Raw genomic sequence first — 87212 nt, 5'->3', positions numbered from 1 at the left:
ATGATGTGAATCTTTTTACGCGCTCCTTTTATGTATTTACCCATTTTCGGGTTCCAGTAACGGGTTTGGTGACCGAAGTGCACACCGGCCTTCAGCATATCGCGCATGTTGACTTGGGACATGATAGTTCCTTAATAAGTCGGGTTTGGCCTCCACGTATCCCAATGACCAACCAGCAGCATCAGCTGAAGGCACCCAGGTCATCGTGTCGACACGTGTGTGGATTTAAGCCTTTCGGGGTATCCCCGGAAAGCGGCGCATTTTATATCACAAGGCAGGAAAAAACGGAACCCGGATTCTGAATTCCTGGCGCGCGCCTTTATCCACGCCCTTGGAATCGCCCAAGAATGCGCCTATCTATAGAGAGAAGCGACGCACAGAGGCTCAGATTTGCGCTGATCGTCTGTTAGAATCGCGTTTTTCAGGGCTGCGAAGATTGACCGCGCAACGCCCATTCCGAATTAGTAAGCGCCGTTGAGCGCAGAGAGAGCCTGTATGACCGTCACCCTCAAGACCCCCGAGGACATCGCAAAAATGCGGATCGCCGGCAAACTGGCCGCCGATGTGCTGGAAATGATTGCCGAACATGTCAAACCGGGCGTCACCACCGAAGAACTGGACCGCATCTGCCACGACTACATCGTCAACGAGCAGCAAGCCATCCCTGCCCCGCTCAACTACAAGGGCTTCCCGAAGTCGATTTGCACCTCGATCAACCACGTGGTCTGCCACGGCATCCCGAATGAGAAGCCGTTGAAGAATGGCGACACCGTGAACATCGACGTGACCGTGATCAAGGACGGCTACCACGGCGACACCAGCCGCATGTTCCACGTCGGCACCGTGCCGGTCTGGGCCGAGCGTCTGTCGCAGGTCACCCAGGAATGCATGTACAAGGCCATCGAAATTGTCAAACCCGGCTGCCGTCTGGGCGACATCGGTGAAGTGATCCAGAAGCACGCGGAAAAGAACGGCTTCTCGGTGGTTCGCGAATTCTGCGGCCACGGCATCGGCAAGGTGTTCCACGAAGAACCACAGATCCTGCACTACGGCCGCGCCGGCACCGGCATGGAACTGAAAGCCGGCATGACCTTCACCATCGAGCCGATGATCAACCAGGGCAAGGCCGACACCAAGGTGTTGGGCGACGGCTGGACCGCGATCACCAAGGACCGCAAGCTCTCGGCGCAGTGGGAACACACCCTGCTGGTCACCGAAACCGGCTACGAGATCTTCACCCTGCGCGCCGATGACACCATCCCCCGCGTTTCGGCCTGATCGACCCGCACAGTTCACAGCCTTATAGAAAGGAAAGCCAATCGATGCCGCAGGTGGATCCCGAACTCTTCGACCGTGGCCAGTTCCAGGCGGAACTGGCCCTGAAGGCCAGCCCGATTGCGGCCTTCAAGAAGGCGATTCGCCAGGCCCGCGAGGTACTCGACGGGCGTTTTCGCAGCGGGCGGGACATTCGCCGGTTGATCGAGGATCGTGCCTGGTTCGTCGATAACATCCTGCAAAAGGCCTGGGAGCAGTTCAACTGGAGCGAAGACGCCGATATCGCACTGGTTGCGGTCGGCGGCTACGGTCGCGGCGAGTTGCACCCCTATTCCGACATCGATCTGCTGATCCTGCTGGACAGTGCCGACCACGAAGTTTTCCGCGATTCCATCGAGCGTTTTCTGACGCTGCTGTGGGACATCGGCCTGGAAGTCGGTCAGAGCGTGCGTTCGGTGGACGAATGCGCCGTCGAGGCCCGCGCCGACCTGACTGTCGTCACCAACCTGATGGAGAGCCGCACCATCTGCGGCCCCGAGCGCCTGCGCCAGCGCATGCTCGACGTCACCAGCACCGCGCACATGTGGCCGAGCAAGGAGTTTTTCCTGGCCAAGCGCGCCGAGCAAAAGGCCCGTCATCACAAGTACAACGACACCGAATACAACCTGGAACCCAACGTCAAAGGTTCGCCCGGCGGTTTGCGGGATATCCAGACGATTTTGTGGGTCGCCCGTCGTGAGTACGGCACCCTGAACCTGCGGGCCCTGGCCGGCGAAGGCTTTCTGGTAGAGAGCGAAAACGCCCTGCTGGCCTCGTCCCAGGAATTCCTGTGGAAGGTTCGTTACGCCCTGCACATGCTCGCTGGCCGCTCCGAAGACCGCTTGCTGTTCGACCACCAGCGCTCCATCGCCGGGCTGCTGGGGTTTGAAGGCGATGACGCCAAGCAAGCCATCGAAAACTTCATGCAGCAGTATTACCGCGTGGTCATGAGCATCGCCCAGCTCAGCGACCTGATCATCCAGCACTTCGAGGAAGTCATCCTCGCGCCGGAAGACGAAGCACCGCCGCAGCCGATCAACTCGCGATTCCAACTACACGATGGCTACATCGAAGCCCGCAATAACAATGTGTTTCGTCGTACGCCGTTCGCAATGCTCGAAATCTTCGTGCTGATGGCCCAGCAACCGGAAATCAAAGGCGTGCGGGCCGATACCATTCGTCTGCTGCGGGAAAACCGTCACCTGATCGACGACGACTTCCGTAACGATATTCGCAACACCAGCCTGTTTATCGAGCTGTTCAAGTGCAAGATCGGCATCCATCGCAACCTGCGGCGGATGAACCGTTACGGCATCCTCGGGCGTTACCTGCCGGAGTTCGGCTTTATCGTCGGGCAGATGCAGCACGACCTGTTCCACATCTATACGGTCGACGCTCATACCCTGAACCTGATCAAGCATCTGCGTAAGTTGCAGTACACCCAGGTGTCGGAAAAATTCCCGCTGGCCAGCAAGCTCATGGCCAAGCTGCCCAAGCCCGAGCTGATCTACCTGGCCGGCCTGTACCACGACATCGGCAAGGGCCGGCATGGCGACCACTCGGACATCGGTGCGGTGGACGCCGAAGCCTTTTGCCAGCGTCATCAATTGCCGGTGTGGGACAGCCGCCTGATCGTCTGGCTGGTGCAGAACCACTTGGTGATGTCGACCACCGCCCAGCGCAAGGACTTGTCCGACCCGCAGGTCATCCACGATTTCGCGCAGATCGTCGGCGATGAAACCCATCTCGACTACCTGTACGTGCTGACCGTCGCCGACATCAACGCCACCAACCCGACGCTGTGGAATTCCTGGCGTGCCAGCCTGTTGCGTCAGCTCTACACCGAAACCAAGCGCGCCTTGCGTCGCGGCCTGGAGAATCCGGTGGACCGCGAGGAGCAGATCCGCCAGACCCAGAGCGCGGCACTGGACATCCTGGTGCGCGGCGGCACCGACCCGGACGACGTAGAGCAGCTGTGGGCGCAACTGGGCGATGACTATTTCCTGCGCCACACCGCTGGCGACGTGGCCTGGCACAGTGATGCAATCCTGCAGCAGCCGGCCGATGGCGGTCCGCTGGTGCTGATCAAGGAAACCACCCAGCGCGAATTCGAGGGCGGCACGCAGATCTTCATCTATGCGCCCGACCAGCACGACTTCTTCGCCGTGACCGTGGCCGCGATGGACCAGCTCAACCTGAACATTCACGACGCGCGGGTTATCACCTCCAGCAGCCAGTTCACCCTCGACACCTACATCGTGCTCGACACCGACGGCGACTCGATCGGCGATAACCCGACGCGGGTCAAGCAGATCCGCGAAGGCCTGACCGAAGCCCTGCGCAACCCGGACGATTACCCGACGATCATCCAGCGTCGGGTGCCGCGCCAGCTCAAGCACTTTGCGTTCGCGCCGCAAGTGACGATCCACAACGACGCCCAGCGTCCGGTGACCGTGCTGGAACTCAGCGCCCCGGATCGCCCGGGTCTGCTGGCGCGCATTGGCGGCATCTTCCTCGAGTTCGATCTGTCGCTGCAGAACGCGAAGATTGCGACCCTGGGCGAGCGCGTGGAAGACGTGTTCTTCATCACCGACGCGAACAACCAGCCGCTGTCCGACCCGTTGCTGTGCAGCCGCTTGCAGGATGCAATCGTTGAGCAACTGAGCGTCAGCCAGGAACCCGATATCAAACTGTCTCGAATCAGTATCTGAACCAACATATTTCCCCTGTGGGAATGGATTTACTGTGGCGAGGGGGCTTGCCCCCGTTGGGTCGCGAAGCGGCCCCAAAACCTGCATCCGCAGTGTCTCAGACACACCGCATGCAATGGCTTTGCGACTGCTGCGCAGCCGAACGGGGGCAAGCCCCCCTCGCCACACAAGCCCGCTCCCACATTAGAAGAGGCCCCCGATGAACAACGCTCTGAACCAGTTGCAGCCCTACCCGTTCGAGAAGCTCCGCGCCCTGCTCGGCAGCGTCACGCCCAACCCGGACAAGCGCCCTATCGCGCTGTCGATCGGCGAGCCGAAGCACCGTTCGCCAAGCTTTGTCGCTGAAGCCCTGGCCAGCAATCTGGATCAGATGGCCGTTTATCCGACCACCCTCGGCATCCCGGCCCTGCGCGAAGCCATCGCGGCCTGGTGTGAACGTCGCTTTGACGTCCCGAACGGCTGGCTCGACCCGGCGCGCAATGTGCTGCCGGTCAACGGCACCCGTGAGGCACTGTTTGCCTTCACCCAAACCGTGGTCAACCGTGGCGACGACGCGCTGGTGGTCAGCCCGAACCCGTTCTATCAAATCTACGAAGGCGCGGCATTCCTCGCCGGGGCCAAGCCGCATTACCTGCCGTGCCTCGACGAAAACGGCTTCAACCCGGATTTCGATGCCGTTTCGCCCGACATCTGGAAACGTTGCCAGATCCTGTTCCTGTGCTCGCCGGGCAATCCGACCGGCGCACTGATCCCGGTCGACACCCTGAAAAAGCTGATCGCCCTGGCCGACCAATACGACTTCGTGATCGCTGCCGACGAGTGCTACAGCGAACTGTACTTCGACGAACAAACCCCGCCGCCGGGCCTGCTCAGCGCTTGCGTGGAACTGGGCCGCAAGGACTTCAAGCGCTGCGTGGTGTTCCACAGCCTGTCCAAGCGTTCCAACCTGCCGGGCCTGCGTTCGGGTTTTGTCGCCGGTGACGCCGACATTCTCAAAGGCTTCCTGCTGTACCGCACTTATCACGGCTGCGCGATGCCGGTTCAAACCCAACTGGCCAGTGTCGCCGCGTGGAACGACGAAGTGCACGTGCGCGCCAACCGTGCGCTATATCGCGAAAAATACGATGCGGTATTGGAAATCCTCAGCCCGGTACTGGATGTGCAGCGCCCGGATGGCGGTTTCTACCTGTGGCCGAACGTTGAAGGTGATGACGAGGCGTTCTGCCGGGATTTGTTCGTTGAAGAACACGTGACGGTGGTGCCGGGGTCGTACCTGTCCCGCGACGTGGACGGCACCAATCCTGGCGCTGGCCGGGTGCGTATGGCGCTGGTTGCGCCGTTGGCCGAGTGCGTTGAAGCCGCCGAGCGGATTCGCGCCTTCATCCAGCGCCGTAAATAACTCCCCCCTTGTAGGAGCGAGGCTTGCCCGCGAAGGCGGTGTCTCAGGTAAGACGCCTTCGCGGGCAAGCCTCGCTCCTACGGGGGACGGTGTTATTTCACTTGGCCGAGGTTTGCTTCGCTCAGGTCCAGTTCCCCCAGCACTTCACGCAACACGTCATCACCGATCTGGTGGTGACGGCTGAGGCTGTATAACTCCAGACGCTGCGCCCGCAGCGCCTTCAAGCGCAATCGCCGCTCCAGCAGGTCCATCTGAAACGCCAGGGCTTGGGCTTCGGCCGAGTCGTTGAACACCTCGAGTTGATGCCGATATTCGGACATGATCCGCGCTTTCAGTTCAGCCGCCAGTGCGGCCTCAGCCGCATCCGCAGGCTTGGCTTCTTCGACTTCCAGCGCATGAATCGCCGCCTCTGCAGTTTTGCGCCAAGCCTCACGCACTTCATTGCGACGCTTGTCGTCGGGGCTTTTCTCGATGCCACGCAATAACAGCGGCAAGGCAATGCACGCCGCGATCAGCGACAGCAGAATCACCCCGGCAGCGATGAAAATCAGCAGGTCACGTTCGGGAAACGCATCAGCCCCCATTAATAGCGGCACCGACAGCACGCCCGCCAGGGTCACCGCACCGCGCACGCCGCCGACGGTCAGCAACCAGCAGGATCGCGCCGTGGGCACCAGCGTCAACTCGCCCTTGCCACGCCAGCGGCGCAACAGTCCCGAGAAGCGCCACGTGCTCTGCACCCAGATAAACCGCAGCACCAGCAACACCAGAAAAATCGCCACCACGTCCAGGCAACGGTAGAGCAGGGTCGGCCACAACGAGGTTTCGTGACTGGCCACAGCCTTGATGATGTCCGGCAGTTGCAAGCCCAGCAGCAGGAAGATCAGGCCGTTGAAGGCGAATTCCAGCAACGACCAGACACTGCGATTGAGCAATCGGGTGCTGGTCTGGCGTGGCAGCAGGTCGAGCCAGCTCTGCATCATCCCCGCGGCCACCGCCGACAAAATGCCGGATGCACCAAGACGTTCGGCCAGCACGTAAGCGGCGAACGGCAGCAGCAACATGAACACCACGTGAGTCGCCGGATCATCCCAGCCCCGCGCGATCATCCACGAACGCAAGCGCCCGACCAGCCAACTGAGCGCCACACCAATGGCCAGGCCACCGACCGCCACCAGTACGAAGGTCAGACTGGCGTTGGCCAAGGAGAACACGCCCGTCACCGCGGCGACCAAGGCAAACTTGAAGGTCACCAGGCCCGACGCATCGTTCATCAACGCCTCGCCCTGCAGCATGTGCATCAGCGGTGTCGGCAAGCGGTTCTGGGAAATCGCCGAAACCGCCACGGCATCCGTCGGCGACAATACCGCCGCCAGCGCAAACGCCACCGGCAGCGGGATACTCGGGATCAACCAGTGAATGAAATACCCGGCGCCGACCACCGTGAACAGCACCAAACCGACGGCCAGGGTCAGGATCGGCCCGCGCAGACGCCACAGTTCACGCTTGGGCATGCGCCAGCCATCGGAAAACAGCAGCGGCGGCAGAAACAGAAAGAGAAACAACTCGGGGTCCAGAGCCACATGCAGGCCCAACGTGGGCCAGGCGAGTAAAGCACCCGCGCCGATCTGCACCAATGGCAGGGGCAGCGGGATCACCCGTCCGATCAGGCGTGAAACGCCGACCAGCATCAACAGGATCAGGACGGTGTAGGCGGTTTGCATAAAGCGTTATTCCCAGACAATCGACAGCATTGAAGTGCCATATTAGCCGCTTAGACTGCTGGCTGGCCGTTGCACCAATGTCGCATCGCCCCAAACTGCCACGATTCCTGTAGGAGCAAAGCTTGCTCGCGAAGAGGTCGTCACATACAACATTGATGTTGGCTGGCACACCGCCTTCGCGAGCAAGCTCAGCTCCTACAGGTTTTGCGCTTTAACCGGAAGGCCATGGCATAATCCGTCACCATTTTTTTCCAGCACCTGCAAAGGGGGCAATTCCTTGACCGATTCAAGCAAAACGTTGCACCTTTTCGGCATCAAAGCCTGCGACACCATGAAAAAGGCGCGCACCTGGCTCGATGAACACGCTGTCAGCTATGACTTTCATGATTACAAAACGGCCGGTATCGACCGTGAACACCTCAACCAATGGTGCGACGAGCACGGCTGGCAAGTGGTGTTGAACCGCGCAGGCACGACCTTTCGCAAACTCGACGACGAACGCAAAGCCGATCTCGACCAAGCGAAAGCCATCGAACTGATGCTCGCACAACCCTCGATGATCAAGCGCCCGGTGCTTGATCTCGGTGACCGAACCCTGATTGGCTTCAAGCCAGATATCTACGCGGCCGCACTCAAGTAAGGCAGCCCGTTCTTTTTGTTAGAGGTATCAACATGTCCAATTCTCTGTTCAGCCTGGCCTTTGGTGTCGGCACTCAAAACCGTCAAGGCGCATGGCTGGAAGTGTTTTACGCACAGCCGCTGCTCAATCCGTCGGCCGAGCTGGTCGCTGCGATTGCACCGGTCCTGGGCTACACCGAAGGCAACCAGGCCATCGCTTTCACTACCGCACAGGCTTCGCAACTGGCTGAAGCGCTGAAGAATGTCGACGCTGGCCAAGCCGCATTGCTGACCCGCCTGGCCGAAAGCCACAAGCCGCTGGTCGCGACCATCCTGGCTGAAGACGTACAACTGACGTCCACGCCTGAGGCCTACCTCAAGCTGCACCTGCTGTCCCACCGTCTGGTCAAGCCTCACGGCCTGAATCTGGCCGGCGTGTTCCCGCTGCTGCCGAACGTTGCCTGGACCAGCCAGGGCGCCATCGATCTCGCCGAACTGGCCGAGCATCAACTGGAAGCCCGCCTGCGTGGCGAGCTGCTGGAAGTGTTCTCGGTGGACAAGTTCCCGAAAATGACCGACTACGTGGTTCCGGCCGGCGTGCGTATCGCTGACGCCGCGCGGATTCGCCTGGGCGCCTACGTGGGCGAAGGCACCACCGTGATGCACGAAGGTTTCGTCAACTTCAACGCGGGCACCGAAGGCCCGGGCATGATCGAAGGTCGTGTGTCGGCTGGCGTGTTCGTCGGCAAGGGTTCGGACTTGGGCGGCGGTTGCTCGACCATGGGCACCCTGTCGGGCGGCGGCAACATCGTGATCAAGGTTGGCGAAGGCTGCCTGATCGGCGCCAACGCCGGTATCGGTATCCCGTTGGGCGACCGCAACACTGTTGAATCGGGCCTGTACGTGACCGCTGGCACCAAAGTCGCGCTGCTGGACGAAAACAACAAACTGGTCAAAGTCGTGAAGGCTCGTGAACTGGCTGGCCAACCTGACCTGTTGTTCCGTCGCAATTCGGAGACCGGTGCGGTGGAATGCAAAACCCACAAATCGGCCATCGAACTGAACGAAGCACTGCACGCTCACAACTAAGCAGACCGCGAAACGATCACCTGTGCCTTGCCCTCGATCTTGATTTTGATCTTGGTCTTGATCTTGATCTTGATCTTGATCTTGATCTTGATCTTGATCTTGATCTTGATCTTGATCTTGATCTTGATCTTGATCTTGATCTTGATCTTGTAGGAGCGAGGCTTGCCCGCGAAGGCGTCTTCACTGACGCCCAAAAGCTTCGCGGGCAAGCCTCGCTCCTACAAGGGCAAGGGCGAGGAACATCAAGGTCAGGCGCTCCCCCCGCCCATGTTTACCAGGGCTCAAATAGCATGATGATTCCTTCTCCCTGGCGCGCCGATTTTCCGGCCATCGCCGCCTTGCAACGGCAAGACCAGACCTATCTGGACAACGCCGCCACCACGCAAAAACCTCAAGCCCTGCTGGATGCCCTGACGCATTACTACGCCAACGGCGCGGCCAACGTGCATCGGGCGCAACACTTGCCCGGCGCCCACGCTACCCAGGCGTTCGAGGACAGCCGCAGCAAAATCGGCCAATGGCTGAATGCCGGCGATTGCGGGCAGATCATCTTTACCCACGGCGCGACTTCCGCGCTGAACCTCCTGGCCTATGGCCTGGAACACTTATTCAGTCCGGGCGATGAGATTGTCATCAGCGCCCTGGAGCATCACGCTAATTTGTTGCCCTGGCAGCAACTGGCCCTGCGCCGCGACTTGAAGCTGATCGTTTTGCCGCTGGACGCCGACGGCTTGATTGACCTCACGACCGCCGCGCAATTGATCGGCCCGCGAACCCGGTTGCTCGCGGTCAGTCAGCTCTCCAACGTGCTCGGCGCCTGGCAGCCGTTGCCCGAATTGCTGGCGATGGCCCAAGCGCACGACGCGTTGACCGTGGTCGATGGTGCTCAAGGCATCGTTCATGGCCGGCATGACGTGCAGGAGTTGGGTTGCGACTTTTATGTGTTTTCCAGCCACAAGCTCTACGGCCCTGACGGTTTGGGCGTGCTGTTCGGTCGCAATGAAGCGCTCAAGCAGCTGCGTCATTGGCAATTTGGCGGTGAAATGGTGCTGGACGCCAATTACCACGACGCCCGCTTCCGCCCGGCGCCGCTGGGTTTCGAAGCCGGAACGCCGCCGATTGCCAGTGTGATTGGCCTCGGCGCGACCCTGGATTACCTGAGCGGGCTGGATCAGGACGCAGTGAACGCCCACGAAGCGGCGCTGCATGACTATTTGCTCAAGGGTCTTGAGGCACGCAATGGCATTCGATTGCTGGGCAAGCCGCAACTCGCGTTGGCCAGTTTTGTCGTCGAGGGTGTGCATAACTCCGATCTCGCGCATTTGCTGACCGAACAGGGGATCGCCGTGCGCGCCGGTCATCACTGCGCCATGCCGCTGCTCAAGAGCTTCGAACTGGCGGGGGCGATTCGGGTATCGCTGGCGCTGTATAACGACTCTGAAGATCTGGAGCGGTTCTTTGAAGCGCTGGATCAGGCGTTGGAGTTGCTGCGATGAGTTTGCCGGCCGATGCGGTTTTAGCGCTGGAAACATTTGAACAAGCCGGAAGCTGGGAACAGCGGGCGCGATTGCTGATGCAATGGGGCGATCGCCTGCCGGCGTTGAGCGATGTGGATAAGGTTGACGCCAATCGCGTGCATGGCTGTGAAAGCCAGGTTTGGCTGGTGGGAACATTGCAGGATGGGCATTGGCAGTTTGCCGCGAGCAGCGATGCACGGTTGATTCGCGGGTTGGTTGCGTTGCTGCTGGCGCGGGTTAACGGGTTGTCGGCGGTTGAGTTGCGGCAGGTGGATTTGCCGGATTGGTTCAATCAGCTTGGATTGAGCCGGCAGTTGTCGCCGTCGCGCAGTAATGGCCTGAATGCCGTGCTACAGCGAATGAATGAGTTGGCTGCTTCCCTGTAGGAGCGAGGCTTGCCCGCGAAAGCGGTGTGTCAGGCATGACGCCTTCGCGGGCAAGCCTCGCTCCTACAGGGTTTGCCAGGTTGATCGTTCCCACGCTCTGCGTGGGAATGCATCCCGGGACGCTCCGCGTCCCTTCCAAAGCCGAACGCCGAGCGTCCGTTGAAGCATTCCCACGCGGAGCATGGGAACGATCGGTGTCAGGCGGGTTTCACCCGGTCTGCAGGGCGCCGCACACCCGCCACAATCTTATCCACAGCCTTGGTCGCCGCGACCATGCCGAACGTCGCCGTCACCATCATCACCGCGCCAAACCCGCCGGCGCAGTCGAGCTTCACGCCATCGCCGACAAAACTCTTCTGCAAACAAATGCTGCCATCCGGTTTCGGGTAGCGCAGCTGTTCGGTGGAGAACACGCACGGCACGCTGTAATGGCGGGTCACGGTGCGGGAGAAGTTGTAGTCGCGGCGCAACGTCGAGCGCACTTTCGAGGCCAGCGGATCGTTGAAGGTCCGGTTCAGGTCGCAAACCTGGATCAGCGTCGGGTCAATCTGCCCGCCCGCGCCACCGGTGGTGATGATCTGGATCTTGCGGCGTTTGCACCAGGCGATCAGCGCAGCCTTGGCATTCACGCTGTCGATGCAGTCGATCACGCAGTCGATGTTCGGCGTGATGTACCCGGCCATGGTCTCGCGGGTCACGAAATCCGCCACCGCGTGCACCGTGCAGTCCGGATTGATCCCGCGCAGGCGCTCGGCCATCACCTCGACCTTGGGTTTGCCGACGGTGCTGTCCAGCGCGTGCAACTGACGGTTGGCGTTGCTGACGCAGACGTCATCGAGGTCGAACAGCGAAATCTCGCCCACGCCACACCGGGCAATGGCTTCCGCCGCCCAGGAACCGACGCCGCCAACGCCGACAATCGCCACGTGGGCCGCGCGCAAGCGGTCCAGGCCTTCAATGCCATACAACCGAGCGATGCCGGCAAACCGCGGATCTTCTGTACTCATGACCATTACCCCAAAAACCGGCGCGCATTATAGGGCTTCGCAGCCACAAGTTTTAAGCTTCAAGCTACAAGTGTAAGAACTTAAGACAAACTTCAGTGCCAAATGTGAGGCTTTTCCTTGCTTGCTGTACGGTAAGTGAAAGCACGGTGTAGGATGCGCGCCCCTTGGCCAACCGCCGACCCGTTCCTTCGTTCCACAGCCTTTGGAACCTGAAATAGCTATGTCATCGCGTAAATTTGGACTCAACCTGGTTGTGGTGCTCGCCATCGCTGCCTTGTTTACCGGCTTCTGGGCGCTGATCAACCGCCCGGTCACCGCTCCCAACTGGCCTGAACAGATCTCCGGTTTTTCGTACTCGCCGTTTCAACAAGGCCAGTACCCACAGAAAGACCAGTACCCGACCGACGATGAAATGCGTCGCGACCTGGAGATCATGAGCAAGCTAACGGACAACATCCGCACCTACTCGGTCGACGGCACGCTGGAGGACATTCCCAAACTGGCGGAAGAGTTCGGCCTGCGCGTGACCCTGGGGATCTGGATCAGCCCGGACCAGGAACGCAACGAACGCGAGATCCTGCGCGCCATTGAATTGGCCAACACTTCCCGCAGTGTGGTTCGCGTGGTTGTAGGCAACGAGGCAATCTTCCGTAAGGAAATTACCGCAGCCGAACTCAGCGTCATCCTCGACCGCGTCCGCGCCGCCGTGAAAGTGCCGGTGACCACGTCCGAGCAGTGGCACGTCTGGGAAGAACACCCGGAACTGGCCAAGCACGTCGACCTGATCGCCGCGCACGTCCTGCCTTATTGGGAATTCATCCCGGTGGACAAGGCCGGTCAATTCGTCCTCGATCGCGCCCGGGACCTGAAAAAGATGTTCCCGAAAAAACCGCTGCTGCTTTCGGAGGTTGGCTGGCCGAGCAACGGCCGCATGCGTGGCGGCACCGATTCGAGCCCGGCGGACCAGGCGATTTACCTGCGCACCTTGGTTAACAAACTGAACCGCCAGGGCTTCAACTACTTCGTGATCGAAGCCTTCGACCAACCGTGGAAGGCCACTGACGAAGGCTCGGTGGGCGCGTATTGGGGCGTGTTCAACGCCGCGCGCCAGCAGAAATTCAACTTCGAAGGCCCGGTGGTCGCGATTCCGCAATGGCGCGTGCTGGCGATCGGCTCGGCCGTATTGGCCTTGTTGTCCCTGACCTTGCTGATGATCGACGGCTCGGCCCTGCGCCAGCGTGGCCGCACCTTCCTGACCTTTATCGCGTTCCTGTGCGGTTCGGTTCTGGTGTGGATCGGTTATGACTACAGTCAGCAATACAGCACCTGGTTCAGCCTGACGGTGGGCTTCTTGCTCGCCCTCGGTGCGCTCGGGGTGTTTATCGTATTGCTGACCGAAGCCCATGAACTGGCCGAAGCGGTCTGGACTCACAAGCGCCGGCGAGAATTCCTGCCGGTCGTGGGGGATTCGGACTACCGACCGAAAGTGTCGATTCACGTACCGTGTTACAACGAACCGCCGGAGATGGTCAAACAGACCCTCAACGCCCTGGCCAACCTCGACTATCCGGACTTCGAAGTCCTGATCATCGACAACAACACCAAGGACCCGGCGGTCTGGGAACCGGTGCGCGATTACTGCGAAACCCTCGGCCCGCGCTTCAAGTTCTTCCACGTCGCCCCGTTGGCCGGTTTCAAGGGTGGCGCGCTGAACTACCTGATCCCGCACACCGCCAAGGATGCCGAAGTGATTGCGGTGATCGACTCGGATTACTGCGTCAACCCGAACTGGCTCAAGCACATGGTGCCGCACTTCGCCGATCCGAAAATCGCCGTGGTGCAGTCGCCACAGGATTATCGCGACCAGAACGAAAGCACCTTTAAGAAGCTCTGCTACGCGGAATACAAAGGCTTCTTCCACATCGGCATGGTCACCCGTAACGACCGTGACGCGATCATCCAGCACGGCACCATGACCATGACCCGACGTTCGGTGCTCGAGGAACTGGGCTGGGCTGACTGGTGCATCTGTGAAGACGCCGAACTGGGTCTGCGCGTATTCGAAAAAGGTCTGTCGGCGGCGTATTACCACACCAGCTACGGCAAAGGCCTGATGCCGGATACCTTTATCGACTTCAAGAAACAGCGTTTCCGCTGGGCCTATGGCGCGATTCAGATCATCAAGCGCCACACTGCCAGCCTGCTGCGCGGCAAGGACACCGAGCTGACCCGTGGCCAGCGTTACCACTTCCTCGCGGGCTGGTTGCCGTGGGTGGCGGACGGCATGAACATCTTCTTCACCGTCGGCGCCCTGTTGTGGTCAGCGGCGATGATCATCGTGCCGCAACGGGTCGATCCACCGCTGCTAATCTTCGCGATCCCGCCATTGGCGCTGTTCGTGTTCAAGGTGGCCAAGATCATCTTCCTGTACCGCCGTGCGGTCGGGGTCAATCTGAAGGATGCGTTCTGCGCAGCACTGGCCGGCCTGGCGTTGTCGCACACCATCGCCAAAGCGGTGCTGTACGGCTTCTTCACCAGCAGCATTCCGTTCTTCCGTACGCCGAAAAACGCCGATAACCACGGCTTCTGGGTGGCGATTTCGGAGGCGCGCGAAGAGGTGTTCATCATGCTGCTGTTGTGGGGCGCAGCGCTGGGGATCTTCCTGGTGCAGGGCCTGCCGAGCAACGACATCCGTTTCTGGGTGATCATGTTGCTGGTGCAGTCGCTGCCGTACCTGGCGGCGCTGATCATGGCGTTCCTGTCTTCGCTGCCCAAACCGGCCGCCGAGCCTGAGCCTCTACCAGCCGTCTAAATCAGTACAGATGCACTAAACGGCGGCCAATGGCCGCCGTTTTGCTTTAAGATAACCGCCATTTTGCAGGCCTTGGCGGAATACGGTTTGTCGATCGAACCCAATCCCTGTGGGAGCGAGCCTGCTCGCGAATGCGATGTAACAATCAACGTTTATGTTGACTGACACACCGCATTCGCGAGCAGGCTCGCTCCCACATTAGTCCATGCCCAATTTCAAGCTTCCGGAGTTTTCCATGACGGCCCACGCCGACCTTTCGCCGACCCTTCAACTCGCCATTGACCTGATCCGCCGTCCGTCCGTGACGCCGGTCGACGCCGATTGCCAGAAGCAGATGATGCAGCGCCTGGGCGATGCCGGATTCCAACTGGAGCCGATGCGCATCGAAGATGTGGATAACTTCTGGGCCACCCACGGCAAACACGACGGCCCGGTGCTGTGCTTCGCCGGTCACACCGACGTGGTCCCGACCGGTCCGGTCACCGCGTGGCAGATCGACCCGTTCAACGCGGTGATCGACGAACACGGCATGCTCTGCGGCCGTGGCGCGGCGGACATGAAAGGCAGCCTCGCATCGATGACCGTGGCCGCCGAACGTTTCGTCGCCGACTACCCGGATCACAAGGGCAAGGTTGCGTTCCTGATCACCAGTGACGAGGAAGGCCCGGCGCACCACGGCACCAAGGCTGTGATCGAACGCCTCGCCGCGCGCAAGGAGCGTCTGGACTGGTGCATCGTCGGCGAACCGTCGAGCACCACTCTGGTCGGTGACGTGGTCAAGAACGGTCGTCGCGGTTCTCTCGGCGCCAAGCTGACCGTGCGCGGTATTCAGGGCCACGTGGCTTATCCGCACCTGGCGAAGAACCCGATCCACCTCGCCGCCCCGGCCCTGGCCGAACTGGCCGCCGAGCATTGGGATCACGGCAACGATTTCTTCCCGCCGACCAGCTTCCAGATTTCCAACGTCAATTCCGGCACTGGCGCGACCAACGTGATTCCAGGTGATCTGGTCGCGGTGTTCAACTTCCGCTTCTCCACCGAATCCACCGTCGAAGGCCTGCAAAAGCGCGTTGCTGACATCCTCGACAAACATGGCCTGGACTGGCACGTGGATTGGGCGCTGTCGGGTTTGCCGTTCCTCACCGAACCGGGCGCTTTGCTGGATGCCGTGGCGTCGAGCATCAAGGACATCACCGGCCGCGAAACCAAGGCGTCCACCAGTGGCGGTACGTCCGACGGTCGCTTCATCGCGACCATGGGTACGCAGGTAGTTGAGCTGGGGCCGGTCAACGCGACGATTCACCAGGTCAACGAACGTGTGCTGGCCGCCGACCTCGACGTGCTGACCGAAATTTACTACCAGACCCTGATCAAGTTGCTCGCCTGATGCTGGCCTGCCCGATCTGCAGCGAACCGCTCAACGCGGTGGACAACGGCGTGGCCTGCCCCGCCGGGCATCGTTTCGACCGCGCGCGCCAGGGTTACCTGAACCTGTTGCCGGTGCAGCACAAGAACAGCCGCGACCCTGGGGATAACCTGGCGATGGTCGAGGCCCGCCGCGACTTCTTGAACGCCGGCCACTATGCACCGGTGGCCAAGCGCCTGGCGGAACTGGCGGCGCAATACGCGCCCCAGCGCTGGCTCGACATCGGTTGTGGCGAGGGTTACTACACCGCGCAAATCGCCGAGGCATTGCCCAACGCTGATGGTTACGCACTGGATATTTCCCGGGAAGCGGTCAAACGCGCCTGCAAGCGCAATCCGCAGTTGACGTGGTTGATCGCCAGCATGGCGCGGGTGCCGTTGGCGTCCGGCAGTTGCCAGTTCCTCGCGAGTGTTTTCAGTCCGCTGGACTGGGAAGAAGCCAAGCGCCTGCTGAGCCCTGGCGGCGGTTTGATGAAAGTCGGCCCGACCAGCGGCCACCTGATGGAGTTGCGCGAAAGTCTGTACGACGAAGTGCGTGAATACACCGACGACAAGCATCTAGCCCTGGTGCCGGAAGGCATGGCGCTGGCGCACAGTGAAACCCTGGAATTCAAACTGACGCTGGTAAGTGGTCAGGATCGTGCCAACCTGTTGGCCATGACGCCCCACGGCTGGCGCGCCAGTGCCGAACGCCGGGCAGCGGTCATCGAGCAGGTCGAGCCGTTCGAAGTCACGGTTTCGATGCGTTACGATTACTTCGTACTTCAATAATTTTTGGTCTTGAGCAACAGCTTGAGGCCGGCTAAATCCGCGAATGGATTTTTCAAGACCGCAGTGAGGACATCCATGCGCCAACCCGATATCGAGATTTACCTGAAAGACGCCGACGTCGACTACAAGACCGTCGCCGATTGGCTGAGCGCCGCGTTGGGCCCGTGCAGTGAGTGGGTCAAGAAAGGCCAGACCTACAAGTGCAAGGCCGGCAACGTACCAGTCACCTGGCTGCCGAAAGCCGTGGGCAAATGGAACAGCCTGTACCTGGAAAGCGACCAGACGCCGTGGGAAGACGACATCGCCTGCGCCCGTGCAGCCTTCGCCGCGCTGAACGTCGAAGTGCGTTGCGCGCCGGGAACGTGGGTCGAGGAAGAAGGTGAAGAGACCGCGGATCGCTGGATGCGCATCAGCGCTGATGGTGAAGAAGAAATCACCTGGAAGACCGCGTAATCAGCCACACCGCAAACCCGTAGGAGCGAGGCTTGCCCGCGAAGCTTTTAGCGCCAGTGATGACGCCTTCGCGGGCAAGCCTCGCTCCTACGGATCATGCGTGATCCGGGGATCGGGTTTACAGACCTACAACATCCTCAGCCTGCAATCCCTTCTCGCCCGTCACCACGGCGTACTCAACCTGCTGGCCTTCAGCCAGCGAACGGTGGCCTTCGCCGCGAATCGCGCGGTAGTGCACGAACACGTCCACTCCGTCCTCGCGTTGAATGAAGCCGTAGCCCTTGGCGTCGTTGAACCACTTCACATTGCCGGTCTCGCGCGTAGCCATGTCTCGTTACCCCCTTGTTTTTATTTTGAGCGGTCGAGTATATGACAGCCGCGAAAACTCTCAACTCAAGTTTACTTGACCGCTTTTTTGCCGATTTTCGGCGAATACGGCACACTATCGACCGCCCGAGCATTTGCTCGGTTTTATTCACTCAAGCAGAAGCCGTATGACCCGTTCCCCGTTCCGCCGTCTTGTGTTTGGCACCCTGCGCCGACTGTTGTACCTCTGGGTTCGCTCGGAGACGATCAACCAGTCGTCCCTTACCCTCAACCTCGACCGCAGCCGTCCGGTGTTCTACGTCCTGCAAAATCCTTCGCTGACCGACCTGGCCGTGGTCGACACCGAGTGCACCAAGGCCGGCCTGCCGCGCCCGGTGCTGCCGGTATCGGTGGGTACGTTGATCGAACCCGCTGCGTTCTTTTACCTGACACCCGAGCCCGACTGGCTCGGTCGCCAGGACAAACGTGGTGCGCCGCCGACCCTGACCCGTCTAGTCAGCGCCCTGAGCCAGAACGCCGCCGAAGATGCGCAGATCATTCCGGTCAGCGTGTTCTGGGGTCAGTCGCCGGACAGCGAGTCGAGCCCGTGGAAGCTGTTGTTCGCCGACAGCTGGGCGGTCACCGGGCGCCTGCGCCGCTTGCTCAGCATCATTGTGCTGGGGCGCAAGACCCGCGTGCAGTTCTCGGCGCCGATCCATCTGCGCGAACTGATCGAGCACAACAAGGGTCACGAGCGCACCGTGCGCATGGCCCAGCGGATCCTGCGGGTGCACTTCCGCAACCTCAAAGCTGCCGTAATCGGTCCGGACATTTCGCACCGTCGCAATCTGGTCAAAGGCTTGCTCAATCAGCCCTTGGTCAAACAAGCGATCCTCGACGAAGCCGAGCGCGAGAAAATCTCCCCGGAAAAAGCCAAGGCCCAGGCCCTGCGCTACGGCAACGAGATCGCCTCGGACTACACCTACACCGCGATCCGCTTCCTGGAAGTGGTGCTGAGCTGGTTCTGGAACAAGATCTACGATGGGATCAAGGTCAACCACATCGAAGGCGTGCAGAAAGTCGCCCAGGGTCACGAAGTGATCTATGTGCCGTGCCACCGCAGCCACATCGATTACCTGCTGCTCTCGTACCTGCTGTTCCGCAACGGCCTGACTCCGCCGCACATTGCCGCCGGGATCAACCTGAACATGCCGGTGATCGGCAGCCTGTTGCGCCGTGGCGGTGCGTTTTTCATGCGCCGTACCTTCAAGGGCAACCCGCTGTACACCTCGGTGTTCAACGAATACCTGCACACCCTGTTCACTAAAGGCTTCCCGGTCGAGTACTTCGTCGAGGGCGGCCGTTCGCGCACCGGGCGCATGCTGCAACCGAAAACCGGGATGCTGGCGATCACCCTGCGCAGCTTCCTGCGTTCGTCGCGCATGCCGATCGTATTCATTCCGGTGTACATCGGTTATGAACGTGTACTGGAAGGCCGGACCTACCTCGGCGAACTGCGTGGCGCGAGCAAGAAGAAAGAATCGATCTTCGACATTTTCAAAGTCATCGGCGCCCTGAAGCAGCGCTTCGGCCAGGTGGCGGTGAACTTCGGCGAACCGATCAAACTCGCGGAGTTCCTCGACAGTGAGCAACCAGACTGGCGCCAACAGGAGCTCGGCCCGCAGTTCAAACCGGCCTGGCTCAACGAAACCACCAACCGCCTCGGTGAGAAAGTCGCGCAGCATTTGAACGAAGCCGCGGCGATCAACCCGGTGAATCTGGTGGCCTTGGCGCTGCTGTCCACCAGCCGTTTGGCGCTGGATGATCGTGCGATGGCGCGGGTGTTGGATTTGTATCTGGCGCTGTTGCGCAAAGTCCCGTACTCGCCGCACACCACATTGCCGGAAGGCGATGGTCGGGCGCTGATCGAGCATGTGAAGGACATGGATCTGCTGTCCGAACAGAGCGACGCGCTGGGCAAGATTCTATACCTGGGCGAGCAGAACGCCGTCCTGATGACCTACTACCGCAACAACGTGTTGCACATCTTCGCCCTGCCGTCTCTGTTGGCGAGTTTCTTCCAGAGCGCATCGCGCATGAGCCGCGAACAGATCCTGCGCTACACCCGCGCGCTGTACCCGTACCTGCAATCGGAACTGTTCATCCGCTGGTCGATGGAGGAGCTGGACGGCGTGGTCGATCAGTGGCTTGAAGCCTTTGTCGAGCAAGGCTTGCTGCGATTCGAGAACGACGTGTACCTGCGTCCGGCACCGAGTTCGCGGCATTTCGTGTTGCTGACCCTGCTGTCGAAAAGCATTGCCCAGACCCTGCAACGCTTCTACATGACCGTTTCCTTGCTGCTCAACAGCGGCCAGAACAGCATCAGCGCCGAAGAACTGGAAGACCTGTGCACAGTCATGGCCCAGCGCCTGTCGATCCTCCATGGCTTGAACGCCCCGGAGTTCTTCGACAAGAGCCTGTTCCGCCACTTCATCCAGACCATGCTCGATCTGGACGTGCTCAAGCGTGATGAAGCCGGCAAGCTGAGCTACCACGAACTGCTCGGCGAACTGGCCGAAGGCGCGGCCAAGCGCGTACTGCCGGCGGAGATTCGCTTGTCGATCCGCCAGGTAGCGTTGCATCGCAGTGAAGATGCTGCGGATCAGGTCGCCACACCGCCTGAGGCTTGATGCAATCAATAACGGTGGGAGCAAGCTCCCACCTATCCACTGATTTCCCTTATTCGTACAAGGAAGCCGCCATGCTCCGCCCTACCCTTCGCTTCGCCGGCCTCTGCGCTGGCTTGATGATTTCCGCCAGCGCACTGGCGCTGTCCCTCAGCGATCTGTCGCAGAACGACGCCACCGGCGGCCTCAAGGACGCCTTGACCCAAGGCGCGCAACTGGCCGTTAAACAACTCGGCACGCCAGGCGGCTTCAGCAACAACCCGGACGTGAAGATCGAACTGCCGGGCAAACTCGGCAAAGTCGCGAAAAAAATGAAGCAGTTCGGGATGGGCGACCAGGTTGATCAGCTGGAAACCAGCATGAACAAAGCGGCTGAAACCGCCGCGACCCAGGCCCAGCCGATCCTGGTCGATGCTGTGAAAAAAATGAGCCTGTCCGACGCCAAGGGCATTCTCAGCGGCGGCAAGGATTCAGCCACTCAATACCTGGATAAATCCAGCCGCGAACAGATCCGCGCCAAGTTCCTGCCGATCGTCAAGCAAGCCACTGATCAGGTTGGCCTGGCCAAACAATACAACTCGTTCGCCGGCCAAGCCGCGACCCTCGGCGTGGTGGACGCGAAGAGCGCCAACATCGAAAGCTACGTGACTGAGCAGGCGCTGAACGGCTTGTTCGAGATGATCGGCAAGCAAGAAGAAACTATCCGCCAAAACCCGGCAGCTGCGGCAACCAGCCTCGCCAAGAAAGTCTTCGGCACGCTCTAAGCCTCACAGCAAAACCCTGTGGGAGCGGGCTTGCTCGCGAAAGCGGTGTATCAGTCAACGTTGATAGCGACTGACACACCGCCTTCGCGAGCAAGCCCGCTCCCACACAGGCTCGCTCCTGCAATAAGTCAGGCCTTTGCGGTAGACCTCGGTAAAGCCAGTCACCGCCCGCAAAACGACCGAACACTGGAAATCGATGAAGTAAGTCAGGTCCAGGTCATCGGCTTCGGTGTGCAGATACGAGCGTCCATACTTCACCGGCGCGTTGCGTAACAGTGTGCTGATGGCGATATAGCGAAAGGCCGAAAAGTCATTCTTGAACATGGACCAGTAAAACAGCGCTCGGGCGACGCGGCCGTTGCCGTCGCGAAACGGATGCTCGTAGCCCAAGGCAAAATGTAGCGCGATGGCTTTGATCAAGGGATGAATGTAATCCGCATGGAAGGGGTCGTTATTGGCTTGATTGATCCACTTCGCCAGCGCTTGCAAGCGTAATGCGAGCCCCGCCGCGGGAGGCGGTGTGTGGACGGTGTTGCCCTCGCCGTCCTGCACCACCACATCATCTTTGACCCTGAAAGTCCCGGGACTGTATTTCGCGTCGTCGATGCCTTCGACGCCCACGCAATGGATCGCCGCGATCAACTCGACACTCAAGGGTCGGTCACGCATTTCCCAGGCGAAATTCATCATCTTGTAATTGCCGATGACCATGCGTTCATCCGGCGTGCGCGGCAGGCGCTTGCGCTTGAGCATGTCCTTGGCCACTCGCGTGGTGGTAGCCGCGCCTTCCAGCTGGCTGCTGCTGATGGCTTCGTCTTCGATCAGGTCATTGAGCAGGTAACTGAAATGCGCCTGCTCACCAATCTGGCGACACATGTACGCCAACGTTGCAGTCGTCGCCTCTCGGTCGACGGTGGATATCGCGAGTTGCGCGACCGGTGTCAGCACAAAGTTGGCCCATTGGATCGGCTCGCCCAATGGCAACAGTCTTGCGTACTGGGCGGTGCGGGCCTTTTTGACCAGTGCCCAACAGAGATGGGTATCCAGGCCCGGCGCCCAGCGATGGCGCAAGTCATCAAACGGAAGGTAACGGCCTTGACCGTCCAGAGGCTTCAGCAGTACGAGGTAATCCGAAAGGCGTTCTTTGTGCGGAGATTGCGCCAGCAGGTCAAACACAGGGTCGGACCTGCCTCTCAGCGCAGGGGGCTTTTTCATTACGACTGCCTCAAGAACTCATCAAAACCGAGTCCGGAGTACAGCATTCAGCCCACTGCGACTCAATATCAGAGCATTCTGAAAATCCTGTAGGAAATCTATTGTGGGAGCAGGCGGCCCGGAGGCCGCCGAGATCACTCGGTTTCTTTCTTGATCCTGAACCACGCCGCATACAGCGCCGGCAGGAACAGCAACGTCAACGCCGTCGCTACGATCAATCCGCCCATGATTGCCACCGCCATCGGCCCGAAGAACACGCTGCGCGACAGCGGGATCATCGCCAGCACGGCGGCGAGTGCCGTCAGCACGATGGGCCGGAATCGGCGCACGGTGGCTTCGATGATCGCTTGCCACGGCTTGAGGCCGGCGGCGATATCTTGTTCGATCTGGTCCACCAGGATCACCGAGTTGCGCATGATCATCCCGGACAAGGCGATGGTCCCGAGCATGGCGACAAAGCCGAACGGTTGGCGGAACACCATCAGGAACAGGGTCACGCCGATCAAGCCCAATGGCGCTGTCAGAAACACCATCGCCGTGCGTGAGAAACTGCGCAGTTGCAGCATCAGCAAAGTCAGCACCACGACGATGAAAAGTGGTACGCCAGCTTTCACCGAGTTCTGTCCGCGAGCCGAATCCTCCACGGTGCCGCCGACTTCCAGCAAGTAGCCGTCCGGCAGTTCCGCGCGAATCGGGTCGAGGGTCGGCATGATCTGCTGCACCAGGGTCGCCGGTTGTTCCTTGCCGTAGATGTCGGCACGAATCGTCACGTTGGGCAGGCGGTTGCGGTGCCAGATGATGCCTTCTTCGAAGCCATATTCCAGGGTCGCGATCTGCGACAGCGCCACACTTTTGCCGTTGTCGGTCGGCACCGCGAGGCTCGGCAGCAGCGACAGTTCGGTGCGTTCATGCACGGTGCCGCGCAGCAGGATTTCGATCAACTCGTTGTCTTCGCGGTACTGGCTGACGCTGGAACCGGTCAGGGAGCTTTGCAAAAACTTCGACAGGTTGGCGGTGCTCACACCGAGGGCGCGGGCGCGATCCTGATCGACGTTCAGGTACACGACTTTGCTCGGTTCTTCCCAGTCCAGATGCACGTTGACCACGTGAGGATTCTCGCGAACCTTCTCCGCGACTTTGCGCGCCAAGGCCCGGACTTCTTCGATGTGTTCACCGGTCACGCGGAACTGCACCGGATAGCCAACGGGTGGGCCGTTTTCCAAACGTGTAACCCGCGAGCGCAGGGCCGGGAATTGTTCGTTGAGGGTTTCGATCAGCCAGGTGCGCAGGGTTTCGCGCTCCTCGATGGTCTTGGCCAGGACCACAAACTGGGCGAAGCTCGCGGCAGGAAGTTGCTGATCCAGCGGTAGGTAAAAACGCGGCGAACCGGTGCCGACGTAGGCCACGTAATTGTCGATGCCGGCGTGATCCTTCAACAGACCTTCAAGGCGTTTAACCTCGTCGTTGGTGTTGCTCAGGGACGCGCCTTCGGCCAGTTTGAGATCGACCATCAATTCCAGACGCCCCGAGGCCGGGAAGAATTGCTGCGGCACGAAGCGGAACAGGAAGATGGAGCCGATGAACAACACCACGGTCAGCACGATCACGGTCTTGCGCCAACGCACGCACCACTCCACCAAGCGCCGAACGCGCTGATAGAACGGCGTGCCATACGGGTCAGGCTGACCGCCCGTGGTGCCGTGTTTGGCGGCGTGAATCTTCGCCAGGTCCGGTAGGAGTTTTTCCCCGAGGTACGGCACAAACACCACGGCAGCAATCCACGAGGCCAACAGCGCGATAGTCACCACCTGGAAGATCGAGCGGGTGTATTCGCCGGTGCCCGATTGCGCAGTGGCGATCGGCAGGAAACCGGCTGCGGTGATCAACGTGCCGGTGAGCATCGGGAACGCGGTGCTGGTCCAGGCGAAGCTGGCGGCTTTGATTCGGTCGAAGCCCTGCTCCATTTTGATCGCCATCATTTCCACGGCGATGATCGCGTCGTCCACCAGCAAGCCCAAGGCCAGAACCAGTGCGCCGAGGGAAATCTTGTGCAGACCGATGCCGAGGTAATACATGCAGGCGAATGTCATCGCCAGCACCAGCGGAATCGCCAGCGCCACCACCATCCCGGTGCGCACGCCGAGGGAGAAAAAGCTCACCAGCAACACGATCGCCAGGGCTTCCACCAGCACTTGGACGAACTCGCCGACTCCGGTTTTCACCGCGGCGGGCTGGTCCGAGACCTTGCGCAATTGCATGCCGGCCGGAAGGTTTTTCTGGATGCGGTCGAACTCCACTTCCAGGGCCTTGCCCAGTACCAGAATGTCGCCACCGTCCTTCATCGCTACGGCCAGACCGATCGCGTCTTCAGCCATGAAGCGCATGCGCGGCGCCGGTGGATCGTTGAAACCGCGACGCACGTCAGCGACATCGCCGATACGGAACGTACGATCACCGACCCGGATCGGGAAGTTTTGGATCTGATCGACCGTCTGAAAATTCCCCGAGACCCGAAGCTGCAATCGCTCGCTGCTGGTTTCGAAGAATCCGGCGGTGGACACCGCGTTCTGTTCCTCAAGCGCCTGCTGCACAGCGGCCAGCGGCAAGCCGAGGGTGGCGAGCTTGACGTTGGACAGTTCGATCCAGATCTTCTCGTCTTGCAGGCCGAGCAGATCGACCTTGCCCACATCCTTGACTCGTTGCAGCTGAATCTGGATGCGGTCGGCGTAATCCTTGAGCACCGCGTAGTCAAAACCGTCGCCGGTCAGGGCGTAGATGTTGCCGAACGTGGTGCCGAATTCATCGTTGAAAAACGGCCCTTGAATGCCCGGCGGCAAGGTCTGGCGGATGTCGCTGATCTTCTTGCGGACCTGATACCAGAGCTCCGGGATCTGCGCCGAGTGCATCGAATCCCGGGCCATGAACGTCACCTGGGATTCCCCCGGACGCGAGAACGAGACGATGCGCTCGTACTCGCCGGTTTCCATCAGCTTCTTTTCAATACGCTCGGTGACCTGGCGCGAGACTTCCTGGGCCGTGGCCCCCGGCCAGTTGGTGCGGATCACCATGGCCTTGAAGGTGAACGGCGGGTCTTCGCTTTGGCCGAGCTTGGTGTAGGAAAGCGCGCCGACGATTGCCAGCAAGAGCATCAGGAACAGTACGATCTGGCGGTTACGCAGCGCCCATTCGGAAAGATTGAAACCCATCGGGGATTACTCCTTGTCCGCCAGATTGACCACGCGGTTGGAGCGATCCACCGGGCGCACTTGCTGCCCGTCATGCAGCACATGAACGCCGGCCGCCACCACCCAATCGCTGGCATTCAACCCTTCGAGCACCGGCACGGTTTTCTCACCGAAGGCACCGACCCGGACCGGGACTTTTTTCAACGTGTTGTTGGCACCGACCACCCACACGTAGGTGGCGCCGTTTTCGGCGGTGACTGCCGACAAAGGCACTGCGAGTGGCACGACTGCGGCGGTCTGGATAAACACCCGGGCGCTCTGGCCGAGTTCGGCGGGGACTTTGCCGGAGGTGAAGGCAATACGCGCCGCGAAGGTCCGGGATTTGGGATCGGCGGCGGGCGACAGTTCGCGGATGCGTCCGGTAAAACGCTGATCAGGCTGGGTCCAGAGCTCCACCGACACCGGTTGATCGACCTTGAATCGACCGAAGCTTTGCTCCGGCAGGCTGATCAACACTTCGCGCTCACCATCGGTGGCGAGGGTGAAGACAGTTTGCCCGGCAGCGACCACTTGGCCGACTTCCACCGCACGCTTGGCGACCACGCCGTCCTGAGGCGCACGCAGCACCGCGTAGCTCGCCTGATTGGTCGAGACGCTGAATTCGGCTTTGATTTGTTTGAGGCGCGCTTCACCGGATCGGTAAAGGTTTTCGGAATTGTCGTACGCAGACTTGCTCACCATCTGACGGTCCATCAGCGTCTTGTAGCGATCCCGCTCGGCGCGAACCAGGTTCAGATTGGCTTCGGCGGCGGCGACCTGAGCGCGAGTGGCTTCCAGTTGCAGGCGCACGTCCTGAGGATCGAGCTCGGCCAGGGGTTGATCGGCCTTGACCCGCTGGCCTTCCTCGACCAGTCGTCGGCTGACTTTGCCGCCAATGCGGAACGCCAGATCTGGCTCATATCGGGCGCGAACTTCACCGGGATAGCTTTCCATCGCCTGGGCCGAAGGCTGCGGCTGCACCACCATGGCCGGGCGCACACTGACTTGCGGCGCCTCCTCGTGACCGCACGCCGACAATAAAAAAGCCAGGCTGACTGGCAACGCGAGGGGCAAGGCATAGCGGAACATGGTGAAGGACCTTTCGCTAATGGTGCTTGGAATAATTATACTGGCGGGTATGTTATTAATAGCAAACTCACCAGTCCAGTATTAAAAGCGAAGAATGTCGAACAATCTTTCAGCATCTAATGGTCCGGGTCGCCCCAAGGATCTGGCCAAGCGCCAGGCCATCCTCGATGCGGCGAAGATTCTGTTCCTGAGTAATGGCTATGCCAGCACCAGCATGGATGCCGTGGCGGCCGAGGCCGGGGTGTCTAAACTGACGGTCTACAGCCATTTCAACGACAAGGAGACGCTGTTTTCCGCCGCCGTGGTAGCCAAGTGCGAAGAGCAACTGCCACCGCTGTTCTTCGAATTGCCCGACGGCATCGCGGTGAAAACCGTGCTGTTGAACATCGCCCGTGGCTTTCATCACCTGATCAATAGCGATGAGTCGGTGAACCTGCACCGCTTGATGATCAGCCTGGGCAGCCAGGACCCGAAGCTGTCGCTGATCTTTTTCGAGGCCGGGCCGGAGCGCATGCTGAATGGCATGGAGCGGTTGCTGGGCCACATCGATCAATCGGGCGCATTGAGCATCGATAAACCGCGCAATGCCGCCGAGCATTTCTTTTGCCTGCTCAAGGGCGCGGGGAATTTTCGCTTGTTGTATGGCTGCGGCGAGCCGTTGACCGGGGATGCGGCCGAGGAGCATGTGCTGGAGGTGGTGGAGTTGTTTATGCGGGCTTATCGGACAGAGGCAGTCTGAGAGATTGCCGGTGTTTGATCGGACGCCTTCGCGGGCAAGCCTCGCTCCTACAGGATCTGCGCTAACCCTGTAGGAGCGAGGCTTGCCCGCGAATGGGTCGACGCGATCCTAAGGCTTAAGCGCCTTCTTCGGATAAATGTCATACCGACTGGATTTGCCATCCAGCGCATGACTCGGCTTCGGCCCCGCAATGCACGGCGCCTTGCGCGGGCGCTTGACCACCACCCGATGGCTGGCTAACGCCAACGCCGCTTCAAGCAAGGCCGGCGCATCCGGGTCATCCCCCACCAGCGGGCGGAACAGGCGCATTTCTTTCTTCACCAGCGCGGTTTTCTCACGGTGCGGAAACATCGGGTCGAGGTAGATCACCTGGGGTGGCTCCCCTTCCCAATTGCGCATGACTTCAATCGAATTGCCCTTGAGCAAACGCATCCGCGCCACAATCGGCGCCACGTCGAAATCTTCCGCGCCACGCGCCAGGCCATCTTCGAGCAACGCGCCTATCAGCGGCTGGCGCTCGATCAGGCTCATCTCACAACCCAGGCTCGCCAGCACGAACGCATCCTTGCCCAGCCCCGCCGTGGCATCCAGCACCCGTGGGCGCACGCCTTGGGCGATGCCGACCGCCTTGGCGATCATCTGCCCCGTGCCGCCACCGAACAACCGACGATGCGCCGCACCGCCCTCGACGAAGTCCACCCGCACCGGCCCCGGCGCGTCAGGCCCCAGCTGTTGCAGCTGCAAACCCTGTTCGCCGACCTGCAAGGCAAACTCGCCGTCATCCACCTGCAAGGGCAAGCCCAGGCGCTCGGCCCATTGCTCGGCCTGTGGCTGAAACGCCGGGGCCGAGGCCTCGACATGGATGCGGCAGGCCGCGGGTTGTTCAATCATGGGAAAAGGTGCTCAAAAAATTAATGATCGGCAAAAAACGTCCGATAACAAAACTATCGAGCATTTTGCCAGAGCTGAGCGTCGACCGAGAAAAATGTCAGACATTCAAACCACATCCGTAGGCTACATATCGCGTCATGGCGATTATGGCCTGCGAAACTCCCAAGCACTGAGCGGCGTCAGTCACCTGTGGCAAGATTTCTTTGCCCAGGCCCTGGCCGAACAGTCGAGTGATGTGGTGCCTGCCTGCGGGACCTTTCCACCGGTTGACCTGGAAAGCCCGGTCGAGCCGACCGTCGGCAGCGAGCTCTACGCGCACATCGTGTCCCAGCGTGAATGCGATGTGACAGAAACCCAGGTCAAACCACCAGAGCCGCTGTTCCTGCCGATTGCCGAGTTCGAAATGGACCTGGCCGACAAACCTTTCCCGCCGTTCCCGCCGGAAGAAATCGTCGCCCAGCAGAAACAGCAGGACTTCGAAAGTGGCTGGGTACGCCCAATCGTACTCACCGCTGGCCAACCTGTACCCGAAGCCGGCCCGGCACCGCAGCCGCGTCCGCTGCACCTGCCAATCGCCGAATTCGAACTGCACCTGCTGGACAAACCGTTCCCGCCGTTCTCGCCCGAAGAACTGGTGGCGCAACAGAAACAACTCGATTTCGACAACGGCTGGGCACGCCCGATTATCCTGCAGAACCTGCGCATCGCCGCCTGATCCTCAGAATCTCTCAGCGACAGACCCACCACGGCCCCACATCCAGATGAAAGTGATTGCGATGGGCGGCGTTGTAATCCGGGCTCAACACCACACTGAACATATCGCAGGCGCCGTCGCGGACCTGGCGTAGAAATCGCGCGTCCTGATTATCCTTGGGCCAATCCTTGAGCACGCTGATCGCTCGGCCATCGGCCAGGCGAAAACCGGCAATATCCAGCGCGTTGGCGCCGGCATGCTGGCTGCGGGCACCGTTCTCGCGGTTGTACATGTTGCGGCAGGCGAAACTGCCGAGGTGATCGACCCGCGTCACCGCCTGGCCGTAAACCGCCTGAGACGCCGGTTGCAGGGCGTGGCGCTCGAACAGGGCGAACGCCACCGCCAACGGGCAACTGGCGAGGAAACTGCTGCTCAGGGCCACCTCGCCGCCTTGTACGCGCAGGGTGTTGGTCAACGGACATGTCGCGTCGGGGCTATCGGCCTGACGAGTGACGCGCAGACCGGAGCTGCTGAGGGCCTGATCGCAAAGCTGTGGATCATCGCGCAGACGCATCAGTTTGTAGCGGGTCAGAAAATTAGGTGCTGCATTCACGTCCAGCGGCGCCCAGGGATTCCACTGCGCAGGCACGGCGATCCACCCGCGCCAGACGCTCAGCCCCGCCGCCCCCACGATCAACAACACCAGCAGCAATCCCTTGGCAAAGCGCATCGTCAGCCTTTGAAAAACTGATTGGCCTTCGCGTAGGGCATGGAACGCGACGTGAAGCTGAAGGTGCCAGACGTCTTGATCTCTTCAGCCGCGCGGAAGAATTCGCCGTACGCCGCCAGGGCGAGCGCCGATCCGACGCTGATGCGCTTGACGCCCATCTCGCTCAGTTGCTCGACCGTCAACTTGAGCCCGCCGGACATCAATACATTGACCGGTTTCGGCGCCACGGCGCGGATCACCGCCAACACGTCTTCTGCACTGCGCAGCCCCGGCGCGTAAAGCACATCGGCGCCGGCTTCGGAGAACGCCTGCAAGCGGCGAATGGTGTCAGCGAGGTCTGGATTGCCGTGCAGGAAATTCTCCGCGCGGGCCGTCAACATAAACGGGAATGGCAGGCTGCGAGCTGCTTTCACGGCGGCTTCGACACGCGCTACAGCATGTTCGAAGCAGTAGATCGGCGCCTCTTCACGACCGGTGGCATCTTCGATCGAACCGCCGACAGCGCCCGCCTCGGCCGCACGCAAAATGCTCTGCGCGCATTCGTCTGGATCGTCGGCGAAACCGTTTTCCAGATCGACAGCTACGGGCAGATCAGTCGCCGCGACAATTGCCCGAACGTTGGCCAGGGTGTCGTCCAGCGACAATCCGCCATCGGGGCGAGCATTGGAAAAAGCATATCCGGCACTGGTGGTCGCCAGCGCCTCGAAACCCAGGCTGGCGAGCATTTTCGCCGAGCCGGCGTCCCACGGGTTGGGAATCACAAAAGCCCCCGCGCGTTCATGCAGCGCTTTGAACGCCTGGGCTCGAAGGGTTTGCGCATCCATTGGCAGGCTCCTGAGAAGAGGAAGAATTCACCTCAGAGCAGGCCAAGTTGCTCCGCGGCGGGTTCTCTGTATAGCTCAGGCAGCGGCGGCAAGCCAGGCAAACGCAGCATCAGTTTTGCGTGGAAACGTTGCGCGAGTTTCGCCGCCAGCAGGTTGTCCGCGGTGTGCAGGAAGATGTAAGGCGTGCGGCCCTCCTCGATCCACACAGCAATTTTCTCGACCCAGGGCACCAGGAACGGGTCATTGGCCTCCAGTTGCGGATGACCAATGAAGCGCACCTGCGGACATTGCGTAAACGCTGCCGGACGGGTTGGCACGTTGGGCTTTTTCGATTGGGCGTGGAGCACCGACGGATCGGTCGAGATGCAACTGAACAGCGCGCGCGGATCAAGGCAGATACGTTCGACACCCCGATCCAGCAGCAGCCGATTGAGCATGCGCTCGGCATCGCCCTTGGCAAAGAATTCGGGGTGGCGCACTTCGACCGCTAGCGGTCGGTCCACGGCGTCGATAAAACCGGCCAGCTCCGAGAGTCGTTGCGGAGTGAAGCTTTTCGACAATTGCAGCCACACCGGCGACACCCGCTCGCCCAACGGGCTGAGCAATTGCAGGAAAGTTTCGGCGGCAGTCAGTTGTTCGCGCAAGTCGCCGCTGTGGCTGATATCGCCGGGGAACTTGGCGGTGAAGCGAAAGTGTTCGGGCATGGTCTCGGCCCAGCGTTGCACGGTGGTGGCAGCCGGGCTCGCGTAGAAGGTCGTGTTGCCTTCAACGGCGTTGAACACTTGGGAATAGAGATTGAGGAATTCGGCGGGTTTGGCGTCTTGCGGGTAGAGATAGTCGCGCCAGGCGTTTTCACTCCAGGACGGGCAACCGAGGTAGTAAGGCAGCAACATCAGATGTACAGGTCGAGGCCCAGCACATCGGCATCCCAATCGACAAAACCGGCGGTGCTCAGGTAGCTGGCCAGGGCCATCGCCACGCTTTTGCTCATGGCACGGTGGTAAATCATGTCTTGCTGACGGGCGGGAAGATTGCTCAAACGTTGTGCGGAAGCTTTGGCAGCACGAGCGGCCAATTGCTCTTCAGTCGGGATTTCCAGCTCGCCGTCGATGTCATCGACGGATTCATCCAGCGCTACATTGCCTTTGCGAGGCTTGCGCTTGATGGGGTAGGACTGAGAGGAAAGACCGTCTATACGCATAAGTGCATCTCGGTATCAGTGATGGCAGTTTAGTGGCGCGCGGACCACTTCGCAAACTGTCGAGTGATAACTAGAACACATAAAAGGAAAAAGGTTTAAAGCTGGGGGTTAGAAACTGACGATTGGCGGTATCCGTCAGATCGCTTTCGCGGGCAAGCCTCGCTCCTACAGGGGTTAGCGCAAATCCTGTAGGAGCAAGGCTTGCCTGCGAAGGCGGCGTGTCAGTTAATAATGATGTCGCATGACACTACGCTTTCGCGAGCAAGTCGAATCGTCGCACCGCCGCTCCCACAGGGGATCAGCGTGCCTTCGGGGTCGCAACCTTGTCGCGCAGATAAACCGGCTGCGCCTCATCCGCGACAATCGCCTCGCCCCGCTCCCAGGCAAACCGCGCCAGGGTCAGCAGGTCTTCGGCATGCGGCAACATCCCCGCGTCCTGCCCGCTCAGGCTGACACCGATGCGCTCGGCGTAGCTCCAACCGGTGCCCGCGCCAAACCACTCGCCACTGGCATCCGCCGGCAACGCTGCCACTTCCGGTGGCAACACAGCTTCATTGCCGACCAGCCGCATCTCCCCCGCCGTTTCGCGGTAGCAACCCCAATACACTTCGTCCATCCGCGCATCGATGGCCGCCGCGACCTGGCTCACACCGTGTTCACGGTAGGCGCGCTGGGCCAACACGGCCAGGTTCGACACCGGCAACACCGGGCGTTCCAGGGCAAATGCCAAACCTTGCACCACGCCGATGGCAATCCGTACGCCGGTGAAAGCCCCCGGCCCGCGACCAAACGCGATGGCATCCACCGCTTGCAGGGTAGTCCCTGCGTCGGCCAGCAGTTGCTGGATCATCGGCAACAGTTTTTGCGCGTGCAGGCGCGGGATCACCTCGTAATGGCTCGTAACCTTGCCGTCGTGCAGCAAGGCAACGGAGCAAGCTTCAGTCGCGGTGTCCAGGGCCAGCAAGGTGCTCATCGATGTTTCCGTAAGAGAGGTCAGAAAAAGTGCGCCAGTATAAACAACTACGGCCCGCAAGCGGGCCGTAGAAGATGAAGCGTTTAAGACTTTTCAGTTCAGCGCTTCAAGCACCTTGCCGGTGATCGCTTCAACCGAGCCAACACCTTCGATGTGGCTGTACTTCGGCTTGCCCTGAGCGGTGGACAGTTCCTGGTAGAACTTGACCAATGGCTCGGTCTGCGCGTGGTAGACCGACAGGCGATGACGCACGGTTTCTTCGGTATCGTCTTTGCGTTGTACCAGTTCGTCGCCGGTGATGTCGTCTTTACCGGCAATTTTCGGCGGGTTGTAGACGATGTGGTACACGCGGCCAGAAGCCTCGTGCACACGGCGACCGGCGATACGCTGGACGATGTCTTCGTCTTTGACGTCGATTTCGACCACGTGGTCCAGTTCGACGCCGGCTTTCACCAGGGCTTCAGCCTGGGGAATGGTGCGCGGGAAACCGTCGAACAGGAAACCGTTGGCGCAATCAGCCTGGCTAATGCGCTCTTTAACCAGATTGATGATCAGGTCATCGGAGACCAGACCACCGCTGTCCATGACGCTTTTGGCGATCAGGCCCAGCTCGGTGCCGGCCTTGACCGCTGCACGCAGCATGTCGCCAGTGGAGATTTGCGGAATGCCGAATTTCTCGGTGATGAACTTAGCCTGAGTACCTTTACCGGCCCCGGGAGCTCCCAGCAGAATGACGCGCATCGATGTGCTCCTCAATTTTTTATATAGATAACGTCAGATTCGCCTCGTGGGGCCAATCTCAAAAATAGGGTCGTGGCCGCCCAAACGGCCAAAGGCTGATCAAGATACACAGCAGGCCCTGACCACACAAGCCGCCGAAAGTCGGAGAAACCCGCGCCGGTTGCGACCTTTGGACGGGGTACCCCAAGTCGCAACCCCGTCATTAACTGTCGCCTGCCAGACCTTTTCGGCCCTTCGCCCACAGGCACCCGGCGCAGGTGCCAAGTGCCCGGACCCAAGAGGAAAATCTTAGCCGGTATTTCGCAAACCGGCGGCAATCCCCGCCACAGACACCAGCAACGCCTGTTCTACCGGGCTGCCCTGCGCCACTTCCTGTTGCCGCGAACGGGCCAACAACTCGGCCTGCAATAGATGAAGCGGGTCAAGGTAGGTGTTGCGCAGGCGAATGAATTCCAGGGTGTCTGGGCTATGTGCCAGTAGCTGCGACTGACCGGTCAGCCCAAGGACCACTGCGCAGGCCTGCGACAATAGGTCGCGTAAATGCGCGCCCAAAGGAAGCAAATCGGGCTCGACCAGCCGCTGATCGTAAGACTGGGCGATGTCTGCGTCGGCCTTGGCCAGCACCATTTCCAGCATGTCGATGCGGGTACGGAAGAACGGCCATTGCTCGCGCATCTGTCCCAGCAACTCACCTTCGCCACGTTCCAGCGCCTTGCTCAGGGCCGCTTCCCAGCCTAACCAGGCCGGCAACATCAGGCGCGTCTGGGTCCAGCCGAAGATCCACGGAATGGCGCGCAGGCTTTCGATTCCGCCCGCACGGCGTTTGGCCGGACGACTGCCCAACGGCAAACGTCCGAGTTCCTGTTCCGGGGTCGATTGACGGAAATACTCCACAAATTGCGGATTTTCCCGCACCACGGCGCGGTAAGCCTTGACGCCATCGGCGGCCAATTCGTCCATCAAGTGGCGCCAGGCAGGCTCCGGCGGTGGTGGCGGGAGCAAGGTCGCTTCGAGCACTGCCGCCAGATACAGATTGAGGTTTTGCTCGGCGATGTCCGGCAGGCCGAATTTGAAACGAATCATTTCCCCTTGCTCGGTGGTGCGGAAACGTCCCGCCACCGACCCTGGTGGCTGCGACAGAATCGCCGCGTGAGCCGGGCCGCCACCACGACCCACGGTGCCACCGCGACCGTGGAACAACAGCAGCTCCACTTGTTGCTCGCGGCAAATATCCACCAAGCGTTCCTGCGCCCGATATTGCGCCCAGGCCGCTGCCGTGGTGCCAGCGTCCTTGGCCGAGTCGGAATAACCGATCATCACTTCCTGCGGCCCTTGCAGACGCGCGCGATAGCCCGGCAGCAGCAACAGCTTTTCAATCACCGGGCCGGCGTTGTCGAGGTCGGCGAGGGTTTCGAACAATGGCACCACGCGCATCGGCCGCAGTACGCCGGCTTCTTTGAGCAACAACTGCACGGCCAGTACGTCGGAAGCGGCGCCGGCCATGGAGATCACATACGAGCCGAGGGACGCGCCCGGTGCAGCGGCGATTTCCCGACAGGTCGCCAACACTTCGGCAGTGTCGGCGGATGGTTTGAAGTAAGCCGGCAGCAAGGGGCGACGGTTGTTCTGTTCGCGCATCAGGAAAGCGATGCGCTCTTCCTCGCTCCAGTCTTCGTAGCGACCGAGGCCCAGGTAATCGGTGATTTCGGTCATGGCGGCGGTGTGGCGGGACGAGTCCTGCCGCACGTCGAGACGCACCAGGAACAAGCCGAAAGTCACCGCACGGCGCAGGCAATCAAGTAACGGACCATCGGCGATCACGCCCATGCCGCACTCGTGCAGCGAGTTGAAGCACAGCTCCAGTGGATCGAGCAGGTCGCGGTTGTTTTGCAACACATCGGCGGGTGCCGGCGTGGTAGTGGTCAACGAGGCATGCGCCCAATTGCGCGTCGCCCGCAGACGTTCGCGCAGTTGCTTGAGTACCGCGCGGTAAGGTTCGGCACTGTCGCCGGCCTTGGCTTTCAGGGCTTCGCTCGCCTGCTGCATCGACAACTCGGCGGCCAGGTGATCGACATCGCGCAAGTACAAATCAGCGGCCATCCAGCGCGCCAGCAACAGCACTTCGCGGGTCACGGACGCCGTGACATTCGGGTTGCCGTCGCGGTCGCCGCCCATCCACGAGGCGAAGCGGATCGGTGCCGCCTCCAATGGCAAACGCAGGCCAGTCGCCGTGTGCAGCGCTTGATCAGCCTTGCGCAGGTAGTTGGGGATCGCCTGCCACAGCGAATGCTCGATCACCGCAAAGCCCCATTTGGCTTCGTCAACGGGGGTCGGACGCGTGCGGCGGATTTCTTCGGTGTGCCACGCTTCGGCGATCAGGCGCTGCAATTTCGCCTGGATCTGCTCACGCTCGGCGGTGGTCAGGTCACGGTGGTCCTGAGCCGCCAGTTGCGCGGCGATGGCATCGTATTTCTGGATCAGGGTGCGGCGCGCGACTTCGGTCGGGTGTGCGGTCAACACCAGTTCGATTTCCAAGCGACCGAGTTGCCGGGCCAGGGATTCGGCGCTGTGGCCTTCGGCGCGCAAGCGGGCGAGCAGTTCCGGCAGCACCCGGGCTTCGAACGGCGCGGGCTGCGACTCTTCGCGGCGGTGGATCAGCTGATATTGCTCGGCGATATTGGCCAGGTTGAGAAACTGGTTGAACGCCCGCGCCACCGGCAGCAACTCGTCTTCGCTCAACTGGTTGAGGCTGGCGCTGAGTTCGGCGTCCATCGAGCCGCGACGGTCGGCCTTGGCGCCCTTGCGAATCTGCTCGATCTTGTCGAGAAAACCGTCCCCGTACTGTTCACGAATGGTGTTGCCCAACAGTTCACCCAACAGGTGAACGTCCTCGCGCAAGCGTGCATCAATATCGGTCATCAGCAGTTCTCCAGCAAAAAATCCGGGCGGCTTTAACAGCATGCTTTGAAGTCCAAGAGTGCCGCCGTAAAGCGCTTCTTACAAGCAAACGACGAAGGGACTTTAAACCTTAGGCGATAAAGCTAGTCTCAACAGTAAGCCGTACAACGGCTTACCGGCAGCCACCGCCGGACACTCACCCTGCCTGCCACCCGCAGGTGCGACATGAGGTCTTTATGAAAATCCGTGAGCTAGCCCAGCATTGGGAAGAAAACGCCAAGGGTCGCCTGACCGACACTGGCTACGCGATTCACCTGGACGTGGAAGCCGCCGCACGGCTGGCAGCGATCACCGAGATGTACCCGAAACGGCATCCCGAAGAACTGCTGGGCGAACTGATCGGCGCGGCGCTGGAAGAGCTCGAAGCGAGCTTCCCGTATGTGAAAGGACAGACCGTGGTCGCCACCGATGAAGAAGGCGATCCGCTGTACGAAGACGTCGGTCCGACCCCGCGTTTCCTCGCGTTGTCCCGTCGGCATTTGCATGATTTGTCAGCCAGTGACGACAAGCCAAAACATTGATCCAGCAGAGATAAATCTGTGGGAGCGAGCCTGCTCGCGAAGGCGTAAGCCCAGTCAAAATCATGTTGGCTGACCTACCGCTTTCGCGAGCAGGCTCGCTCCCACATGGGCTGTGACACCCCTCAAAATAGGTGTAATCCCGAGCCCTGAAATAGCCGGGAATACCGCCGCACATCGCGAAAGTTCCCGTCCTAGAGCCCTGTCCGTTCGGTCAAAGTTTTTTTAGGCAATACGCCATCTTCTCTGAACTTTTGAAAAACCCCTCGGGTCGTACCCATTAACCACGCCTGGTACGGCCGTTTCAAATCACGCTTTGAAAGTACGGTTACGGCTCCTTACACCAGGATGGATTTAGATGTTTTTCAGGAGATATCCAATGGAGTTGAAGACCATGACGACCAGCACTGCCAAATCCTCGTTTACCCACCTGCGCGGTCTGAAATTGGCTGCCTTGGCGATCGGCAGCACCTTCGTACTCGCCGGTTGCGCTGGCAACCCGCCGACCGAGCAATACGCCGTGACCCAGTCCGCCGTGAACAGCGCCGTCAGCGCCGGTGGTACTGAATTCGCAGCCGTGGAAATGAAGTCCGCCCAGGACAAACTGAAACAAGCCGAAATCGCCATGCACGACAAGAAGTATGAAGAAGCCCGCACCCTGGCCGAACAAGCCGAGTGGGACGCTCGTGTAGCAGAACGCAAAGCCCAGGCGATGAAAGCCGAACAGGCTGTGAAGGATTCCCAGAAAGGTGTTCAGGAACTGCGTCAGGAAAGTCAGCGCACTGTGCAGTAAGCGCGCATCCGGACCACACGCCTGAAGCTCTTATCGATAGAAAGGACGAACCATTATGCGTAAACAATTGATGATCCCCGCTCTCCTGGCCGCAAGCGTCGCTCTGGCTGCCTGCTCCACCCCGCCGAATGCGAACCTGGAACAGGCCCGCGTGAACTACTCCGGCCTGCAAGCCAACCCGCAAGCCAGCAAAGTCGCGGCCCTTGAGACCAAAGACGCCAGTGATTACCTGGACAAGGCCGACAAGGCTTACCAGGACAAACAGGACCAGGCTAAAGTCGATCAACTGGCTTACCTGACCAACCAGCGCGTAGAAGTGGCCAAGCAGACCATCGCCCTGCGCACCGCTGAAGCGAATCTGAAAAACGCCGCCGCCCAACGTGCCCAAGCGCGTCTGGACGCTCGCGACCAGCAGATCAAGCAACTGCAAGACAGCCTGAACGCCAAGCAAACCGATCGCGGTACGTTGGTGACCTTCGGTGACGTGCTGTTCGCAACCGACCGTGCTGACCTGAAATCCAGCGGTCTGGTGAACATCAACAAACTGGCGCAATTCCTCCAGGAAAACCCGGACCGTAAAGTGATTGTCGAAGGCTACACCGACAGCACTGGCAGCGCTGGCCACAACCAGCAACTGTCCGAGCGTCGTGCCGATTCGGTACGTACCGCACTGGTGAAAATGGGCGTTGATCCAGCGCGCATCGTCGCTCAGGGTTATGGCAAGGAATACCCGGTTGCCGAAAACGGCAGCGTCTCGGGCCGCGCGATGAACCGTCGGGTGGAAGTGACCATTTCCAACGACAACCAGCCAGTGGTGCCACGTTCGGCTGTTAGCTCGAACTAAGCGTCACGCTGAAACACCAAAGCCCCGCCTGATCTGATCAGGCGGGGCTTTTTGTTGCCTCTCTGTAGGAGCGAGGCTTGCCCGCGAAGAGGCCATTACTGGCGCCAAAAGCTTCGCGGGCAAGCCTCGCTCCTACAGGGTTCTTATTGCTCGAGCTTCTGCGGGGTTTCCTGGCCCATGCAGCGCACGGCTTTTTTCTGGCCGTTGATCAATACGCCGGTCAGGCCTTTCTGTTCGGTGTCGAACAGCACCAGTACGCCATCAATGCACTGGGCCACTTGCGGCGCTGGGTCCAGGGCGACTTTGTAGTCTTCACCCGGCACGGTCTTGAGCATGGTGAATTCGTTGAGCAGCAGCGCATCCTCGGGCTTGGCGAAGTGCAGGTAGCCGTAGTACCACAGCACCCCGACGGTGCCGAGGATGGTGCAGATACCGGTGATGATCAGCGGGATGGCGTTACGTTCTTCACTCATTGCGGACTCTCTGGTGGTTCATCTTTTGAATTGACGGGCACCGGGTAATTCGGGATTTCACCCAGGCGGCGCAGACCGTTGAAATGTTGCGGGTCTTCGAGATAACGCAGCATCACCTGACGCCAGACCGGGTCGGCGAAGGTCTGCACATGACCGCCTCGGGTCAGTTGCAGCACCCGCGGTGGCGGCGCAGCTTGATACAGACGAATGCCGTTGGAAAGGGGTACGAGGTTGTCGTCGATGCTGTGGTAGATCAGTTTCGGCACGCCTTTGAGCTGCGCCATGGAGTTGATCGCGCTGTCGCCGTCCGGCACCAGCCACGACAACGGCACCTGGAACGGCCAGGTCAGCCATGAAGTGGTCAGGGCAAATCGGCCGACATCACGATAGCTGGCGGGCGCGCCGTCGAGGACCAACGCCTTGATCTGAGGCTGGCGTTCCGGGTGCTGGACCAGGTAATGCACAGCCATCGACCCGCCGAGGCTCTGCCCTAGAATGATCACCGGCGCTCCCTTGACCTCGGGCGCCTGGTCGAGCCATTTGAACGCCGCGTCGATGTCCTGATAGATCTCCGGCAGGCTCGGATTGCCTTCGGACAAGCCATAACCGCGATAGTCCACCAGCAACACTTGGTAACCCTCTTTCGGCAACCACCAACTGCCGCCCAAGTGATAAGACAGGTTGCCGCCATTGCCATGCAGGTGCAGGACCGTGCCTTTAACCTCGACACCTTTGGCCACCGGCAGCCACCAACCGTGCAGCTTCACGCCGTCGGCGGTGGTCAGGGTGAGATCGCGGAATTCGAGTTTGGCCTTGTCCGGGGTGAACGGCTGGCCGGGCTCGGGGTAGAACAACAGCGAGCTGCAACCGCCGAGGGTCAGGAGCAGGCAGACGATGCCGAGGATTCTCATCCGTTGAAACCTCGCACTAACATTTGATTAGAGGTCTGTAGGAGCGAGGCTTGCCCGCGAAGAACGATAACGCGGTGTACCTGCTGGATCGCGTCTTCGTTTTTCGCGGGCAAGCCTCGCTCCTACGGGGGTTGTGGTGCTTACAAGATGTTGGAGTAATCCGCTTCGATCCGGTCCAGGCTCAAGTGATTGAGGAAGTTGGAGAAGCACATCCATGCCGACAGCGCGTTCAAGTCGCGGAACTGGTCCGGCAAATACTTGGGCGCGACCACCAGGCCTTCGTCCACCAATTGGCGCAAGGTGCGCATGTCTTCCAGCGTGGTCTTGCCGCAAAACAGCAGCGGTATCTGCTCAAGCTTGCCCTTACGCACGGCCAACTGAATGTAGTTGTAAACCATGATAAAGCCCTTGAGGTAGGACAAGTCTTTGGTAAATGGCAGACCATTCGGCACCGAGCCACGGAAAACCCGACTGGCGTTGCCGTAGCTTTCGGCCATTTCGAAGCCTTGCTCGCGGAAGAACTCGAACACCTGCAGGAAGTCCGCGCCCTCCTCCACCATGTGAATGGCGCGGGTACGGTTGGTCAGTTTGCGCAGGCGGCTCGGGTAGGAGGCGAAGGTGATGATTTCCATCAGGATCGCCAGGCCCTCCTGGGTCACCGTCGACGAGGGCGGGCCCTTGGACAGGAAGGTGCAGATCGGCTGGTTCAAGCCGTTGAGGGTCGTGCCCACGTGCACCAGCCCTTCATGAACTTCCAGGGCGCGCACGTCACGTTCGTTGAACATCGCGTCGGTGCGGATCTTGATGTAGTCGGCACCGGCCGCCGCATCGGCGACGATCCCGTCGGACTCGAACACCCGAATGGTTTCCTCGGCCTCGCCAAACACCTTGTTCAAACGGGTTTGCAGCAAGTGCACGGCGTCCTTGGCGGTGAGGATTTTCGGTTCATCCTTCAGATCGCCACGGCCATCGATGTTGTTCAAGTAGTCGGACATCATCAGGCCAAGGTCAGCCAGTGTCGGGTCGCCGGCGTGGAACGCGTCGGACGCGGCGCCATACAACTCTTGGGAAATCAGGCCGAAATCCTCGGTGCCGCGCGCTTCAAGCATGCGCACCACCATCCGGTATTCCTTGCACATGCGCCGCATGATCTGGCCGACCGGGTTGAACTGGCCGAGCTGGCGGGTGATGTCACGCTCGATGTTCTGGAATTCCAGTTTGACCTTGCTGGAATCGAAGGACAGCGGCCGATTCAGGTAATAGTCGCGGTCCACGGCCGGCATTTCCTTGCCCTTGCCCTTGAGGAAACCCTTGCGGATGCTGTCGTCCCACTTGACCGCATCGAGGACGCGAATCGGCGTCTGCGCCAGCACTATGCGATCGGACAAAATGCGTATCGTCTGCTGGTAATCGTCCACCCGAAACTCCTGTAGAAAAACCGTTAGGTGCTGGATTTATTTGGCTTTGGCTTTGGCCAGGCGCTGGTAGCGCACCGCTTCGACGAACACATCGGAATTGGCCGGGTCGTCGAGGTAAGCGAAGACCTGGTTCATGTCAGTGTTGATCAGCACACCCTCGCCATCGTCAGTCTGGAAGCCTTCACCGCTGAGGGCTTTTTGCCCCAGGGCCTGGTTGATCTGCTCGAGGTCGAGGTTGTAGACCACCAGTTCGTGCTTTTCGTTGAGCTCGAAGCCGGCAATCGTGAAATGCCCGCCAAATCTGGCTGGCACCGGCGCCGACAAATACCAGCGATTGCCGTGGCGGGACACCGTGAAGGGATAGGCCTCGCGCTCGCGGGGCTTGGCCTTGAAGTAACTGACGGCCTGATAGCGGTTGTCGCCGAGGCGTGTGAGCTCAAGGTTCATCGGTTCGCCCCAGGCATTGGTGCTGGTCCATTTGCCGAGCAGCCCTTTAGGCGCGGGTTCGCTCGAAGGCAGCGGTTCCTTGAAAGTCACCAGACAGCCACTGAGCAGCAGGAACGACAAGGCGATCACAACGACGCGCCAGGCTTTCATTCAATACTCCCTATGAACACACGCAGACCTCATGTGGCCACCGACCCTCTGTAGGAGCGAGGCTTGCCCGCGAAGGCGTCGTGTCAGTCAACACATATGCTGAATGTCAAACCGCCTTCGCGGGCAAGCCTCGCTCCTACAGGGGATACGGGGTTACACCGACGCCAATACCAAATGCATATACCGCGTGAGGATACCGAGCATTTCGGCTTCGGTTGCAGGCTCGGCGTCGTTGAGCAGGCCCTGATATTCCATCCGTCCGATAATGGCCGTCAACACTTTGGCATCCTGTTGTGGCTCGCGGGAACCCAATACTTCGAAAAGCTGGCAGGTGCCCTGCAACAGAATCTGCTGATGGGAGCGCACCAACAGCGCCAGGCGCGGGTTGAGCAGCGCTTCTTGGCGGAAGGCTTGCTCGGCCATCAAGTGCTCGCGGCGATTGATCAACTGCCGGTGGACATAGTCCGCCATCAGCCGCGCAATATCGTCGGCCAACTGCGAGCGAGACTCCGGAGTGCCATCGCCGCTGACGACCATCTCTCGCAGCAGGCCTTCGTTGCTGGCCCACAGCTTGCCCATGTAAGCGGCGCTGCGCTCCACGTATTGGGCGAAGGTATCGGTGAGCAGGTCATCGATATCCTTGAAATAGTAAGTGGTGGCCGACAACGGCACACCGGCCTCTGCCGCCACCGCACGGTGACGCACGGCCCGCACGCCATCGCGCACGACAATGCGCATGGCCGCATCGAGAATGTCCTGTCGACGCTGTTCGCTGCCCTGCCGGCTGGCCTTGCGGCCCTGGTACTGAACACTTTCAGCGACCGCAGTGGCGATACCCGCTGCACCTTCTTGAGCCATTGCACGATTCACGACAGGTAATCCCTCTTACGTCAAAAGTAACCAATTGATACGTTTGTACCAGACAGGCAATAAAAAGCCGCCTGTTTTAGGCGGCTTTTTAACTGAAACGTTTACGCTTGCGGCCGCATGTGCGGGAACAGGATCACGTCTCGAATCGACGGTGAGTTGGTCAGCAACATCACCAGACGGTCGATGCCGATCCCTTCACCGGCCGTTGGCGGCATGCCGTACTCCAGCGCGCGAACGAAGTCGGCGTCGTAGTGCATGGCTTCGTCGTCACCGGCATCCTTGTCGGCCACCTGGGCCATGAAGCGTTCGGCCTGGTCTTCCGCGTCGTTCAACTCGGAGTAGGCGTTGGCGATTTCACGGCCGCCGATGAACAGCTCGAAACGGTCGGTGACGTTCGGGTTGTCATCGTTACGACGGGCCAGCGGCGACACTTCGAACGGGTACTGGGCAATGAAGTGCGGCTGTTCCAGTTTGTGTTCGACCAGCTCTTCGAAAATCATTACCTGCAACTTGCCCAGGCCTTCGAAGCCCAGCACCTTGGCGCCAGCCTTTTTGGCGATAGCACGAGCCTTGTCGATATCGGTCAGGTCGTCAGCGGTCAGCTCAGGGTTGTACTTGAGGATCGAGTCGAACACCGACAGACGCACGAACGGTTCGCCGAAGTGGAACACTTTGTCGCCGTAAGGCACGTCGGTGCTGCCCAGAACCAGCTGCGCGAGTTCGCGGAACAGTTCTTCGGTCAGGTCCATGTTGTCTTCGTAGTCGGCGTAGGCCTGGTAGAACTCCAACATGGTGAATTCAGGGTTGTGACGCGTCGAAACACCTTCGTTACGGAAGTTGCGGTTGATCTCGAACACTTTCTCGAAACCGCCAACCACCAGACGCTTGAGGTACAGCTCCGGCGCGATACGCAGGAACATTTCCATGTCCAGCGCGTTGTGGTGCGTTTCGAAAGGCTTGGCCGCCGCGCCACCCGGGATGGTTTGCAGCATCGGGGTTTCGACTTCGAGGAAGTCGCGCTTCATCAGGAAGCTGCGGATGTGCGCAATCACTTGCGAACGCACGCGGAAGGTCTGACGCACGTCTTCGTTGACGATCAGGTCAACGTAGCGCTGGCGGTAGCGCTGCTCGGTGTCGGTCAGGCCGTGGTGCTTGTCCGGCAACGGACGCAGGGATTTGGTCAGCAAGCGCACTTCGGTCATTTCGACGTACAGGTCGCCCTTGCCGGAACGCGCCAGGGTGCCAACGGCGGCAATGATGTCGCCCATGTCCCAGGTTTTCACCGAGGCCAGGGTTTCTTCGGACAGGGTTTTACGGTTGACGTAAACCTGAATGCGCCCGGTCATGTCCTGGATCACCATGAACGAGCCACGGTTGAGCATGATGCGACCGGCAACCTTGACCGGAATTGCAGCCTCTGCCAGCTCTTCCTTGGTCTTGTCCGCGTATTGCTTCTGCAGTTCTTCGCAGTAGTTTTCGCGGCGGAAGTCGTTCGGGAAGGCATTGCCCTTGGCGCGCTCGGCAGCCAGCTTTTCCTTGCGCAGGGCGATCAGGGAGTTTTCTTCCTGTTGCAGGGCTTGCGGGTCGAGTTCTAGGTCGCTCATGTCTTTAAATATTCCATCAGGTTCGTTGCCCCCGGCATTCGCCGGGGTTCGCGGGCAAGCCTCGCTCCTACAGGTATCCGAAGATCCTGTAGCGCGTGCTTTAGAGCCCTTGTTTCAAGCTTGCTACCAGATATTCGTCGATATCGCCGTCGAGCACCTTGTCGCAGTCACTGCGTTCGATGTTAGTGCGCAAATCCTTGATTCGCGACGCATCGAGCACGTAAGAGCGAATCTGGTGACCCCAGCCGATGTCCGACTTGGTGTCTTCCAGAGCCTGGGAGGCGGCGTTGCGTTTCTGCACTTCCTGCTCGTACAAGCGCGCCCGCAACATTTTCATCGCGGTGTCTTTGTTGGCGTGCTGGGAGCGTTCGTTCTGGCAGCTGACCACGGTGTTGGACGGTACGTGGGTGATACGTACGGCCGAGTCGGTGGTGTTTACGTGCTGACCACCGGCACCGGAGGAGCGGTAGGTGTCGATGCGCAGGTCCGACGGGTTGATGTCGATTTCGATGTTGTCATCGATTTCCGGCGACACGAACACGGCCGAGAACGAGGTGTGACGGCGGTTGCCCGAGTCGTACGGGCTCTTGCGCACCAGACGGTGCACGCCGATCTCGGTACGCAACCAGCCAAAGGCGTATTCGCCCTTGATGTGGACGGTGGCGCCCTTGATCCCGGCGACTTCACCGGCCGACAGTTCCATGATGGTCGCGTCGAAACCGCGTTTGTCAGCCCAGCGCAGGTACATGCGCAGCAGGATGTTGGCCCAGTCCTGGGCTTCGGTGCCGCCGGAGCCGGCCTGGATGTCCAAGTAGGCGTTGTTGGCGTCCATCTCACCGCTGAACATGCGACGGAACTCGAGTTTTTCCAGGGACTCGCGCAGACGCTCGACTTCGGTCGCGACGTCATCGACGGCGGCCTGGTCTTCTTCTTCGGCGGACATCAGCAGCAGTTCTTTGGCATCGGCCAGGCCAGTGTGCATCTCGTCGAGGGTTTCGACGATCTGCGCCAGCAGCGAGCGCTCGCGCCCCAGTTCCTGAGCGTACGACGGGTTGTTCCAGACTGCCGGATCTTCAAGCTCGCGATTGACTTCAGTCAGACGCTCATGCTTTTGATCGTAGTCAAAGATACCCCCGAATAGTTTCGGAGCGCTCGGACAGGTCCTTGATACTGTTAAGGATCGGGTTGATTTCCATGGCGGGCAGCACTCGTTGGCGAACTTTTGAAAGCCGGCGAGTATAACGTAATCAAGCTGTCACGGCAGCCCGCCTGGCGGCTTTAGCTGCGAATGGTCTCACTGGTGCAACCTGTGGGAGCGGGCTTGCTCGCGAAGAGGCCTTGTCAGTCAGCATTGATGTGAATGACGCACCACCTTCGCGAGCAAGCCCGCTCCCACAGGGGGATTGGGTTTGATCCCCCTACTCAGTTGCGGCCGGCAGTTACGCCGCCATCAACCGGCAATACGGTGCCGGTAATCCACGAGGCCTGGTTCGATGCCAGGAACAGAATCGCTTGCGCCACATCCGCCGGCTGGCCGTTGCGCCCCAGCGGGTGGAAGGCATTGAAGGTCGGCAGGGTTTCCTTGACCTGTTCGGCGGTCATGAATGTGCCGTACACCGGGGTTTCCACCACGGCCGGGGCGACGGTGTTGATGCGGATATTGAGCGAGGCCAGCTCGAGGGCGAGGTTGCGGGTCAAGGCGTGTACGCCGGCATTTGCTGCGGAATAAGCCGCCGACGGCGTGGCGCCGATGGCTTGAATCGCCCACAGGGAACCGGTTTGCACGATCGCGCCGCCACCGCGCAGTTGCATCGCTCGGGCCGCCGCCTGGGCCATGAAGAATTTGCCCTTGAGGATGATGTCGAGGAAACCGTCGTACTCGCGCTCATCGACTTCAAGGAACGGTTTGGGGCTGAACACCCCGGCGTTGTTGATCAGGATATCGACGCCGCCAAACGCGCGGGTCGCCTCATCCACCAATGCCTGAGCGGTGGCCGGGCTGGCGATGTCGCCGGCGACAAAACGTACGTGGGTGCCGCTCGGGTCGATGGCTTCTGCGGCCAGGGCCAGTTTTGCCTGGTCGCGACCACCGATCACCACCGAGGCGCCGGCAGCGACCAATTGCTCGGCCACTTCTTTGCCGATACCTGAACCGCCGCCCGTGACAATGGCCACCTTCGAAGAAAAGTCGTACATGAAATGATCCTTTGGGAAGTGAAGAAGAGCGCTGATTTTCAGCTTCGCGACATTCCCCGACAAACCAGATAATCTTTGAATTCGATAAAGAAAAGCTTTAGTGGCCAGCCATGAAATACCCCACCTACCTCAATGCACTCAGGGCTTTTGAAGCGGCAGCGCGACATCAAAGCTTTTCCGAAGCGGCCGCCGAACTGAACGTGACGCCCGCCGCCGTGGGGCAGCAGGTGCGGGTGCTGGAAGCGTGGCTTGGGGTCGCACTGTTTCATCGCGCCAGCAGCGGCACTACCCGGTTGGTGCCGACCGACGCTGCCCGCGCCGCGCTGCCGGACATACGCGCCGGGTTCGATCGTTTGAGCATGGGACTGTCCCTGCTCAAGGATGCGTCCGACAGTGGCGTGCTGACCGTCACCGTCAGCCCGGCGTTCGCGGCCAAATGGTTGCTGCCACGGATCGAGCGTTTCCAGCAGGCGCATCCGGACACTGACTTGCGGCTCGACACCAATCAGCGATCGGTGGATTTTCTGGTCGATGGCATTGATGTCGGCGTGCGCTATGGCGCCGGAGTCTGGCCGGGTTTGACGGCGGTGCGATTGATGGATGAGGAGATCTATCCGGTGTGCTCGCCGTCATTGCGCGATCAGTTACCGGCGCTGACGGAGCCTGGGGACTTGGCCCGCTTCACCCTGCTCCACGACCTGACCCTGGAACAGAACAGCGGATTTCCGACCTGGCGGACCTGGCTTGATGCGGCTGGTTTTCCTGCGATCGAGGCGGAGCATGGCCTGCGTATCAACAACTCGGCAGCAGTGCTGCAAGCGGCGATCGACAGTCGGGGCGTGGCGCTGGGCCGTAGCGAGATGGTGCGCGATGATCTGGCGGCGGGGCGACTGGTGCGGCCGTTTGGCGACCTGACTTGCCCGATTGATCTGGCGTATTACGTGGTGTATCGACCGGAGTGTGCGGCGAAGCCGAGGATTGCGGCGTTTCGGGATTGGTTGCTGGCTGAGGTGCGTATGGCTCGATAAATTTCAAGTGAACACAAACCCCTGTGGGAGCGGGCTTGCTCGCGAAGGCGGAGTGTCATTCAACATCAGGGTTGACTGACAGGGCCCCTTCGCGAGCAAGCCCGCTCCCACAATTAGAATCAGAGCAAGCCGCTACTCAATCCCCACCTGATTGCGCCCATTATTCTTCGCCAGATAAAGCCCTTTATCCGCCGCCGAGATCAATTGCCGGCAATCACTGCCCGCCTGCGGGGTAATCGTCGACAGGCCAATACTGATCGTCAGATTCGAACCCTCCGCCGGGAACACATGCGGAATCTTCAACGCCGCCACAGTCTGGCGCAGTTTCTCTGCCACCAATCGCGCGCCGCCCGGTGAAGTATTTGGCAGCACCAAGGCAAACTCTTCGCCGCCATAACGGGCCGGCAGGTCCGAAGGGCGGGCACTGGCGTCGCGAATGGCCGTGGCGACTTTGCGCAGGGCCTCGTCGCCTTCGAGGTGGCCAAAGCTGTCGTTGTAGGATTTGAAGTAATCCACGTCGATCATCAGCAATGACAATTGAGTCTGGTCGCGCAGCGAACGGCGCCACTCCAGTTCCAGGTATTCGTCGAAGTGCCGGCGGTTCGACAGACCGGTCAGGCCGTCGGAGTTCATCAGGCGTTGCAGCACCAGATTGGTGTCGAGCAACTGCTGCTGGCTGACCCGCAACGCCCGATAAGCCGCATCACGCTGCAACAAAGTCATGTAGGAGCGCGAGTGATAGCGGATGCGCGCCACCAGCTCGATGTTGTCCGGCAGTTTCACCAGGTAATCGTTGGCCCCGGCCGCGAAGGCCGCGCTTTTGATCAGCGGGTCTTCCTTGGTCGACAGGACAATGATCGGAATGTCCTTGGTCGCCGGGTGATTGCGGTATTCGCGTACCAGGCTCAAACCGTCGAGACCGGGCATTACCAGGTCCTGGAGGATCACCGTCGGCTTGATCCGGATCGCCTGGGCAATGGCCTGGTGCGGGTCGGCGCAGAAGTGGAAGTCGATGTTCTCCTGGTTCGCCAGACCGCGCCGAACCGCCTCGCCGATCATCGCCTGATCGTCCACCAGCAACACCATGGCGGCGTTTTCATCGGTCTTGAAGTCGTCGAGCTGTAAGTCATTCATGTGCGGTCACCTGAGTACTGCCTGGGCCAGGATTGCTGTGAAAAGTCTTCATTTAGGGAATATCTCCAGCAATCGTGGCGCTATCTTTTCCAGTGGGCGAATTTCTACGGCGGCATCGATGGCCGCAGCCGCTTTCGGCATGCCGTAAACCGCACTGCTGTTCTGGTCCTGAGCGATGGTCAGGTAGCCCTGTTGGCGCATGAGTTTAAGCCCCTGCGCGCCGTCGCGCCCCATGCCGGTCAGCAAAACGCCGACGGCATCGCCGTTCCAGTAACTGGCCACGCTCTCGAAAAACACATCGATGGAGGGCCGGTAAATCTCGTTGACCGGTTCAGCGGTGTAGGCCAGCGTCCCGTTTTTCAACAAGCGAATATGGTGGTTGGTGCCGGCCAGCAACACCGTGCCGGCCTGGGGCGGTTCGCCCTCTAGCGCCAGGCGTACATCGAGGCCGCTGGCGCTGCTGAGCCACTCGGCCATGCCGGCGGCGAACACCTGGTCCACGTGCTGCACCAGCACGATGGCCGCCGAAAAATCCTGCGGCAGGCCTTTGAGCAACACTTCCAGCGCCGCCGGCCCGCCCGCGGACGAACCGATGGCCACCAGTTTTTGTCGAGAGCCAGAGCTGCGCAGCGTGCTCGGCGCCGAGCGCACGCGGTTGCCCTTGTCGCCGATCAGCCAGCCGATGTTCATGATCTTGCGCAGCAACGGCGCCGCCGCTTCCGCCGGATTGCCGGCACCGATCGCCGGTGTATCGACCACATCCAGCGCGCCGTGGCCCATGGCTTCGAACACCCGGTGCACGTTCTGCTGGCGGTCGACGGTGACGATCACGATGGCGCACGGGGTTTCGGCCATAATCCGCCGGGTCGCCTCCACGCCATCCATCACCGGCATGATCAAGTCCATCAGGATCAGGTCCGGGATATTCTCGGCGCAACGTTGCACCGCCTCGGCGCCATTGCTGGCGACCCAGATCACCTGATGCGCCGGTTCGAATGCCAGGGCGCGGCGCAGGGCCTCTACCGCCATGGGCATGTCGTTGACGATTGCGATTTTCATGCCCGCGCTCCTCCGATGAGCTCAACCACCGCATCAAGCAGGGCGTCGTCATGAAAACTGGCTTTGGCTAGATAATAGTCGGCTCCGGCGTCCAGTCCACGACGACGGTCTTCTTCTCGATCTTTATAAGACACCACCATAACCGGCAGCGATTGCAGGCGATTGTCCCGGCGCAATAAGGACACCAGTTCGATGCCGTCCATGCGCGGCATATCAATGTCGGTGATCAGCAGATCAAAATCCTCCGAACGCAGGGCGTTCCAGCCATCCATACCGTCCACCGCGACGGCCACGTCGTAGCCGCGATTGAGCAGCAACTTGCGCTGCAACTCGCGCACGGTCAGGGAATCGTCCACCACCAGAATCCGCTTGCGCGCCGCCTCCGTAGCCTGGTTGCTGTGGCGGGCAATGCGTTCCAGACGCCCAGTGTTGAGCAGTTTGTCCACCGAACGCAGCATGTCTTCGACGTCGACGATCAATACCACCGAACCGTCGTCGAGCAAGGCCCCGGCGGAAATGTCCTGAATCTTGCCCAGCCGCTCATCCAGCGGCAATACGACCAAGGTCCGCTCGCCAATAAAGCGCTCGACCGCCACGCCGTAAATCGCATCGCGCTCGCGAATCACCACAACTTTGAGGGTCTGCGGGCTGTTCTGGCTCGCCGGACGCTGCAACAACTGACTGGCCGCGACCAGCCCGACATGCCGGCCTTCGTGCCAAAAGTGCTGACGGCCTTCGAGCTGGACGATGTCGTCCGGTTCCAGGTCGCACATGCGCTCGATATGCGCCAACGGGAAGGCGTAAGCCTCGTCGCCGACTTCCACCACCAGGCTGCGCACCACCGACAAGGTCAGCGGCACTTCCAGATGGAAACGACTGCCCTCGCCCGCCGTCTGCTCCAGCACCACCGCGCCGCGCAACTGGCGAACCATATGCTGAACCGCGTCGAGGCCCACGCCGCGCCCGGAGACTTCGGTGACCTTGTCGCGCAGGCTGAAACCGGGCAGGAACAGGAACGTCAGCAGTTCTTCCTCGCTCAACTGCGCGGCGGTTTCCGCCGGGGACAATTGGCGCTCGATAATGCTGCGGCGAACCTTTTCCAGATCGACGCCATTGCCGTCATCGCTGAGCTCCAGCACCAGCAGACCGGCCTGATGGGACGCACGCAAGCGGATCAGGCCTTCCGCCGGTTTGCCGGCCAACAGCCGTTGTTCCGGCGTTTCGATGCCATGGTCCACGGCGTTGCGCAGCAGGTGGGTCAGCGGCGCTTCGAGTTTTTCCAGCACGTCGCGGTCAACCTGGGTCTTTTCCCCTTCGATCTCCAGGCGCACCTGTTTGCCGAGGTCACGGCCGAGGTCGCGGACCATCCGCACCTGCCCGGTCAGCACATCGGCAAACGGCCGCATGCGACAGGCCAGTGCCGTGTCGTACAACACTTGCGCACGCTGACTGGCGTGCCAGGCGAACTCATCCAGTTCGGCGTTCTTTTCCACCAGCAACTGCTGGGCTTCCGCCAACAACCGGCGGGCATCGTCCAGCGACTCCTGGGCTTCCAGGCTCAACGCCATATCCTTGAGATGGACGTTGAGATTTTCCAGGGCCCGCAGGCCATTGCTCTGCGTGCGCTTGAGCCGTTGCATGGTGGCCAGGTGCGGTTTGAGCCGCAGGGTTTCCACCAGGGATTTGCTCGACAGATCAAGCAGGCTATTCAGTCGTTCGGCGGTGACCCGCAACACCCGCTCACCGTTTTCGGTGGTACGTTTTGACTTGCGCGGCGCTTCGGCGGGCGCAACGGGTGGCTGTTCGACGACCGGAACCGGTATCTCGACCTGAGGCGGCTCCAACTGAAGCTCGGCCATGAACGGTGCAATCGGCGTGCTGATCGGCGGCGCTAACGCCATCGGATCGAGCAACCGTCCCATCAGCGCCACATAGGCGTCGATTTCAACCGCCGAAGGTGCGTTGTTCGGCGTGGCGATGCGCATCAGCAGATCGGTGCCTTGCAGCAAGGCGTCGATGTGTTCCGGGCGCAGATACAACCGCCCTTCCTGGGCGCTGACCAGGCAATCTTCCATGACATGGGCCACGCTGACCCCGGCATCCACGCCGACAATCCGCGCCGCGCCTTTGAGCGAGTGCGCCGCGCGCATGCACGATTCCAGGTGATCGGCCTGAGTCGGGTCGCGCTCAAGGGCCAGCAGACCTGTGCTCAGCACCTGGGTCTGGGCCTCGGCTTCCAGGCTGAACAGCTCCAGCAAAGACGAGTCGCGCATTTGCTCGGGGGTCATGTGAGGCTCCGGGTCACGGCGGACAACAACTGTTCTTCATCCAGCCAACGCAGGCTGCGACCTTTGAATTGCAACACGCCACGGGTGTACTTGGCGCTGGCCTGGGCGCCGGACTGCGACGCCGCCTCGAGGATGCGCTCGTCGATGGCGTGAATCCCGTCGACTTCGTCCACCGGCACCACCACTGGACCACCCCGGGCCGCGATGATCAACATACGCGGCATCACCCGCGCACCCGATGCCACATTGTTGGTGGTGTCGAGCCCCAGCAACTCAACCAGTGACAAGCACGCCACCAACGCACCACGCACATTCGCCACGCCGAGCAGGGCCCGGGAACGCTGATGCGGCAAGGAGTGAATGGTTTGCAGCGGCGCCACTTCCACCAGGCTGCGAGTGGCCAGCCCCAGCCATTCTTCGCCGAGGCGAAACATCAGCAGCGAGCGGGTTTTGACGTCGGTTTCGACCACCGTCGCCACCTGCTCACGGTCTTCCTGCTGCAAGGCGTAGCGATCGAGCAAACGGGTAGCGGCCGCCGAATACACCGCGCAATTGCGGCAATGAATATGCTCGGCAAGCAGCGGGCAGGACTTGTCACCGTGGATACCAATGCGGTTCCAGCAGTCGTCGATGGCCTGGGCATCTTCATGGGTGACGCTCAAGGTGTCGGAGACGATCATCGTTTACGCTCACTGTCAGCGGCGCGCTCGCTACGAGCGGCGCGTTCCTGCAATCGTCTGGCGCCCGCCGTGTCGCCCTGGGATTGCAGCAAAGCCGCCAGGTGCATCAACGCGTCGGGGTGTTGCGGTTCGAGGTACAACGCCTTGCGATAAAACCCTTGGGCCTCAAGCGCGCGGCCGGCGACATCGCTGAGCAGCCCCAGCCAATAAAACACTTGGGCCACCGGTTCGTGGCTGCGCAGATAACTTTCGCACGCGGCGCGGGCTTCGGCACTCTTGCCTTCGTTGGCCAGCGCTGCGATGTTCGCCAGCAACGTGGCGGCGTCAGGGTTGGCAGTTTTCAAGGTGTTCGGCAACGGCACGACAGTGGCGAACGGACGGTTGCGTACCGGCGGCGGGGCCACGCTGCGTACCGGTTGGCGCACCGGCAGCGGAGTCGGCACGAATGTCGTTGGATAAGGCTCGGGCTCCGGCGCGCTGTGGCGGCTGAAGGCAAACGACTGCGGGATGCCGATCGACCGCATGCCCAAACGCCCGAGCAAACTGCCCTCGGCCGGACCGATAAACAGCACGCCATCGACGTGGGTCAGGCGCTTGAGCACTTCGAAGACTTGTTGCTGGGTCGGCTGGTCGAAATAGATCAGCAGGTTGCGGCAGAACACGAAGTCATAGGCCGGCTCGTTGGCCAGCAAGGCCGGATCGAGCAGATTGGCGACCTGCAAACGCACTTGCTCCAGCACCCGCTCGTTGAGCCGATAGCCGTCCTCTTCAGCGCTGAAATGCCGGTCACGAAATTCGATGTCTTGCCCGCGAAACGAGTTCTTGCCGTACAGCGCACGCTTGGCTTTCTCCACCGAGAGCGGGCTGACGTCCATGCCTTCGACTTTGAATTGATGGGGTTTAAGCCCCGCGTCCAGCAAGGCCATGGCGATGGAGTACGGTTCTTCGCCGGTGGAGCACGGCAGGCTGAGAATCCGCAGGGCGCGCATGTTGTTGATGTTGGCCAGGCGTTTGACCGCCAGTTTCGCCAGGGTGGCGAAGGATTCCGGGTAACGGAAAAACCAGGTTTCCGGAACGATCACCGCTTCGATCAGCGCCTGCTGTTCATCCCGCGAGCCTTGTAAGGTGTGCCAGTACTCATCGGCGGTCAGCGCCTGGGACGCCGTGGTGCGCTGACGCACCGCGCGCTCGATAATGGCCGGGCCAACCGACGCAACGTCGAGGCCGATGCGATCCTTGAGGAAGTCGAAAAACCGCTGGTCACTGCTCATGACGTCTCCTTAAGCAGGTCCAGGGGCTGCGCCGGAAACAGCAGCGCACGCACCTGCTCATCGAGCAGATCGGCGACGCGCACCCATTGCAGCAAACCCTGGGCATCCTTGCGTACCGGACCGAGGTACAGCGCCTGGCGATTGTCCAGGCCATAGGGCTGAAAATCCGCCGGGTTGCAGCGCACGGTGTCGGTGGCCTGTTCCAGAATCAGCCCGAGCAATTGCGTCGGCGTAGCCTCATCCGGGCGATAGTGCACCAGCACCAGACGCGTACTGGTGCGGGCTTGCGCCGGTTGGCCGAAGGTCAGCGCGCTGAGGTCGATCACCGGCACCACGGCGCCGCGATAGGCGAATACCCCGGCAACCCAGTCCGGGGCCCGGGCAATCGGTTTCAACGGCAGGCGCGGCAGCACTTCCGCCACCTCGATGGCTTGCAGGGCGAACCGCTCGTTGCCGATGCGAAACACCAGGAACAGCGCAAGCCTGGCCGCTGTCACGGCACTGCGTTTAGCCGTGAGCTCGCTCATCAGACTTTGAATCGCGAGACGCCGCTGCGCAGCCCGACCGCCACTTGGCTCAGTTCGTCGATGGCGAAACTGGCCTGGCGCAAGGACTCGACGGTCTGGCTGCTGGCATCGCCCAACTGCACCAGCGCGTGGTTGATCTGTTCAGCGCCGGTGGCCTGGGCCTGCATGCCTTCGTTGACCATCAACACCCGCGGCGCCAGCGCCTGGACCTGATGGATGATCTGCGACAGTTGCTCGCCGACCTGCTGCACTTCGGACATGCCGCGACGCACTTCTTCGGAGAACTTGTCCATGCCCATGACCCCGGCCGACACCGCCGACTGGATCTCACGGACCATTTGCTCGATGTCGTAGGTCGCGACGGCGGTCTGGTCCGCCAGACGCCGGACTTCGGTGGCGACCACGGCGAAACCGCGACCGTATTCGCCGGCCTTCTCGGCCTCGATGGCGGCGTTCAGCGACAGCAGGTTGGTCTGGTCGGCGACTTTGACGATGGTCACCACCACTTGGTTGATGTTGCCGGCCTTCTCGTTGAGGATCGCCAGTTTGGCGTTGACCAGATCAGCCGCGCCCATCACCGAATGCATGGTGTCTTCCATGCGCGCCAGGCCTTGCTGCCCGGAACCGGCCAGCACCGAGGCCTGATCGGCGGCGGTGGAGACTTCGGTCATGGTGCGCACCAGGTCACGGGACGTGGCGGCGATTTCCCGGGAGGTCGCGCCGATTTCCGTGGTGGTGGCGGCGGTTTCGGTCGCAGTGGCTTGTTGTTGCTTGGAGGTGGCGGCGATTTCCGTCACCGACGTGGTGACCTGTACCGATGAGCGCTGGGCCTGGGACACCAGCGCCGTGAGCTCGGTCATCATGTCATTGAAGCCGGTTTCCACGGCGTTGAACTCGTCCTTGCGCTCCAGGTTCAAGCGACTGCTGAGGTCGCCGGTGCGCATGATTTCGAGGATCTGCACGATGCGATTCATCGGCGCCATGATCGCCCGCATCAGCAGCAAACCGCAGAGGCCGGCAGCCAGCACCGCGATCAGCAGGGACACACCCATGATGACCTTCGCGGTGACCACGGCGTTATCGATGTTGACCATGTCCTGGTCAGCCACGGCTTTGTTTTCGCGCAGGATGTCATTGAGCTTCATGCGCCCGGCGGTCCACGCCGGAGTCAGTTGTTCGTTGAACAACTTGATGGCCTCGGGTTCCTGATTGCGCTTATGCAAGTCGAGCACTGCGGACAGGATCTTGTAGTAGTTCTCATGGAGCTTTTCGAAGGTGGCGAATTCGACTTTGTCTTCATCCGTGGTGACCGTGCCGCGATAACTGTTCATCGCTTCTTGCACGCGCACCTCGAAGCTTTTGAAGTCGGCGGCGTCTTCGGCACTGATGCCCTGGCCTTCCTTCAAGCCGAGCATTTCCTGGATCTGCAGAAAACTGTCGACCCAGGCGCCACGGATGGTCGAGCTGTAATAGACCCCGGGCAGTGCGTCGTCACGCACGCTTTGCTCGCTTTCTTCAATCTTCAGCAGCCGGGAATACGAGACCACCACCATCAACAACATGATGGCAATAATGACCGCAAAGCTCGCCAAGATGCGTTGGCGCAACGTCCAGTTCTTCACAGTATGTCCTCGGGCCATTTTCAAATGCTGCGGAGTATAGCTGAGGGCGGTGTTTCATTTATAAGACGGATGCGCGCCAACTCAGCCCCCAACGGCAAATAGCCGGGATCGGCTCTGGAATGGGACTTTCCGCTAGATGAGGGGAGCGTTGCCAGTGGTGATTTGGCAGAAATGGACCGTGGACTGGTCATTTGCAGCTCCAGCTACGCTAAAACGTCATCGCAAGCAGCCTCGGACCGTCGAACCATCACCGGCGCAGCGAAATCATGCTTTTGCATTTCGTCGAGCCAATCGGCGCCGCGTGTTAACGATGCAGCTTCGCTTTCGTTGTATGCCGCTGCCGTATTCGTGGCGGTGATTGATAGTCAGGTATGCCAAGCTACCCACGCCACGAATGGCCAAGCGCTCCCCGGAGTTAAAAGAAGCCATCGCCAAACGTGAGGCCGAACTACCCATGCAAACGAAGCAAGCATTGGCTTGATGGTGAGCGGTCAGTCTTACGCGCGACAATCAGTCCGCCCCGCTTTTCGTACTTGTTTATTGCTATAGCTTTGTTCAATGCTCGAAAGATAATTAAAAAATATAAAGGAATATAAGCAGTGCCTACAAACGGGAGCGCCAGAGCCACATTAATACGATACATAAAAGCAGTGAGCCACCTCTTGCTTGAGACGACCAGATACCTCATTGGAACCCTGATAAAACTCATGGTTTTCGTGGCAGCCCTATCGGCTTTTATTGTGGCATTGGTTTATTTAACCGATGACTCTACCAGTCCAAAAATGGTTCCCCTGCTAAACACCCTGATCACCACTGCGAATGAACATCGAGTTTCTTATTTTCAAAACCAGGATTGGTGTGAAAGTTTGCTCTCCGAAACTGGCAATTACGCGACTTCAGAAATTTCCACATGCGGCGGCGGGGAGACCAAACCTTTCGATGCACAGGGAACGCAGCTTTTTAACACCATCAGATCTGCAGCTAAAAAAGCAAAGATATCCCCTATCAGAATCAGCCTTAAATCAGAACATGGGACCGTATCATTCGCGCAGATCAGCCTCCCATGCCTCCTCCTTTGCAACGCAAAGTACGTCTATTCACCGCATAAGCCTTATGTATCAGAGGAAAGGAAACCAACAACCGTTACCGATATGACTGGGGGCTGGTACTACGAAATAATGGGTATTTGATCGCGCACCAATGTCTGTTGATAGGCAGAAACGGGACGTTGAATGGGTCATTGACGCCTTCGCGGGCAAGCCTCGCTCCTACAGGTAATCGTCGAACATCCTATTAAAGGGTGACGCGAAACTGTAGGAGCGAGGCTTGCCCGCGAAGGCGCCCTGAAGCCTTACATCGAAGCCTGCCGCACCTGTTTTTCCAGCTCAGCCTTCAACCCCGGTTCCAGTTTCAACTGTCGCGCCAGCTCATCAAGGTAGGACTTCTCCATGAAGTTCTCCTCATCCACCAGCATCACGCTGGCGATGTACATTTCGGCAGCCATTTCCGGGGTGCTGGCGGCGCGGGCGACGTCGGTCGGGTCCAGCGGTTTGTTGAGTTCGGCGTGCAGCCAGTGCTGCAGTTCCTGGTCGTTATCGAGCTTGGTGAATTCGCCTTCGATCAACGCACGCTCGCGCTCATCGACGTGGCCATCGGCTTTGGCTGCAGCGACCAGTGCCTTGAGAATCGCCTGGCTGTGTTGCTCAACCTGAGCCGCTGGCACGCGATCAACCGTTTGTGGCTCGGTCTTCGTCGCAGTGCCCTGCTGGGCCTGCCAGTTACCGTAAGCCTTGTAGGCAAGGACGCCCAGCGCCGCGAGGCCGCCATAAACGACGACCTTACCGCCCACTTTGCGAACCTTCTTGTTACCCATCAGCAGCCCCATCGCGCCAGCCGCCAACGCCCCGCCACCGGCACCCGAAAGCAAACCACCGAGACCACCCGAGCCACCGCTGCCGCCGAGCAAACCGCCCAGCCCGCCGCCGGAAGCCTTGTTCTGATGGCCGCCAGTTTTGTTCTGCAACAGGTCCTGGCCGGACTTGAGTAGTTGGTCGAGCAATCCACGGGTGTTCATTTGTTGCCTCCACGAATTCGGGGTAACCGGATCATTCAGGCCACCAGCCTAGATCGAAAGTGCCCGCAACTTGCCCGCGAGAGTGCTTCCAGATGTTGCTCGCTCACCAAGTCCTCCATCTAGGCCATCGATTAAAAAGATATACACTCGAACGAATCTATAAAAACCGCCCACCGGGTACTTTCCCCATGATGACCCTGCGTCAGATCCGTCATTTCATCGCCGTGGCCGAGACCGGCTCGATCTCCGCCGCCGCGCAAACCGCATTCATTTCCCAATCCACCCTGACCCTGGCAATCCAGCAGTTGGAGCAGGAAATCGGTGTCAGCCTGTTCAACCGACATGCCAAAGGCATGACGCTGACGCACCAAGGTCATCAATTCCTACGCCAGGCACACCTGATTCTCGCCACGGTCGATAATGCCAAACGCAGCCTGCAACAAAGTACCGACCAGGTTGCCGGGCAGTTGATCATCGGCGTGACCAGCCTCGTCGCCGGTTATTACTTGGCGGATTTGCTCACCCGGTTCCAGCGCGCTTATCCCAACGTCGAGATCCGGGTGATGGAGGACGAGCGGCCCTACATCGAGCACTTGCTGGTCAGCGGCGAGATTGATGTCGGCGTGCTGATCCTCTCCAACCTCGAAGACCGTCACGCCTTGCAGACCGAAGTCCTGACCCATTCGCCTCACCGGTTATGGCTACCGGCCCAGCATCCACTGCTGGAACACGACAGCATCAACCTCGCCGACGTGACGCGGGAGCCTTTGATTCAGTTGAACGTCGATGAAATGGACCGCAACGCCCAGCGCATGTGGTCAGCGGCCTCGCTGCAACCGCGCATCACGTTGAGGACCGCATCCACGGAAGCCGTGCGAAGCCTAGTCGCCGCTGGTTTAGGCGTGTCGATCCAGCCCGATATGACTTACCGACCCTGGTCACTGGAGGGCGACATCATCGAAGCCCGGCCCATCGCCGATCTCAGCCAGACCCTCGACGTCGGCTTGGCCTGGCGCCGTGGCACCGCGCGACCGGCGCTGGTCGATCCGTTTCTGACTGTCGCCCGCGAACAGCCTCACGGCGGGCGCAAGCCATCTATTTAATCGAACGCCACCTTCAGTATTAAGAATTTGTCGACCTCGGGCCCGGGCACTAGTCTTGTTACATCTTTATAAGACGGCCGGCCCCAGTCACTGGGAGCACCATGGCCACACAAGAAAAGAGAACCCGAAAAATGGCTGGCGCGCAGACCCCGTTGTTCACCGCGTTGTTGATCGATGGCGAATTGGTCGCGGGCCAGGGCTTTGTCGAACCGATCCTCAATCCGGCCACCGGGGAAGTGCTGACCCACATCGCCGAAGCCAGCACCGAGCAAGTCGAAGCCGCGATCCTCGCCGCCCACCGCGCCTTTGCCAGTTGGTCACGGACCACGCCGCAGCAACGTTCCAACCTGTTGCTGGACATCGCTAACGCCATCGAAAAAAACGCCGACCTCCTCGCTCGTCTCGAATCCCTGAATTGTGGCAAGCCGCTGCACCTGGCCCGTCAGGATGATTTGAGCGCCACGGTCGATGTGTTTCGTTTCTTTGCTGGCGCGGTGCGTTGCCAGACCGGCCAGCTCAGCGGCGAATACCTGCCGGGCTACACCAGCATGGTGCGGCGCGATCCGATCGGGGTCGTGGCGTCCATCGCGCCGTGGAACTACCCGATCATGATGGCCGCGTGGAAAATCGCCCCGGCCCTCGCCGCCGGCAACACCTTGGTATTCAAACCGTCGGAGCACACGCCGCTGTCGATCCTCGCCCTGGCGCCAGCGTTGGCGGAAATCCTGCCGCGCGGGGTGATCAACATTGTTTGTGGCGGCGGTGAAGGCGTTGGCAGCCATTTGGTCAGCCACCCGAAAGTCCGCATGGTGTCGTTGACCGGCGATATCGTCACCGGGCAAAAAATCCTGCAAGCCGCGGCGAAAACCCTGAAGCGCACCCATCTTGAACTCGGCGGCAAAGCCCCGGTGATCGTCTGCAACGACGCGGACATTCAAGCGGTGGTCGAAGGCGTGCGCACTTACGGCTACTACAACGCCGGCCAGGACTGCACCGCCGCGTGCCGGATTTATGCACAGGCCGGGATTCATGACCGTCTGGTAGCGGAGTTGGGCGCAGCGGTCAGTAGCCTGCGTTTCGCCGGTAAACGCGATGCCGACAACGAAATCGGCCCGCTGATCAGCACCCGCCAGCGCGACCGCGTGGCCAGTTTCGTCGAACGCGCCCTCGGCCAGCCGCACATTGAACGCGTCACCGGTGCGGCGGTGCATTCCGGTGCCGGCTTCTATTACCAGCCGACCTTGCTCGCCGGTTGCAAACAGAGCGATGAGATCGTCCAGCGCGAAGTGTTCGGACCGGTGGTCACCGTCACCCGTTTCGATGAGCTCGAACAAGCCGTGGACTGGGCCAACGATTCGGAATACGGCCTCGCCTCTTCGGTCTGGACTCAGAACCTCGACAAAGCCATGCAGGTCGCGGCGCGCTTGCAGTACGGCTGCACCTGGATCAACAGCCATTTCATGCTGGTCAGCGAAATGCCCCATGGCGGCCTGAAACGTTCGGGCTACGGCAAAGACTTATCCAGCGACTCGCTTCAGGACTACAGCGTGGTGCGGCACATCATGGCCCGCCACGGCCAGCATCTCTGACTACGCTAATAACAAGCCGCTCACGGCATGCTTCACCACGTTCACAACTGCCCCGACCATAATTAAAGAAGAGGGAATCCCCATGTTCGTGCACAAGACCGCACTGCTCAGTGCAATCACCACTGCATTGCTCGCCAGTGCCAGTATCCAGGCCGCCGAACCGCTGACAGCCGTCGGCGCCGGCGAAGGCCAGCTGGATATCGTGGCCTGGCCCGGCTACATCGAACGTGGCGAGAGCGACAAGGCCTACGACTGGGTCACCGGTTTCGAGAAGGAAACCGGCTGCAAGGTCAATGTGAAAACCGCCGCCACCTCCGATGAGATGGTCAGCCTGATGGCCAAGGGCGGGTACGACCTGGTCACCGCGTCGGGCGATGCCTCGTTGCGCTTGATCGTCGGCAAACGGGTGCAGCCGATCAACACCGCGTTGATCCCGAACTGGAAAGGTCTCGACCCGCGCCTCAAGGATGCGCCGTGGTACGTGGTCAACAAGCAGACTTACGGCACCCCGTATCAGTGGGGCCCGAACGTGCTGATGTACAACACCAACGTGTTCAAGACCGCGCCGACCAGTTGGGGCGTGGTGTTCGACGCGCAAAACCTCCCGGACGGCAAGGCCAACAAGGGTCGCGTGCAGGCGTATGACGGCCCGATCTACATCGCCGACGCGGCGCTGTACTTGAAAACCACCAAGCCTGAGCTGGGCATCAAAGACCCGTATCAACTGACCGAAGCGCAATACAAAGCCGTGCTCGATCTGTTGCGCGCCCAGCAGCCGTTGATTCACCGCTACTGGCACGACACCACCGTGCAAATGAGTGATTTCAAAAACGAAGGCGTGGTCGCGTCTAGCGCCTGGCCGTATCAGGTCAACGGCCTGATCAACGAGAAACAGCCAATCGCCTCGACCATCCCGAAAGAAGGCGCCACTGGGTGGGCGGATACGACCATGTTGCACGCCGAGGCCAAGCATCCGAACTGTGCCTACAAGTGGATGGATTGGTCGTTGCAACCGAAAGTCCAGGGTGACGTAGCGGCGTGGTTCGGCTCGTTGCCAGCGGTGCCGGCGGCGTGCACCGGCAGCGAATTGCTTGGCGCCGAGGGGTGCAAAACCAACGGATTCGACCAGTTCGAGAAAATCGCCTTCTGGAAAACCCCGCAGGCTGAAGGCGGAAAATTCGTGCCGTACAGCCGCTGGACCCAGGACTACATCGCGATTATGGGCGGCAGATAACCCCCTGTGTAGCAACTGCCGAGGCACGAGGCTGCGTTGGGCTGCGTAGCGGCCCCCCGAGGGCGGTCCTGCGGACACGCAACGCAGCCTCGTTCCTCGGCAGCTGCTACGGATCTCTCCCACAAGTTCACCGCGATAACTGTGGGAGCGAGCCTGCTCGCGAAGCTTTTTAAGATTCAGATTTTCGGAGTTCCGCACCATGACGCTTGCAGTCCAGTTCACCAACGTTTCCCGGCAGTTTGGCGAAGTGAAGGCCGTTGACCGGGTTTCCATCGATATCCAGGACGGCGAGTTCTTTTCCATGCTTGGGCCTTCCGGCTCGGGCAAAACCACGTGCCTGCGCCTGATCGCCGGGTTTGAGCAACCGAGCGCCGGCTCGATCCGTATTCACGGCGAAGAAGCCGCCGGGCTGCCGCCGTATCAGCGTGACGTCAACACCGTGTTCCAGGATTACGCGCTGTTCCCGCACATGAACGTTCGCGACAACGTCGCCTACGGTTTGAAAGTCAAAGGCGTCGGCAAGGCTGAACGCCACAAGCGTGCCGAAGAAGCCCTCGACATGGTCGCCCTCGGCGGCTACGGCGAGCGCAAACCGGTGCAACTGTCCGGCGGCCAGCGCCAGCGTGTGGCCCTGGCCCGCGCCTTGGTCAATCGGCCGCGCGTGTTGCTGCTCGACGAACCTCTCGGCGCGCTCGACCTGAAGCTGCGCGAACAGATGCAAAGCGAGTTGAAAAAGCTGCAACGCCAACTCGGCATCACCTTCATTTTCGTCACCCACGACCAGACCGAAGCACTGTCGATGTCCGACCGCGTGGCCGTATTCAACAAGGGGCGCATCGAACAGGTCGACACCCCGCGCAACCTCTATATGAAACCGGCGACTACGTTCGTGGCGGAATTCGTCGGTACTTCTAACGTGATTCGCGGCGATCTGGCCAAGCAGTTGAGCGGCAATCCGCAGCCGTTTTCGATTCGTCCGGAACATGTGCGTTTTGCCGAAGGTCCGCTGGCCAGTCATGAGATCGAAGTCAGCGGCTTGCTCCATGACATCCAGTACCAGGGCAGCGCCACTCGCTATGAAGTGAAACTGGAAAATGGCCAGACGCTGAACATCAGCCAGGCCAACGTCCAGTGGCTGGACACCAGCGCCCAACACCAGACCGGGCAACGCATCAGCGCACGCTGGGCTCGCGAAGCGATGATTCCGTTGCACGACACCGTTGCCGGCGGGGTGTGAAATGAACACCTTGGCAATCTCTCAAACCCCGGCCAACGGCTCGCCGTTGCGGCGGTTTTCCAACCTGCTGTATCGCCGGCCTAACTTTTATCTGGCGCTGCTGCTGGTGCCGCCGCTGCTGTGGTTCGGCGCTATCTATCTCGGCTCGTTGCTGGTGTTGTTGTGGCAGGGTTTCTACACCTTCGACGACTTCACCATGGCGGTCACCCCTGACCTGACCCTGGCGAACTTTGCCGCACTGTTCCAGCCGTCGAACTTCGACATCATCCTGCGCACGCTGAGCATGGCGATTGTGGTGTCGATTGCCAGCGCCATCGTCGCGTTCCCGATCGCCTACTACATGGCGCGTTACACCACTGGCAAGACCAAGGCGTTTTTCTACATCGCGGTGATGTTGCCGATGTGGGCCAGTTACATCGTCAAGGCGTATGCCTGGACCTTGCTGCTGGCCAAGGGCGGCGTGGCGCAATGGTTCGTTCAACACCTGGGGCTGGAACCGATTCTGCAATTCATCCTCGGTATTCCCGGCGTCGGCGGCAGCACTTTGTCGACCTCGCACCTGGGGCGCTTCATGGTGTTCGTCTACATCTGGCTGCCGTTCATGATCCTGCCGATCCAGGCCTCGCTGGAACGCCTGCCGCCCTCTCTGCTGCAAGCCTCGGCCGACCTTGGGGCGAAGCCGCGCCAGACCTTTATGCAGGTGATTTTGCCGCTGTCGATTCCGGGCATTGCCGCCGGTTCGATCTTCACTTTCTCGCTGACCCTGGGCGACTTCATCGTGCCGCAACTGGTGGGGCCGCCGGGCTACTTCGTCGGCAGCATGGTGTATGCGCAGCAGGGTGCGATTGGCAATATGCCGATGGCCGCCGCGTTCACGCTGGTGCCTATTGTGTTGATCGCCGTTTACCTGACCATCGTTAAACGACTGGGGGCTTTCGATGCACTCTGAGAAAGCATCTATTGGCTTGCGCATCGCAGCCTGGGGCGGGTTGGTGTTTTTGCACTTCCCGATCCTGATCATCTTCCTCTACGCCTTCAACACCGAAGATGCGGCGTTCAGCTTCCCGCCGAAGGGCTTCACCCTGAAGTGGTTCAGCGTCGCGTTTTCGCGCCCCGACGTGCTGGAAGCGATCAAGCTCTCGGCCGAAATCGCCGCCATCGCGACGCTGATTGCGATGGTCCTCGGCACCCTCGCGTCGGCGGCGTTGTACCGCCGGGAGTTCTTCGGCAAGCAAGGCATCTCGCTGATGCTGATCCTGCCGATTGCGCTGCCGGGGATCATCACCGGGATCGCGCTGCTGGCGACCTTCAAGACCCTGGGAATCGAGCCGGGGATGTTCACCATCATCGTCGGTCACGCGACCTTCTGCGTGGTGATCGTCTACAACAACGTCATCGCCCGGTTGCGCCGTACTTCACACAGCCTGATCGAAGCCTCGATGGATCTTGGCGCCGATGGCTGGCAGACCTTCCGCTACATCGTCCTGCCGAACCTCGGCTCGGCGTTGCTGGCCGGCGGCATGCTCGCGTTTGCGTTGTCGTTCGACGAAATCATCGTCACCACCTTCACCGCCGGCCACGAACGCACCCTGCCGCTGTGGCTGCTCAACCAGCTCAGCCGCCCACGGGACGTGCCGGTGACCAACGTCGTCGCGATGCTGGTGATGATGGTCACCATGCTGCCGATCCTGGGTGCGTATTACCTGACCCGGGGTGGCGAGAGCGTCGCCGGGAGTGGCGGAAAATAACTGACAACCCATTTCTCAATGTGGAAACCAAACCCTGTAGGAGCGAGGCTTGCCCGCGAAGCTTTTGACACTCGTGAGGACGCCTTCGCGGGCAAGCCTCGCTCCTACAAGGGATTGGGTTCCGGCAGAAAAATAATAGTTTCGATGAGGACAAAACCATGCAAACCAAACTCTTGATCAACGGCCAACTGATCGATGGCGAAGGCCCCGCCCAACCGGTGTTCAACCCGGCGCTCGGCCGCGTACTGGTAGAAATCAACGAAGCCAGCGAAGCCCAGGTCGATGCGGCCGTACGCGCCGCCGACAACGCCTTCGAAGCCTGGTCGCAAACCCCGCCGAAAGAACGTTCGCTGCTGCTGCTCAAACTCGCCGATGCAATCGAAGCCCACGGCGAAGAGCTGGCCAAACTGGAATCGGACAACTGCGGCAAACCCTACAGCGCCGCGCTGAACGACGAGATCCCGGCGATTGCCGACGTGTTCCGTTTCTTCGCCGGCGCCAGCCGTTGCATGAGCGGTTCGGCGGGCGGTGAATACCTGGCCGGCCACACCTCGATGATCCGCCGCGACCCGGTGGGCGTGATCGCCTCCATCGCGCCGTGGAACTACCCGCTGATGATGGTCGCCTGGAAAATCGCCCCGGCGCTGGCCGCCGGTAATACCGTGGTGCTCAAGCCGTCGGAACAAACCCCGCTGACCGCGTTGCGTCTGGTGGAACTGGCGTCGGATATTTTCCCGGCGGGCATACTCAACCTGGTGTTTGGTCGCGGTCCTACGGTTGGCAGTCCGCTGGTTACGCACCCGAAAGTGCGCATGGTGTCGCTGACCGGTTCCATCGCTACCGGCGCAAACATCATTTCCAGCACCGCCGACAGCGTCAAACGCATGCACATGGAACTGGGCGGCAAAGCCCCGGTGATCATCTTCGACGACGCTGACATCGACGCTGCCGTCGAAGGCATTCGTACTTTTGGTTTCTACAACGCCGGGCAGGATTGCACCGCTGCCTGCCGCATCTACGCGCAGGCCGGCATCTACGAAAAATTCGTCGAGAAACTCGGCGCGGCGGTCAGCAGCATCAAGTACGGCTTGCAAGATGATCCGGCGACCGAGTTGGGGCCGTTGATCACTGCACAACATCGCGACCGCGTGGCCGGGTTCGTTGAGCGCGCCGTAGCGCAGTCGCACATCCGATTGGTCACCGGCGGCAAGGCTGTGGAAGGCAATGGATTCTTCTTTGAACCGACGGTGTTGGCTGACGCACAACAGGACGACGAAATCGTGCGTCGCGAAGTGTTTGGGCCGGTGGTGTCAGTGACCAAGTTCAACGATGAAGCGCAGGTGCTGGGCTGGGCCAACGATTCGGACTACGGCCTCGCTTCATCGGTCTGGACCTCGGACGTTGGTCGCGCCCATCGCCTGGCCGCACGTTTGCAGTACGGCTGCACCTGGGTGAACACGCACTTCATGCTGGTCAGCGAAATGCCTCACGGCGGTCAGAAATTGTCCGGTTACGGGAAGGACATGTCCATGTATGGGCTGGAGGACTACACCGTCGTGCGGCATGTGATGTTCAAGCATTAAAAACTTCGCGGGCAAGCCTCGCTCCTACATTTGGAATGCATTCCCTGTAGGAGCGAGGCTTGCCCGCGAAGGCCTCACCGCAACCTCAAGGAAGAAACCGGCACCCGCAGCACCAGGCTCAACCCCAGACAAACCAAAACAATAACCACCGACCCGGGCGGCGCCTAACAGCCCCGCCACGGTTTCGGACATCCGAAATCTGCCGATTTTCCGGAGCTGACAGACCATGAGTACATCACCCGAACTTTCCCCCGCCGTTGCCGACAGCGACGCCGAACAACTGCGCAAACTGGGCTACACCTCGAACTTCAACCGCAGCATGAGCCTGTGGGAAAACTTCGCCCTGGGCTTCACTTATCTCTCGCCAGTCGTAGGGGTTTATACCCTGTTCGGCCTGTGCCTCGCCGCTGGCGGGCCACCGATGTTCTGGGCCTATTTGCTGGTCGGTTGCGGCCAGTTGCTGGTGTGCCTGATCTTCGGCGAAGTGGTTTCGCAGTTCCCGATCTCCGGCGGCGTCTACCCGTGGGCGCGCCGCCTGGTGGGCAAAAAATGGGCGTGGATGGTTGGCTGGATCTACTCCATCGCCCTGTGCGTGACCATCGCTGCCGTTGCGGTCGGTGCCGGCCCGTACCTCGCCGCGATGATGGGTTTTGAACCGAGCAACAACACCAACATCGTGATCGCGCTGTTCCTGACGTTGTTCGCCACGCTGGTCAACCTCAGCGGCACTAAAGTGCTGGCGCGGATCGCCATGTTCGGCTTCCTTTGCGAACTGATCGGCGCAGTGATCGTCGGCGTCTACTTGCTGATCTTCGAACGTCACCAACCGATCAGCGTGTTGTTCAACACCTTCGATATCAGCATCGACGGCTCGTACCTGCCAGCCTTCCTCACCGCCTCGTTGGCCGGGATGTTCCTGTACTACGGCTTCGAAGCCTGCGGCGACGTCGCCGAAGAAACCCCGAACCCGAGCAAGCAAATCCCGATCGCCATGCGCATGACCATCTACATCGGCGGCATCTCGGCGATGTTCGCCTGCCTGGCACTGATCCTCGCCGTGCCCGACATGCAAGCCGTGATCAACGGCACCGACAAAGACCCGGTCACCACCATCCTCAACAACGCCTTCGGCCCGGTGGGTTCGAAAGTGGTGATGGGCGTGGTGATGATTTCCTTCATCTCCTGCGTCATCAGCCTACAAGCGGCGGCGAGTCGTCTGCTGTATTCCTACGCCCGGGACGAAATGGTCATCGGCAGCACACTGCTGAAGAAGATTTCCCCTACGACTCAAGTGCCGGTTGCGGCGCTGTTTGTGTCGGGTGTCCTGCCTGCACTGATCATCGCGCTTGGATTCTTCCTGCAAGATGCCGTGGCGACCATCGTCAGCTTCGCGGCCATCGGGATTTACCTGGCATTCCAGATGATCGTCCTCGCGGCGTTGTATGCACGGATGAAAGGCTGGAAACCGAGCGGCAAATTCACCCTGGGTGCATGGGGTTTGCCGGTGAACATCGGTGCGCTGGTTTATGGCGTCGGCGCAATCATCAACATGGCCTGCCCGCGTACGCCGGATGCGGCTTGGTACATCAACTATGCGATGGTGCTGAGCACGGCGATTGTGATTGGCTTGGGGTTGATCTACATGTTGATTGCCAAGCCGTACGACCACGGGACTGCGCCTGCGGGGGATGCTTGGAAGGTTAGTCGGTAAATGATGTTGCCCAGCCCGTAGTGATGCGGGCTGGGTTCATGCTCGTTTTTTCCTACAGACTGAGCCTTCCAGTAAAAGCACCAATTCCTACAACACATGGCGCCAGAGTAGACTTGGCGCCGCGAGCGCCTGGACGATAGGCTTTACCTCGTCGCTGCCAAATCAGCGACCCGGGGTCGAAGCCGGAAAAAGTCAAAACGGTGCTTGCGCGCCCTCCATAGAACTACGGCTGTTTCACGCCTTCAGTTCTGCTTTATGGCGGGCCGTGTGGCGCGGGCCTTTCGGCTTCCGTTTTGACTGGAAGTGTCCCGACTTCGAACGCCACTCGGTCCGCCACCCAACCTGTCGAAGGGTTGGTGGCGACTTTCCCAATCAAAGCGGAAGTTACCTCCATGCTTAATCAAGCTCAAAATTCGCCTCATTTCATACCAACCGTCTTCACCCGCCACAACCGCTTCCTCCACACCCTCATGCAAGACAACCAAGCCTGGTTCTGCGTCCACGATCTCGGTCGCCTGATGGGCCGCCCAATGGACGAACGCCTCACCCTGAAACTCGATCCCGATCAGCGTCGAAACGTCCGACTGCTGAAAAGCGGCAACACCGTCGAATCCCTGATGGTCAGCGAATCAGGTACGTACGCCCTTCTCGTCCACCATTTCATCCCGGAAAACCGAAACCTGCGCCAATGGCTGAGCAATGAAGTCATCCCGATGCTGCGTGAGTCGAACGCGGCATCTGTGGATAACATTCCAAGCCTGAGTTCGCTGCAATGGGCCGGCATCTCGGTGCCGCTGTTGCACTGGCAGCATCAGGCCTGGATCAAGTGGCGGGACATGCCTGATTTGATGCAGGTACAACGCCCGTTCAAGATCATGGGTACTTGCAGTTGAAGATGGGGTAACGAAAAGAAAAGGGGCAGACCTTACGGCCCGCCCCTTCAGTTAGTCGAAGCATCCTCCTGTAGCAGCTGGCGAAGCCTGCGTTCGGCTGCGCAGCAGTCGTGAAATCAGCGTATTCGGTGCTTCGGGAAGACCTCGGGCTCAGGTTTTACGACTGCTGCGCAGCCGAACGCAGGCTTCGCCAGCTGCTACGGATCGCGTTATGGCTGCAACACACGTCACGGCCGAATCCTCCTCAAAACCGCGAAACACTCCTCATCGCATCCACCAGATACCTCATCGCAATCCAATCACTCTCGAACAACTCCCGATACCGCTCCACCAATTTCATCACCTCCGAATTGAGCCGACGCCTGCGCCTTCCGTGGGTTAATCACTATCAATGTCGTCTGACACACCCTCTTCGCGAGCAAGTCCGCTACCACAGGGATTCAGGTGTGTCAGACAAAACTAAAAAGGGGCAGACTTTGCAGTCCGCCCCCCGTTATTAACCATTCTTCAGAATCTCCACGAATCGCTTTTTCTGCCAGTCTATCCGTGACAACAAGAGGGGCTCACGCCGGCACTATCAATTCAACCGACGGAAAATAGTTGCGATAACGCTTGGCATCCCGAGTCAGTAGCGGCAGCTTTTTCACAGCAGCATGCGCACCGATGAAAAAATCCGCCAACACGTTACTTTTCCCGCCCCCTACTTTCCGGTAACGAATAAAAGCTTTTCCTGCCAAAAACAAAGCAGGGCGCGGGAGTTCCCGCATCTCCAAACCGAGTTGAGTAACAGCATCATCCAGCGCTTCAAACGTGGTGAAGGTATGGGACAGTTCGGCGTAGATAATCGGATTAATGGCCAACTCATGGATCTGGGATTGAGCACGTAGCTGTTGAATGGACCAATCGGCCCAAACGGGATCATCCTCCAGAACATCAATCAACACATTCGTGTCGACCAATATCATCAGTCCTCACCCCGCAGCAACGCCATCAAATCATCTGTCCGCCACTTGATATCCGCTTTACCACGCGCAGCCTCGAACCGATCTGGAATGGCTGTTTTTTCAGCTTTTGTCTTATGACCATGCAGCACGACCTCACCTTGCGCGTTGACGCTAAACTCGATGGCCGAACCCGGTATCAGATGCAGCGCGTCACGAATAGGCTTGGGAATGGTTACCTGCCCTTTACTGGTCATGGTTGTCGTCATGTCACTCTCCTGAAGTATTACTCTGTGGAGAAACGTAATACTTGGCGTGCAAACCTGCAACCGCCGCTCATCGTAGGTTCCTTCCCACCGCTCCGTAGGATACGACCGTGACACCATCGTCACGGCCACCTCAAAACCGCGAAACACTCCTCATCGCATCCACCAGATACCTCATCGCAATCCGATCACTCTCGGACAGCTCTCGATACCGCTCCACCAATTTCATCTCCTCCGAATTGAGTCGACGCCTGCGCCTTACATTCGACAGAAATGGAAATATCCCTAACAGCTCGGTGATGCCTTGTACTTTCGACATGGACGATGTCCTTCTAATACGTCAAAGAAAACTTCAGAAAACCGCATCGCCCTACTACTTTTTCAGCAGTCGCTTGGTGCGCGCTGAACCCACCGGCCTGAAGGGCCGAAACCGGTCATGCCCATAGGATAGGAATTAAATCGGCGCTGAAAAGTGGTTTTTAGAGTAATTAGTCGAAAAAGGCACAAATGGCTTATAAAACAGAAAGTACTGTGGGAAACGTTACCGGACACGTCTTGTTTCATTGCCGCAACATTGTTGTGCTATCAATCATTTTTTCTCCGGGACCGAACGGTTTAAGCTATTTGGCATCTGTTTAAAGTCCGTTGCGTTTGGCCGAAGGCATGTCCGAACCTCCATTTTTGATCCAGCAGTGCCAGGAACGGCGCGGGATTGTTCACGACAGGTTGTACTTATGCACCGCAGGAATTTGCTCAAAGCGTCCATGGCTATCGCTGCCTACACCGGTTTATCGGCCACCGGCCTGTTGGCCGCTCGGGCCTGGGCCGGGAATGGCGCGGCGGATGGCGACGCGCAGGCGTTCGACTTCGAAGCGCTGAAGATTCAGGCCAAGCAGCTCGCCGGCAATCATTATCAGGACACCAAGCAGGTGCTACCGCCGACATTGGCGACCATGGCGCCGCAACAATTCAACGCGATTCAGTACGACGGCAAGCACTCGTTGTGGAACGACTTGAACGGTCAACTGGACGTGCAGTTTTTCCACGTCGGCATGGGCTTCAAGCAGCCTGTGCGCATGTTCAGCGTCGATCCGAAGACGCGTCAGGCGCGGGAAGTGCATTTCCGTCCGTCGCTGTTCAACTATGAAAAAACCACGGTCGATACCAAGCAGCTTGGCGCTGACCTGGGCTTTTCCGGTTTCAAGTTGTTCAAGGCTCCGGAACTGGACAAGCACGACGTGCTGTCCTTCCTCGGCGCCAGCTATTTCCGCGCGGTGGATGCTTCTGGCCAATATGGCCTGTCGGCTCGCGGCCTGGCGATCGATACTTACGCCAAGAAGCGTGAGGAATTCCCGGACTTCACCAAGTTCTGGTTCGAGACGCCGGACAAGGACAGCACCCGTTTCGTTGTCTACGCCTTGCTCGATTCGCCGAGTGCCACTGGCGCCTACCGTTTCGACATCGACTGCCAGGCCAGTCAGGTGGTCATGGCCATCGACGCGCACATCAATGCGCGTACCGCCATCGAGCAACTGGGCATCTCGCCGATGACCAGCATGTTCAGTTGCGGCACCCACGAGCGGCGCATGTGCGACACCATTCACCCGCAAATCCATGACTCCGATCGCCTGGCCATGTGGCGCGGCAATGGCGAGTGGATCTGCCGGCCGCTGAACAACCCGGCGACCCTGCAGTTCAATGCCTTCGCCGACACCGACCCGAAAGGTTTCGGCCTGGTGCAGACCGATCACGAATTCGCCAGCTATCAAGACACCGTCGACTGGTACAGCAAGCGTCCGAGCCTGTGGGTAGAACCTACAACCGCGTGGGGCGAAGGCTCTATCGATCTGCTGGAAATTCCTACAACCGGCGAGACCCTGGATAACATCGTCGCGTTCTGGACGCCGAAGAAGCCAGTGGCGGCCGGTGATTCGCTGAACTACGGCTACAAGCTGTACTGGAGCGCATTGCCGCCGGTTAGCACGCCGCTGGCGCGGGTCAACGCGACCCGTTCGGGCATGGGTGGTTTTATCGAAGGTTGGGCGCCGGGCGAGCATTACCCGGAAGTCTGGGCCCGTCGCTTTGCGGTGGACTTCACCGGTGGCGGTCTGGACCGTTTGCCACCGGGTGCGGCGATCGAGCCGGTGGTTACGTGCTCGAATGGCGAGGTGAAAGACTTCAACGTGCTGGTGCTGGACGACATCAAGGGTTACCGGATTACGTTTGATTGGTTCCCGACCAATGACAGCGTGGCGCCGGTAGAGCTGCGGTTGTTTATTCGCACCAATGACCGGACGTTGAGTGAAACCTGGTTGTACCAGTATTTCCCGCCGGCGCCGGAGAAGCGTAAGTACACCTGAGGGTAAGGTTGTCTGGGCGGGCCTCTTCGCGGGCAAGCCTCGCTCCTACAGAGATTGCATTGCAACCTGTAGGAGCGAGGCTTGCCCGCGAAGAGGACGGGACAGGCAACAAACCTCCCGGCCCGGACACACAAAAGCCCCGATCAATCCGATCGGGGCTTTTTGTTTTTACGGCGCTATTCAGTCTCGCAAATCAGACTCATGAATCGGCTGATCGCGATGGGTCGCCCGCTGATACTGCGCCGGCCACACCGCTTTGCGTCCACCCAGGTCATCATCGGCATGCAGCGGCCAGTACGGATCGCGCAACAACTCCCGGGCCAGGAAGATGATGTCCGCCTGACAGGTCCGCAGAATGTGCTCAGCCTGCGCCGGCTCGGTAATCATGCCCACGGTGCCCGTGGCGATGCCTGACTCCTTACGCACGCGCTCAGCGAAGCGGGTCTGATAACCCGGTCCTGTAGGAATTTCCGCATTGGCCGCCGTGCCGCCCGACGAGACATCGATCAAATCCACGCCCAGGTCCTTGAGGCGTCGTGCCAGCTCCACGGTTTCATCCGGGTTCCAGCCGTCTTCCACCCAATCGGTGGCCGATACCCGCACAAACAGCGGCAACTCTTCAGGCCAGACCGCACGCACTGCTTCGGTGACTTGCAGCACCAACCGAATGCGATTCTCGAACGAGCCGCCATATTGGTCGCGCCGTTGATTGCTCAATGGCGACAGAAACTGGTGCAGCAGATAACCGTGAGCGGCGTGGATCTCGGCCACTTTGAAGCCGGCGGTCAGTGCGCGTTTGGCCGCATCGACGAAGGCCTGGATGACTTCAGCAATTTGTCCTTCATCGAGCTGTTTAGGTGGCGTGTGCTGCGGATCGAATGCAATTGGCGAAGGTCCGACCGGGGTCCAGCCACCGTCTTCAGGCTTGAGGCTGCCGTGTTTGCCGATCCACGGCCGATGGGTGCTGGCCTTGCGCCCGGCGTGGGCCAGTTGAATACCGGCGACGGCGCCTTGGGCCGCGATAAACCGAGTGATGCGTTGCAGCGGTTCGATCTGTTCGTCATTCCACAGGCCGAGGTCTTCGGCGGTGATGCGACCATCGGCGGTAACCGCTGTCGCTTCGGTAAAAATCAGACCGGCCCCGCCGACCGCGCGGCTGCCGAGGTGGACCAGGTGCCAGTCATTGGCCAGGCCATCGACGCTGGAGTACTGGCACATTGGCGATACGGCAATGCGGTTAAGCAGGGTCAATTGGCGAAGGGTATAGGGTTCAAGCAGCAGACTCATGGGGCACCTCTCGAATCAGTGGGCAGGCTCCAGGGTTCTGTTTGAAAAGTCGACGAGTGACAGTAAAAGGTGCAGCACCCGCCCCCGCGGGCAAAAAATTCGACAAGACGTCACAAGGCCAATCAAGCAGTGCTTAGAGCCTAGTCGACAACGGGGGATGAGGGAGGGTTCCGGGGATATTTGGTGTCTGGGAGATCGCTTCGCGGGCAAGCCTCGCTCCTACAGGGGTCTACGTAAATCCTGTAGGAGCGAGGCTTGCCCGCGAATGCCTTAACGCGGTTCGATGTGGGCAATCATCAGTTGAACAGTTTCATTCCCGCGAAACTCGTTGAGATCAAGTTTGTACGCCAGCTCAACCCATTTGATGGTCGGATTCGGCCAGATATCACGGTCGATACCAAAAGCGATGCCATCCAGCTTCACCGAACCACACTCACTTCTCAGCACCACTTTAAGGTGCCGCTCGCCGACCACCCGCTGCTCGACCAACTGGAACACCCCATGAAACAACGGCTCCGGGAAATGCTGACCCCAAGGACCGGCATGGCGCAGCGCGCGGGCCAGCTCAAGATGGAATTCTTCGACAGCCAAAACCCCGTCCGACAGCAAGCGCCCGGTCAGGTCCTCTTCGCGCAATTGCCTACGCACTTCAGCATCAAAGGCTTCAGCGAACAGCGGAAAATTCGCTTCAGGCAAGGTCAAACCGGCCGCCATCGCGTGGCCGCCGTACTTGCTGATCAGGTTTGGATGCTGCGCCGCCACCACGCTCAAGGCGTCGCGAATGTGAAAGCCTTGGACCGAGCGACCCGAGCCTTTCAACAAGCCATCGCCAGCATCGGCAAAGGCAATCGTCGGACGGAAATAGCGCTCTTTCATCCGCGAAGCGAGGATACCGATGACGCCCTGGTGCCACTCGGGATCGAACAGGCACAAGCCGAATGGCATCGATTCCACCGGCAGATCCTTGAGCTGCGCCAGCGCTTCACGCTGCATGCCTTGCTCGATGGATTTACGATCCTGGTTCATGCCGTCGAGCTGGGCCGCCATCTCGCGGGCAAGCCCTGCGTCGTCGGTAAGCAGGCATTCGATGCCCAGACTCATGTCATCCAGGCGTCCTGCCGCATTCAAACGCGGGCCGACAATGAAGCCCAGATCGGTAGAGGTAATCCGCGCCGGCTCGCGCTTGGCGACTTCGAGAATCGCCTTGATCCCCGGTCGTGCACGCCCTGCGCGAATCCGCTCCAGGCCTTGGTGCACCAGGATCCGATTGTTGGCATCCAGCGGCACCACGTCGGCGACGCTACCCAGTGCTACCAAATCCAGCAATTCACCGATGTTCGGCTGAGGTTTGCTCTCGTACCAACCGAGGCTGCGCAGGCGTGCGCGCAGGGCCATCAGCACATAGAAAATCACCCCGACGCCGGCCAGCGCCTTGCTTGGAAAGTCGCAACCTGGCTGGTTCGGATTGACGATGGCATCGGCCAGCGGCAGTTCATCGCCGGGCAAGTGGTGATCGGTGACCAGCACCTTGAGCCCGGCCTTTTTCGCCGCCGCCACACCTTCGACGCTGGAAATCCCATTGTCCACGGTGATCAGCAGCTGCGGATCACGGGTCAGCGCCACTTCGACGATTTCCGGGGTCAGGCCGTAGCCATACTCGAAACGGTTCGGCACCAGATAATCGACGTGAGCCGCGCCCAGCAGACGCAAACCAAGCACGCCGACGGTACTGGCTGTCGCGCCATCGGCATCGAAGTCGCCGACGATCAGAATCCGCTGACGCTGTTCCAGTGCCGTCACCAGCAGATCCACCGCCGCATCAATGCCTTTGAGTTGCTGAAACGGAATCAGCCGGGCCAGGCTCTTGTCCAGTTCAGCCTCGCTCTGCACGCCCCGCGCCGCGTACAGACGGGTCAGCAGCGGTGGCATATCACCGAGGAATGGCAGGGTGTCGGGCAACAGGCGAGGTTCGATGCGCATGGGGTGACAGGTGCTTCTCTTGAATACGTAGGATAAAACCGGATGACGCGTAGTACCGGCGAATGATCAGCCGCGTTCGCCGCTCAGCCACTGCAACTGGACTTCATGTTGACCGCGGTCGTCGGTGACGAAAATCGTCCCTTCGCTGATCATCACGTCCCACTTGATTACGCGGGGCATGTCTTTGGCCAGGGTTTCCAGGATGTCCTGCGGCACGGCAGCGATGTGCACGTTTTTCAGGTTCTTGATCGCCGGGATCACTTTGGTTTCCCAGACACGCAGGCTGCCGTAGGCCAACAGGCTGGTGCGCTCGGTGCGACGCGAGCACCAGGTCAGGCGATCAGCGTCTGGCTGGCCGACTTCGATCCAGTGCAGGACGCGGTCGTCCAGGCTCTTTTCCCACAGGGCCGGTTCATCCACGTCTGACAGACCGCGCCCAAACGACAGCTGCTCGTTGTACCAGAAGGCGTAGGCCAGCAGCCGCACGGTCATGCGTTCTTCGGTTTCCGAAGGATGACGGGCGATGGTCTGCTTCACGCTCTCGTAGATGCTGCGGTCGAGGTCGGTGAGGTTCAGTTCAAACTTGTAGGTCGTGGACGGCTGGGCCATGAACGGGCTTCTTGATACGAGGAAAGGCCGCAAGTCTAACCGATGCGACAGGCAATCAGAGCATTGACGACCATCAACTTCGGGCGACTGACACGCGGCTATGTTAAAACGCACTACTCACACGACTTTGTCCTACAGGATCGCGCATGCCATTCACCGGAAAACCGCTCTCAGGCCTGAAAGTCATCGAATTGGGTACGTTGATTGCCGGACCGTTTGCCTCGCGCATTTGCGGCGAATTCGGCGCTGAAGTGATCAAGATTGAATCCCCGGATGGTGGCGATCCGTTGCGTAAATGGCGCAAGTTGTATGAAGGCACCTCGCTGTGGTGGTTCGTCCAGGCGCGCAACAAGAAGTCGCTGACTTTGAACCTGAAGCATCCGGACGGGCTGGCGATTCTGAAAAAACTGCTCAGCGAAGCGGACATCCTGATAGAGAATTTTCGCCCCGGCGTGTTGGAAAAGCTCGGTTTGGGGTGGGAAGTTTTACACGCCCTGAACCCGAAACTGGTGATGGTGCGCCTCTCTGGATTCGGCCAGACCGGGCCAATGAAAGACCAGCCGGGGTTTGGCGCAGTCGGTGAATCCATGGGCGGCCTGCGCTACATCACCGGGTTCGAGGATCGACCGCCAGTGCGCACCGGAATTTCCATCGGCGACTCGATTGCCGCGCTGTGGGGTGTGATCGGCGCATTGATGGCCCTGCGTCATCGCGAGGTCAACGGCGGTCTGGGCCAGGTGGTAGACGTGGCGCTGTATGAAGCCATCTTCGCCATGATGGAAAGCATGGTCCCGGAGTTCGATGTGTTCGGTTTCATCCGCGAGCGCACCGGCAACATCATGCCCGGCATCACGCCCTCCTCCATCCACACCAGCGCTGACGGCAAGCACGTGCAGATTGGCGCCAATGGCGATGCAATCTTCAAGCGGTTCATGCTGATTATTGGCCGGGAAGATTTGGCCAACGACCCGGTGCTCGCCAGCAATGACGGGCGTGACAGCCGTCGCGACGAGATTTACGGAGTCATCGATCGTTGGGTCAATTCGCTGCCGCTCGATCGCGTGATCGAGCTGTTGAACCAGGCCGACGTCCCGGCCAGCCGGATCTTCAGCGCCGAAGACATGTTCAGCGATCCGCAGTACCTGGCCCGGGAAATGTTCCTGCACGCCAAGCTGCCGGACGGCAAGGACTTCAAGATGCCCGGGATCGTGCCGAAACTCTCTGAGACACCTGGCTCTTCCGAATGGGTCGGACCGCAGCTGGGTGAACACAATGCGCAGGTACTCCACGATCTTGGCTACGACAAGGGACAGATCGCAAAGCTGCGTGAAGACGGGGCCATTTAAGCTGAAGCGCCTGCTTTTATCAGCGGCCAAACCTGCCCTGCAATGGCGTGCGTGGGTGGTTATCGGGCTATTGGCAGGTTTTGCGTCAAGCGCTTCGGCACAACCCAAAGAGACGCTGATCTGGCTCTTGAGGGACCTGCCGCCCATGACGATCTTCGAAGGCCCGAAAAAAAGCCTGGGCGTGATTGATCAACTGATGCCGCTGCTGATTGCCGGCATGCCGCAATACGAGCACAGCCTGATGCGGGTGAACCGCGCCCGCGGCATGCAGATGCTCCATGAGGAATCGTTCACCTGTGACCCTTCGCTGATCTGGACCAAAGAACGGGAGAAGTGGATCGCGTTTTCTACGCCGGCATTTCTGGCGGTGACCAATGGATTGGTGGTCCGTCAGACAAATCGCTCGGCACTGGAACCGTTTCTTGTCGATGGCGAAGTCGATCTCCCCGCATTGCTGGGTAGCGGCAGTAACAAAGTCGGCGTCATCGCCGAACGCAGCTACGGCCCCTACCTCGACGACCTGCTGCAAAAGGCGCCGACCGGTGCCCTGACCGCTCACTACGGTAATGATGCGCTCGGCAGTCTGTTACAGATGCAGCGCCTGGGGCGGTTGCAGATGGTGCTGGGCTATTGGCCGGAAATCCGCTATCGAGCCAGTGTTGAACACATTGCCGACAATGAACTGGCGTTCTACCCGGTCAAAGGCACGGGCAAGTACCTGCCTGGCTACATTGGTTGTTCTGCCACAGCGCAAGGTCGCCAGGCCATCAGCGAGATCAATCAGCTATTGCGCACCCTGCCCCACGAGCGACTGGCCCATGCGTATGCCGACTGGCTCGACCCGGAACGTCGCAGCGACTACTTGGGGGAAGCCAAGCGCTTTTTCGAGCATCAGGACGCGCAATGACAAATTTTGGGCAAAAGAAACCCCGAGAAGTGGGGAGACGACTCGGGGTTAAACGTGGCCTACATAAAGACCAGTAGCAGCAAGCTACAAGCACCGGAGCACAATGCTTGATCCTGCTGTTACATGGTCTGACGACCTTGGCGCAGGAAGGTTCCCACAAAAAGGCAATTCAATTTCGATTGGCCAGGATCTTGTCCTGGGCCGCATTGCGCAACGCCGCGATCACACAGGGCTCCAGGCGACCTTCGGCAATCAGCACATCGCGATGCAATCCGTCGACGACATCCGTCAGTTGCCGCTTATCGGTCAACTGCGCCTGATTGAACTCGCGTTCCACCACAATCGCGCCGGCCGCACTCTTCAGGGTCACCAGGCATTCGCCATGGGTACCCGACGGGGTCAACGTCACTTGATACGGGCTCAGAGCCTCACCGAGCAATAGGCTGATACTTTCCATCTAGCGATCACCACTCAATAGTCCGAAAACAAAGTGCCTGGGAGGGCGTGTCTACAGTTAATGACCTCTGGCCCGAGAAGAAAGTTCTGAATACCGCATGGCAGCGGTATTGGCTTCTGAGGGGAAATTGAGCATGCACCGCAAAGATGACAAGGAAAAAACAGCCGGTTTCAGGCCCTGGCTTGAAGCATCGACTCCAGCAGATAAACATCCAGCAGCCGGCGCAGCAACACGGCGGAAACGGGTGTGTGCAAGTGCCCAAGGAGTTTGACCTCGCTGTCGGCCAGCATGGACGTCACGTGCGGCATGATGCTCGACGCCACGTTGCCCAGCAGGATCAGCGCTCGGGCCTCGCGTTCCTCTGCCAGATGCCGCACCAATGCCAACCCGTCGCCGCCCTTGAGTTGCGGATCGCAGAAGGCGATATCGACCGTGCCCCTGCGTCCCAGGGAACGCAGCGCCGCCGACATCGACGGCGCCGTGAGCACGTCATAGACACCAATGGCGTTGAGCATCTGGTGCAACGCCATCATCTGGAAAGGATTGTGTTCGAGGATCAGGATTTTGAGCGTGCGCATAAGCGACCTCTGGAACGACACGCGCGGACTTTCACCGCAGTTGCCGATCACTCTAGGGGAGCATCCTTCAGCATCCCATCGGAAAAGTAGCCACATCCCATAGGAAAATTCCGAAACTTACCGCGAACACTGACACCCCCCTTCACTCCTTCGCTGAGCGATATCCGTCCATCCACCCAGCAATCCGCGCACCTGCCCGTCAGCACCGTAAAAAGGCACCGTCCATTGGTAGATGTCGCGCACACCGTTGTTGAATTTCAACTGGCGCTGGGTGAACCGGGGCTTGCGGGTGTCGAGCTGGGCGATGAACTCGGCATGCAACTGCTCGGCCGTCTCCCTGGGCAACACATCGACCTCAATCAGTTTCCGGCCCTGAACCTGGTCCAAGCGGATCGACAGGGCCTCTTCGTAACTTTTGTTGCACATGATCAAACGGCCTTCCAGATCACGCACAAACATGGGATCGGGCATGGCATCAATCAGCGCATGCTGGAAAGCGAGTTGATCGTTGAGGTCTTTCTCGACGTCCAGACGCTGCTTGATCAGCATCGCGAGCCGACGGTTCCAGAGCAAGGACAGCAAGCCGAACAGGCTGACGACAAACACGCCCCAACAGCCCCAACGGGTCACCCGTTGCCAGAAAGAAAGTGCCGGACCGGGGACGATGCCATCCAGCCACTTAAGGCGAATGGCCCGCAACTCCGCCGCAGGGAAGGCTTCAAGCGCCTTGTTAAGGATGCTCAACAACTCCGGCTGCCCTTTACGTACAGCCAGATGGTCGGCTTCCCACGAGCCTTCCACCGTATGGCCTATCTTCAGTTGCCCGGTCGGATAGAGCTGCGCCCCGGTTTCGTTCTCGATAGTGGCGTCGGCCTCGCCACTTTCGACCAACGCCCGGGCTTCGGCATAGGTCTTGACCGAGCGCAGCTCGATGGTCGGGTGGTCACGCTGAATAGTTGCCTCCATGGCGTGTCTGGCCGGCAATACCAGTTTCTTTTCCGACAGTTGCTCCAGGGAATAGAGAAGTGGAGCTCCGACATGCCCAACCAGCACCCAGGCAGAACCGCCAAAGGCATGGCTGAAATCCAGGAACAGCTTGCGCTCATCATTAAGCGCCAGCGTGGTGGTCATGTCCGCAGCACCGCTTTCCAGGCGGCGGAGTAAATGTTCGGTGGAAAATGTCTCTTCATGGACGAAGTTCAGCCCCGTCATTGCACTGATGCGCTGAAGCACATCGATGTTCAAGCCACTCCATTGACCGTGCTCGTCCTTGAACTGGTACAGCGGATATTGCTTCGAAGCCACGATGACTTGTGGGTGGGCGCGAATCCATTGCAGCTCTTCGGCGTCCAGCTCAATGGCATCGACGGTCTTCGGTGCCGTAGCCTCGAAATCCATCAGTTGTGCCGCCCGTGCGCAATGTCCGAGACCCATTGCGCCCAGCAAAAATATCCAGCACATGGCTGGTCTGAACCCTCTTAAAAACAGCATTGCCACTTCCTTGGTGATCAACTCGCCCGTCCTTCAGGGGCGAAAACGCGACAAGTGTGGCACGCAGAAACAAGAAAGCCCGTCAGGAGACGGGCTTCAAAATGTGACAGCGTTGCGGGCTTAAAGTGGCTTGCCGCGGTTGCCATGCTGACTGACAAAGGCCTGCACGGCTTTCAGGTCATTCGGCAACACGGTGCAGCGCTCTTCTCGCTCAAACAAATCAGAAAGATGTGCAGGTAGTTCGAGAGCTTTTCCTACACCGGCTTTTTCCACGGCGTCCGGGAATTTGACCGGATGCGCCGTGCCCAGGATCACCATCGGGATATCCAGGCTGCGACGGCATTCCCGTGCAGCCTTGACGCCGATGGCAGTGTGCGGGTCCAGCACTTCGCCGGTTTGCTCATAGACCTCGGCGATGGTTTCGCAGGTTTGCGCGTCATCCACGGCCAGGGAATCGAACAGTTTGCGGGCTTCGGTCCAACGCTCTTGCTCGACGCTGAAACCGCCGCCCTGCTTGAAGTTGTCCATCAGGCCAGCGATGGCTGCGCCGTTGCGACCGTGCAGGTCGAACAGCAGGCGTTCGAAGTTCGACGACACCATGATGTCCATGGACGGCGATAGCGTGGCGTGCAGGGTTTCCTTGACGTACTGATTGCCGCTCATGAAGCGATGCAGGATGTCGTTGCGGTTGGTGGCGACGATCAACTGGTTGATCGGCAGGCCCATGTTGCGCGCCAGGTAACCGGCGAAGATGTCGCCGAAGTTGCCGGTTGGCACCGAGAACGACACCGAACGCGCCGGGCCACCCAGTTGCAGGGCTGCGTGGAAGTAGTAAACGATCTGGGCCATGATCCGAGCCCAGTTGATCGAGTTCACCGCCACCAGGCGCGTGCCTTTGAGGAAGCTCTGGTCAGCGAAGCTGTTCTTGACCATTTCCTGGCAGTCATCGAAGTTGCCTTCGATGGCGATGTTGTGGATGTTCTCGCCGAAAATGGTGGTCATCTGGCGACGCTGCACTTCGGATACACGGTTGTGCGGGTGCAGGATGAAGATATCGACGTTTTCGCAGTGCTTGCAGCCTTCGATGGCGGCCGAACCGGTATCACCGGAGGTGGCGCCAACGATCACCACGCGCTCGCCGCGTTTTTCCAGCGTGTAGTCGAGCAGGCGACCGAGCAGTTGCAGGGCGAAGTCCTTGAACGCCAGGGTCGGGCCGTGAAACAGCTCCAGGACCCACTCGTTGCCGTTCAGTTGACGCAACGGCGCCACGGCGTTGTGCGCGAACACACCGTAGGTTTCTTCAAGAATCTTTTTGAAATCGGCATCAGGAATGCTGCCGGCTACAAACGGGCGCATCACCCGGAAGGCCAGCTCGTGATACGGCAGGCCGGCCCAGGACGCGATTTCTTCCTGGGTGAAACGTGGCAGGCATTCCGGCACATACAGGCCGCCGTCCGTGGCCAGACCGGCCAGCAGGACGTCTTCGAAATTCAGGGCCGGTGCCTGGCCGCGGGTACTGATATAACGCATAAGGGCAAACCTTTGGTTTGAGCTACAAGTTGCAAGCTACAAGCGGCAAGACAAAAGCAGTGTGGCTTTTACTTGCAGCTTGCCGCTTGCAGCTCGCCGCTGTTTTAGTTCAGGTGCTCGACACGGATCCGCACAACCGGACCGACAACGCCCGCCAAGGCTTCCAGGGCGGTAATCGCGTCGTTCATGTGCTGCTCAAGCACACGGTGGGTCAGCAGGATCATCGGCACCAGGCCGTCGTGTTCTTCGACTTCCTTCTGCATGATCGATTCGATGTTGATGCCGCGCTCCGACAGGATGCTCGCCACCTGGGCCAGCACGCCTGGATGGTCCTTGGCCTGGATCCGCAGGTAGTACGCGCTTTCGCAGGCTTCGATCGGCAGGATCGGGTGGGCCGACAGCGAATCCGGCTGGAAGGCCAGATGCGGTACGCGGTTTTCCGGGTCGGAGGTCATGGCGCGAACCACGTCCACCAGGTCGGCGATCACCGACGAAGCGGTCGGCTCCATGCCGGCGCCAGCGCCGTAGAACAGGGTCGAACCGGCAGCGTCGCCGTTGACCATCACCGCGTTCATCACGCCGTTGACGTTGGCGATCAGGCGATCAGCCGGGATCAGCGTCGGGTGCACGCGCAACTCGATACCGGCGGCAGTGCTGCGCGCCACGCCGAGGTGCTTGATGCGGTAGCCCAAAGCTTCGGCGTAGTTCACGTCAGCGGTGGTCAACTTGGTGATGCCTTCGGTGTAGGCCTTGTCGAATTGCAGCGGGATACCGAACGCAATGGACGCCAGGATCGTCAGCTTGTGGGCTGCGTCGATGCCTTCAACGTCAAAGGTCGGATCGGCTTCGGCGTAACCCAGGGCTTGCGCCTCGGCGAGTACGTCTTCGAAGGTGCGACCCTTCTCACGCATTTCGGTGAGGATGAAGTTGCCGGTGCCGTTGATGATGCCGGCGACCCAGTTGATACGGTTGGCGGACAAGCCTTCACGGATCGCCTTGATCACCGGAATGCCACCGGCCACGGCCGCTTCGAACGCAACGATCACGCCCTTCTCGCGAGCCTTGGCGAAAATCTCATTACCGTGAACGGCGATCAGTGCCTTGTTCGCGGTGACCACATGCTTGCCATTCTCGATGGCCTTGAGTACCAGCTCGCGGGCAACGGTGTAGCCGCCCACCAGCTCTATAACGATGTCGATCTCAGGGTTCGTGGCCACTTCGAACACATCGTTGGTAATCGCAATACCGGTCGTCTGGAACTGAGGCTTTGGCGTGCGCGTGGCAATTTGTGCCACTTCGATTCCACGCCCGGCACGACGAGCAATTTCCTCGGCGTTGCGCTGAAGTACGTTGAAGGTTCCGCCACCGACGGTCCCTAACCCACAGATGCCTACTTTGACCGGTTTCACTGTGAACTCCCCATAAAACGGCCGACGCAAGGTCGGCCGTGAAAACAGCCGCATACTCGCGGCTCTCTATTAATGGCCAGGCGGTTGACCGCCGGACCATGATCGTCAAAGGCTGACCGTGACGATGCGAATTATTTCGCGCCCAGTGCCAGTTTGGCGACTTGTGGCGCAGGCTGGTAGCCCGGAATGACCTGACCGTCAGCCAAAACGATGGCCGGCGTCCCGTTCACGCCAATCGACTGACCAAGGGCGAATTGCTTGGAAACCGGGTTATCGCACTTGGCGGCCTTGATTTCCTTGCCATCGACCATCTTGTCCATGGCCGCTTTTTTGTCCTTGGAGCACCAGACCGCTTGCAGTTGTTCGTCACCCGGCGAGCCCAGGCCCTGGCGCGGGAACGCGACGTAACGCACTTCGATGCCGCGCTTGTTCAGCTCAGGCACCTCGGCGTGCAGCTTGTGGCAGTACGGGCAGGTGGTGTCGGTGAACACGGTGATGTGCGACTTGGTTTCGCCGATCGCCGGGTAGACCACGGTTTCCGCGACCGGAATCTCGTTGACCAGTTTGGAAACGCCCAGGCGCTCGGTCTTCTCGGTCAGGTTGACCGGCTTGCCGTCCTTGAGCTGGAACATGTAGCCCTGCATCACGTACTGGCCGTCGGCGCTGGCGTAGAGCACGCGGCTGCCTTTGAGTTTGACTTCGTACAGACCGGCCAGCGGGCTCGCGCTGATGGCTTCGATCGGGGTTTCGAGCTGGAGGCTTTCCAGGCTTTTACGAATCGCTTTGTCGGCCGCGTCATCGGCGACGGCAAAGGTGCTGACCAACGCAATGGCTGCGGCGGCGAAAATCTGGGTCAGACGCATGAGAACTCCTGAAGGCGGACAAATGGGACGATCAGAACGCCCGTGCCGAAACACCGGGTCATAATCGCCCATCGTGCAAACCGGCAAAGCCTACCACATAAGGCTGGTGGGGCCGAATGCGGGTGATGCACGACATTGAAGCGAGGGCGCTCAACGCTTCTGTAGCAGCTGGCGAAGCCTGCGTTCGGCTGCGAAGCAGTCGTGAAATCAGACGCTGCGAATATTCAGTTAAACCGAGAGTTCAGGGTTTACGACTGCTGCGCAGCCGAACGCAGGCTTCGCCAGCTGCTACGCAAGCGTGCGGGCGCGGCCAGAGGTTGTGTCAGCCACGCGGGTGATGTTTGGCATGCAGGTCTTGCAAGCGCGCGCGAGCGACGTGGGTGTAGATCTGGGTGGTCGACAGGTCGCTGTGGCCGAGCAGCATTTGCACCACCCGCAGGTCGGCGCCGTGGTTGAGCAGGTGCGTGGCGAAGGCGTGGCGCAGGGTGTGCGGCGACAACGACTTGCTGATCCCGGCGACTTTGGCCTGGTGCTTGATCCGGTGCCAGAAGGTCTGGCGGGTCATCTGTTCGCCGCGCTGGCTGGGGAACATGACATCGCTGGGCCGCCCGCTGAGCAGCTCGCCTCGGCCGTCACGCAGGTAGCGTTCGACCCAGACAATCGCCTCCTCGCCCATCGGCACCAGTCGCTCCTTGCTGCCTTTGCCCATCACGCGCAACACGCCCTGACGCAGGTTGACCTGTTCCAGGGTCAGGCTGATCAGCTCGGTGACCCGCAAGCCGCAGGCGTAAAGCACTTCCAGCATGGCGCGATCACGTTGACCTATGGCTTCGCTCAGGTCCGGGGCATTCAGCAGTGCCTCCACATCAGCTTCCGACAAAGACTTGGGCAACGGCCTACCGAGTTGCGGCATATCGACGCGTAACGTCGGATCGACCGCAATCAGCTTTTCTCGCAACAGGTAGCGATAAAAGCCACGCACTCCGGAGAGAAATCGCGCAGTGGAACGGGGTTTGTAGTTTTGCTCCAGGCGCCAGGCCAGGTGATCGAGGATCAACTCACGGCCGGCGTTGATCAGCTCGAGGTTTTTTTCCTGCAGCCAGCCGTTGAATAGTGCCAGGTCGCTGCGATAGGCATCGCGGGTGTTATCGGAGAGGCCTTTTTCGAGCCACAGCGCGTCGAGAAATTGGTCTATCAGGGGATGGTCGATGGCGGGCATAGAGGCTCAGGTAGCGGGAATCCGGGGCTAAGTCTTTCATAGCCGGACGGGGCTTTACAGTGCCTGATGTTATTGCGGTGACGACGTCGTGATCTTCTGTAGGAGCGAGGCTTGCCCGCGAAGACGGAATTACATTCAACATTGACGTTGGCTGATATGACGTCTTCGCGGGCAAGCCACGCTCCCACAAGTAAATCGCAGGCAACAAAAAAGCAGCCCTCAGGCTGCTTTTTTTGCATCGGAAGCTGGACTTAAGCCAGTTTTTCCTTGATGCGAGCTGCTTTACCGGACAGGTCACGCAGGTAGTACAGCTTGGCTTTACGTACGTCACCGCGACGTTTAACGGCCATGCTGTCGATTTGCGGGCTGTAGGTCTGGAAAGTACGCTCTACGCCAACACCGTTGGAGATTTTACGAACGGTGAAAGCACTGTTTACGCCGCGGTTACGCTTGGCGATAACAACACCTTCGAACGCTTGCAGACGCGAACGGTCGCCTTCCTTCACTTTCACCTGAACGACAATAGTGTCGCCCGGGGCAAAGGTAGGGATCTCTTTGGTCATCTGCTCTGCTTCGAGTGCAAGGATGATTTTGTTAGTCATGCTGTGCTCCTAAGGTAAATCGTCGGATTTACCATCGAAACGTTGTTAACTATCGTCCCGATCGCGGATGTATTCCTCGAGCAGCTTCTTCTCTTCTCCA

General features: G+C 60.0%; 78 protein-coding genes. 32 read left to right on the top strand and 46 right to left on the bottom strand.

The features are described from left to right. Positions 1-122 (bottom strand): 30S ribosomal protein S2 (locus ACIOYV_RS29090; RefSeq protein WP_401329346.1); only part of this gene is annotated, 122 nt, incomplete at its 3' end. Positions 123-495: 373 nt separating this feature from the next. Here ACIOYV_RS29090 and map point away from each other — a divergent pair. From map to dapC, 3 genes are all read left to right on the top strand, one after another. Continuing rightward, positions 496-1278 carry a type I methionyl aminopeptidase gene (gene map, locus ACIOYV_RS29085; RefSeq protein WP_054047195.1) on the top strand — a complete coding sequence of 261 codons (783 nt, stop codon included), beginning with the start codon at positions 496-498 and terminating at the stop codon, positions 1276-1278. 44 nt (positions 1279-1322) lie between these two features. Next, positions 1323-4025 carry a [protein-PII] uridylyltransferase gene (locus ACIOYV_RS29080; RefSeq protein WP_054047198.1) on the top strand — a complete coding sequence of 901 codons (2703 nt, stop codon included), beginning with the start codon at positions 1323-1325 and terminating at the stop codon, positions 4023-4025. Between the two features lie 199 nt (positions 4026-4224). Continuing rightward, positions 4225-5424, top strand: coding sequence for a succinyldiaminopimelate transaminase (dapC, locus tag ACIOYV_RS29075; protein ID WP_401329342.1), 1200 nt, complete (start codon positions 4225-4227; stop codon positions 5422-5424). Between the two features lie 92 nt (positions 5425-5516). Here dapC and ACIOYV_RS29070 read toward each other — a convergent pair whose 3' ends face one another. Beyond that, complete coding sequence (locus ACIOYV_RS29070; protein ID WP_054616010.1) at positions 5517-7148, bottom strand: Na+/H+ antiporter; 1632 nt, start codon at positions 7146-7148, stop codon at positions 5517-5519. Positions 7149-7425: 277 nt separating this feature from the next. Here ACIOYV_RS29070 and ACIOYV_RS29065 point away from each other — a divergent pair, with 277 nt between their 5' ends. Both ACIOYV_RS29065 and dapD read left to right on the top strand, forming a co-directional pair. Then, a complete protein-coding gene (locus ACIOYV_RS29065; protein WP_054047203.1) occupies positions 7426-7788 on the top strand; it encodes an ArsC family reductase in 363 nt (120 codons plus the stop codon). 32 nt (positions 7789-7820) lie between these two features. Further along, entirely contained in the window at positions 7821-8855 is a 1035-nt protein-coding gene (gene dapD / locus ACIOYV_RS29060; RefSeq protein WP_401329337.1) for a 2,3,4,5-tetrahydropyridine-2,6-dicarboxylate N-succinyltransferase, read from the top strand. On the opposite strand, the gene ACIOYV_RS29055 is transcribed toward dapD, so the two are convergent. After that, positions 8852-9064: a hypothetical protein gene (locus ACIOYV_RS29055; RefSeq protein ID WP_401329334.1), complete on the bottom strand. Its 213-nt coding sequence runs from the start codon at positions 9062-9064 to the stop codon at positions 8852-8854. The genes dapD and ACIOYV_RS29055 overlap by 4 nt on opposite strands. Before the next feature lie 81 nt (positions 9065-9145). Between ACIOYV_RS29055 and ACIOYV_RS29050 the strand changes: the two genes are divergently transcribed. Together ACIOYV_RS29050 and ACIOYV_RS29045 are read left to right on the top strand one after the other, a co-directional pair. Then, the gene (locus tag ACIOYV_RS29050; RefSeq protein ID WP_401329331.1) at positions 9146-10351 is read left to right on the top strand and encodes an aminotransferase class V-fold PLP-dependent enzyme; all 1206 of its coding nucleotides are present in this window, start codon (positions 9146-9148) and stop codon (positions 10349-10351) included. Then, a complete protein-coding gene (locus ACIOYV_RS29045; protein ID WP_401329328.1) occupies positions 10348-10758 on the top strand; it encodes a SufE family protein in 411 nt (136 codons plus the stop codon). Before ACIOYV_RS29050 ends, ACIOYV_RS29045 begins: the two co-directional genes overlap by 4 nt. Before the next feature lie 197 nt (positions 10759-10955). On the opposite strand, the gene tcdA is transcribed toward ACIOYV_RS29045, so the two are convergent. Continuing rightward, positions 10956-11765, bottom strand: a complete 810-nt coding sequence (gene tcdA, locus ACIOYV_RS29040) for a tRNA cyclic N6-threonylcarbamoyladenosine(37) synthase TcdA (protein ID WP_401329325.1) — start codon at positions 11763-11765, stop codon at positions 10956-10958. A gap of 220 nt (positions 11766-11985) precedes the next feature. On the opposite strand from tcdA, the gene ACIOYV_RS29035 reads away from it, so the two are divergent. From ACIOYV_RS29035 to ACIOYV_RS29020, 4 genes are all read left to right on the top strand, one after another. Further along, entirely contained in the window at positions 11986-14577 is a 2592-nt protein-coding gene (locus ACIOYV_RS29035; protein ID WP_401329323.1) for a glycosyltransferase, read from the top strand. A gap of 235 nt (positions 14578-14812) precedes the next feature. Further along, positions 14813-15964 carry a succinyl-diaminopimelate desuccinylase gene (dapE, locus tag ACIOYV_RS29030; RefSeq protein WP_054616014.1) on the top strand — a complete coding sequence of 384 codons (1152 nt, stop codon included), beginning with the start codon at positions 14813-14815 and terminating at the stop codon, positions 15962-15964. After that, positions 15964-16773: a putative RNA methyltransferase gene (locus ACIOYV_RS29025; RefSeq protein ID WP_401329319.1), complete on the top strand. Its 810-nt coding sequence runs from the start codon at positions 15964-15966 to the stop codon at positions 16771-16773. Before dapE ends, ACIOYV_RS29025 begins: the two co-directional genes overlap by 1 nt. A gap of 75 nt (positions 16774-16848) precedes the next feature. Next, positions 16849-17226: a hypothetical protein gene (locus ACIOYV_RS29020; RefSeq protein WP_163908717.1), complete on the top strand. Its 378-nt coding sequence runs from the start codon at positions 16849-16851 to the stop codon at positions 17224-17226. A gap of 118 nt (positions 17227-17344) precedes the next feature. Here ACIOYV_RS29020 and ACIOYV_RS29015 read toward each other — a convergent pair whose 3' ends face one another. Beyond that, on the bottom strand, positions 17345-17554 hold the full coding sequence (locus ACIOYV_RS29015; RefSeq protein WP_010462862.1) for a cold-shock protein: 210 nt from the start codon (positions 17552-17554) through the stop codon (positions 17345-17347). A 166-nt stretch (positions 17555-17720) separates the two neighbouring features. On the opposite strand from ACIOYV_RS29015, the gene plsB reads away from it, so the two are divergent. Beyond that, positions 17721-20222 (top strand): glycerol-3-phosphate 1-O-acyltransferase PlsB, encoded by a 2502-nt coding sequence (gene plsB / locus ACIOYV_RS29010; RefSeq protein WP_290024813.1) that lies wholly within the window; start codon positions 17721-17723, stop codon positions 20220-20222. 71 nt (positions 20223-20293) lie between these two features. Continuing rightward, positions 20294-20983 carry a DUF4197 domain-containing protein gene (locus ACIOYV_RS29005; protein WP_401329314.1) on the top strand — a complete coding sequence of 230 codons (690 nt, stop codon included), beginning with the start codon at positions 20294-20296 and terminating at the stop codon, positions 20981-20983. 54 nt (positions 20984-21037) lie between these two features. Here the strand turns inward: ACIOYV_RS29005 and ACIOYV_RS29000 are convergent, their stop codons facing one another. From ACIOYV_RS29000 to ACIOYV_RS28990, 3 genes are all read right to left on the bottom strand, one after another. Next, a complete protein-coding gene (locus ACIOYV_RS29000) occupies positions 21038-22198 on the bottom strand; it encodes a Fic family protein (RefSeq protein ID WP_401329311.1) in 1161 nt (386 codons plus the stop codon). 134 nt (positions 22199-22332) lie between these two features. Then, the gene (locus ACIOYV_RS28995) at positions 22333-25404 is read right to left on the bottom strand and encodes an efflux RND transporter permease subunit (protein WP_401329308.1); all 3072 of its coding nucleotides are present in this window, start codon (positions 25402-25404) and stop codon (positions 22333-22335) included. Positions 25405-25410: 6 nt separating this feature from the next. Beyond that, a complete protein-coding gene (locus ACIOYV_RS28990) occupies positions 25411-26511 on the bottom strand; it encodes an efflux RND transporter periplasmic adaptor subunit (protein ID WP_163908714.1) in 1101 nt (366 codons plus the stop codon). A gap of 94 nt (positions 26512-26605) precedes the next feature. Between ACIOYV_RS28990 and ACIOYV_RS28985 the strand changes: the two genes are divergently transcribed. Continuing rightward, on the top strand, positions 26606-27250 hold the full coding sequence (locus tag ACIOYV_RS28985; RefSeq protein WP_401329305.1) for a TetR/AcrR family transcriptional regulator: 645 nt from the start codon (positions 26606-26608) through the stop codon (positions 27248-27250). A gap of 108 nt (positions 27251-27358) precedes the next feature. On the opposite strand, the gene ACIOYV_RS28980 is transcribed toward ACIOYV_RS28985, so the two are convergent. Continuing rightward, positions 27359-28141 (bottom strand): class I SAM-dependent methyltransferase, encoded by a 783-nt coding sequence (locus tag ACIOYV_RS28980; RefSeq protein ID WP_123405700.1) that lies wholly within the window; start codon positions 28139-28141, stop codon positions 27359-27361. 94 nt (positions 28142-28235) lie between these two features. Between ACIOYV_RS28980 and ACIOYV_RS28975 the strand changes: the two genes are divergently transcribed. Continuing rightward, positions 28236-28856, top strand: a complete 621-nt coding sequence (locus tag ACIOYV_RS28975; protein ID WP_054616021.1) for a hypothetical protein — start codon at positions 28236-28238, stop codon at positions 28854-28856. A 13-nt stretch (positions 28857-28869) separates the two neighbouring features. Here ACIOYV_RS28975 and ACIOYV_RS28970 read toward each other — a convergent pair whose 3' ends face one another. From ACIOYV_RS28970 to ppc, 7 genes are all read right to left on the bottom strand, one after another. Then, positions 28870-29565: an extensin family protein gene (locus ACIOYV_RS28970; RefSeq protein ID WP_401329301.1), complete on the bottom strand. Its 696-nt coding sequence runs from the start codon at positions 29563-29565 to the stop codon at positions 28870-28872. 2 nt (positions 29566-29567) lie between these two features. Continuing rightward, positions 29568-30389 carry an oxaloacetate decarboxylase gene (locus ACIOYV_RS28965; protein ID WP_401329298.1) on the bottom strand — a complete coding sequence of 274 codons (822 nt, stop codon included), beginning with the start codon at positions 30387-30389 and terminating at the stop codon, positions 29568-29570. Positions 30390-30421: 32 nt separating this feature from the next. After that, positions 30422-31282, bottom strand: a complete 861-nt coding sequence (locus ACIOYV_RS28960) for a DUF72 domain-containing protein (protein ID WP_265043563.1) — start codon at positions 31280-31282, stop codon at positions 30422-30424. Then, a complete protein-coding gene (locus ACIOYV_RS28955) occupies positions 31282-31590 on the bottom strand; it encodes a hypothetical protein (RefSeq protein ID WP_054047242.1) in 309 nt (102 codons plus the stop codon). Before ACIOYV_RS28955 ends, ACIOYV_RS28960 begins: the two co-directional genes overlap by 1 nt. Positions 31591-31888: 298 nt before the next feature. Beyond that, positions 31889-32563: a tRNA (adenosine(37)-N6)-threonylcarbamoyltransferase complex dimerization subunit type 1 TsaB gene (gene tsaB, locus ACIOYV_RS28950; protein WP_401329294.1), complete on the bottom strand. Its 675-nt coding sequence runs from the start codon at positions 32561-32563 to the stop codon at positions 31889-31891. A 93-nt stretch (positions 32564-32656) separates the two neighbouring features. Then, positions 32657-33304, bottom strand: a complete 648-nt coding sequence (adk, locus tag ACIOYV_RS28945; protein ID WP_054047246.1) for an adenylate kinase — start codon at positions 33302-33304, stop codon at positions 32657-32659. 288 nt (positions 33305-33592) lie between these two features. Further along, positions 33593-36223 (bottom strand): phosphoenolpyruvate carboxylase, encoded by a 2631-nt coding sequence (gene ppc, locus ACIOYV_RS28940; protein WP_401329290.1) that lies wholly within the window; start codon positions 36221-36223, stop codon positions 33593-33595. Between the two features lie 215 nt (positions 36224-36438). Here ppc and ACIOYV_RS28935 point away from each other — a divergent pair, with 215 nt between their 5' ends. From ACIOYV_RS28935 to ACIOYV_RS28925, 3 genes are all read left to right on the top strand, one after another. Further along, on the top strand, positions 36439-36783 hold the full coding sequence (locus ACIOYV_RS28935) for a hypothetical protein (protein WP_054047250.1): 345 nt from the start codon (positions 36439-36441) through the stop codon (positions 36781-36783). A 376-nt stretch (positions 36784-37159) separates the two neighbouring features. Beyond that, on the top strand, positions 37160-37573 hold the full coding sequence (locus tag ACIOYV_RS28930; RefSeq protein WP_054047252.1) for a DUF4398 domain-containing protein: 414 nt from the start codon (positions 37160-37162) through the stop codon (positions 37571-37573). A 55-nt stretch (positions 37574-37628) separates the two neighbouring features. Then, complete coding sequence (locus ACIOYV_RS28925; RefSeq protein ID WP_401329286.1) at positions 37629-38417, top strand: OmpA family protein; 789 nt, start codon at positions 37629-37631, stop codon at positions 38415-38417. 143 nt (positions 38418-38560) lie between these two features. Here the strand turns inward: ACIOYV_RS28925 and ACIOYV_RS28920 are convergent, their stop codons facing one another. From ACIOYV_RS28920 to ACIOYV_RS28885, 8 genes are all read right to left on the bottom strand, one after another. Beyond that, entirely contained in the window at positions 38561-38890 is a 330-nt protein-coding gene (locus tag ACIOYV_RS28920; protein ID WP_054047257.1) for a hypothetical protein, read from the bottom strand. Further along, positions 38887-39801, bottom strand: coding sequence for an alpha/beta hydrolase (locus ACIOYV_RS28915; protein ID WP_401329282.1), 915 nt, complete (start codon positions 39799-39801; stop codon positions 38887-38889). Before ACIOYV_RS28915 ends, ACIOYV_RS28920 begins: the two co-directional genes overlap by 4 nt. Positions 39802-39941: 140 nt before the next feature. Next, on the bottom strand, positions 39942-41219 hold the full coding sequence (locus tag ACIOYV_RS28910; protein ID WP_054047261.1) for a flavohemoglobin expression-modulating QEGLA motif protein: 1278 nt from the start codon (positions 41217-41219) through the stop codon (positions 39942-39944). Between the two features lie 36 nt (positions 41220-41255). Further along, positions 41256-41816, bottom strand: coding sequence for a hypothetical protein (locus tag ACIOYV_RS28905; protein ID WP_401329278.1), 561 nt, complete (start codon positions 41814-41816; stop codon positions 41256-41258). 153 nt (positions 41817-41969) lie between these two features. After that, entirely contained in the window at positions 41970-42686 is a 717-nt protein-coding gene (locus tag ACIOYV_RS28900; protein ID WP_177331448.1) for a TetR/AcrR family transcriptional regulator, read from the bottom strand. Positions 42687-42787: 101 nt separating this feature from the next. After that, complete coding sequence (lysS, locus tag ACIOYV_RS28895; RefSeq protein WP_401329274.1) at positions 42788-44290, bottom strand: lysine--tRNA ligase; 1503 nt, start codon at positions 44288-44290, stop codon at positions 42788-42790. A 100-nt stretch (positions 44291-44390) separates the two neighbouring features. After that, a protein-coding gene (gene prfB / locus ACIOYV_RS28890) for a peptide chain release factor 2 (protein ID WP_123507983.1) occupies positions 44391-45486 on the bottom strand; the annotation gives its coding sequence in 2 pieces (ribosomal slippage) (positions 44391-45413 and positions 45415-45486; 1095 coding nt in all). A 226-nt stretch (positions 45487-45712) separates the two neighbouring features. Next, on the bottom strand, positions 45713-46486 hold the full coding sequence (locus ACIOYV_RS28885; RefSeq protein WP_401329270.1) for an SDR family NAD(P)-dependent oxidoreductase: 774 nt from the start codon (positions 46484-46486) through the stop codon (positions 45713-45715). Positions 46487-46596: 110 nt separating this feature from the next. Here ACIOYV_RS28885 and gcvA point away from each other — a divergent pair, with 110 nt between their 5' ends. Continuing rightward, positions 46597-47514: a transcriptional regulator GcvA gene (gcvA, locus tag ACIOYV_RS28880; protein WP_401329267.1), complete on the top strand. Its 918-nt coding sequence runs from the start codon at positions 46597-46599 to the stop codon at positions 47512-47514. Positions 47515-47646: 132 nt separating this feature from the next. Here gcvA and ACIOYV_RS28875 read toward each other — a convergent pair whose 3' ends face one another. Genes ACIOYV_RS28875 through ACIOYV_RS28845 form a run of 7 tightly spaced genes read right to left on the bottom strand, consistent with a single transcriptional unit; the run spans position 47647 to position 56095 of the window. Further along, on the bottom strand, positions 47647-48648 hold the full coding sequence (locus ACIOYV_RS28875; protein ID WP_054616027.1) for a PleD family two-component system response regulator: 1002 nt from the start codon (positions 48646-48648) through the stop codon (positions 47647-47649). Between the two features lie 48 nt (positions 48649-48696). After that, positions 48697-49707, bottom strand: coding sequence for a chemotaxis response regulator protein-glutamate methylesterase (locus tag ACIOYV_RS28870; protein ID WP_163908698.1), 1011 nt, complete (start codon positions 49705-49707; stop codon positions 48697-48699). After that, on the bottom strand, positions 49704-51995 hold the full coding sequence (locus tag ACIOYV_RS28865) for a hybrid sensor histidine kinase/response regulator (RefSeq protein WP_401329263.1): 2292 nt from the start codon (positions 51993-51995) through the stop codon (positions 49704-49706). The genes ACIOYV_RS28870 and ACIOYV_RS28865 overlap by 4 nt, the downstream gene beginning before the upstream one ends. Next, entirely contained in the window at positions 51992-52675 is a 684-nt protein-coding gene (locus ACIOYV_RS28860; RefSeq protein WP_163908694.1) for a chemotaxis protein CheW, read from the bottom strand. Before ACIOYV_RS28860 ends, ACIOYV_RS28865 begins: the two co-directional genes overlap by 4 nt. Continuing rightward, positions 52672-53946, bottom strand: a complete 1275-nt coding sequence (locus ACIOYV_RS28855; RefSeq protein WP_401329259.1) for a CheR family methyltransferase — start codon at positions 53944-53946, stop codon at positions 52672-52674. Before ACIOYV_RS28855 ends, ACIOYV_RS28860 begins: the two co-directional genes overlap by 4 nt. Beyond that, positions 53943-54473: a chemotaxis protein CheW gene (locus ACIOYV_RS28850; protein ID WP_401329256.1), complete on the bottom strand. Its 531-nt coding sequence runs from the start codon at positions 54471-54473 to the stop codon at positions 53943-53945. Before ACIOYV_RS28850 ends, ACIOYV_RS28855 begins: the two co-directional genes overlap by 4 nt. Beyond that, complete coding sequence (locus ACIOYV_RS28845) at positions 54473-56095, bottom strand: methyl-accepting chemotaxis protein (protein ID WP_290024789.1); 1623 nt, start codon at positions 56093-56095, stop codon at positions 54473-54475. Before ACIOYV_RS28845 ends, ACIOYV_RS28850 begins: the two co-directional genes overlap by 1 nt. 662 nt (positions 56096-56757) lie before the next feature. On the opposite strand from ACIOYV_RS28845, the gene ACIOYV_RS28840 reads away from it, so the two are divergent. Continuing rightward, positions 56758-57285: a hypothetical protein gene (locus ACIOYV_RS28840; RefSeq protein WP_265043534.1), complete on the top strand. Its 528-nt coding sequence runs from the start codon at positions 56758-56760 to the stop codon at positions 57283-57285. A 161-nt stretch (positions 57286-57446) separates the two neighbouring features. Here the strand turns inward: ACIOYV_RS28840 and ACIOYV_RS28835 are convergent, their stop codons facing one another. Then, positions 57447-58169: a tellurite resistance TerB family protein gene (locus tag ACIOYV_RS28835; protein WP_265043532.1), complete on the bottom strand. Its 723-nt coding sequence runs from the start codon at positions 58167-58169 to the stop codon at positions 57447-57449. Between the two features lie 188 nt (positions 58170-58357). Here ACIOYV_RS28835 and ACIOYV_RS28830 point away from each other — a divergent pair, with 188 nt between their 5' ends. From ACIOYV_RS28830 to ACIOYV_RS28790, 9 genes are all read left to right on the top strand, one after another. Beyond that, positions 58358-59272 (top strand): LysR family transcriptional regulator, encoded by a 915-nt coding sequence (locus ACIOYV_RS28830; protein ID WP_054047295.1) that lies wholly within the window; start codon positions 58358-58360, stop codon positions 59270-59272. 131 nt (positions 59273-59403) lie between these two features. Continuing rightward, positions 59404-60861, top strand: coding sequence for a gamma-aminobutyraldehyde dehydrogenase (locus ACIOYV_RS28825; protein ID WP_054616034.1), 1458 nt, complete (start codon positions 59404-59406; stop codon positions 60859-60861). An 82-nt stretch (positions 60862-60943) separates the two neighbouring features. Then, a complete protein-coding gene (gene ydcS / locus ACIOYV_RS28820; protein WP_265043528.1) occupies positions 60944-62095 on the top strand; it encodes a putative ABC transporter substrate-binding protein YdcS in 1152 nt (383 codons plus the stop codon). 199 nt (positions 62096-62294) lie between these two features. Continuing rightward, positions 62295-63332, top strand: a complete 1038-nt coding sequence (locus ACIOYV_RS28815; protein WP_163908680.1) for an ABC transporter ATP-binding protein — start codon at positions 62295-62297, stop codon at positions 63330-63332. A 1-nt stretch (position 63333) separates the two neighbouring features. Then, entirely contained in the window at positions 63334-64281 is a 948-nt protein-coding gene (locus ACIOYV_RS28810; protein WP_054047302.1) for an ABC transporter permease, read from the top strand. Next, entirely contained in the window at positions 64271-65080 is an 810-nt protein-coding gene (locus ACIOYV_RS28805) for an ABC transporter permease (protein WP_054047303.1), read from the top strand. The genes ACIOYV_RS28810 and ACIOYV_RS28805 overlap by 11 nt, the downstream gene beginning before the upstream one ends. A 158-nt stretch (positions 65081-65238) precedes the next feature. Next, complete coding sequence (locus tag ACIOYV_RS28800; RefSeq protein ID WP_401329247.1) at positions 65239-66663, top strand: gamma-aminobutyraldehyde dehydrogenase; 1425 nt, start codon at positions 65239-65241, stop codon at positions 66661-66663. 226 nt (positions 66664-66889) lie between these two features. After that, a complete protein-coding gene (locus tag ACIOYV_RS28795) occupies positions 66890-68374 on the top strand; it encodes an APC family permease (protein ID WP_401329244.1) in 1485 nt (494 codons plus the stop codon). 392 nt (positions 68375-68766) lie between these two features. Next, positions 68767-69267: a Bro-N domain-containing protein gene (locus ACIOYV_RS28790; protein WP_401329241.1), complete on the top strand. Its 501-nt coding sequence runs from the start codon at positions 68767-68769 to the stop codon at positions 69265-69267. 563 nt (positions 69268-69830) lie between these two features. On the opposite strand, the gene ACIOYV_RS28785 is transcribed toward ACIOYV_RS28790, so the two are convergent. From ACIOYV_RS28785 to ACIOYV_RS28775, 3 genes are all read right to left on the bottom strand, one after another. After that, the gene (locus tag ACIOYV_RS28785) at positions 69831-70232 is read right to left on the bottom strand and encodes a type II toxin-antitoxin system VapC family toxin (protein WP_163908670.1); all 402 of its coding nucleotides are present in this window, start codon (positions 70230-70232) and stop codon (positions 69831-69833) included. Beyond that, complete coding sequence (locus ACIOYV_RS28780) at positions 70232-70477, bottom strand: AbrB/MazE/SpoVT family DNA-binding domain-containing protein (RefSeq protein ID WP_163908668.1); 246 nt, start codon at positions 70475-70477, stop codon at positions 70232-70234. The genes ACIOYV_RS28785 and ACIOYV_RS28780 overlap by 1 nt, the downstream gene beginning before the upstream one ends. A gap of 130 nt (positions 70478-70607) precedes the next feature. Next, positions 70608-70793: a hypothetical protein gene (locus ACIOYV_RS28775; protein ID WP_054047310.1), complete on the bottom strand. Its 186-nt coding sequence runs from the start codon at positions 70791-70793 to the stop codon at positions 70608-70610. A gap of 415 nt (positions 70794-71208) precedes the next feature. Between ACIOYV_RS28775 and ACIOYV_RS28770 the strand changes: the two genes are divergently transcribed. Further along, positions 71209-72834, top strand: coding sequence for a glucan biosynthesis protein D (locus ACIOYV_RS28770; RefSeq protein ID WP_401329236.1), 1626 nt, complete (start codon positions 71209-71211; stop codon positions 72832-72834). 180 nt (positions 72835-73014) lie between these two features. On the opposite strand, the gene ACIOYV_RS28765 is transcribed toward ACIOYV_RS28770, so the two are convergent. The 3 genes from ACIOYV_RS28765 to ACIOYV_RS28755 form a co-directional block, all read right to left on the bottom strand. Next, complete coding sequence (locus ACIOYV_RS28765) at positions 73015-74121, bottom strand: NADH:flavin oxidoreductase/NADH oxidase (RefSeq protein ID WP_163908664.1); 1107 nt, start codon at positions 74119-74121, stop codon at positions 73015-73017. A gap of 270 nt (positions 74122-74391) precedes the next feature. Next, positions 74392-76101, bottom strand: a complete 1710-nt coding sequence (gene recJ, locus ACIOYV_RS28760; protein WP_401329233.1) for a single-stranded-DNA-specific exonuclease RecJ — start codon at positions 76099-76101, stop codon at positions 74392-74394. Between the two features lie 66 nt (positions 76102-76167). Further along, the gene (locus ACIOYV_RS28755) at positions 76168-76710 is read right to left on the bottom strand and encodes a YaeQ family protein (protein ID WP_054047319.1); all 543 of its coding nucleotides are present in this window, start codon (positions 76708-76710) and stop codon (positions 76168-76170) included. A 146-nt stretch (positions 76711-76856) separates the two neighbouring features. Between ACIOYV_RS28755 and ACIOYV_RS28750 the strand changes: the two genes are divergently transcribed. Then, entirely contained in the window at positions 76857-78056 is a 1200-nt protein-coding gene (locus tag ACIOYV_RS28750) for a CaiB/BaiF CoA transferase family protein (RefSeq protein ID WP_401329230.1), read from the top strand. After that, complete coding sequence (locus tag ACIOYV_RS28745) at positions 78037-78963, top strand: TIGR02285 family protein (protein WP_401329227.1); 927 nt, start codon at positions 78037-78039, stop codon at positions 78961-78963. The genes ACIOYV_RS28750 and ACIOYV_RS28745 overlap by 20 nt, the downstream gene beginning before the upstream one ends. A 169-nt stretch (positions 78964-79132) precedes the next feature. Here the strand turns inward: ACIOYV_RS28745 and ACIOYV_RS28740 are convergent, their stop codons facing one another. From ACIOYV_RS28740 to rplS, 8 genes are all read right to left on the bottom strand, one after another. Then, positions 79133-79420 carry a DUF3509 domain-containing protein gene (locus tag ACIOYV_RS28740; protein ID WP_054047324.1) on the bottom strand — a complete coding sequence of 96 codons (288 nt, stop codon included), beginning with the start codon at positions 79418-79420 and terminating at the stop codon, positions 79133-79135. A 170-nt stretch (positions 79421-79590) separates the two neighbouring features. After that, the gene (locus ACIOYV_RS28735) at positions 79591-79998 is read right to left on the bottom strand and encodes a response regulator (RefSeq protein WP_401329224.1); all 408 of its coding nucleotides are present in this window, start codon (positions 79996-79998) and stop codon (positions 79591-79593) included. A gap of 117 nt (positions 79999-80115) precedes the next feature. Continuing rightward, positions 80116-81489, bottom strand: coding sequence for a transporter substrate-binding domain-containing protein (locus ACIOYV_RS28730; RefSeq protein ID WP_401329221.1), 1374 nt, complete (start codon positions 81487-81489; stop codon positions 80116-80118). A 120-nt stretch (positions 81490-81609) separates the two neighbouring features. Then, positions 81610-83019: a threonine synthase gene (gene thrC, locus ACIOYV_RS28725; protein ID WP_401329218.1), complete on the bottom strand. Its 1410-nt coding sequence runs from the start codon at positions 83017-83019 to the stop codon at positions 81610-81612. A gap of 104 nt (positions 83020-83123) precedes the next feature. Continuing rightward, on the bottom strand, positions 83124-84428 hold the full coding sequence (locus tag ACIOYV_RS28720) for a homoserine dehydrogenase (RefSeq protein WP_133837176.1): 1305 nt from the start codon (positions 84426-84428) through the stop codon (positions 83124-83126). 131 nt (positions 84429-84559) lie between these two features. Further along, positions 84560-85291: a bifunctional protein-disulfide isomerase/oxidoreductase DsbC gene (dsbC, locus tag ACIOYV_RS28715; protein WP_054047331.1), complete on the bottom strand. Its 732-nt coding sequence runs from the start codon at positions 85289-85291 to the stop codon at positions 84560-84562. 322 nt (positions 85292-85613) lie between these two features. Further along, entirely contained in the window at positions 85614-86510 is an 897-nt protein-coding gene (gene xerD / locus ACIOYV_RS28710) for a site-specific tyrosine recombinase XerD (protein WP_401329214.1), read from the bottom strand. Between the two features lie 251 nt (positions 86511-86761). Further along, positions 86762-87112 carry a 50S ribosomal protein L19 gene (gene rplS, locus ACIOYV_RS28705; RefSeq protein ID WP_003175895.1) on the bottom strand — a complete coding sequence of 117 codons (351 nt, stop codon included), beginning with the start codon at positions 87110-87112 and terminating at the stop codon, positions 86762-86764. Positions 87113-87212: the final 100 nt, after the last annotated feature.

The organism is Pseudomonas sp. NPDC087342 (genome assembly GCF_044744265.1).
Lineage (GTDB): Bacteria > Pseudomonadota > Gammaproteobacteria > Pseudomonadales > Pseudomonadaceae > Aquipseudomonas > Aquipseudomonas nunensis.
The sequence above is the reverse complement of the archived record's forward strand: the minus strand, read 5'-3'. Positions and strand labels throughout refer to the sequence as shown.

What these genes read in the sequence shown, in the direction of transcription:
- ACIOYV_RS29070 (WP_054616010.1), bottom strand. Translation starts at nt 7,148, where the DNA reads ATGCAAACCGCCTACACCGTCCTGATCCTGTTGATGCTGGTCGGCGTT.
- plsB (WP_290024813.1), top strand. Translation starts at nt 17,721, where the DNA reads ATGACCCGTTCCCCGTTCCGCCGTCTTGTGTTTGGCACCCTGCGCCGA.
- ACIOYV_RS28930 (WP_054047252.1), top strand. Translation starts at nt 37,160, where the DNA reads ATGGAGTTGAAGACCATGACGACCAGCACTGCCAAATCCTCGTTTACC.
- ACIOYV_RS28730 (WP_401329221.1), bottom strand. Translation starts at nt 81,489, where the DNA reads ATGCTGTTTTTAAGAGGGTTCAGACCAGCCATGTGCTGGATATTTTTG.
- dapC (WP_401329342.1), top strand. Translation starts at nt 4,225, where the DNA reads ATGAACAACGCTCTGAACCAGTTGCAGCCCTACCCGTTCGAGAAGCTC.
- dapD (WP_401329337.1), top strand. Translation starts at nt 7,821, where the DNA reads ATGTCCAATTCTCTGTTCAGCCTGGCCTTTGGTGTCGGCACTCAAAAC.
- ACIOYV_RS28780 (WP_163908668.1), bottom strand. Translation starts at nt 70,477, where the DNA reads ATGACGACAACCATGACCAGTAAAGGGCAGGTAACCATTCCCAAGCCT.
- ACIOYV_RS28990 (WP_163908714.1), bottom strand. Translation starts at nt 26,511, where the DNA reads ATGTTCCGCTATGCCTTGCCCCTCGCGTTGCCAGTCAGCCTGGCTTTT.
- recJ (WP_401329233.1), bottom strand. Translation starts at nt 76,101, where the DNA reads ATGCGCATCGAACCTCGCCTGTTGCCCGACACCCTGCCATTCCTCGGT.
- ACIOYV_RS28850 (WP_401329256.1), bottom strand. Translation starts at nt 54,473, where the DNA reads ATGAGCGAGCTCACGGCTAAACGCAGTGCCGTGACAGCGGCCAGGCTT.
- ACIOYV_RS29045 (WP_401329328.1), top strand. Translation starts at nt 10,348, where the DNA reads ATGAGTTTGCCGGCCGATGCGGTTTTAGCGCTGGAAACATTTGAACAA.
- ACIOYV_RS28835 (WP_265043532.1), bottom strand. Translation starts at nt 58,169, where the DNA reads ATGAACACCCGTGGATTGCTCGACCAACTACTCAAGTCCGGCCAGGAC.
- gcvA (WP_401329267.1), top strand. Translation starts at nt 46,597, where the DNA reads ATGAAATACCCCACCTACCTCAATGCACTCAGGGCTTTTGAAGCGGCA.
- thrC (WP_401329218.1), bottom strand. Translation starts at nt 83,019, where the DNA reads ATGCGTTATATCAGTACCCGCGGCCAGGCACCGGCCCTGAATTTCGAA.
- ACIOYV_RS29080 (WP_054047198.1), top strand. Translation starts at nt 1,323, where the DNA reads ATGCCGCAGGTGGATCCCGAACTCTTCGACCGTGGCCAGTTCCAGGCG.
- ACIOYV_RS28960 (WP_265043563.1), bottom strand. Translation starts at nt 31,282, where the DNA reads ATGTTGCTGCCTTACTACCTCGGTTGCCCGTCCTGGAGTGAAAACGCC.
- dapE (WP_054616014.1), top strand. Translation starts at nt 14,813, where the DNA reads ATGACGGCCCACGCCGACCTTTCGCCGACCCTTCAACTCGCCATTGAC.
- ACIOYV_RS28975 (WP_054616021.1), top strand. Translation starts at nt 28,236, where the DNA reads ATGTCAGACATTCAAACCACATCCGTAGGCTACATATCGCGTCATGGC.
- ACIOYV_RS28955 (WP_054047242.1), bottom strand. Translation starts at nt 31,590, where the DNA reads ATGCGTATAGACGGTCTTTCCTCTCAGTCCTACCCCATCAAGCGCAAG.
- tcdA (WP_401329325.1), bottom strand. Translation starts at nt 11,765, where the DNA reads ATGAGTACAGAAGATCCGCGGTTTGCCGGCATCGCTCGGTTGTATGGC.
- rplS (WP_003175895.1), bottom strand. Translation starts at nt 87,112, where the DNA reads ATGACTAACAAAATCATCCTTGCACTCGAAGCAGAGCAGATGACCAAA.
- ACIOYV_RS28750 (WP_401329230.1), top strand. Translation starts at nt 76,857, where the DNA reads ATGCCATTCACCGGAAAACCGCTCTCAGGCCTGAAAGTCATCGAATTG.
- ACIOYV_RS28755 (WP_054047319.1), bottom strand. Translation starts at nt 76,710, where the DNA reads ATGGCCCAGCCGTCCACGACCTACAAGTTTGAACTGAACCTCACCGAC.
- ppc (WP_401329290.1), bottom strand. Translation starts at nt 36,223, where the DNA reads ATGACCGATATTGATGCACGCTTGCGCGAGGACGTTCACCTGTTGGGT.
- ACIOYV_RS28865 (WP_401329263.1), bottom strand. Translation starts at nt 51,995, where the DNA reads ATGACCCCCGAGCAAATGCGCGACTCGTCTTTGCTGGAGCTGTTCAGC.
- ACIOYV_RS28765 (WP_163908664.1), bottom strand. Translation starts at nt 74,121, where the DNA reads ATGAGTCTGCTGCTTGAACCCTATACCCTTCGCCAATTGACCCTGCTT.
- ACIOYV_RS29005 (WP_401329314.1), top strand. Translation starts at nt 20,294, where the DNA reads ATGCTCCGCCCTACCCTTCGCTTCGCCGGCCTCTGCGCTGGCTTGATG.
- ACIOYV_RS29035 (WP_401329323.1), top strand. Translation starts at nt 11,986, where the DNA reads ATGTCATCGCGTAAATTTGGACTCAACCTGGTTGTGGTGCTCGCCATC.
- xerD (WP_401329214.1), bottom strand. Translation starts at nt 86,510, where the DNA reads ATGCCCGCCATCGACCATCCCCTGATAGACCAATTTCTCGACGCGCTG.
- ACIOYV_RS29020 (WP_163908717.1), top strand. Translation starts at nt 16,849, where the DNA reads ATGCGCCAACCCGATATCGAGATTTACCTGAAAGACGCCGACGTCGAC.
- ACIOYV_RS29015 (WP_010462862.1), bottom strand. Translation starts at nt 17,554, where the DNA reads ATGGCTACGCGCGAGACCGGCAATGTGAAGTGGTTCAACGACGCCAAG.
- ACIOYV_RS28805 (WP_054047303.1), top strand. Translation starts at nt 64,271, where the DNA reads ATGCACTCTGAGAAAGCATCTATTGGCTTGCGCATCGCAGCCTGGGGC.
- adk (WP_054047246.1), bottom strand. Translation starts at nt 33,304, where the DNA reads ATGCGCGTCATTCTGCTGGGAGCTCCCGGGGCCGGTAAAGGTACTCAG.
- ACIOYV_RS28830 (WP_054047295.1), top strand. Translation starts at nt 58,358, where the DNA reads ATGATGACCCTGCGTCAGATCCGTCATTTCATCGCCGTGGCCGAGACC.
- ACIOYV_RS29050 (WP_401329331.1), top strand. Translation starts at nt 9,146, where the DNA reads ATGATGATTCCTTCTCCCTGGCGCGCCGATTTTCCGGCCATCGCCGCC.
- ACIOYV_RS28770 (WP_401329236.1), top strand. Translation starts at nt 71,209, where the DNA reads ATGCACCGCAGGAATTTGCTCAAAGCGTCCATGGCTATCGCTGCCTAC.
- ACIOYV_RS28970 (WP_401329301.1), bottom strand. Translation starts at nt 29,565, where the DNA reads ATGCGCTTTGCCAAGGGATTGCTGCTGGTGTTGTTGATCGTGGGGGCG.
- ACIOYV_RS28870 (WP_163908698.1), bottom strand. Translation starts at nt 49,707, where the DNA reads ATGAAAATCGCAATCGTCAACGACATGCCCATGGCGGTAGAGGCCCTG.
- ACIOYV_RS28775 (WP_054047310.1), bottom strand. Translation starts at nt 70,793, where the DNA reads ATGTCGAAAGTACAAGGCATCACCGAGCTGTTAGGGATATTTCCATTT.
- ACIOYV_RS28965 (WP_401329298.1), bottom strand. Translation starts at nt 30,389, where the DNA reads ATGGATGCGCAAACCCTTCGAGCCCAGGCGTTCAAAGCGCTGCATGAA.
- ydcS (WP_265043528.1), top strand. Translation starts at nt 60,944, where the DNA reads ATGTTCGTGCACAAGACCGCACTGCTCAGTGCAATCACCACTGCATTG.
- ACIOYV_RS28885 (WP_401329270.1), bottom strand. Translation starts at nt 46,486, where the DNA reads ATGTACGACTTTTCTTCGAAGGTGGCCATTGTCACGGGCGGCGGTTCA.
- ACIOYV_RS28735 (WP_401329224.1), bottom strand. Translation starts at nt 79,998, where the DNA reads ATGCGCACGCTCAAAATCCTGATCCTCGAACACAATCCTTTCCAGATG.
- map (WP_054047195.1), top strand. Translation starts at nt 496, where the DNA reads ATGACCGTCACCCTCAAGACCCCCGAGGACATCGCAAAAATGCGGATC.
- ACIOYV_RS28985 (WP_401329305.1), top strand. Translation starts at nt 26,606, where the DNA reads ATGTCGAACAATCTTTCAGCATCTAATGGTCCGGGTCGCCCCAAGGAT.
- ACIOYV_RS28935 (WP_054047250.1), top strand. Translation starts at nt 36,439, where the DNA reads ATGAAAATCCGTGAGCTAGCCCAGCATTGGGAAGAAAACGCCAAGGGT.
- ACIOYV_RS28795 (WP_401329244.1), top strand. Translation starts at nt 66,890, where the DNA reads ATGAGTACATCACCCGAACTTTCCCCCGCCGTTGCCGACAGCGACGCC.
- ACIOYV_RS28790 (WP_401329241.1), top strand. Translation starts at nt 68,767, where the DNA reads ATGCTTAATCAAGCTCAAAATTCGCCTCATTTCATACCAACCGTCTTC.
- ACIOYV_RS28855 (WP_401329259.1), bottom strand. Translation starts at nt 53,946, where the DNA reads ATGAGCAGTGACCAGCGGTTTTTCGACTTCCTCAAGGATCGCATCGGC.
- ACIOYV_RS28875 (WP_054616027.1), bottom strand. Translation starts at nt 48,648, where the DNA reads ATGAATGACTTACAGCTCGACGACTTCAAGACCGATGAAAACGCCGCC.
- ACIOYV_RS28860 (WP_163908694.1), bottom strand. Translation starts at nt 52,675, where the DNA reads ATGATCGTCTCCGACACCTTGAGCGTCACCCATGAAGATGCCCAGGCC.
- ACIOYV_RS28980 (WP_123405700.1), bottom strand. Translation starts at nt 28,141, where the DNA reads ATGATTGAACAACCCGCGGCCTGCCGCATCCATGTCGAGGCCTCGGCC.
- lysS (WP_401329274.1), bottom strand. Translation starts at nt 44,290, where the DNA reads ATGAGCGACCTAGAACTCGACCCGCAAGCCCTGCAACAGGAAGAAAAC.
- ACIOYV_RS28920 (WP_054047257.1), bottom strand. Translation starts at nt 38,890, where the DNA reads ATGAGTGAAGAACGTAACGCCATCCCGCTGATCATCACCGGTATCTGC.
- ACIOYV_RS28800 (WP_401329247.1), top strand. Translation starts at nt 65,239, where the DNA reads ATGCAAACCAAACTCTTGATCAACGGCCAACTGATCGATGGCGAAGGC.
- ACIOYV_RS28740 (WP_054047324.1), bottom strand. Translation starts at nt 79,420, where the DNA reads ATGGAAAGTATCAGCCTATTGCTCGGTGAGGCTCTGAGCCCGTATCAA.
- ACIOYV_RS28925 (WP_401329286.1), top strand. Translation starts at nt 37,629, where the DNA reads ATGCGTAAACAATTGATGATCCCCGCTCTCCTGGCCGCAAGCGTCGCT.
- ACIOYV_RS28815 (WP_163908680.1), top strand. Translation starts at nt 62,295, where the DNA reads ATGACGCTTGCAGTCCAGTTCACCAACGTTTCCCGGCAGTTTGGCGAA.
- tsaB (WP_401329294.1), bottom strand. Translation starts at nt 32,563, where the DNA reads ATGAGCACCTTGCTGGCCCTGGACACCGCGACTGAAGCTTGCTCCGTT.
- dsbC (WP_054047331.1), bottom strand. Translation starts at nt 85,291, where the DNA reads ATGCGTCTGACCCAGATTTTCGCCGCCGCAGCCATTGCGTTGGTCAGC.
- ACIOYV_RS28915 (WP_401329282.1), bottom strand. Translation starts at nt 39,801, where the DNA reads ATGAGAATCCTCGGCATCGTCTGCCTGCTCCTGACCCTCGGCGGTTGC.
- ACIOYV_RS28905 (WP_401329278.1), bottom strand. Translation starts at nt 41,816, where the DNA reads ATGAAAGCCTGGCGCGTCGTTGTGATCGCCTTGTCGTTCCTGCTGCTC.
- ACIOYV_RS28995 (WP_401329308.1), bottom strand. Translation starts at nt 25,404, where the DNA reads ATGGGTTTCAATCTTTCCGAATGGGCGCTGCGTAACCGCCAGATCGTA.
- ACIOYV_RS29000 (WP_401329311.1), bottom strand. Translation starts at nt 22,198, where the DNA reads ATGAAAAAGCCCCCTGCGCTGAGAGGCAGGTCCGACCCTGTGTTTGAC.
- ACIOYV_RS28825 (WP_054616034.1), top strand. Translation starts at nt 59,404, where the DNA reads ATGGCTGGCGCGCAGACCCCGTTGTTCACCGCGTTGTTGATCGATGGC.
- ACIOYV_RS28810 (WP_054047302.1), top strand. Translation starts at nt 63,334, where the DNA reads ATGAACACCTTGGCAATCTCTCAAACCCCGGCCAACGGCTCGCCGTTG.
- ACIOYV_RS28785 (WP_163908670.1), bottom strand. Translation starts at nt 70,232, where the DNA reads ATGATATTGGTCGACACGAATGTGTTGATTGATGTTCTGGAGGATGAT.
- ACIOYV_RS29025 (WP_401329319.1), top strand. Translation starts at nt 15,964, where the DNA reads ATGCTGGCCTGCCCGATCTGCAGCGAACCGCTCAACGCGGTGGACAAC.